We start from the raw sequence: 87,726 nt of genomic DNA on the forward strand, positions 1-87,726 counted from the left end.
GATTTAGACGAAGGAAAATGTAGCCTGAACTTTAGGTGTGATAAATCTTTGTTTTGAAGAAAAGCCGTCATCCGAACCAAACAGAAATAAGCCCTCATTCCAATTAAACAGAAAAAACGGGATTCCAAATCAGCAGAAAAAAACGTCATCCCAAAAGAGCCACAGCGATATTAGGGATCTCCAACCGAGTGCAGAGGAATCACATAATTCATTTACAATTAGCTCATAATAACCAGAACAAAAAAGCCCTTTCTGAAAGGGCTTTTTAGGGGGATGCTTTAACTCGTAATTGACACTAACGTAACAAATGTAAAAAGTGCAGATGTTTGTGGTACTGGTCAATAATGTTGTTGATTACTGCTGTTTTCGACCACCCCATGATGTCGTAGTCTTGGCCGCCTTCACCTAAATGAACTTCGGCGCGGTAATAACTTTGTTCGTCATCATCGGCTTCTGTCACAAAGTCGGGTTGTGAATATTTTCTAGCGAGCACTCGGTAGACAAACTCTTGTTCTTCACCATGGTCGACGATCAGGCTATAGCCGTCTTCTTTGGAAATAATTACCTTGATTTGATTTTTCTTTAGCTCACTGGCGACCGATTCAAATGCTGGGGCGACTACCTGGTTAATAAATTTATTAACGTTGGGTTTGTTGGGGAAGTCGACAATATTTTTGAGGCGCAGTTGCCAATTATCGCTACCTTCGTTATTTGACGGGGGAAGGGCGGCTATTAACTGACTATCTTGTTTAAACGCCTCGACTCGTAGGGCTTTAATTAACCCGACTATTGCAATTAGCAATACAATTGAAAACGGTAAAGCCGCGGCTATTGTCATGGTTTGCAAGGCATTTAGGCCACCTGCCAGCAATAATATTGCTGCAACTACGCCTATCCCAACCGCCCAATATATTCGCTGCCACAATGGTGTTTCATTGCTGCCGTGGGAACATAACATATCAACAACCATAGCGCCTGAGTCGCAGGATGTGACAAAAAATATGACTATCATTAGCACACTAAAAAATGACAATACGGCCGACATAGGGAAGTTTTCAAGGAACACAAATAAAGCTACGGAGGAGTCTTTATTTACCATTTCACCCAAGGTAGCAACGCCTTGGTTATGCACTAAATCGATGGCGCTATTACCAAATATGGTCATCCACAAAAGGGTAAACACTGTTGGAATTAACATGACCCCTAGAATAAATTCGCGAATACTTCGGCCACGGGAAATACGAGCGATAAACAAACCTACAAAAGGTGCCCAAGCTAACCACCAACCCCAATAAAATATAGTCCAGCCACCAATCCAGTTGGTCTTTTTATAGGCGAATAAGTTAAATGTATTGTGGATTATGTCTGATAGATAATCCCCAATGTTTTGTAGATAAGCTTTTAATAAGAAAACGGTTGGACCGAGCACAAAGATCAATACCAACAAACCAACCGCTAAAATCATGTTAGCTTCTGACAGTCGTCTAATTCCTTTGTCTAAACCCGCGGACACTGACAGTACAGCGAGCGCTGTAATACCGCACATTATGATGATTTGGTTAGTCGTAGATACATCAATACCAAACAGATAGTTAAACCCAGAATTAACTTGTGATGCGCCTAGCCCTAATGATGTTGCAACACCAAAAACGGTGCTGACAACCGCAAATACATCTACCAAATGACCTGGCCATTTATAGATACGCTCGCCAATTAACGGGTACAAAGCTGAGCGTAATGTTAAAGGCAAATTATGACGGTAACTAAAATAAGCTAAAACTAAAGCGACGATGGCATAGATTGCCCAGGCATGAAGTCCCCAATGGAAAAAAGTCATTTTCATCGCTTCACGTACTGCTTCAATCGTACCTGTTTCTGCAGTCGGAGGTGACAAATAATGCATTAATGGCTCAGCAACCCCAAAGAACATGAGTCCAATACCCATACCTGCAGCAAACAACATAGATAACCAAGTGACTAAAGAATAATCCGGCGTAGCATGATCCGGTCCGAGGCGGATGTCGCCGTATCGAGATAACCCGAGAAAGACCACGAAGAAAAAGATAAAGGCGACAGTGAGAACATAAAACCAGCTGCCATTATCGACAATACTCGATTGCATGACTGTAAATAGGTTCTGAGCCTGCTCTGGCAACAAAACAGTATAAAGTAAAAGCGCTATGATCATTGATGAAGCACTAATAAAAACCGTTCTATTTAGTTGGCTTTTTGCAGATATTGGCAAGTAAATCCCCTAATATGATTTGTATAGAAAATATAAATTCTTTAAGAATAAGCCGAAAGATAACTAATTTTTGACAAACTTACGATAAATAACAAGATAATGACGCAATTTTGTTATAAATGTCTATCATGGTTAAGTTGGATCTTAAAAAATATAGTTAGAGTTCTAATTATATGTATACAAAAATTAAAACGCCAAGGGATAAATACAATGAAACTTAATAAGCTGCATTGCGCAGTAATAACGGCAATAGCAACATCAGGCTCACTATATGCTGAAGAAGTTAAAAAGAAAGAAAACGCCCAAATAGAAGTCATTCAAGTTACAGCAACAAAGCGGGTTGAATCAATTCAAAAAGTCCCTGTTACCGTTACGGCCCTCACGGGAGATAGTCTAGAGAATTTAGGTGTCTCTAATTTTGATGAATATGTTGAATTTTTGCCAAATGTTGTATTCCAAGGCACAGGCCCTGGCCAAAACGAAATTTATATCCGTGGCGCGGCAACAACACAAACAAGTATAGCGGTTTCATCGGTACAGGCACTGCAGCCGTCTGTTGCTTTTTACTTAGATGAGCAACCGGTTTCAATGCAGGGACGTAATTTAGATATTTACGCTACAGACGTTGAACGTGTCGAAGTTTTACCAGGTCCACAGGGCACATTATTTGGTGCAAGTTCGCAGTCTGGTACGGTCCGTTTAATTACCAATAAACCAAGTCACGACGGATTTGCTGCGGGTTTTGATACCAGCACCAGTTCCACCAAAGGCGGCGATATGAGCAATTCTGTCGAAGCCTATTTTAATATGTCGCTAACCGACAAACTTGCTGTACGTGTCGCTACATACAACGACTTTCAAGGTGGCTGGATTGATAATGTACTGAATGATCCAAGCAACGGTGGTTATATTGGTAGTGCAGTTGTAATCAGCCGAGTTTCTGGCGGGGCATTAACAGACCCTGAAAACGTGCCGGTAACCGCACCAAAAAATGACACCTTAGTGCAGGACGACTTTAACACTGCAAATTATTCGGGTGCTCGATTTGGTTTATCTTACTTGTTTAGCGAAGACTGGGAATTACTAGTTCAACATACTCAGCAGTCACTCGATACTGAAGGGGTATTTGCCTACGATCCTAATCTTGATGGTGAATCATCGACAAATCGTTTTGTACCTGAAAACAACAACGATGATTTTGGTTTAACTACCTGGACTTTAGAAGGTCGCCTTGAACATCTAGACTTGGTTTATACCGGTGGTTATTTAGAGCGTGAAATCGATTCAACAATTGATTATACCGGTTATACCAATGGTGGTTCATTTGCTGCGTATTATGCATGTAACTATGCAGGCGCACCTGAAACACAAGTGTGTGTAGATCCAACTAAATTCTATAAAGAACAAACAGACACTAATCGTTTTACTCACGAATTCCGTGTTAATACCTCTACTGAAAATCGCTGGCGCGTAACAGCGGGTGTTTTCTATGATTCACAAGAACTGTCTACAGTGGGTCAGTTCCAACTAGGTAATACAGACCTGCCTTATTTTACCAATCTACAAAGAACTTTAGCGGGCACCGACGGCATCAACACCGATGGAGGACCGTTCTCGTCTGAAATCAGCTTTGTTAATGACATCACCCACACAATTGATCAAATTGCATTATTTGGGCAACTCGAATACGACCTTACTGATACGGTTACGGCGAGTTTTGGTGCACGTTGGTATGAAATTGAAGACTCATTTAAAGGGGCAACGTCGACGGTTGACGTAAGCGGCAGATTGCAAGCCTTTGGTGACGGTAGCGACGCTGCATTAACTGAGTTTTTTGGGGCCGGCGAAGCAGCAGCAATTCAAGCGGCAATTGCAAGCGGTCAGTTAGAGACAAGTTTAGTTGATAGCGATGGCACATTGACGGTCGACGATACGATTATTAAAGCATCGATAGATTGGCAAGTATCAAATGAAGTTATGGTCTTCGCATCTTATTCTGAAGGCTTTAGACCTCCAGTAACCAATCGTGTTGGCGGCGGTTTGGCGAAAAACCAAGAAGGGGCTTTTGACGGTTTCCGTATTCCGGTTTATTCAACCACAGATAGCTTGGATAATATTGAAGTCGGATTTAAGTCGACTTTGTTAAACCGTACATTACGTTTTAATGCAACTGCATATTACTCAAAAATATCTGATCTTCAAACCTCTCGATTTGACCCAACAAACATCAGTTTCTTAGTATTTACTGACAACGTTGGCGACGCTGAAATTAAAGGTGTTGACGGTGACTTCAGTTGGGTAGCCACTGACGATTTAGTTATTTCGGGGGCATTCAGTATGATTGACACTGAGTTAACGTCAATTAATAGTGAGCTCGAAGGTATAGCCCCGGCAAAAGGCAGTCGTTTACCATATTCAGCTGAGTTTTCTGGTAATTTGCAGGTCAAGTATTTCTACGAAATATCAAGTGTTCTTACAGGTTATGTAAACAGCTCAATAAGCTATACAGGTGAAAGACTTGCCAGTATGACGATGGACGCTTACGTACTTGAAGACGCGACTAATTTGGTCCACGGCACAGGTTCTGGCTTGAGTATTCAAAAAGAAGCGGACGTTTATTCTGGGGTAAATTACCAAGACAGCAATGGTCAAACATTTGCAGGGGGTCGTTACGTTCAAGACAGTTATGTGCTTGCAAACCTTAGCTTTGGTGTGACAAATGACGAATGGAAAGCCGAGTTTTTCATTGATAATTTAACCAATGAAAGTGCGATACTTTATGTGGATACTCAACAGTTTACGCCAAAAGTGGTTACCAATAGACCACGCAGCGTCGGCTTTAGATTTTCATATGACTTTTATTAAGGGCTAGTTAAGATTTACCGAGGTCGTTTGACCTTGATGGATCTTATGCACAATTAATAAACGTACAGTGTTAAAGTTAGCCGCTTGGTATTTGTACCAAGCGGCTTTTTATTGCTAAAGTACTGTCCAATAAAGCAAATGTTTTAATCTATGTATTAAATTTTGTAAAATTCTATGGAGCCAAGTCATTGGAAAAACCTTCTCTGCCCACTATTGACGATCAATTAAAAGCCATTCAACAGTTGATCCAAAAGGCAAAGTTCAGCGATGCGATGACGCAAGGGACCCAGCTTCAACAGCAATTAACCGAGCCTTCCCACCAAATAGAAATGTGGTATTTGATTGGTGTCGCACAACGTTACAATAAGGACTTTTCTGCAGCTTTAACAAGCATTAAGGCGTTGTTAGCACTAGAAAAAAAACACAGCCGAGCTAATCAAGAACTTGGCTATAATTACTTGGCGTTAAATGATGTAACAAAAGCAAAACACGCATTTGAAAATGCTGTAAAACTCAATCCATGTTTGGTGGCAAGCTGGCAGGAGTTGCTAGAAATTTATCGTAAGTGTCCACAGCTAAATAACATAGAACAACAAGATAAGATCCAACTTGCGGCTAATCAGTTAGCAAAACTCAAAAGTTTACCGCCGGCTTTACTTGCCGTGACTGAATTGATGCATGAAGGCAAGTTGTTAAAAGCGGAACAAATTTGTCGCCATTTTCTCCAGAACAACAAACGTCATGTTGATGGCATGTGTCTGCTTGCCGAAATTGGCATTGAACTTAAAATTTACGATGATGCTGAATTTTTGCTCGCAAGTGCTCTGGAGCTCGAACCACAGCATATCCAGGCTCGTTCCCATTACCTTAATCTGTTAATACGTTTAGGCAAATTCAAAGCCGCTGAGCAACAAGTGACAATATTACTTGAAGCACAGCCTGACAACCTCAGCTTTAATGTCGCAAAAGCTAACGTATTAACGGGATTAGGGCAAACAGACAAAGCTATCGCACTTTTTGAATTCGCAATAAAACAATCCGAAACTTTAATGAATGCAAACGCAGCGGAACGGATGCCTATAGAAAATAATCAGCAGCAAGTTGCTGGGTTTTATTTACAGCTAGGTCATGCCTTAAAAGCCAAAGGTGAGATTGACAACGCCGTTGCGGCCTATCAAAAGGCGTATCAATTGAATCCGAGTTTTGGTGATGCATTTTGGAGTTTGGCGAATACCAAAACCTACCGCTTCAATGATGACGAAATTAGTCAGATGCAGACCCAACAAACAAATAACGAATTGCCTTTAGTGGATAAAGTGCAATTGTATTTTGCGACGGGTAAAGCGTTCGAAGATAGGAAAAACTACGACCAAGCGTTTAAAGCGTACCAAGATGGTAATGCGTTGCAGCATGCACATAACGGGTTTGATATTGCTAAATTGGAACAGCAAGTAGAAGAGCAAATAAAATACTGCACCAAAGCGTTATTTGAAAACCGCGGTAATTTGGGACTAAACGCACCAGATCCGATATTTATTGTCGGTTTACCTAGGGCAGGTTCGACCTTGCTAGAGCAGATTCTAGCGTCGCACTCACAAGTGGACGGTACCATGGAATTACACAATATCCTTGGGCTCGCCGCTCGTTTACGTGGCCGAAACACCAATTCAGGTAATACAAGTCAGACAGCGGTTAGCCAATATCCTAAAAATTTAGCGGAAATAAACCCTGAATATTTTGCTCGATTTGGTCAGCAATTCATTGACGAAACACAAGTATATAGAGATCAAGCTCCTCGGTTTATCGACAAAATGCCAAATAATTTTCTGCACTTAGGTTTAATCAAACTCATTTTGCCAAATGCCAAAATTATCGATGCAAGACGTTCGCCTATGGCCTGTTGTTTCAGTGGTTTTAAACAGTTGTTTGCCGAGGGGCAGGAGTTTAGTTATAGCCTCGATGATATAGGACGTTATTACCAAGCCTATCTAAAATTAATGAAGCATTGGCAGGACGTTATGCCAGACTTTATTCTTACAGTTAAACATGAAGATGTTGTTGATGATTTAGAAACAGAAGTTCGGCGCATGTTGGATTTTTGCGGTTTGAAATTTGAACCTGCGTGTTTAGAGTTTCATAAAACCAAAAGAACCATCAAAACCCCAAGTTCAGAGCAAGTGCGTCAGCCAATTTACAAATCGGCAACTGAGCAATGGCGTCATTTTGAGCCACATTTGGGACCTCTTAAAGCAGCACTTAATTTAAACTAACTTATTTTGGTGATCTGAAAACAAAGACTCATTTATTCATCGAAATTAGTCTTTGTCTTAGTCTTTCCATTGCTCTTTGATTTTTATAATGTCGTCTATTTTTGAAATAAACAAGTCCACCAATTGAGGATCAAAGTGTTTGTATTTTTGAGATGTAATGAAATCTAACGCTTTTTCTATTGACCAGGCGTCTTTATATGGGCGAACACTCGTTAAGGCGTCAAAAACGTCCGCAAGGGCAACTATACGACCTTCTAGGGGAATTTCTTCACCCTTTAACTGGTTAGGATAACCGGTTCCATCCCATTTTTCGTGATGAGTCATAGACACTACTTTTGCCAATTCGATTAACTCTGAGTCTGAATCACCAAGTATTTCAGCACCGATTTCAGGGTGCTTTTTCATTTCTGCAAATTCTTCGTCTGTCAGTTTTCCTGGCTTAAGCATGATGGCGTCGGGGATCCCAATTTTGCCAATATCATGCATTGGCGCAGCATTAAATAAATTATCGGCTTGCTCTTCGGAATAGCCATAGGCTAGAGCGACAACTTTGGCGTAATGGCTCATTCGCATGACATGCATGCCTGTTTCATTGTCTTTATATTCAGATGCACGGCCTAAACGTTGAATAACTTGCAAACGAGTACGACGGAGCTCTTCCGCATCGACCAAAGATAAGTGAGTTTTAACGCGCGCTTTAACAACTGCGGGTGTAACCGGTTTAGATATATAATCCACCGCACCAATATTCAGTCCTTTGGCTTCATCAACTGCGTCGTTTAATGCAGTCACAAAAATCACCGGGATAGACTTATACAAAGAACTTTGTTTTAAGGTTTCGCAAACCTCATAGCCTGTCATTTCTGGCATCATGACATCTAACAAGATCAGATCAGGTTTATCTTTTTCTATTAAACGCAGTGCTTCTTGGCCACTTTTTGCAAATGTCAGTTTATACATATCTTTTAGGATATTATTTAACACTTTTAAGTTTGTTGGCTCATCGTCAACGACAAGGACATTTTGTTTAGTTGGGTGCATAAATTTTACTTTTTACCATATTTAGGTTTCAGGCTTTAGCAAGCTCACAAGGGCAACAATGCGGCTTAAAGCGAGTTCAAATTCAAAGTCATTGCAAGCTGCAACTATGTCATTTATCTTTTTAGAATGCACCGACTTAATCGATAGCAAAGAATCTAGTAATGGGTCATCAAACTCATTGTTTTTGACATGTTTTTCTAATTGCAGCAAGGTATTGTACAGTTCTTCATTAGCAACGGTATCATCTGCGTCACTGTTTGCTAAGTCCTGTGTTTCCTCTAGCTCTGTTGACGTTGCTCGCATTTTATTAGCACACATGCCTAATAAATCGATTTCAACTTCAATGTTGGTGACAACAGCTAGGCATTCTTTTTCCAAACGTTGACGGCTAACACGCTCTAATTCAGCAAACAATATCATTAATTTAATAAGTGCTAAATTTCCGGTTACCCCTTTATTTTTATGGGCCGTTTCTTCTACAGATAGCCAATCTTGCTGTTTCATCAGCACTTTTAGCGCTTCAATTTCGTCGTTTGATTGACCTAAAAATCGCGATATTTCACTAAATAGGACGGTTTTTGACCCCCATAACGCAATGCCTTTTTCGATATCAATTCGCAAGTCTTCAGCAGGCGCGATTTTAGTCTCTTCTGACGCAACACTCTGTAGACTTAATGCGTTGGCAATTTCTCCCATTAATTGATGCATATCAATTGGTTTGTTTGCAAATCCATCCATGCCAGCTTTTGAAGCAGACTGCTTATCCTGTGGTAAAACACTGGCCGTTAACGCAATTATAGGCAGTCGTGGTAGGTCATTTTGTTGTTCGAACTGACGTCGCTCACTCGCGGCGGTGAGGCCATCCATAATGGGCATTTGAATATCCATAAGAACAACGTCAAATTTATCACTTTGCATTTTGCTTAACGCTTCAACGCCATTTCGAGCCACTGTTATTTTATGGTTATTCCGTTTGAGAATAAGAGACAACAGATCTAGGTTTTGTTCGATGTCGTCAACAATCAGAATATTCAGTGGCGGCAATTCATTGAAGGAAACCGCCGTTGTCGCTTTTTGTATTGGCGCGATAGGAGTAAGAGGAATAGAAAATTCAAATTCAGAACCGGCATTTAGCTCACTCCGCGCGGTGATTTCTCCGCCCATTAACTCAACAAGTTGCTTACTAATGGTTGTACCTAAACCTGTACCACCGAAACGGCGGCTCATTGATTCGTCTGCTTGAGCAAACGCATCAAATATCGTTGCTAACTGTGTAGACGTCATGCCTATTCCAGAGTCTGAAATAATAAAAGTTACAATCCCTTCCGGTTTTTCGTTTATATCAATGGTGACATGCCCAGCTTCCGTAAACTTAATGGCATTGCCAATTATATTAGTGAGGACTTGTCTGATCCTATCGGGCACGCCGTTGTAACAACGTTGGGTGGCTTTGTCGATGTTGAGTTTAATGTCCAAGCCTTTGTTTTGGGCCTGTAACCAAAGAGTTGAGACAACGGTGTCGACTTCTTCAACAAGTGAAAAGTCTCGATATTCTAATTGAAATTTACCTTTCTCTAATTTCGCACTGTCGAGTACATCATTTAATATATGCAGCAGGGATTTGGCGGATTGGTTAATGGTATTTAATTGTTTTCTTTGATTATTACTCAGCTCTTCGTCCAATAGAATGTCACTAAACCCAATGATTGCATTCATCGGGGTTCGGATCTCATGGCTCATGTTGGCTAAAAATGCGGCCCTAGTCGCGGCGGCTTTTTCTGCATTTTCTTTCTCAGCAATGAGTTCTGATTCCATTTTTTTACGGTCGGTGATGTCCATGATAAAACCGTCAAGGTAATATTCATCAGACCCGTCAATTTTTATTGCCCGGCCATAACCTAACATCCACTTTGTATTATTTTCTCGGTCAATTAATCTAAATTCAAGTTTATAACCCTTGGGGCTTCGTAAGTCTGTAGCGGTAATATTGCCGATATCTTCTGGATGTACAAAGTCTCCTAAACTGCGTTTTGGGTTGGGTAACAAAAAATCTTTTGCTGGGTAACCAACAATATTTTCAATTTCATCATTAATAAAAACGTTTGGCCAACCAGGCAAGTCTAAACAACGATAGGCAATGCCAGGGATATTGGTCACCAACGATCGTAATTGGGATTCACTTTCCCGTAACTGGTTCTCCATTTTTTGACGTTCGCGTAAATCTGAAATAAACGCGACAAACATATTTTCGTCATTAAGTTCAACATGGCCAATTCCCAAACGCACTGGGATTTTTTCGCCATTTTTTGTTAATGCTTCAACTTCGCGACCTGAACCTATTATTTTCGCTTCCCGTGTCTTCAAATAATTTTCGATGTATTGGTCATGTTGAGCTTGATGAGGCGAAGGCACAAGCATCTTAACGTTTTGGCCAATAACCTCTTCTGGTTGCCAGCCCAATAGATGAGTTACTGCTGTATTGATACTGATAACAGTCCCAACTGAATCGATAGTAATAATACCATCTATCGCAGTGTTCATTGTCGCTATCAGTCGTCGTTCGTTGTTAATCGCTGCCTTTGACTTATCTTTATAGCGAAATATTAAATTGGCCCCGAGAACGAGAAAAATAATCGTTAAGGTAATTGTGGTAATTACCATCGCCAAGAATATCGATATGTCATTAGTTTGTTTCGACAGTTCTATTCCCGGCGGCATAGCGAAACGCGCAGCAGCCATACCTGTGTAATGCATTCCAGATATTGCGCCACCCATGACGACACTTGAAATGAGTATTTTTACATTGTTATTTATCCAAGCGACTTTTTGGGTTTTTAACCCAAAACTAATCCATAAAGACAAAATTGCTAAACTAACGGCAACTAATATAGAGACACCGAACATGACAAGGTTGTATCGTAACAACGGCGCCATTTCCATTGCGGCCATTCCAACATAATGCATGGTCCCAATCCCAGCGCCGACTAAAACCCCACCTAATATTAACTGGGTAAATTTAATTTGGTCACGAGTAATAATATTTAGCGCTATCCACGATGCAATGATGGAAGGTAAAACAGAAATTGCAGTAAGTTGTACGTTATATGTCACATTGGTACACAATTCTAGAGCCAACATACCAAGGAAGTGCATAGACCAAACGCCACCGCCTAACGCGATGCTGCCAACACAAAGGGAAATGTGTTTTCGAATCGGCGATTTATATGCCGCTTGTGATGCAACTTGAAATCCCATAAAAGAAGCAAAAATAGCAATAGCGACCGATAGAGTTACTAGCCACGGGTTATACAAAGAACTAACAAATAAATTGTAGCTGTCGTATTGGAAAAGCTCTGCGATTGTATTTTTCATTTTTAATACTGCTATTTAATGAGTTAGTTACTGATCGATATTTTTAAATATCTTTGAGACGCAAATTTAACATCTTAAAGGCGTATTTAAAATACACTGATATCTTACGATTTTTAGGAGCCGTTTTAATTTAATAGCGCCCCAATAGGTTTGTTATCAAACAATGTCAATTGAAGTAACTCAATATGAAACAAGGGCGTTTGAAAAGCACGTAAATAAAAATTAGAAATCCAAGCACACCATAACGAGTTTAATCTTCGTCCGCTGTGTTAACCAAATTAATATTGAATGCGAAGCGATATATAGCCTGTAGGCACCTTAGCTATGAAGTCATAGAAGTTAGAACGTTAGCGCGTTTAAATTAATGTCTAATGCCTGTGGCGGTGCCGGTGTCGTTAATAAGTTGTGGTTGTTTCTTGTCGCTGTGCCTACTCACTTTCCCATTATCCGCTCATGAGCAGCGACTCGAGGATGATGTGCCTGATCCGGCGTCTCTTTATTTCAAAATGTATCTGAGATCCTTGTAGAAGGATCTTTTTGTTCTAATAACAACACCGATAAAAGTATTGCAAATATAAACATCATATGTTTATATTAATCCCATAATGAATTAAGTATCTATTAGAACGATGATTGGAAGGCATTAGGTTGTCTTCCCGGTGCTTCAGAATATTGAAGTCAGTCTAGTGAGCAGGTTGAGTAATAATGAAAATAGAATGTATTAAAACCCACCACGTACGTTGCGAATTAAAGGAACCATTTGGTTTCTCTCAGTGGTTTTATAATCAACGTAATGTGTTGATTATTGAAGTTATTACCGACACTGGTATTTCAGGATGGGGTGAATGTTATGGACCTGCCGAAGTTATCCAAGGCGCTGTAGAAAAGTTTTATGCTCCACGAATACTAGGTTTTGACGCATTGTCGACGGACATGATTTGGCATTACATGTGGCGTTCATCACTCGATTTTGCCCGTGGCGGCGTTATGACAGCAGCCATGTCTGGTATCGATATGGCATTGTGGGATTTAAAAGGAAAGGCTCTTGGTCAAAGTGTTAGTCAACTGATGGGCGGCGCTCAACGAGATAAAGTGTCTTGTTATGCAACCGGTATGTATTTTCAAGATTTACCTGAATCAATGTTGTTACCTGTTTTGGTAGAAGAAGCGATTACCTACGCTGAGCAAGGATTTAAGGCGATGAAGATCAAGGTTGGAAAAAACCTAGATTTTGACAAAAAGCTTATCGTTGCCATGCGCGAAGCTTTGCCAAATACAATTTTAGCCGCGGATTCGAATCATGCTTATGATTTACCGGAAGCCATTAAAATAGCACGTTTGCTAGACGCCAATGACTATGTATGGTTTGAAGAACCATTGTCGCCAGAGCATCCAGAGTTATTTAAGAAGTTGCATGAAAAAGCCGATTTAGCCATTGCTACAGGTGAGTGTGAGCAGACTCGTTTTGGTTTCCAAAAGTTAATTCAGTCGGGCGGTGTTCAGTTAGTGCAAGCAGACTTAGCGTATTGTGGAGGTCCAAGTGAGGCTCTCAAAATTCGGGCTATTGCTTCAGCCAACGGACTTAATATGATCCCACATGTATGGGGAACTCAGTTAAACTTAGCTGCAGCAACACACTTTTTGGCAACAGCGTATCCAGAACCAGGACGTAAAGAAGAGCAGCAATTACTGCTAGAATACGACCGTACGGAAAACCCATTGCGTGACAATCTTTATAAAGTGGAAGTTCAGGTTATTGAGGGCGAAGCAATTGTACCAACAGGTCCAGGTTTAGGTGTTGAAATCGACACTAATGCATTAAAAGAATTTGATATTAAAGCGACGGAAACAAAATGAGCGAACAAGCATACAAAATGTTAATTAATGGCCAATTGGTTGAGTCTGACTCAACGTTTGATGTCATTAACCCTGCAACTGAAGAAGTTGTTGGCCGTGTACCTGACATCACATCGGCACAAATTGAAGATTGTTTAACAAGTGCCAAGCAAGGTTTAGATACGTGGTCGAAAACCTCATTAGCACAGCGTGCGAAGCTTATCCGTGCATATGCGGATTTGCTAGAGCAACATAAACAAGAAATCATCGCCATCTTGATTTCAGAAACTGGCAAACCAATGGACAATGCTGAATATGATTTCGGTATGTTGACGACCTGTTTGCGCTATTTTGTCGAAGAAGCACATCGCATTGACCAACCCGTTATTATTGACCCAGATGGACGTTTCCATCATTACATTCAGCGCCAGGCGTTAGGTGTTGTTGTTGGTTATCTTGCTTGGAATTTTCCATTGCTTAACTTTGGTTACAAACTCGGGCCATCATTGGCTGCTGGCTGTTCTGCAATAATTAAACCTTCTCAAGTAACACCATTAGCGACCTTAAAGTGCGCGGAGTTAGCTGCTCAAGTTGGCTTTCCAGCAGGTGTTATAAACGTTATCACTAGTAATAATTACGATATTACTAATCCGCTATTAACAAGCAATATAACGTCTTTATTTACCATGATTGGCTCGACCAATGCAGGAGTTAAGGCAATGCAAATGGCCTGTACCAGTGTTAAGCATTTCTCAGTTGAACTCGGTGGTAATGCGCCGGTAATTGTTTACGACGATGCAGAACTTGAAAAAGCAGTTAACAACATTGTTGATTTAAAATTTGGTAATAGCGGCCAAGTATGCGTTTCACCCAATCGCTGTTTTGTGCACGAATCGGTTTACCCTAAGTTCATTGAACTTGCTAAGGCGAGAGCTGAAAGTTTGACGTTAACCGCAGGCGACGGGGAAGGGCGTTTAATGGGACCGGTTATCAACAAGCGTGAGCAAGACCGTATTTTAGGTGTTATCAACGATGCGATTGCCTCAGGTGCCAAATTAGTGACCGGCGGCAAAGTACCCGCAGACAAACCGGTTGGCTATTACATCGAACCTACTATTTTAGCAGATGCAAATTTAGCGATGACAGCAACATCGTGCGAGATATTTGGTCCGGTTCTACCTGTTATTTCATTTAGTGATGCAGATGACGTAATTGCGCTAGCCAATGATTGTGAGTTTGGTTTGTCGGCCTATGTATTTACGACTAATTTGAAACGCGCGATGCAAGCAGCTGAACAGTTAGAGGCTGGGAGCGTTTGTATTAACGAAGCTCATTATTCTGTGCAATTACCCCATGGTGGCTTAAAGCAAAGTGGTGTAGGTAAAGACTGTTCGAAATATAGCTTGGAAGAATACTTGTCGAATAAACGAGTGTCGATATTAGTAAACGATTAGATCAGCTTTATTGTAATCGCTTTTATATTTGATTAATTAGAAGAATCCCTGTTGTTTTTGGGTTGGCGACACTTCGGTGTCCCGCCCAATTTTTTAGGGTAGAACTGACATAGGTAGGTTTTTATAATGAAAACGTTGATGTTCGTCATATTTTTAATGTCCTTGTCTGCAATGTCAGACGCGGCAGCTAACAAACCGGTTAACGGTAATAAGAAGCAACCTAACATCGTCGTCTTGTTTGCCGACGACGCCGGATACGGTGATTTTGGTTTTCATGGCAGTAAAGTCATGATCACGCCCAACTTAGATCAATTAGCAACACAAGGTGTACGTTTCGCCCAAGGTTATGTATCCGACCCAACTTGTGGTCCATCGCGTGCAGGCTTGATGACAGGTCGTTATCAACAACGTTTTGGATTTGAAGAAAACAATGTACCTGGTTACATGAGCCCAAATTCAGCTAATGACGGCCGTAATATGGGGGTTCCTGTTGATCAAAAAACCATTGGTAACTACTTAAAAGAACAAGGTTATGCGACAGCATATTATGGCAAATGGCACTTAGGTGGCGACGACAAATTCCATCCGCTAAATCGAGGATTTGACGAATTTTATGGTTTCCGAGGTGGAGCGCGTTCTTATTTCGCTTATTCAAAAGCGCCACCAAGTGAGTTAGACCTGATGGAACGTAACTTCGCTATTATGGGTGAACATGAAGGTTATTTAACAGATGTATTGGCAGCCGAAGCCATCGACTTTATGGAACGTAAAGTCAAAGAAGATAAACCATTTTTAGCTTTTGTTGCCTTTAACGCGGTTCATACGCCTATGGATGCAACACCTGAGGACTTAGCTAAATTTCCGCAGCTTGAAGGTAAACGTAAAACGGTAGCGGCGATGACGTTAGCACTTGATAGAGCTTCTGGACAGATCATGGACAAGCTCAAGTCGTTAGGAATTGACGACAATACAATTGTGGTATTTACCAATGACAATGGCGGGCCTACAGACCGCAATGCATCAGACAACTTCCCATTAAGTGGTACTAAATCTAACCATTTAGAAGGCGGGGTGCGAGTGCCATTTTTAATGAAGTGGCCTGGTAAAATAGAACCCGCTAGTGTGTATCCTTACCCGGTAAGTTTGCTTGACCTACTGCCAACATTTTACGCTGCTGCAGGCGGCAACGTTCAGCAAATTGAAAAAACTGATGGCGTTGACTTAGTCCCTTATTTAAATGGCAAAAATACAAATCGTCCTCATGAGGTTTTGTTTTGGAAAAAAGATGTTCGTGGCACAGTTAGAATTGGTGATTGGAAGTTGATGCGATTTCCTGACCGCCCGGCACAACTTTATAACATCGCAGAAGACGAGCAAGAATTGACAGATGTGGCTGCTAAATATCCTGATCTAGTAAAGGATATGTTCAAAACCCTTTTTGAATGGGAGTCAGGTTTGGAAAGACCGCGTTGGTTATTACAACGCAAATTTGAAAACTATGATATCGACCGAATGGACCAATATCATAATAAAGATACAAAGCTAAATAAAAACAACAACATAAAACTTCATTAATAACAACTCGTCAGGTTGGCGTTACGTTTTTACGTTTAAAATACTGGTCTGACCATATAATGAAGTCTTTAATAACATAAATAAATTTATTAGTGTTATGTAAGCAGTATCAACAGGCACTTAGAACTATAATAAAATAGTGGAGAACCACATGAAAACCAACTACAAGCTCAATTCGATATCTGCTGCTGTACTGGGAGTGCTGTTAAGCAATCCAGTCTATGCTGCTGAGCCTGAGGATAAAAACGCAGATGACGATATTGAAGTCATTGAAGTAAAAGGCTTTAGAGGCAGTTTACAAAAAGCCGTTAACGCGAAACGTTTTTCTGACAATGTTTCTGATTCAATTCATGCAGAAGATGTTGGTAAATCTACCGACCAAAACATCGCTGATGCACTTTCTCGAGTGACGGGGATCTCGGTTATAGAGGAAGACGGCGAAGGTACTCGAATTTCAATTCGAGGCACATCGCCTTCAATGAACCAAATTTCGATGAATGGGGTTGCCATTACCAGTGGTAACTCAGGTAACGAAGGTGAGATTGCTTCGCAATCTGTCGATTTAAGCTCATTTTCTTCTGACATTCTATCTTCAATCGATGTTGTTAAAACATCGTCTGCTGAGCAAGATGAAGGTTCTCTAGGTGCTAATGTTGTATTGCGCACAATTAAGCCACTGTCGTTAAATGAACCTCGCCGTATGGTAAACGTTGAAGGTCGTTATAATGAATTTTCTGGCAAATATGATGGCCGAGTGACTACCAGTTTTGCTGATAAATTTGCTGATGATACATTTGGTGTGATTTTCACAGTGTCTGCTGACCAACAACAAACTCGTAACGATAGTACGCGCACAAGTTGGGTTGAAGGCGGTGTAGGCATTTCTGATCTATATGCGAACTCAGGACGCATTGCCCGGGATACAAATGGCAAAGCAATTCGTGTACTTGGTTTTCAAACCGATTCAAGTGGTGCATATGTGCTTAACGAAGCCGGTGACCGTGTTCTTAATGATATATCGACGTTAGTCGATTACGATCCGGCAACTCAAACGGTAATTTCAGAGGGTGAATACAACGTCCTTGCTCGTAACAATACCGACATCTCTGTTGCTTCAAATATTCGTGAACGTATTTCAGCAACTGCGGGTTTTGAATGGGAACCTACGGATTCAACAAATATCCAATTGGACTTAACCAAAACCAAGCAAACGGTTGAAACGGATTACCACAACTTTAGAATGAATTTTGCTCCTCGTACTGGTATTTCAGGAAATGATCCCGTTTTAGATTGGAATACAGTTAATGTTGAAACACAAACGTTAGAACGCTCTTATAGTCGACTTTCAAGTGGTTTTTTTAACCGTTCTCAAGGCACGCGTGAACTTGAAACTGATGTTTTTTCATTTACAGTTGAACAAGATTTAACAGACAATTTGCGCATGCAATTTAATGTTGGTTTTTCTGAAACTGTTGAAGGAACAGATGACTTTATTAGTTTATCTACAGCAACCTGGGGCACACTAGGTAACAGTTCTGTTGATGAAATGCCAGCAGACATTATTGAGCCGATTGGTTACAACTGTTTAGCAGCTGAATGTGACTTTGACATTAGCTCTTCATTAGCGGTAATTGACCCATATGACGGCAGCCTGACTTCGGCTCCGAGTCGTTTTAGTTTATTAGATTTAAATGCCAACCATTTAGGTGGCCTAACGTTTAGAAACAATGAACAAACAGATACGAATAAATCGTTAAAACTCGATTTCCAATGGGAGCTCGATTTCGATTACGTCACTGGCGTCGAATTTGGTATCAAAGCTTCAAAACGTGTTAAAGACGTTTATACCCAAAACCAAACTATCAACACGGGAACGGCAGTTGTTGATAACTCAAATCCAAATGTGTCATACGCTACAACAGGCATGGGCTCAATTGGTGTTGTTGATATGTTATCTGGTGAAGCTTTCCCATATGACAACTTTGGTGAAGGATTGTTCAAAGATACCAGTGACTTTTATTTTGATGGCTGGCCAATGTTAGATGCGAAAAAAGCATTAGCAGAGTTTGCTGGTCGTGACCCAGATACCGTTGGTATCGCGGTTAACCCACAGGGCACACGCGAAATTTCAACGGAAACGCAATCGGCTTATGTAAAACTAAACTTTGAAGGTTTTGACGGTCGTTTAACCGGTAACATTGGTGTTCGTTTTGTTAAAGATTCTAATGAATCAAGTGGTTATGGTGGTATCAATTACCATCGTCCACCTCATTTGGTTGACCCTTATAACCTACTTATCGAACGTGGTTTAGGTGACATTGAAGGCTCTGAAGCTTGCCCAGACGCACAAATGAACTTTAGACGCGACGGTGATGACAACGTAATGGATGTTTACGACACACGTTGGGCGCCACAAAATGAATCTGAGTTGGCAGGTTGCTTTGCATGGCAGCTAACTCACGGTTATAACTTCGACAATGACGATACAATCCCTTATGTAGACGGTGCTTGGGTTTTACCCGGCGGTATGGATACAAACCGTTTAGTGTTTATTGATTACACAGGCGCTTCACCGGTGATCAATGACTTAGTTCCATTACCAAATACGGTAGTGGATATTAATGGTAATGAAGTTGATGCGCCTCGCTCTAAACACCGACATTTTGGTGCCGCAGGTGAAATTTGGCCATTCCTTGACCGTTCAACATCATTTGTCGGACCAAACGGTAACAAAGATAATTCTACTATCCGTTCAGCTGCAAATAGCGGTTCTGCAACACATACATTGTTATTGCCTAGCTTAAATCTTAACTATGCAATCAATGACGAAATGATCGTTCGTTTTGCGACATCAAAAACAATGACACGTCCAGAGTTTGATTTCTTAAATCCTCGTTTACAAATGAACGAAAATCCATGGGGACCAACGGCATTAGGATCAGCGGGTAACGCTAATCTTAAACCGTTAAAATCAACAAACGTAGATATTTCATTTGAGTGGTATTTCAACGAGTCTGGTTTAGTGTCCGCTGCGGTATTCCACAAAGATATTGTCGATATGGTCGAAAACGTAGTAACGCCATTCCATTATAAAGATGTCAGAACCGAATACGATTTACAAAGCGCAAACCTATTGTTGGATTATGACGAAACCCGTATGCCGGGTGAAGGTGAAATGCGCGGTGAACAAAATTGTATGCCACATCGTTATTATGCCGGATTCTCTGCGAGTGAATGGGAAATCGAATGTCATGTTGCCAATATCAACATCTACAAAAACGGTAATAGTACGGTTGTTTCTGGTCTTGAGCTAGGTTACACCCAAAACTACGACTTCCTTCCTGGGGCGCTTAGTGGATTAGGTTTAAGCATCAACTATACATATCAACATTCAGAAAAAGAAGCTGAAGAAATTGGGACATCAGGTGTATTCATGGATCCATTGCCAATGGATTACACACCAGAACACGCTTATAACGCCACTGTATTCTATGAGTTAGATGGGTTGTCGTTGCGTTGGGCACAGCGTTACACCGGAGTTCAATTATTGAATGATGGCTTAAATGGCGGTGCAGCTTGGCAAGACGAAACACATAGAAGTGACTTTAGCGCGAGTTATAACTTATCTAAAAACGTCAGCATGACGTTCAATATTACCAACGTACTAGAAGACACTCGACGTGAATTCTACACAAGTAATATGACGAGAACAGAAGATCAAGAAGTGTATATGAACGAAGGGAACGTCTTTGAAAATGACGTGACTGACGAACGTACACTCGCGATTAGCAATACTGGTCGCCAGTTCCGTTTAGGTATTCGTGCCAATTTCTAATCAGGCACAGATAAGTTAGTAACAAATTAAGTGTGTAGGTTGGGCGGAGCCTGACCTACCCAAAAAAGAGACTTTTGGAGTCGAAGAGATGAATAAATTATTTAAGCAAGCATTGCTTAGCGCAATGATTTCTACCGCAGTTGCAAGCTGTGGTGTTGATGAAGGTTTGGATTACAATTTTTCAAGTAGCAAGCCTGTTACATTTGACGAAGCACCATTTAGCAAATCTTATCCAGAGCTGTCTGGTGTCGTTGAAATAGATTTACTTGAAGGGGCCATGGTAGATGGGAAAGCATTGTCAGTAGATTCTTATCCATCACCAATTTTTATCCGTGAATTTCAATTTGCGGCTGTAAACACCGCCTTTAATACCCCTCAAGGTGAAGGTAATCAAGGGAACAATAACGTTTCGCCATTTACTATGTCTGAGGACGGCACTAAGTTGGTATTGGATACCGATGCCTTTGACCAAGCCCTTCGCATGTGTGATGAAACTGATGTCCGTGGTGGTACGAATGATGATGGAACACCTGCGCCTGATGGCCTACGAGATTTCCCAACCTCGATTACCTACAACATTTCTTATATTGTCGATGTTGGCCATGAACTTGCGCCAGGTGAAGAAGTTGATAGAAGAACTTTATCATTAACGGTAAATGCCATATCGGATCCAGTTACAAGCGTTCAAGCGTTTGACCTTTCTTTGGCGTCAGGTGCTGTAGAACCTATGTTATCTGCAACATCTCCAGCTTATGCCTGTAACTCGAATTTAACCTATTCAATCGCTGATACATCTGTTGCAACCGTCGATGCCGATGGCAACGTAACCGCTGCGAATCAGGGTGAAACGGTAATTACCGTAACCAGTGAAGAAGACTCGTCTCTATCCGCACAGGCAACCATTACGGTAACTCCTGGATTCAATCTTGAGATTGTGAACCAAGACTATAACGAACTAGGCGCTCCACTAGGAACAAAAACGGTTCCAACATGTACATCAATCGGTGCCGAAGTTAAACCAAGCATAGTCAATGACACGCTATCTGGTGTTTATAGTTATGACTGGAGTGCGTCCGACCTAACGACGGAATTTGCTATGTCTGAAAGTGACGGTGAATTTGGTGCAACTGGTCGTTATACCAATACACTGGCGGTTGGCGAAAGTTCAACATTAACGGTTGGCTTAGATTCAGGATATACCGGCGCAACAAGTGCAAATGATGTTGCAGAGCAAAACATCACGGTTACCGCTGAAAGTAATTTGGCCTGTGATCCAGGAGAACCTGTTGATTCTAACTGGATCATTGACTTTAAGTTAGACGGTAATGTTGGGCCTAATTGGTGGGGCGGTACAACCGTTTCAGCAGATGCGCTGTCTGGCAATGCCATCGAGATCAGTGGTGGTCAAAACATCGACCCAGCAAATGGCGCTGGTCGCCTTATCGTTCAGGGCGCTTGGAATAATGATAAAAACTGGTATACCCAACGATTTGGTCGTCCAGACACGTCGACAGGCAAAAAATACAAATTTACAGTATGGGCTAAGTTGAGTGATGTACCTGCAGATGATATTGAGTTGTCTCATGTATCGATAAACTGGAACTACCCAGCTGGTATCACTGGGCCTGGTTATGACCGTCGTTTGCCAAGCGCAGGTATTCAGTCAGCCGTGCTAAAAAGGACTACGGACTGGCAGTTAGTTGAGCTTATCGACAAGTTATCTGGTACACCGGTTTGGACAGTACCTGCGGAGTGGGATGCAAATGCCCCGGTATTCCCTGGCTTCAAAGTGACTGGTTTACCTGAAGGCCAAACATTGTTAATTGATGAACTATCGATAGTTGAAGTCAATTAGTCGAGTTTTAAAACATGAAAAGCCACCTGCTTAGGTGGCTTTTTTATAAGGGGCAATTCTATGAAAAACCGATTATTTTGTTATCTAATTATTACCGCCAATTTAATGGCGATGGCATCTTGTTCGACGGCAACAAAACAAACATTTGAACATGCGCAACCGCAGAATAAAGGGCAAACGACACCGTTACCGACGTTAAAAAACACAGATAACACAAAGTGGCAATATGTTGCTTCACTTTCGGACGAGTTCAACTCAACGAAAGTAGATGAAGGCAAGTGGACAAATAGCCCGGAAGGCTGGGGTCCTTGGTCTTGGACAAAAGACAATGTAACGGTCGAGGACGGCAATTTAAATATTGCACTTACTTATGAAAAACACCAGGCCGTGCGCCGCGCTTACAAAGATGGAGGCAGAAAAGTCACGACTGATCTGTTTTATAAATCAGGGATCATTCGCTCCCATGAATACCAAATCTATGGATATTATGAAGCGAGGATGAAAGGTATTCCGACATTTCCTGGTTCGAGTCCCGCGTTTTGGATCTACAGTTTAAATGACGAGATTTCAAAAATGGGATTAAAAGGAAAACATGAGGGCGAAGCTACCTATTCAGAGGTGGATATTGTTGAGTTACAACAGGCCGAATGGGACAAAAACGCGCCATTAGGCTATGACGGTGCCAACGTCATCGATATGAATTTACATACTCGAATTATTGAGAATGGCAAAGAAATATGGAAACGCCCAGGAAAATACCCAGAACTCACCCGGAATAAGATCCATGCAGACTTTGACGCAAGAGACGACTTCCACATTTACGGGGCTGAGGTGACGCCAGAGGTCATTCGCTGGTTTATTGACGGCGTACAGGTGGCAGAAAAACCAAATCTACACTGGCATTTACCGATGCACGTCACGTTATCTTTAGGTCTTAGGTATCCGCATGTTTCATACAATAATTGCCCAAATGGCTTTGTTCGATGCACTGTGCCTGAAAAAGCGACAGCAGAAGGTTACCCAAGTGCGATGCAAGTCGACTGGGTGCGCGTATACAAGAAAAAATAACTAACTAAGAATACTGGGTTCGGCAGTGGCACCTTGGTCTTTGCCGAACATCAGTCGCTCACAATTAATTAAACTTTGGTTAAGTTGAGGTGAATATGAATTTAATTAAAACAATCGCGACATTTATCTTAATGGTAAGCGCATTTTTATCGACGGCAAGTTGTGCACAGGACGATGAGATCGTCAACTTTGATTTAGACAACCTAATTATTGGCTTGGAAGAAAAGCCTGTTGTCAGAATTGAGTTATCACTGTCTAAGTTACGAGATTTATACGTTGCCGTACAAGAAGTTGAGAGCCGTAAAACAGTTAAGAGCACGATGAAACGGATTAAGAAGTCAGGAAACTATCATTTCTCTATTGATATCGATGATATTAAGCCGGGTAAATATCGTGTAAATGCTTATCTGGCACCAAAAGGCAAAAATTGGAATGACCGTCTTGGTGATACAAAGTTTAAAGTAATAACTGTAATTGACGCGCCTAAAGCACCAAAACCGTCGGTTTATTCGCAAAAAGATCTGATTAAAAAAGTAACTTGGCCAAAAACAATCATTGATGATTCTGAGGTGATATTAACCGCTAAATATGACATCACAGAAAATCGTGATCTGCACCTAAAGTTATTAGACAGCAGCAACTGGAAAGAACTCGGTGCATTAAAATATACCGTTAAAAAACCGGGAGAGATCTCAGTGCCGTTTAGTGATCTGGTGACTAATTTTCCAGCAGGGAAATACGTTTGGGTAGTCTATTTAACAGCTATTGATTCCGACGAAGCGCTAACTAAAAAGCAAGGCAAGCATTTTGTTATCGGCGCTAAATAGTGGCTTTTAACTAAGTTAAGTTCGAGAGCATTGGAAAATACGCATGTTTGATATCAATCGAAAACAACGCCAAGTGGCCCAAAACATTGGTCATGAACAAACCCCAATTTTTGTCGTTGATGACGTTTTGTTAGACCCGTCGGCAGCGATAGCCAATGGCGTTACTGCTGATTATGGTACTAGCATGGTACAGGGCACCTATTATCCAGGAGTGCGTGCCAACGTGGGGGCTGAATATGGTATGGCGATATTGCAATTTTCAGCTCACATTTTATATCGGCATTTTCAGGTTCCAAAAGAGTTAACACTTTACCCAAGGAATGGCTGTTTTTCTTTGCTCACACAACGACCTGCAGACTTAAACTTACTTAGCTGTATTCCCCATTTTGATAATAACGAAACGTTTAGCTTTGCCATTTTACATTATTTAAACCCTGGAGATTTTGGTGGCACGAGTTTTTATCGTCATAAACCAACAGGGTTTGAAAATGTTACACAGGCAAGGCGTAAACAATATTTACAGGCCGCACAACAACATATTAATCAACATGGAAACCCCAAACAGCAGTATGTTACAGGGACAGATCCGCATTTTGAGCTGATCCATACTGTTGATTACAAACCTAATAGGTTGGTTATTTATCCAGCGACCATTTTACATTCAGCTCATATTGAAAAACCAAACGTTGACGTTAACCCAGATCCTAAGTCAGGCAGGTTAACCGCCAATTTTTTTGTCGATTTTCAACCTTAATTCACAACAATTATAAGAATAAAAAAATGAACTTTAAAAACCTGGGTCAATTGATGGTTTCAACCCTCATATTGCTGCCACTTTACTTGTGTGCCGCTATTTATGATGGGCCCACTGATGACGCGACATTTACAGCGTTGTTAAAGCAAGTAAATGAAAAAAGTAGTGAACTTGATAAAAAAGTAGAAGAGGCTATCGCTGTCGGAGTTAATGTCGACTACGCCCAGGTGTCGCAAACAACGGTACGCTTGTTTAAAGACATATTTGCACCATGGGACAGAAATCACCCTGAAGTGGTTCAACAAATGTATGACGCCGTGTATTTTTCCCGTTTCGATCCTGTTGGCCCAACAGGTTTGCCATTTGATGAGCTACTCGATTGTATCGACGTTGTGGATTCGGCGATAGCGCAATTACAACAGCAGATCGATGGCAATATCACCCTCGCTACGCCGCCAGATTTCTCCACAAAAAAAATCAAGCTCCAGGGCACACATTACCAACTTGGTGATGACAAAGTATTTGCCAGTAAGTTTTTTTGGCAACCAAATACGGAAGACATAATGCAGGCGTTTGGTCGAAGTGGCGAAGGGTATTTGTCGGTGCAACATTTGGAAACTGAAAACAAGATTAAAAATTGGAGCAAGTCGAGTTTACGAAGCAGTATTGCCGAGCAAACCGCACAAAATCGAGCGCCTATTCAGTATTTTTTGGGCCATATAGTCCCGCAGTCATTTTGGCTGCGAGAAGATTACCCTCAGGCATTTGACGGCTCTCGGATATTTACCGATTACGACATAGACAACCCAAATACCAAAGCGTGGTTAAACGTTTTGTTTGAGGAGCAATTGAGTTCGGCGATTGAACCTTTAGGGGATAACGAGCGAGTTCATATGATTGCCAATGAGCCTATGTTTTCAATACGGGAAGGTGGAGTCGAGTCGGCCCGTGGCGTATCGGAATTTACCATGAATAAATACCAAGCGTGGCTAGAACATAAATACGATACGATAAGCCAGCTTAATGTCGTTTACCAAACAAGCTTTAATAATTTTTCTGAAGTTAAGAACACGTACATCCCGCCAATCTCCCTTAGTTTTCAAGGTGGACCTATTTGGTATGACTGGAATAAGTTTAATCTGGAACGTGGTAATCAATGGTTTCAATTTTTACACGACGGTGTTCATAACGTTGACCCACATGCTAAAACCCATGTCAAAGTGATGGGCGAACGTTCAGTCCATACGCCTTATCAGGACGAAGGTTTGGATTTTGAATTTATCACTAACTTGGTAGATATGCCGGGTTCGGATGCGCAAATGTCGTCATTTGCTGCTGAATGGGACCTACGTCATGAGCAAGATTGGCGTCAGCGGTACAGTCTTGAATGGCGTGCGCAAAGCATTATGCTCGATTTTATGAAATCCATAGCACCAGACAAACATATGTATGATTCAGAGTGGCATAATTTATCAGGGTCAAGATGGCGTGATTTCCATATGTCACCTGAATATGTTCGAGCGACATTTTATTTAGGGATCACGCACGGTTTAGGCTCGGTTACCACTTGGGTTTGGAACCGCAAAAGTGATGGAGCCATCGATACTCGCGCGGACTTCATCGGAACCAGTGTCACGCAGCCAATTCAACTCGACGCCTACGGCCGTGCTTGGAAAGAAATTAATGCACACGGTAATTTGGCACTGTCATTAACGCCAGTTGAGCGAGACTTTATGGTCTATTACAACAAGGATGCGGCAATTCAGGACCCCAAATATACCCTGTATATGTCAGAAATGTACGAGGCGCTTAAATTACAAAATGTGGCAGTAGGATTTGCAACCCCATCGACCCTTGATTCCTTAAACCCGAGTTCACAAACCTTGTTTTTGTCCGCCACTCGATTTATTTCGGACGAAGATTTGACTGGTCTTCAAGCCTTTGCACAACGCGGTGGCAATATAGTGCTAATGGATGATGACAATAATTTCACTAAAACTGAGTTGGGGCAAACAAGAACAAGTGGCCTTGATTTGGCTGTATATGCTCGCTTTCAACGAGATAACGTATTGGCCATGCTTGAAGAGTTACAGGTAAAGGTTTCGATGTTAGTTCCGCACAAGGACGTGGATATCGTGGTCAAAAATGCTGAACTTGAAGTTGTTCATGGCGTCCTGTTGAGTCAGGCATCTTTGACATCTGGCTCTGCAACTGCTGGTAACGAACAACGACGAGGAATTTCACTTATCAATACCAGTCAACAAACCGTCAACGTTAAGCTGTTGTCTAACATCGGCAAAGTATCCGGTATCGTCGATGTAATTACTGGCAATAACGTAGAAAATAACATCGAAATGCAACCGATGGACGTGCAATTACTGCAACTCGATTTACTCGAAGGTGTGAGTGATATAGAAGTGCATTCGATAGAAATACAATCGTCTGCTACTTCATTAACCGTTGGTGAAAAACTGACTTTGACCGTAGATATACTGCCTACAGACGCAACAGATAAAACCCTCCATTGGTCGTCTAGCAATTCAAATGTGGCAACGGTAGACAATAACGGGAACGTTACAGCAGTAGCGGCGGGTAACGTACAGATCACAGCGACATCACAACTGAGTTTAGTAGCGGACAACATAAGCTTAACGATTAATGAACAGGCCGTTGTAGACAAGCCTGAAAACCAAAATTCCAGTGGCGGGAGTCTGCCTTGGTTTTTTTTAGTCGCCCTCATTTGGGTTCGTACGCTCAGACAATCATCTTCCCCATTATTTTTAGGAGCTTCAAATGATTAATGGTCAAAAACGCTTATTTTCAAGAGTATCGCTATTATCGACCCTAGCTATTCTCATGGCGTGCCAAACAGCAAATGGCAATCCAAAACCACTTTCAAATGAGCGAATTGTTTTTCAACAACAGCACTCGGATTTTAAGCGTGAAAATAAAAATTTAAGACAATGGGATGCGCCAGTTGTTGCCGATTTAGATCAAGACGGTTATCCCGACTTATTATTGAATGATCATGGTTTTGCCATCCGTGTTATGTGGAATAACCAAGGAAAATATGCCAAACCATATGATTTGATCATGGGAGATGTACACGGGATTTCAGTCGCCGATTTTGATCAAGACGGCTTAAATGAAATTATTCTGGCCCGAGGCGGCGGCTCTGGCAGCAATGCCAGAAACTCAAAAGTGTTTCGCGTCGACAAAAATCGCCGTTTTAGTGAAGTTGCCGATTTTGATATTCCGCTTGAAAACATGCGGGGTCGTACGGTTAAGTTTGTTGATTTAAATAATAACGGCAAGCTCGATTTACTTAATTTTGCTTTTCCTGATCAAGCTAAAAAAGGCCAAAGCGAAAACTACATTTATAAAAACGACAATAATGGTCAGCTCCTGCTCATTAATCAATTACCCGCCATCAAGGTTGATGGGCAAAAGACACTTGTAACCGATTATAACAACGACGGCATAGCCGACATTCTTTTGTACGGGTTTGGTGCCGTAAAGCTGTATCAAGGGAAAGGGGATTTTAGTTATATCGACGTAACTAATAACGTTTTTGCCAAACCACTATTAAACGTAACATCGGTGGCCGAAATCGATTTTGATAATGATGGTGATTTTGATCTGTTTTTTACCCGAGGTAAAGAGTTTGACGGTGGCGATACCTTTTATGACGCGGCAAGCCAAGTATGGGGCTTTTTCGCAAAACGTGGTGAATTTCAATTTGAACATTTAGTGATGGGGGATATTTTTCAACTCGAAAACTTTCAATCACAATGGCCACATAAAAGCCTTTATATCGGCGAATCAGGTTATGAGTACGATTACTCGGGAGAAACCCATTCAGGTCGAGATGTCCGGTTAGTAAATAGTGACGCCCTTGGATTTCCTGATAAAAGAGATAAAAAAGGCGCTTATATTGGTTATGTCGGTAACCAGCAATGGCGAGTCGCCGCCAATATATTTTCGCCAATGACAGGCATTGTACGCGGCGTTAAATCTTATCCAGCACAAACGGTGAGCCCTGGCTTAAAAGACGTATTACTGCAAAATACCAATGGCGTATTTAAAGACGTCACAGCCGCCCAACAGATAATAGACGTTGAACATTCTATGGGCAGTGCCGTCGGGGACTTTAACAATGATGGTTACGCTGACATTCTTGTTGTACCAAGGGGCAATTTGGTCACGCCAATTAACTCAATTTTATTGATGAACCAAGGTAAAAAACGTGGATTTGTTAAAAGCGCTACGCACAATATTGTCACACCTGAATTAGGGGCAATCGGAATGAGCGCACAGGTAGTGGATTACAATTTAGATGGGCAACTCGATGTGGTTGTTGGCAATGACCGCGGAAAATGGCACTTGTTTAAAAATCAGGTCAAGGGGTCGGGAAATAACTTTGTAACGATAAATGTGGGCAAACATAACCAAGTTTCGCCATTAGGTGCGTTAGTGTCGATAAAAGCGTGTGGAGTTGAGCAAATACAAAAGGTCGGCGCAACAAGTGCAGCGTATTCACTCAGCTTTAATCCATTTGTACACTTTGGATTAGGAGCCTGTCAGGCAATCGAAGAAATTAAAGTCACGTGGAGTGACCAAACAGTGAAGTTGCAAGACGTTACAAACATTAAACTCAATTCAGTGATAAACGTTGGTAATTAACATGAAGACTATCTCAAAAGCGTGCCATAAAGTGGCTAGTTATTCCTTGGCAATCGTTCTTTCTGCTTATTTACTTAGTGGTTGCAGTTTGAATCCAATTGACGTAAATGACGACAAATCACCGGCTCAATTTGAGCCGATGAATCGCGATATTTTGCCAACCGGTGAGCGATACCGACGAAAATGGGACGGCCCTGTAGTCGTTGATTTAGACCAAGATGGTTTACAGGATCTAATCTTGACTGACCACGGTAACGAACTGAATGTTTATTGGAATTTAGGGGGACGATATTCTCAACCTACAACCTTGCTAACACGAGATATCCACGGGGTTGTTGCAGCTGATTATGACAAAGATGGCAAGATAGAAATTGTTATCGCACAAGGCGGCGGCGATGGCAAAAACCCTAAGTTTCCTTTGTTGTTTGAGGTAAATGAGGGACGAAAAATTCTGAAACAAAATGATATGAAACATTTTGAATTTACCCGCGGTCGCGCGATCAATTTTATCGATGCCGACAATGACGGTACTTTAGAATTGATAACGACTGGTTTTCCTCTTAAATCTCAGAAAGCGGGTGCCAACCATCTTTATAAACTCGATAACAATGAGCAGTACCAATTTGTTAAATTGCTGCCTCAAGCTAAATGGCTAGGCTATCGTTTACAAACGGTTGATTACAATAACGATGGTTTTAAGGATCTGCTTTTTTACGGTGGTGCTGACATTGTTGCGGTGACAAATAAAGGGAAACTGGATTTTGTCGATGATACTAAAGATGTATTAGGCGCGTTAAATCAAACAAATCATGTAAGTAGCATCAACGAAATAGACTTTGACAACGATGGGGACGACGATTTGTTCATAACTCGAGCGGAGCATCAATTTTCTCGTCAGCAATTTTATGATGCAAGCTCTAAACGTTTTGCTTTTTTTACTTTTAAGAAACAAAAGCAACAGTTTGATCTGTCGATTATAGGCAATTTTGAATTAAAAAACCTACAAATGGCCTATCCAGACTTTGATGTATTTGTCGGAAAAAGTATGCGTAAACTTGAGTTCGAAAGTGACCGACATAGCCATAAAGATGTCACACTTACTCAACAACAAGCAACTGGCTGGCCCTCTAAACCAACTAAGAAAGGCATATACATTGGTTATTTAGGTGACAATACATGGCGATTGCTGGTGGATACGCGGGCACGAAATGCTGGCGTTATACTAAACGTAGAGAACAATCTTGGCTCTACTACAATTGCACCATATCCGCCAAAACTGTTTGAAAATAAAGGCGGCAGGTTTGTTGATGCCAGCGACAAACTAGGTAACGCAATTAATGAACAAACCACAAGTTCAGCGGTTGCTGATTTCAATAATGACGGTTGGCCCGACATGGTTGTGATTAAATACGGCAATATGGCGACAAAAAATAAGCAATTTTTATTGTTTAATGACAAAGGCATTAAGTTCACAACCTCCGAAGTGCATAACATTGTTTCCGATGAAATCGGGGCGACAGGCAATGGTGCGAATGTACTCGACTATGATAAAGATGGTGACATTGATCTTCTTTACGCAAATGAACGCGGGTTATGGCATCTGTTTAGCAATAACTTAGTTCAGGGGCAATCGACTCATTTTATTGGGTTTGTTGTGGGCCAATCTCCCGCTAAAAAAATCGACCAACTGGATGCAAAAGTGACTATTTGGGCATGTAATCAAATGCAACAAACGACGATAAGTAATGGCGGAAATGCATTTTCTCAAAGCTTAAATAATCAGGTTCATTTTGGGTTAGGGGAATGCAAAAGTGTGCAAAAAGTACGAGTTAAATGGCGCAATGGCGAACAAACAGAGTTGCATAATTTAACGGTAAACCAATACCATTTGGTTAAATAATCGAGAGTTAACAAGTAAATAGAATGAAAGGCCACTTATACTCAACTAAAACATTGAGTTAATAAGTGGCCAATGGCTATTCCTGATTATATTTTTAAGCCTAGAACGTTGCTCGTTAGCAAGTTCTAGTCACTATTTAGTTTGCAAGATATTCATAACTGGCTTGCAATCCAAGAGGAATTCCCGCTCCCCAGTACAGCATTAAAAATAGTGTCCAAACAATTAAGAAGCAGATCGAAAACGGCAACATCATTGCTGTTAACGTCCCAATACCGGCACTGCTCACATACCTTTGACAAAATACCACCACGAGCGGGAAGTAAGGCATCAAAGGTGTGATGATATTGGTGCTAGAGTCACCGATACGATAGGCCGCCTGTGCTAGGTCTGGGGAAATACCTAATTGCATTAACATAGGGATAAAAATTGGTGCTAACAGTGCCCATTTTGCTGACGCAGAACCAACAAATAAATTAATAAAACCGGTCAAAAAGATGATCCCAGTAATCGTAATTCCTGATGGTAACGCCATTGATTTTAAAAATGCAGCACCTTTGACCGCTAACAATATGCCTAAATTTGACTGTCCAAAAGCGTAAATAAACTGAGCGATAAAAAACATGATCACAAGGTAATAGCCCATACCGGACATGGCTTTCGACATTCCTTCAATAAAATCTTTAGACGATTTAATTTTGCCAATGGCAACACCATAAACTAGGCCAGGAATGAGAAACAATAAGAAAATAAACGGTACGATTGATTTCATTAATGGTGCAGAGAACGCGGTAAGCGAGCCGTCAGCTGCACGCCAAGCTGAATCTTGTGGATAGGCAGAGGCAAACAAAATTATGGCACCTATGATGATAGAAAATAATGCCCAACGTAGTGCTTTTTGTTCATTTGATTCCAATGGTTCCATAGTTGGAAGATCGGATAAATCACCATCGAGTTTATTGTTTGCCAGTTTCGGTTCGACAATTTTATCCGTAATAAACCAACCCAATAGAGTGACTACAACAGAAGACGCTGTCGTAAAATAATAGTTATTAAGAGGGTTTAATACCACTGTTGGGTCTAGCAATTGAGCGCCCGCTTGGGAAATTCCCTGTAACATTGGATCAAGGGCAGATGGCACGAAGTTAGCTGAAAATCCGCCCGAAACCCCAGCAAATGCCGCTGCAATACCGGCTAATGGGTGTCTGCCTGCGGCATAAAATATGACGCCACCAAGTGGGATAACTAATACATAACCAGCATCAATAGCCGAATGACTGACGATACCAACAAGGATAACCATTGGGGTCAATAACCAGGTCGCTGTTTTAGCCATAATTGCTCGTAAACCCGCGTTGATAAAGCCACTATATTCAGCAACACCAATACCTAACATGGCGACGAGAACCACGCCAACGGGGTGAAAATGAGAAAAGTTATTTACCATTGACGAAAAAAATTGGGTGATGGCATCACCACTTAATTGATTATTAATTATCAATTCTTTACCTGAACGGGGATCAATGGCATTAAAATCTATACCTGATAACACCCAAGATAGTGCCCATACGATGAAAAGTAGGGCGATAAATAGCACAGCGGGGTCGGGGAGTTTATTACCTACAACCTCGACTTTATCTAAAAATCGCTGAACAGTAGAGGGTTTAGATTGGTTCATTTCGACATCCTTTTTATTGTTATTTTCTCTTTAACTAATCTTAGTCAATACTATCTTGGTTTTTTCTATTGTACAGCGTTGGGCGATTAAAATTCGCATACAGATTGTATGCCTGCCTTAAGCTCATATTGTCTGTGGCGCGTTACCATTCGTCAGCATAAACGGTAGCACATCTGAGATAATATCGGGCTAAGACGCGAAGTGATTTTGTGATCTTAACCCTTTGAATTTTAGATTGGTGAGTCGGCCGTCTTCAATTGCGATTTGAAGATTTTGATTAATTCAGACACATCCTGCATTTTGACAAAATTTGGTCTAACGATAAAAGCCAAACGACGATGAGGGCCAGGTTCGTTTAAGTGCAAAGCCCGTAACTCAGACTGCGGGGTGATTAACTGATCAAGCGCCATTTGTGGAACTAAGGTGGTGCCCAATTTTCCCGCGACCATTTGAATTAAAGTATGTAGGCTTGCCGATTGAAAGTCACTGCGCTGTTTTACCGACTGTAACTGGCAGGCTTCAAGTGCATGGTCTTTTAAGCAATGGCCATCTTTGAGTAACATCAACTTATCCAATTCCATTTGACTGCTGGTGATTTCGTCAAGTTGTGTTGGGCATTCATCTTTGTGACTCACCCAATAAAAATCTTCCTGCCAAAATTCTAAGGTTAGCAATCCCTCAGTAGGATAAGGCAAGGCCAATACGGCAACGTCTATTTCGCCTCTTCGCACCATATCAACTAAGACATGACTTTGGTCTTCAACTATTTGCAAACGAAAATCAGGGTAAAGCTCTCGAACTTTAGGCAGTACCTTAGGTAGCAAATACGGACCAATGGTCGGGATAACGCCCAATGACAATTCGGTGGATAATACAGACTTACTCAGTTGTGATAGTTGAACTAAGTCATCCATTTCACGTTTAATGTTCTGCGCTTTTTGTAAAAATAACTCGCCTTCTTTGGTCACAAGGACCTGTTTGTTATTGCGCTCGAATATTGCAACACCAAGTTGTTTTTCCAATTCACTTATTGCAGTACTTAATGCCGATTGTGAAACGCTGCACATTTCAGCTGCTTTTTTAAAATGCAGTGTTTGCCCTACAGCAAGCGCGTAGCGTATTTGTTTTAACGAAATCATCTTTTCTCTTTTGCACTTAATAAAATCTATGGTTCAATTTAATAGAACATAAACTTCAATTCAATCAAATTTTCTAATTTATATTCCTACCCTAATATTACCCCATCGAAAGCAAAGGTGCTTTCAACAAACCAAACTAGAAATGAAGGAAATTAACAATGGCTAAAATCGGTAAATCAATCCCAGACTTCTCAGCAACCGCTTTTCACAATGGCGATTTTGTACCAGTCACATCTGAAGACGTGAAAGGGAAGTGGGCAATCTTTTTATTCTACCCAGCGGACTTCACATTTGTATGTCCTACAGAGTTAGAAGACATGGCAAATCAATATGACGAATTACAAAAATTAGGCGTTGAGGTGTATTCAGTATCAACAGACACACACTTCTCACATAAAGCATGGCACGACTCTAGTGACGCGATTGGCAAAATTAAGTTTCCAATGCTAGGTGACCAAACTGGCCAAATTACTCGCGGCTTTGACGTCATGATTGAAGAAGATCACATGGCACACCGTGGCACATTCTTGGCTGACCCAGACGGCATCATTCAAGTTGCAGAAATTCACGCTGGTGGCATTGGCCGCTCGGCAAAAGACATGCTTCGCAAAGTGAAAGCCGCTCAGTATGTTCGTGAAAATGACGGTGAAGTATGCCCAGCAGCCTGGGAACAAGGTCAAGCAACATTAACGCCGAGTTTAGACCTAGTCGGTAAAATTTAAATTCCGACGCACTTAGAAACTCATATGAGTCAGGTGTAAACACCATATGAGTTTCTCAAACTAGTTATCTAATGGGCATTGCAACATTCAATGCCCGTTAGTCTACCGCCATCAATGAGGTGAATTATGTTAAGTAATGAAATTTTAAACGCAGTAAAAAGTTACGCAGAAATGTTAGATAAAAAGGTCACCTTGGTATTACAAACAGGGCAACACGACAGTCGTGCTGAATTGGTGGCATTTTTATCCGGGCTTTGTTCAGTTTCAGACAAGCTAGAATTTGTTGAACAAGACGCTGGATTACGCAGCCCAATTGCATTTGCGCTCCAAACCAACAATGAGTTTAACGGCGTCTATTTCTCGGGGATCCCAAGTGGCCACGAATTTAATTCGCTTATATTAGCTATTTTGCAATCGGCGGGCACAGCCATAAAGCTTGACGAAAGTTTAAAACAAATTATCGCTAATATTAATCAACCGCTGCATTTTGAAGTGTTTGTCTCTTTGAGCTGTCATAACTGTCCAGATGTTGTGCAGTCACTAAATCAATTTGCATTGCTAAATCCAAATATCAGCAGTGAAATGATCGATGGTGGTTTGTTCCAATCCCTTGTGGAGTCTCGCAATATTCAGGGTGTACCGAGCGTTTATTTAAACGGCGACTTATTTGCCAATGGCAAGGTCGATACCTCAGTGTTAGTCGACAAGTTATTGGAAAAGTACCCAGATGCCGCCAAACAAAACGATGCTCCGCAATTGCCAGAACAAGACGTCACCGTAATCGGCGGCGGCCCAGCAGGGATTGCAGCAGCCATATACAGTGCTCGTAAAGGGCTTAAAGTAACACTAATTGCCGACCGTATAGGCGGACAGGTTAAAGATACTGTTGGTATTGAAAACCTTATTTCAGTGCCTAAAACAACAGGGCCTGAACTGACTAATAATTTACAGGCCCATTTAAACGACTACGACGTTACGGTTAAACAGCATGTTAGAGTTGAAAATATAGAACGTGGCAAGGTGAAACTCGTGCAGTTGAGTTCCGGTGAACAAATATCAACAAAATCGATAATCATTGCCACTGGTGCCAAATGGCGTGAACTGGGGGTTCCCGGTGAAAAAGAAAATATCGGAAATGGTGTCGCCTATTGCCCACATTGTGATGGACCGTTTTTCAAAGGTAAGGATGTTGCCGTCGTCGGTGGTGGCAACTCTGGTATTGAAGCGGCACTAGATTTAGCCGGCATGGTGAAACATGTGACCGTGTTTGAGTTTATGTCTGAGCTAAAAGCTGACAAAGTTTTGATTGATAAAGCTGAAGCCAAAAGCAATATAACCATAATCAAAAGTGCCGCAACAAAAGAAGTGGTTTCTGACAATGGTAAAGTGGTTGGTTTAGCCTACACAGACCGAAATACGGATGAAGAAAAATTACAGTCACTTGACGGCATTTTTGTTCAAATAGGCTTAGTACCAAACAGTGGGTTTTTGGCCGATATTGTCGACAGAACCAAACATGGTGAAATTATCATAGATGAACGTTGCCAAACATCTGAGCCCGGGATATTTGCCTGCGGAGATGTAACAACCGTACCATATAAACAAATTGTTATTGCGATGGGAGAGGGAGCTAAAGCGTCATTATCTGCCTTTGATTACCTGATTAGAGAATCGTAATAGGCATAACAATAAAGTGATTAAAAAGGTCAGCAACCTCAATAGGGTTATCTGACCTTTTTGCTTATGGGCTATATTTACGCTTTTATGAGCTTAGTTTTGATAGCAATTTTCCGACTCAGTTTCTGGGTCTAAACGTTTTTTGGTGATTTCTATAGTTGAGTGGTGAATTCCGTAGCGCTCCACTAGAAACGCTTTGATCGGGCTTAAATCTTGTTGATCACCAGAGGTATCAAGTTCGACATAGGCTTCTAAAAATATATTGGTATCGTCGAGCTGCCATACATGGATATGCCAGATTTTAACAACGGAATCTATGCCTTCCAGCTCAAGACAAAGTGTATCCACATCGATATTGGCAGGTACGCCTTGCATAAGTATGACCATACTTTGTTTTGCAAGTTGGTAACCTTGATAAATGACATAAAGTGAAATACCAATTGTTGCAATTAAATCAACAATATACCACTGATACAAAATAATAAGTGTGCCCGCTACCATGACGACAATAGAGGCAAAGGCATCTGATAAATTGTGAATAAAAGTGGCTTTAAGGTTAAGGTTGTTTTTTACACCTGACTTATAGGTGAGCCAGGCAGTTGCAGCGTCAATTAAAAAAGCGACGGACGCGATCCCGACAATTATCCAGCCATCAATTGGCTGAGGATTAAAGTACTTACTAACGGCCTCAAAGATTAAATAGATCCCAACTAAAACAAGGGAAGTGCTATTGATCAAGGCCCCCAAGATTTCGGCTCTTCTAAAACCAAATGTCATCTTATTGCTCGCTGGCAATCTTGCAATTCGCCTTGCAAAAATGGCAATTAAAATTGCCCCGGCATCGCTTAAGTTGTGCAGGGCGTCGGCAATTAATGACAAGCTCCCCGATAAAACACCGCCTATAATTTGCACTATAGTGAGTAGAATATTGATAAAAACCGCTAAGCTTAATTTTCCGTCGTGATTATGGTGATGGTGGCCATGAGAATGACCATGCGAATGTAAATGACTGTGACTGTGATCATGGGGCATTAAACTGACCTTAAGTGAAAATGAAGTTTCGGCTGAATAAATCCAACCGTTGAATTATTTTAGTTTAGCCATTGTTTATCGCACCACGTAAATTAATGACAAATAAAAATTGAGTCAAATTAACGTCGACTTGTGTAGCTTCGGGCATAGTTAACTTTTGTTCGTTAAACAATTTTAACCAGCCTAATATCAAAGAACATGACTGCATTAGGTCCAATTTTGCTGCGATTACCTTTCTTGCCCCAAGCCAATTCAGGGGGGATAACAAACTCATATCGTGAACCAACCGACATTAACGGCAAACCAAGCTTTAGGCCTTTAATCGCTTCTTCTAAACTAAACTCATCGGCAAGTCCGGTCCGATAGGTATCGGCAATAACACTGCCATCCGCCAATAAAATACGTTGATTTACTCTTACCGAATCAAATAATGACGGTTTGTCGCCGTCACCTTGTTCTATGACTTTAAAATAAAACCCTTCTTCATGCCTAATAACATTTGCCTTATTCGCATATTTTTCGATGAAATTATCTGTCGCATTTCGGTTCGCTCCAGTAGAGCCTTTTGATTTTTTTGTATTTTTGTTTCTAGCCATTAATAAAGCCTTTTTACTGCTATCCCTTTGCCATCATATCTTACGGTCAATTCGATAATAAAGCTGATTTTTATTATTACGTTTTAATGTGATGTGGAATTAAATTTTTAAAACAAAAAATGTGCTACGGAAACACCATTAATCTAATTGATAATTATTCGCATTTGTATTGACATGTTGAAATCAATCAGTAAACTAATCGCAATTGAGAATGATTATCATTTAATGTTTGTGTGACGATTTATTTTTCGCGTTCAACAAAGATTAGAAGACAAAATGAACGAATAACATGTTGATAATAAAAAAGAACCTAGTCAAAAATCTAATTGTCATTAATACCAGCCTAAGTCTGATTTTGTCCCTAGGGGGATTAAGTGCTGCCGAACGTCCATCTGGTTCAGTTGGAATAAATACGGATGAAGCAGCAAATAACACTGCACTAGAAAATAAGAATGTGACAAGTGAGGACGATTTGCTAGCTGCTGTCAGCGTTGAAAATAACGCAACACCTTATGTTGAAACTCTGGTAGTTACCGGCACCAGAACCGCAAAGCTGTTAAGTGACTCGCCTGTCTCTGTTGATGTCATAGAACGAGATACTTTGAAGTTAGTGACACAGGGCACATTGGCTCAAGCGCTAGAGTTTATTCCATCTGTTGTTTTGGAACGCAGCGTAAAAGACGGTTATACGGTCAAAATGCGCGGGTATGGCAGTAAACATATTGCCGTTTTACTCAATGGCCAACCGTTAATTTCACCTGCTAACGGGGCGGTTGATTTAGATCAGATCAGCGCACACAACATTGAACGAATAGAAGTCATTAAAGGCGCCGCGTCGGTGCTTTATGGCAGCTCTGCCATGGGTGGGGTCATTAATATTATTACCACTGAGGATGCTGAGCCGGTAACTCAAATTCGAACAGAAATTGGCATATACGATGCCAATGATGAGGTTAGTGTTGATAACCTTTTACATACAACCACATTATCTAATATTGGCCGTATGGATGATTGGCAACACCAAATATCGCTACAACATGTCTCTGATCCTGGCTTTGATTTAACCCCAGCTGATGTACAACAAGATTCAGGTGAACTCACCAAAAACTTTGCTAAAGCTGCGATATCTAAATCTTTTTCAGTTGTTGATTTTAGTTTGTCTTATGACTTTCTAAACGAATCCAAAAACAAAATAACGGCTAAAGTTCCCGGCCAGTCGAATCTAATTTATTACGTTTCTGATGTTGAACAACATCAATTGGGGGCTGGGTTAAGTGCATTTGATAATCACTGGCATCTAAAATCTAGGTTTATAAGTCACGATGAAACGAGTGGCCGGTCGAACAGTATTCGAGACGCTCAAATTACCTTAGGTCAGCTTGAAGGATTGTACTCTCTGCAGCATGGGAAAGTACGACCTCAGTTTGACAGCGAATATGGCGGTGAAGTGGTATTTGGATTTGCCACAAATTTTGACAAACTTGATCAGGTTAAACCGGCTGATAACTCAATTGAAGTGGCAAATGAATCCAGAAGCAGTGTAGAGCTATATAGCCAATACAACTTCATCAAGTCGGATCATCAATATCTGTTGGGGATCAGGAGCCAATATGATTCTGATTTTGGTATGCATACCGCATTACGTTTGAGCGCGATGTTTGACGTAGAAGTTGCAGGACTGCCGTTAAAAGTAAGAGGCGGTTATGGGCAAGGTTATCGAGTCCCAGACTTAAAAGAACGTTACTACGTGTTTGACCACAGCAACTTAGGTTACAAGGTTCTCGGCAACGAAGATTTAAAGCCCGAGCAATCAGATTCTTACAATTTGAGCGTTGATTATACAGGCGCGGTATTTAATCGTTCCGCAGACTTACAGTTATCTTTTGATTTACATCATTCAGAAACAAAAGACCTGATAGCGACGCGAGAAGATGCACAAATGTCTCAAGCGCAAAATCTCAGTATTTCACAATACAAAAACATAGAGAAATCAACAATCGAAGGGTTTGATATTAGTGCAGAGCTGCGTTTTCTCAATTGGAATAGCCAACTAAATTACAGCTATGTAGATGCCGTTGACCAAAGTGGCAAACGTCTTGAAGCCCGTCCGCGTCACCAAGTTAAAGCTAATATCGGGTACGACTTGCACTCGCTCGATGTTCAAACGCTACTTTATGCCGTTTATCAAGCAGATGAAGTCACGCCAGACGATTACGTCGATGCAGCGGTTGATGGGTTTACCACTCTCAACTTCTCGCTCAATCACACCATAACTTCCAATCTTCAATGGCATCTTTCGTTGCTTAATTTAACCGATGAGCACCGAGATAACCAACTGATAGATCTTGGGTATTTTGACCCAAGGCCTGTATCGAGCCGAACGATTAAAGTTGGTGTTAATTATCAGTTTTAACGGCTAAACCACTTTAGATAACCCATTAAAAAATTATAAAAAACACATAAATTTGAACAACAATTTTGTATAGGAACAAGATAGATATGAAACACTCTAATTCAAATACCCCGGCGATAAATAACACAAATTTAAAAAAGATAGCTTCGCTTTCTCTAATAAGCATGGCGTTGTTAATGGCTGGGTGCAGTTCATCTGACGATGACGAACCAAACGTTGTAGAGGACGTTGTGGAAGATGAAGTTACGTCGACGCCATACGGCCCGTTTTCAACCGGGACAAGCAGCGCGCCTGTATTTGCTTACTTTGATTTAGATACTGGCACCGTATTAGAGCTTACGGAAGACCAAGCTAGCACAAATGAAGATTGGGATATTGCATTCAAGCGTACCAATATCTACCTAAATAACAATGGTACAACACCTGTTGGAATGTATTTTACTGGCAACAACAGTGAATATTACGACGCTGACGGTGCAGCAATTGTTGATACATTTGTTAATGCAAGTGCTGAAGCCGAACTGGCAGATTATGAAGCTGTATCGTTAGCTGATGTGCCAGCGGATGAAGAATTTGTAAGTGACGTAACCGAACGTATTTTGGATGGATTTTATAACTACGATACAACCACCCATGCAGTAACGGCTAAAGACGACAGTTTTTATATTGTCCAATCAGATGGCGTGTTTAGTAAGTTTAGAGTGACTAATTTGACGCAGTCTGGCTTTGGAATGTCCGACGTCACTCTAAGTTTTGGCGTACAGGCGTCTGGAGAAACTGAGTTTTCGACAGAACAAGATTTAACCTTAGATTTGGCTATGTTATGTGCGTCTGAATCGGCGGTATATATTAACTTTGCAACGGCAATGGAAGTAACATCAACGGAAGACTACGATATCTCTATTCCATGTGCTGATGGTATTGGCTCGTATCAACTTGATTTAGCGGAAACATCAACGGCAATTCAAGATTTTACAAATTCCTTTACGGGTGTCGCTGTTGAAGCGGCTAGTCATTATGGCTTCCAGCCAAATGAATACACAGTAAACGCATTTAAGACTAAAAACTGGTACGCCTATAACCTACAAGGTGGCCATCAATTATGGTCACAATATGGTGTTTATATCATCAAAACAGCAACTCAAAATTACAAAATGCAAATCACAAGTTATTACGATGCCGAAGGAAACTCTGGCAATTATAGCTTTGTCGCTGACCCACTTACAGAATAAGTAAGCTAGGTTACAACTGTCCTCCGGGACTAACTAAGTTGATTCAAACGGGACAAGTTAGGGCGTTATGTTATCTTCCGCGAGATAAAAAAACGCCTTGATTTGATGAATATAAACTTAGTTAGCCCCATCCTTTATTGCCCGTTTTACAGGTTACACATGAAATATTCACTTTCATTTTTAAAAAAAATTGCTCTATTTTGCTTGACGTTGTCGTCAGTACAATCGTTTGCTGAACCACAAAATCGAGTCCAGCAAAACAGCGAGTCTGAGTTGCAGCAGGCACCACAGAAAGCACCACAGAAAGCGTCTAGGTTATTGATTATAAGCTCTTCACACAGTAATCCAGCCAAAGTAAAATTGTTAAAAAAGCAGGCTACTTCCAATAATGCCATGATGCTGAATTGGCAAGTGAGCCAAAAATCGCTGCGTTCTATTAAGTCTCCTGTAGAGTTTTTGGCCCTAATTAATCAATATCACGTTGTCCTGTTAGACAGTGTTTCAGTGGCGGAAGCCAATAAAAGTTTTTCACCCTATCTTCCTTTAATTAATCAGTCCAAGGCCAGAGTGGTTGGTTTAAAATGGCATCAGACTTTCCAACATAAAATAGGTGTGTCTGAATTACAAAGGCAAACTCTCGACCAATATTGGGATAACGGTGGCAGTAAAAATCTTGGCAATATGTTGCGTTATTTGTCTGTTAACGTGCTCGAAGATCCCGCTACACAATCCTTATCGGTCGCATCACCGGTGATATTTCCCGATAAAGGCATTTACCATCCAAAGTTACCAAACCTTATTGTTAGCGACTTAAAACAATATTTTGATTGGCAAGCACCAAAATCGAACCAAGCTAAAATTGCGTTATTGATGAATCGATCAGCAATAGAAGTTGAACAAACTGAGTTAATAGACACAACGATTGCGCAATTAGAGCAACGTGGTGTGCACGTTGTGCCGTTTTTCTTTGCGTTAAGTCGTGGTGAAAAACACTACGATGAATTGTTATATATCGATGGCAATGCCGCCAATAAATTAACGGCAGATGTCGACCTAATTTTAAACTTTAGAAACATTCATTGGGCTAATCAACGTAAGGTTGAATTTGAACGTTTTGGCGTCCCTGTTATTCAGGCCATGACTTATTATGGCGGTGACCAAAAAGCCTGGGAACAAGACCCACAAGGTGTTGATGCCGGTATGATGGCATTTACTTTAGTTTTACCAGAAACCGCGGGGGTTACCGATCCTATGGTGGTGGCTGCAATGGACCGCCGCAGTGGCAATATTGACATTATTGATTATCAACTAGAGCATTTAGTAAATAAGGCCGTCAATTTAACTTCCTTAAAATACAAACCCGCACATGACAAAAAAATCACGGTTTTTGTTTGGGGCGACCAAGATGTCGGTGCGTCATTTTTAAATATTCCAACCAGTCTAAGTGAAATCACTAAAACACTAAATGCGCAGGGGTATGACATTCCCGCCACCGATGAGACATTTTTTACACAAAGAGTTAAAAAAATTCTAGACCCATTTTATCGGCCAGAGCAACTTCAAGGTAAACAGCTAAAAGCCTTTTTAGATGACGATCTTGCAGAGCTCATGCCGATAGAAAATTACTTAGCGTGGTTTAACAAATTGCCAACGGATCTTAAAAATAAAATTAATGACCATTGGGGTAAACCACAGGATAACTTTATGGCGATAAAACGCGATTCAGTTGACTATTTTATATTGCCTCGAATGCGTGTAGGTAACATGTTAGTGATGCGTCAACCGCCGCGTTCAGATAAAAAGAATGATGAAAGTGGTATTTTTCATCAGGGAATCGTACCTATCAATCACTTCTATTTGGCAGCCTACTTTTATGCCCGTGAGTTTTGGCAAGGCGACGCTATTGTTCATTTAGGCACACATGGTTCGCAGGAATATTTAGGTGGAAAAGAGCGTGGCTTATCGATTTATGATCAAGGCAATCTAGCGGTTTGGGATACGCCCGTGGTGTATCCATTTATTGTCGACGATGTAGGTGAGGCGATGCAAACAAAACGACGTGGTCGTGCAACGGTCGTTTCTCATATGACACCGCCATTTGCCGCAGCTGGCTTGCAAGGTGATATTGTGGTTTTACATGAATTGATGCACCAATACAGCCAGTTAGATAATGGCGGTGTCAAACAAAAGACGGCGAAGCAGGTGGTAGAACAGTGCTTTACTTTAAATATCTGTAAGGATATCGCCTGGGAACAAGCCGATATTGAGAAAGACTTTGATGGATTTTTTGACGATCTGCACAGCCATATGGAAGCCCTCGCAACCGCCAATCAACCACTGGGCTTACATACTTTTGGGCAGTTACCCGAGACTCGTTTGGTCGTTAGCACCTTAATCCAAATGTTGGGCAGTAAATTTACGGCCTTAGCACAGGAATATGAGCACGATGTCGTCGGATTACACGAGGGGCTGGGGCACAATTCCGATGCTGCCAAAACCGAGTCAAACGAGCATCTTATTGAAAACGTCGAAATTGAAAATCTACCTGGGTTTTACACTGTGTTAAACCACGTCGTGAACGGGGTAAGAGCAGTGGACGCTGCGAATGGCGTAAACGGTAAAACCAACAACAAAAGTCAGTTACCAGAGGAATTAATAGAACACGTTAAACGTGGACAAAGTCTTTACCAAGGATTAACACAGATAAGAGAACTGCAAAGTTTATCGGACTTTCTCAACGGACGATATATCCCAGTAAAAACCGGTGGCGACCCCATCCGTCACCCAGAGTCTCTGCCAACGGGTTTTAATCTGTACGGATTTGACCCAGCAAAAGTACCTACTAAAGCCGCATTTGAACAAGGTAAAGAACTGATCAATCAAATGATAAGTGACCACCAAGCCAAACATGGAAAATTTCCAGACAAGATGGCGTTTTCACTGTGGTCTATCGAAACCATGCGTCATTATGGGGTGTTAGAATCCCAAGCCTTATATGCTATGGGCGTTCGACCAATTTGGTCTGAAACCGGTCGCGTTCTTGGTTCTGAAGTGATCCCGTATTCAGAGCTTAAACGACCTCGTATTGATGTTGTTTTATCCGCCACGGGCTTATATCGAGATGCGTTCCCAAATGTTATGCAGCGCCTGGCGAAAGCAGTGCAGCAAGTGGCGGAACTTAAAGAAGATAACAACCCGATATGGCAAAACAGTCAACGTGTTAAAGCCGAATTATTAGCACAGGGCGTCGAACAAGAAGATGCTGAATATTTGTCGACGGTTCGCGTATTTTCAAACCAGTCAGGTGATTATGGTTCGGGTGTTGATGGTCTGGCCTGGGCAAGTGACAAGTGGGAAAATGACAGCGTCATTGCCGACAATTATATGAACAAAATGGGATTTTATTTTGGCGCAGACAAGTCACGTTGGGGCAAAAAAATAACGTCAAAAACCGGCGAGCCGATTAACCTATATGGCAAGCAGTTGTCAGGCACCGACATCGCCTTGTTCTCCCGTTCGTCAAATGTATTTGGCATGTTAAGTTCAGACGACCCATTTGAGTATTTTGGTGGCATAAGCTTAGCGGTTCGAAACCTAGACGGGGCAAGTCCCGACATGGTGGTATCGAATCTTCGTGATGCAAATAATGTGAAAGCAGAAGATGCCTCTCGCTTTTTAGCACGCGAGCTTAGAACGCGTATTTTCCATCCACGTTGGATTAAGGAAATGCAGAAAGAAGGTTACTCCGGTGCTGTGTCGTTAAGCAGTAGAATGGATAACTTTTTTGGTTGGCAAGTCGTTGACCCTAACTTGGTTAGAAGTGATCAGTGGGACGAATATCTAGACATCTATGTAGATGACAAACTCAATTTAGACTTAGATGAATGGTTTGAAAAAACCAATCCAGAAGCTCTCGCCCGTATGATGCAACGTATGTTAGAAGCGCAGCGTAAAGACTATTGGCAGGCAAATGACGAGCGCTTAGAAACGCTAGTCAAACGGTACAGTGAGTTTGTCGAAAAATATAATCTATTTGTCGATAATGAAAAGCTTAAACAACATGTCACCGAGTTAGCTGCTGGCTATGGGTTAGCCGCACCGCAGTTTTCTGCTGATGCATCGCAGGTAAAAACAGAACCAACTGATGTACAGCCACCAAAGGCAGCAGAAAGCAACACAAGTGAAGTTGAGCAGGTCACAGGCCAAAAGCTTGAACTGCAACCGCAAGCGACGGAATCTGAACCAGATTATTCATATCTATTCAGTATCTTAGGCGTTGTTCTTATTATTTTAGGTGGCATGTATTACGAAGTGATCAAGGGCAAGATGTTAATGGCCCGCAGGCCATAAAACGTCATTTTTAATTTAAAAATGGCAGCGCCACATTGGTTGTTTAGTTTAAAGTTAATTTTTAACGAACATAACCAATGTGGACCTGTTTTATTTTGCGCTTATGTTAGGTCTCAGTTTCCGATCCATTAACACCGGCATTAACGGGTTTGAGTTTTGAAGGTTAACTAGGTCATTTAACTTCGTTATTTCGATTAAAAGCCGTTTTACATTTTTCCGGTCTTTTAATACGACAATTAAGCCAATAAATAAAAATGTGTTAAATAAAAACTCGAACAATGCCGCATCCATACATAGTGATCCAAAAACCAATTTGAACCTGTAAGACTACCGATAATAAAGGACTACGTAAAGCAGCTGCTACTGAGCAATTAAACCTGGAATTAGCGGCTTTTGTTACGAATTGTAGACTCTCGTGTCACTAAACTCGGGAGATATTTAAGACCTTCGGGGGCTGAATATTGCTCAGGTGACTCCCTATATTCAAGTGCCAATAACGCCGCATTTGCAGCCATATCTTCAATTGGATAATTTAATGTGGTCAATTTAGGCCGCGAATATCGAGACAGTAAAACATCATCAAACCCGATCACTGAAATGTCCTGGGGAACACGAAAACCGTTATCTTCAAACGTAGAGATTGCGCCAATGGCCATGGCATCGTTGTAGACAAATAAAGCGGAAAACGGAATGTTTTGTGAGAGTAACTCTTGAGCGGCTATTTCACCACCTTGGAGGGTAGGCTCTTGTTTTGCGATTAATTTGTTTTCTAATGTAAAACCAGCATCTAGGATACCGTCTTTAAATCCTTGAAGGCGTAATAAAGGATCGTCAATTTCGTATTGGCTGGTAATACTGGCAAAAGAGTTATGCGCCATTGCTAATAAATGGCGTGCGGCAAGCTTTCCACCTTCCGCGTTATCAAGCCAGACACAACGGTGTTTAATCCGTTCGATAAATCGGTCAATGAGTATTAATCCCGGCACCCGTTTTGATAATTCAACAAGCTCGTCGTCACTTAATTTTTTGCTGTGAATGACCACAGCATCACAACGTCGTTCCAATAATAAGTTTATTGCCTGACGTTCAGAACTTTCACTTATCAATCCCGTACTTAACAGGACTTGCATGTTTTTTTCACGGGCAATTTTGTCTACACCGTGGGCGAGGGAAGCAAAAAATGGGTCAGTTAAATCAGGGATCACAACACCAATGGTGGTATTTTTTTGAGTCACTAAAGCACGGGCATTGGCATTAGGCATGTAGCCAATTTCCTGCATGATTTTTAATACCCGGTTTCTGGTTTTTTCTCCGACCTTAGGGCCCTTATTTACAACCCGAGAAACGGTGGCGATGGACACGCCTGCTATTCTTGCGACATCTTTTATTGTGGACATTGAAAACTGATTTAAATCCGCTGGTTAACCCGATGCCGGCCATCATACCTCTAAGCCTTTCGTTATTGCAAAAAGTTTGTCTTGCGACACCAACGGTCAGTTAATTGTTATTGGAGATTTAAAAATTATTTTCAAAAGTTAATTGACGTTAAAAATGTAAACGTTTACCCTAGTTCCATATTCATCGTTAATAAAACCAAAACGAGTGTTAAAAATGGCTAATGAATTTGATCCAACTGAACATCCACATCGTCGTTATAATCCATTAATTAATGAGTGGGTGCTGGTTTCTCCACACCGTGCGAAACGTCCTTGGCAAGGCCAAGTTGAAACGTTAGACGAAGACCAAAAGCCGTCTTATGACGAAAAGTGCTTTTTGTGTTCAGGTAATACTCGTATTAATGGTGAAGTGAATGACAAATATGAAAAAACGTTTGTTTTTCAAAATGATTTTGCAGCCTTAAAAACGGATACACCGCAGTTAGAAACAAACGACCCATTATTTAAAATGGCAACAGAGCAGGGCGAAAGCCGTGTTATTTGTTTCTCGCCAGATCACAGTAAAACATTGCCTCAATTGTCAGTTGCAGAAATCGCCGAAGTTGTGAAAACCTGGCAGGACCAATGTGAAGATTTAGGTAAAACCTATAACTGGGTACAAGTGTTTGAAAACAAAGGTTCAATGATGGGATGTTCTAATCCACACCCACATGGACAGATTTGGGCGCAACAACAATTACCGACATTAGTTGAGAAAAAACATAATGCACAAGCCGAGTACTTAAAAGCACATGGCCGTAATTTATTAGCTGATTATGCTCAACGTGAAGTAGACGCTGACGAACGTGTCGTTGTCATAAATGATGACTGGGTTGTGGTTGTTCCGTATTGGGCTGGTTGGCCATTTGAAACGTTATTATTACCTAGATTCCCAATTCAACGCATGACTGAACTAACGGCCGAGCAGCAAGTTACGCTGGCGGATATTATTCAACAGATCACGATTCGTTATGACAATCTATTTAATTCGTCTTTCCCATATTCAATGGGCTGGCATGGTGCACCATACGACGGTGAAGAACATGCTGAATGGACGTTACATGCAAGTTTCTTCCCACCACTTTTACGGTCAGCAACGGTTCGTAAGTTTATGGTTGGTTATGAAATGATGGCTGAGTCGCAACGTGATTTAACTGCTGAACAAGCCGCAACACGTCTAAAAGACGTTTCTTCTGTACATTATAAGGCGGGCGCATAATGTCTCAACAAACAAACTTAACTGAAATTTTTCAACAGCAATACGGATACCAACCGGCAGTCATTTGTCATGGTCCTGGACGAGTTAACTTAATCGGTGATCACACTGATTACAACGATGGCTTTGTATTGCCAGCGGCTATTAACTTCGGGACTAACATCGCAGCGTCAACTCGTGATGACCAAACAGTGCGTGTGTTAGCGGTAGATTGTGACGGCGAAAGCGCTGAATTTTCGTTAACAGACATCAAATTTGATGAAGACAAAATGTGGTTGAATTATGTTGGTGGTACTTTGTTAGCACTGCTTAAATCCAACCCAGAAATTAAAGGTGCTGACCTCGTTGTCACTGGTAACGTACCTCAAGGTGCTGGACTAAGTTCTTCAGCCAGTTTTGAAATTGCGATTTTAAAAACATTCAGCGAATTATATCAGCTAGGTCTAGACGGCGTGAAAGCGGCGCTAATGGGGCAGCAAGCAGAAAACGAATTTGTAGGTTGTAACTGCGGCATTATGGATCAACTTATTTCTGCGATGGGTAAAGAAAGCAATGCGATGTTATTGGATTGCCGAAGCTTAACGTTTAAACATGCACCAATTCCACAAAATATGGCATTGGTTATTATCAATTCTAATGTAAAACGTGGTCTTGTAGACAGTGAATACAACACGCGTAGAAAGCAGTGTGAAGCGGTAGCGGCGTATTTTAATAAGCCAGCGCTTCGTGATGTAAGCTTAGCAGAATTAGAAGCGGCGCAGTCAGATATTGAACCTGAATTATACCAACGTGCTAAACACGTGGTTACTGAGAACGACCGAACAGAAGCAGCGCTTGTTGCACTGCAAGCAAATGATATGGCGACAATGAGTGAATTAATGCGTAATTCACATTTATCGCTTAAAAACGATTTTGCGGTCACAACGCCAGAAATGGACTACTTAGTGGATATCGTTCATCAAGTTTTAGGCAACAAAGGTGGCGTTCGAATGACGGGCGGTGGTTTTGGTGGCTGTGTTGTCGCGCTTGCACCAAATGAGCTAGTTGACGATATTAAAGCAACGATTTCTGAATTGTATCAATCACAATCGGGATTAGTTGCAGACGTTTATGTGTGTGTTGCCAAGGATGGTGCCTTCCATTCCAAATAGAAATAAAAATAAAAGTAACGGGGACAGGTGATTTGGTAAATTACACTAGCCTGTAATATCGCTAAATTGTCCCTGTTGATGTTTTGTGTGTGTGAGTTCTGGAGTATTGTGTTTATTGTAAAGCGTAGATGGATCTGCGTTGTTACTTTATTTGCCGTGCGTTTCAATACTCCAGAATTTCACTTCAAAATCAACAAGGCCGGCTCTCGGCCTTTTTAATGTTAGATGAGTCCAACATGAAAATTCTAGTTACAGGTGGTGCCGGATATATCGGTTCACATACCGTTTTATCTCTTCTTAATAAAAATTTCGACGTCGTTGTCTATGACAATTTATGTAATTCAAGTGAAGAATCACTCACTCGTGTTAAACAGCTTACTGGCAAAACAGTCGAGTTTATTGAAGGTGATATTCGCGATAAAGAAAAATTAAGTTCGGTGTTTACTGCACACAAGATCACGTCAGTTATCCATTTTGCGGCGTTAAAAGCGGTTGGTGAATCATCTCAAATTCCACTGAGTTATTATCAAAACAATGTGCATGGTTCTATTTGTTTATTAGAAGTCATGGAAAAATTTGGGGTACAGGACTTTATTTTCAGCAGTTCAGCCACAGTATATGGAGAGCAAAACACAGCGCCATATGTTGAAACAATGACATTAGGCCGGCCTTCAAGTCCTTATGGCACGAGTAAAGTCATGGTTGAAAATGTAATGGCAGATTTTGCGTTAGCAAATAATAAATTTAGAGGGGTATCTCTAAGATACTTTAACCCAATTGGCGCCCATGAAAGTGGTCAAATTGGCGAAGATCCAAAAGGTATTCCAAATAATTTATTGCCGTTTGTTGCACAAGTTGCTGTTGGTAAAAGAGATAAGCTAAATATATTTGGCGACGATTACCCAACTAAAGATGGGAGCTGCGAACGCGATTATTTACATGTAATGGATTTAGCTGAAGGCCACGTTGCTGCATTAAATTGGTTACATAAACACGATACCTTTGCGGGTGTTGAGGCGTTTAATTTGGGGACTGGACAAGGTATATCCGTGTTCCAAATTGTTAACGCATTTGAACAGGCGACCGGACAAACGATACCGTTTGACGTTGCGCCACGTAGGGCAGGCGATTTAGCGGCTTTTTGGGCAAATGCCGAAAAAGCGAATACAGAATTAGACTGGCAGGCCAAACGTAATTTAGACGACATGATGGTAGATACGTGGCGTTGGCAGTCTGGGAATCCAAACGGGTACAGAAAAGATGACGGAATTAGTTAAAACAGTATTAAAAAATGACATCGGTATGGAAGTGACTTTAGTCAATTTTGGCGCGAGGATCACTTCGGTAAAATACCCTGTCATTGATAAGTTGCAGGAAATGCTGGTCCGTTACGACACAACCAAAGAGTTTGTATCGGACCCATTTTATCTTGGCGCGACGTGTGGCCGAGTGTGTAATCGAATTGAAAATGCTAAATTTGAAATTGATGGGCAACAATATACGTTACCTGCTAATGATGGAGATAACTGCTTACACGGCGGTGATGACAACATTTCGTTGCAATATTGGCAGCTAGAGCAAGACAGTTTGACCGCTCAGTATGCTAAATTCACTTTAGATGTCAGCGACGGCCACAATGGTTTTCCTGGCAATGTGCAACTGGCGGTGACCTATCAACTTTCTGAAAACGGCGCGTTGACCATTGATTATTGGGGGGTTACTGATAAGAAAACGCCACTTAATTTAACCAATCACGCTTACTTTAATTTAGGTGAAAAGAGCTGTTTTGATCTGCAACTCAAGTTATCAGCAGATGGCTTTTTAGAACGCAGTTCTGCGGGTATTCCAACGGGTGAATTACTTAATATTGACGATATGGGCGTGGACTTTGCCGCAGGCCGTTCAATTGCCGAACTAATCGATTTAAATAAATTTGCTCAAGTAAAAAATGAAGAGGGCTTCGATACTTGCTTTGTTTTAAAACCTGAAAGTGAAATTAAAGCCGAACTTCGTTCTGTTAAAAATCGAGTTAAAATGACAGTGATGACGGATCAGCCATCGATTCAGCTTTATACCGGTAAGTTTTTAGATGATCCATTCAGGCCTTATCAGGGGGTTTGCTTAGAATGCCAGGATTATGTTGATGCCACAAATCAACCGCATTTTCCTAGTATTTTATTGTCACCTGGTGAAGAGTATCAGCGTCAGATAGTTTATAAATTTAGCGCTTATTAACCGTCGTTGGAAACAATTGATTGGCAAAATGCAAACCAATATTGAACCGAAAAGTTTAAATATTAGTTTGGTTATTACTAAATTTACAGCAGTATGAAAAAACCAGTTGTTAGTTATAACTGTTGGAAATTGTTCATTTATAATTTATTAGTATATTCTTTTCAATATCTGAACCAAATTATGAAAGAGTGAGTGATGAGTCAATCACAACGTGATATTAAACTGAGATTTTTAGCTGAACCGCAAGATGTCAACTTTGGTGGCAAAGTGCATGGTGGTGCGGTAATGAAATGGATTGACCTTGCAGCTTATGCGTGTGCCGCTGGTTGGAGTGGTCGATACTGCGTTACCGCTTATGCTGGTGGCATTCGATTTGTGGCACCAATTCATGTGGGTTCATTAGTTGAAGTGGCGGCAAAAGTGGTATACACAGGTACTTCCTCAATGCATATTGCAATTGAAGTAAATGCCTGTGATCCAAAGTCACTTAATCGCAGAACAACTACAACCTGTATCGTTATTATGGTGGCTGTTGACCAAAATGGTCAGCCAGAAAAAGTTCCGCAGTGGGAACCGGTAGAAGAAGAAGACATTGTTCAACGTGAATCTGCTATTCGATTAATGGATATGCGTAAAGAAATTGGCGAAGAAATGCAGTGTTTTCATAACAAAATTAGCTAAAAATTCTTCTAAATTCAGTTTTAAAAATCAACAGGTAAGTCTATGCCGGATTTACCTTGTTGAGCTTAATGTTTTCACCATTAGCAAAGCAATATTTAGTAAGTTAATTTTACCTTAACAATATTGTTTAAATAATTGTGAATTCACGGATGAAAAATTATCAATCAGTGGTTGAGTCAATATTTGCTATCCGCTAGAATTTAAAGGTATGCAGCTTTAAATCGACGGTGGATTTAGTCCGGCGTTAGGAATGTATTTTGTACCATCTCCCTCGGTGGTTCCCTTGCCGGTGGCTCGCTCGGGAACTACCACTCAACTCCATTTCCAGAACTATTATCTTTGCGACTACTCTTAACTTTCATTTAAAACCACTTCAGTTAAAATAAAGTCATTCTATTTAGCGTTTATTCGTTAATTTTTAACCTGTTGTTAAGGATACAAAATGGCACCTGGCGTACTGATATGGGATCTACCAACACGATTATTCCACTGGCTATTAGTTTTGTCGTTTTCTGCGAGTTTTATTTTTGCAAAATTGGGTAGCGAGTTTATCGACTGGCATTTGCGAAGTGGATATGTCGTTTTGGCCCTTTTGACATTTCGCCTAATGTGGGGGATTGTTGGGACTCGCTATGCTTTATTTAAATCGCTAAATCTTAACCCTCAAGATATTTGGCGCTATGGGCGGTCTTTAGTTAACCCAAAAGTAAACGATAATTTGACTAAAACATACGCAGGCCATAACCCGCTTGGGAGTTTGATGGTGGTATTTTTGTTATCTGCAATCGCCATGCAAGCTGTTAGTGGCTTGTTTATGGATGATGAGATATTTACCACAGGACCTTATTCAGGGGCGTTAGGTGACTCGGTAGATGCCGTTATGTCGACTATTCACCATAATCTAATTAATGTCATTCTCGTGGCTATTGGGTTTCATGTATTTGCGGCGTTTTATTATTTATTCCGCAAAAAGCAAAATTTAATCAAAGCGATGTTTACTGGCCGTAAACTCGAAGAAGGCATTGTACAAGAACATCAAATTCAACACTCTAAGCTGATTATTGCGCTCGTCGTCGTAATCGTTGCTGTCTTGTTTGTTTATTGGCTCGTTGTATTAAACGCGCCTGTAATTGAAGAGTGGTATTAAATTTACCTAAGCAGACAAATGAAGTGTGGCAGGGCTCGGGAGAGGTGAAATAAGTGGTACAAGATATTCATGTACCACTTAGTTTCTATCGACGTTTATGTAAACGACTATTAATCTTGTTTGTAGACGTCGTGACAACCTTTACAGCTTTTTCCAATTCCACCGATTGCCGATTTAATGGCGCTTGTGTCGCCAGACTTAGCTTTTTCAGCAAGTGTGCTTGACGCATTAATTAGAGCTTGAATTTTTTTGTCAAAATCAGCTCTGTCTTCCCACACTTTACCTAAAGCTTCTGTTTTAACATCAAACTTTCGCGTATCAACCGAGGTATAGTCGTCGATCATATTAGCAAGTTGGTTAATACGAGTTGCATTTTTTTCGACAGTAGCAGCATCTACCGGGATCTTACCTTTGGCCATTGCACCTAATGAGCCCATATTACTCGCAATTAGCTGAAACATCGCTTGGCGCCATTCAACGGCTTTGTTTGCTTGTTTTTGAGAGCTTGCTGGCTCTGCTATAACACTTGCAGCTGACGCAGTTAATAAGGCGGTAATTACTAATTTTGATCCAAATTTCATCTGTTTATCCTATTTAGGTTTTAACAACGCTATTTATAACTAGACTTTATCTATTTGTAAATTCTACTAATACATTCAGGTTTTACCATAATAAATTGAACAATTGCACCACTTATTTTAGTAGCAACAATTCAGATGGTCCGTTGGCTTTTGCTACGGCGTATAGATAATTGTCGTCGATATCAGCGATGTCTTCATTAGGTTCAACGGGAGCGGGCCGTTTTTGACCGTCGATATATATCATATGCTCACCATTAGCCATTTTAAAATAGAGAATATTATCGTCTGCTAATAATTCAGTAACCCGAAAGTTTGTATTCAACAGCAAGGTTTGAAAGGGGCGTCTATGTTTCCAAATTCCTAACTTTGTCTGGTGTGAATAAATTAGGTTGTTATCGAACTGCGCAATATTCTTGGCGGTTGCAATATATTGTGGCGGCGCATCTAAGTCGAATGTATTTGCTTGCAGTACTTTATCAATGCCGTCGATCGTGGAATGTAAAAATAGTTTGTTTGAGATAAATCGAGGTTGATCGCCCTCTATGTATTGATAGTTATCGATATCCACCCGTTGTCCTATAATATTTGCTAAAACAATTTTGTGGTCTGACTCAATCGCCACTTGGTTACCAGTGGGATCTATTGACATATTTACTGCGGCAAATTGTTCGGGGATGTCTACGATTGGCTCGAACGACTTTTTATTGCTATTCCATGTCGATAACTGGGTAAACTCTGGGTTACGGGTGTCCTTAAACAATAAACCTAATTTTGGGTGTTTTTCTAAAAAGGTAATGTCAGAAGGCAGTTCAATTAATTTTTCACGAAAACGGCTATTCACCTCGATTTTAGACAAGGTACGAGTATTTTTGTTATCGCTGATCACCACAACGCCATTTTTTGTATGGATAGGTGAATGAAAGCCAGCGTATAAATTGTAATTTAGTTCGAGTTCTTGTTCGGCAACAAGTATGTCTTTCTCCCATGTAAATTTCATTAAGCTATTTTTAGTATGTTTGACGATGAGGTCCTTGCCATTCCAAGCAGCTGATTTGAGAAACTCAGTCGAGGTTATCTGCCAAGTTGTCTGCCAGTTACTTTCAATAGAGGTTTTAATTACATTTGTGGTTTGCCAATCGGAAGTGGCCAAAAGGAAAACTTCCGGCGAATTTTCATGGGTAATGATGTTGTAAATCGTTTGACCAGCTAGTTCTGGAAATTCGATGGCTTTACACGCTTGCCCAGTTAAATCAGCAAATGTGACCCGATTACCCGATGAACCTAGGCTGGCATTTGTTAGCAATAGTTTGTTTTGTTTATAGAGAGATAGGGAGTTGGCAATCGCTTTTTCATTGCATCGAAAAAGGTTAATCATACTTAATATTTCTAGCTCTGTTGACAACTCCACTTGTTTTACAAAGCAGTCATGCTGATTAACAGCCCGAAATAGGAGTTGATATTCAGATAACCAAACCGGCGAATATAATGAGCCATTATCCACCAACTTAATTTTTGTATCGTCGAGTCGATTTATTATTTTTAGCTCGGTAAATCCCCCACTTTTCTGGGGCGACGCATATGCGACGAGTTTTTGACTTGGACTAATCGCCACCTGCTGAATTAGCTTGGGTTCTGCTAACAATGTTTGTGAAGTTTTTAGTTGAGCAGGTAAGGTTAACTTTTGATTAAACCGGTCAGGCAAATAAACCGCTAACATAACAATCAGTGATGCGCCTATTATAAGGTTAGTAACTAAAGAGCGGGGTAGATGAAAATCAAGCTTTGGTTTGTTTGATGTTTTAGCAATAGGACCGGTCAGAATATAACCCCGTTTATGTTTGTTTAGTATTTTAATTTCTAAACAGCCAACCGTTCGTAACTTAGTACGTAAGTTAGAAATGACCCGCGTAATTACTCCTTCACCAAGGTATCGATTATTCCAAAATTGATGTAAATCTTCGTATGTGACCAGTTTATCTTTGTTTTTGATGAGATGAAGAAATACGAGGGACTCTAAATTATCTAAGTTACATTTTACTTTACCGTTAACAATTAAATCGGCAGTGTGTAGACAATAGATACAATGTTTCTCTAGCTGAAAAGACGCGTCTTCGTCAATTAACATACAATTATCTTCCATGATTTTGTTATTGTTTTTGAAAGCTAATTAAAACTTATAGTACAAAAAAACGTCAAGGTAAAAGGGATGGTTATAAGAATACGTTATGATAAATAGCATTTTTGCTTATACGGTTATCTAATTTAGATAACGGGATTGATATTAAAAGTGCTAAGGCGTTAGGGGTAAACTTACTCGGAATGGTGAGGTTAGTAGTGGCATAAAAAAGTCCCGTTGCAAAATACAACAGGACATTTTTAAGCGATTTATCGCGATTCAGTTACGATTTTGATTTAGGGTCCGGCGGTTGAATTGAAGAAATGAACTCTAAGTCGGTGTTTTCTGCTTCGACTTCTGGTTTTGCTGGGGCAACTGGTTTTGGTTGATCAGAATATCTAAACATTTCCGGTGTTGGGATCGACATCAATAATTCTTTAAATATCTCTTTTACCATCTTGGCAATAATTTCGTCGTCGAGCACAACGCCTTGGCTATTGATATGAGACACTTTGTTATGCAAGCCGTTGAGAGCTTGTTTGATACGCCAAATGGTTTTGTCACTTATCAGGCCAACTTTATACAAAATAACCGATGCTTCAATATGCTCTGAAATCGAGTTGAGGTAAGGAGATAAATATACCCAACCATCGTTTTTCACCAATGACTGGCATACATAAATTTCATTGTTGAGGCTTTGTAAGTATTTGTCGATGTGTTGCTTATCACGATCATTACGACACTTCATTTGCATTTTGTTGCCGCTTTCGATCTCTTTTCGCCAAATATCAAGAACATTGAAGAGCCTTATATCGTCAGGTAACTTATTATCAAAATTGATGATATCGATATAAAGGTTAACTTTTGTATTTAAAAAGTCATCTGACTGCGCAACTAAATTAACAAGCCCTTTGGCGTTAGAATCTAGTTCGAAGCTGCGTTTGGAATATTTCAACATCGCAGTATGGGCCTGCGCCGCTTTCTTTTGAGCTTCAGCCGAGGCTTTTAATTCATCTCGTGTGACTTTGAGTTGATGGATTTGAAAACGAATAGTAAAGATAAGTAACAATAACGTAAATGCTAAGATAACCGGCGTTAACCAGCCGCCAAAAAAGTCGCCGACTTGTCCAATTTGGCCCGCAGAAAGTTGTCCATACTCAAAAAATACGAACACGATAAGGCCTATCGATAGCGGCAGTAATATCCCTATATAGACTAAAAGCTTTCCAAATACTTTTTCATCTAACGTTCGTTGGTCTTGTTTTCCATTCATATTTTGCATACCTAATTATTAGTACTCATACTGTATTAACAACAAATTTGTATTTATTTTCGATAACCAAACGATAAGCTTATCTAATATGGGCTAATGGTCAATTAAAATAAACAAAATGATAGCAGTTAATATTAATCGGCGGAGTTTTTTACCGAGTAAAAAACACTCTATTTTGTAAGAGCGAGCAAATGAGCAATTTATTATCTAATAATTGGCAAGATATCTTAAAGCTGTCGGACCAACTTGGTGAAGATGAGCGGATCATTCAATCTATGGCGAACGATTTTTGTCAAAAAGAATTAATGCCCACTATTATTCAAGCCAATAGAGAAGGTTATTTTGATCCGACTATAATGCGGAAATTTGGAGAAGCTGGTTTATTAGGGGCTACGATAAAAGGGTACGGCTGTTCAGGCATTAGTTATGTAAGTTATGGTTTAGTCGCCCGTGAAGTCGAGCGTGTGGACAGCGGCTATCGCAGTGCAATGAGCGTGCAGTCTTCTCTTGTAATGTACCCAATTGCCGAATTTGGCAGTGAAGCGCAAAAGCAAAAGTATTTGCCTAAACTGGCAACAGGGGAGTGGATTGGGTGTTTTGGCTTGACTGAGCCGAACTCAGGTTCTGATCCGGCATCGATGACCACTACCGCTAAAAAGGTTGCGGGAGGGTATGAACTTACTGGCGCAAAAATGTGGATCACTAATTCGCCAATCGCTGACGTATTTATTGTGTGGGCTAAAAACCAAGCTTGTGATAATAAAATTACTGGGTTTATTTTGGATAGAGGACTAAAGGGGCTATCTACGCCAAAGATTGAAGGTAAGTTGTCATTACGGGCATCCATTACTGGAGAGATCGTAATGGATAACGTTTTTGTACCAGACTCCGCGTTATTAGGGGATGTAACAGGTCTTAAAGGGCCCTTTAGTTGTTTAAATATGGCACGATACGGAATTGCCTGGGGGGCAATGGGTGCAGCGGAATTTTGTTGGCATGCGGCTCGGCAATATGGCTTACAACGCAAGCAGTTTAATCGACCACTGGCGCAAACCCAATTGTTTCAAACTAAACTGGCCGATATGCAAACCGATATTACATTGGGGCTTCAGGGCGCGTTAAGAGTAGGGGAGTTGTTGGATAATGGACAGGTAGAACCAAATGCTATTTCTTTGATCAAACGTAATAACTGCAGTAAAGCATTAGACATCGCACGTAAGTCGAGAGATATGCACGGTGGCAACGGGATTTCCGATGAATACCATATTATGCGCCATATGATAAATTTAGAGACTGTGAATACTTACGAAGGCACGTACGATGTGCATGGGCTTATCTTAGGGCGCTCGCAAACGGGGTTGCAAGCATTTACGTAGACGCTATGTTTGTGTAGATGCTGCGGCACTAGGTGTTTAAACGCATTGTTTAAAATGAAATTCGACGTTAGTTAAACTAAAGCCGGATTAATTCACTAGGTTTGGCTTTTAAGTTCTTCCACCCACATTGCCGTAGCGCCGCAAATAGCAACGGGCATCACAATTAAATTTAATATTGGCACCATAGTAAAAATCGACACCGCCGCACCAAAACCAAAACAGGCACTTTTGTTTTGTCTCAATACATAGCGCATATGGTCAAATTCAACTTTATTATTATCAAAGGCATAGTCACAATACTGAATAGCTAACGTCCAGGCGATAAACAAGAACCAGGCTATTTGCCCGATAATTGGAAAAAACCAACCGATTAGTAGAAACCCTATTAAACGCGGGATAAAGTAGGCAAGCTTTTGCCATTCCCGTAATAATGTATGGGGAATGGCTTTAATAACGGCCATTACAGAATCTTGCTGAGGGGTTACGCCAGTCAGTTTTTGCTCCACTCGTTCGGCTAAAACGCCGTTAAAAGGTGCGGCGAGCCAGTTTGCCACGGAACTAAAAACAAGACTAAAGACTAATAAAATCACAAATAGGGCGATAGGGAAAAGTAAAAATTCAATCCAACTTAACCAAGAAGGAATTTGTTCTCTTATCCATTGAATTTGTATCCCGATTTCGTCGAGTAGGTAAACCAAAGCAGTCGTAAATAAAACAAAATTAACCACTAAAGGGATAATTACAAAACGCTTAATGCCTTTTTGATTAAGAAGTGAAAAGCCTTTAAAAAAGAATCTGATACCGTCTGATGCTGTCATTTGAAACGCAAAACCGAAAATAAACTAAAGTAGCTAAAACAATATAAAAGTTACTGAGTAACCGCAAGGATTGAAATGTTACAAAATTCAATATTATCTGATAAAGTGCTTGGTTAATATTATCCGTTGGTATAAACGCCCGCGGTCGTGTTTGAATTGTTTAAGAACAACAATAATTATTTCAACGATAACGACAAAAATTACAAAACCCCCATATGCGCTTAAAACATATTAAACTTGCAGGTTTTAAATCATTTGTAGACGCCACGACGGTGCCGTTTCCAGATCAAATGACCGCTATTGTGGGGCCAAATGGCTGTGGTAAATCTAATATCATTGACGCCGTGCGTTGGGTATTAGGCGAGTCTTCTGCTAAAAACCTTCGTGGTGATGCCATGATCGATGTCATCTTTAATGGTTCTACTAAGCGTAAACCTGTTTCCCAAGCCAGTGTTGAATTAGTCTTTGACAATACTGAGGGGCGAATTGAAGGCAATTTGGCTGACCGCGTTGAAATTTCCGTAAAACGCCAAGTTAATAAAGACGCTCAGTCCACCTATTTTTTGAATGGTACTAAATGTCGCCGCCGAGATATTACCGATATTTTCTTAGGAACAGGTTTAGGTCCTCGTTCTTACGCAATTATCGAGCAGGGCATGATCTCACGACTCATCGAATCTAAGCCTCAGGAGCTTCGAGTATTTATCGAAGAAGCGGCAGGTATTTCAAAATACAAAGAACGCCGCCGAGAAACTGAAAACAGAATAAAACACACTCGCGAAAACTTACTCAGACTCGAAGATGTGCGGGAAGAGTTAGGCACCCAACTTGAAAAACTCAAGCGTCAGGCGGCGACCGCCAAACGATATAAAGAATTAAAAGCGCACGAACGTAAATTAAAGGCCGAGTTGTACGCGCTAAAGTGGCACAAATACAATGAACAACTTAATGTTTATGAAAAAGACCGACTAGAAAAAGAAGCACAGCTAGAAGCTTTTATCGCTGAGCAACGGGGCGGTGAACTGGGGATGCTGCAATACAAACAGCAACACCAAACATTGGCCGACAATATTCAAGCCGCGCAGCAACAGGATTTTCAATTAAGCAATCAAATCACTCGTGTCGAACAGCAAAAAGTATTTGCGACAGAAAACAGACAAAAACAAACCGAAGACTTTGCTCAGCTGAAGCAGGCTCTAGAAGATGCAGAACAACATATTGAAGTCGAACAGGAAAGCTTGTACACGCTCGAAGAGTCTTTGGCCTTTATAGAGCCTGAGCAAGCTATTGTCGATGAACAATTAGAAGAAGGTTTGGAAACTCTTGCAAATGCGGAGCACAAATTTGACAGCAGACAAACTGCATGGGAAAAGTTGCAAAAGTTAGCAGCCAATGTCGTACAAAACAGTCAGGTTGTTAAGACTAAAATTCAAGGCCATCAACTGCAAACTGCTCGATTGACCCAACGTCAAGCTGAAGTAACTAAAGAAATTCAAGATTTTGATCTTAAATCAATAGAACAAGAATTATCGCTGTGCAACGACGAATTAGCACTGTTAATCGAAAGTCTTGTGGAGTCCGCATCTGCCATTGACGAGCAACAAACGACCCTCAATAGCGCAGCGCAAAATAAAACAGAAACTGAGCAACAATATTTAGCCACCAATAATCAGTTGGTATCATTGCAAGCCAAGCTCGATGGCTTAAAGCAGTGGCAGATTGAGCATGAGTCACAATCCACTGGAAAAATAGCTGAGCTTTTGGCAGACAGCAATGTGGTCAATTCAGGTTCACTTTTAACGCAGCTAGAAGTTGGATCTAATTGGGCTTACGCTATTGAAAATTTGGTCAGTTATATGGGCTCGCCTATTTTAGTCGACCGCCTTCCTGAATCTCAAATAAATGGTCAGTTTGTTATTAATGACGTTCTCACTTCGGTACCTAATTCAATTGCGACTAAAGTGAAAGCCGGCAGTTTCCCGTCATGGTTTAATTCAATTGGTGTTGCTGAAACCACAGAGCAAGCGCTGGAGCTTGTTAAGAGTAACGAGTTTGAAAGTGCCGTTACAATACATGGGCAGTGGGTAGGCAAAAATTGGAGTTGTACAGGACCGAGTCAATCAACTAGCAATGACGGTTCTAGCGTTGAGAGTGGAGTTTTAAAAAGACTACAGCAGATCTCTGAGCTTACAATTGAAGTTGAATTACAAGAGCATGTTTTAGAGGACGTTAACCAAACGTTAATCGCAGCGCGCGAAATGCATAGGTCACAGGAAAATAATCTCCATGACTTACAAAAACAACGTCAATTGTTGGAACAAAAAAGTGCCGAGTCGCAAATGCAAGTTAAGTTGCTTGAACAGCAGCTTTCACAACATAAATTGTTGATTGCCAAATTACACAAAGAAGCTGAAACCATCGTTCTCCAGCTAGAAGAAGAACAAACTCAGATCTGGGGTTTAGAACAAGAACTTGAATTAGTTGAAACGCAACACCTTGAACATGAAAGTCAGTTACTTGAACTTGAGAACGACAAACAAAGTCTGTCGGAACAAGTCAAACAGGCCAAGCATCAAGTGGATTTAGCGAAAACCCAAAAACATCAGCTTGAATTGAAATGTCAAAATATTCAATCTCAACTCGACGTTTCACGCACCAACATTCAGCGTGCTCATCAGCATCAGTCGCAATTGAAAGCTCGTTTTGTCGAACTTCAAACAAGCTTAACTAAAAGTGATGACCCAACCGCTGAATTGCAGATACAGTTAGAAGCGTTGCTCGAACAAAAAATCCTGCAGGAAGAACAATTACATATACTGCAAGCTGAACTAGCTGAGGTTGCGCAGAGTATTGCCGAATTAGAAAAGGGCCAGTCTGGCGTAATGGCTAAACTGGATAAAATGCGCAGTGAAATTGAATCGATAAAACTCGATAGTGAAGGCGCTCGGGTTAGAGCTCAAAACATGTTAGAAACGCTCAGTGACATGGATCAACCGCTGAAGCCTATTTTAGATGGGATGCCAGCCGAAGCCGAAGAGCAAAAATGGACTATTGAGTTAGAAAAAACCACTAATTCTATTTCTCGTTTGGGGGCTATAAATTTAGCCGCGATTGAAGAATATGACATACAAGCAGAACGAAAAGGCTACTTAGATGATCAGTTTAATGATTTGACCGGCGCGTTGGATACATTAGAGTCTGCAATTAAAAAGATTGATCGCGAATCCAGATCTAAGTTTAAGCAAACCTTTGAACAAATAAACACGGATCTACAAATTTTATTTCCTAAGGTGTTTGGCGGTGGTACGGCTTATTTAGAACTAACCGCAGATGACATGTTAGATACAGGTGTTACCATAATGGCGCGACCACCTGGAAAGAAAAACTCGACAATTCACCTTCTTAGTGGTGGCGAAAAAGCGTTGACCGCATTATCATTGGTGTTTTCTATTTTCCGACTGAATCCGGCACCATTTTGTATGCTCGATGAAGTTGATGCGCCACTTGACGACGCGAACGTTAGTCGATTTTGTAAGTTGGTTAAAGAAATGTCAGAAACAGTACAATTTATTTTCATTAGTCATAATAAAGTTGCAATGGAAATGGCTACCCATCTAACCGGGGTCACTATGCAGGAGCCCGGTGTATCAAGACTTGTCGCGGTAGACATTCAGGAAGCAGTAAAAATGGCGGAAGCCTCATAAGGGTATTTTTATCACATGGCAGAAGAACTAAGATTAGCATTCATTCTTTTGGGATCGTTAGCCATCGGCGCGGTAATACTGCACGGTGTTTGGACGGTACGTAAAGCAGTTGGTGAAGAGCGGAAACGTAAATATGTTGACGACGTAGAGCCGCAAATTGAAGAAAACGAATTAAGCGAAGAAAACCAAGCGTTAAAGTTACAGCAAATGGAAATGGACTTTAATGAGTTGCAAGCTAAGAGTGGTAACAAAGGCTTGCCTGTTATGAATGTTGATGTGGATTCGATTTACCACAAAGCGCAAGAAAACCCTCCTGAAGAAAAAGCTGAGGATGTAGCCGTAAGCACCGAAACACTTACGTTTGAACCGCAAAATGAGCTGTTTCAAAATGTTGGTGATAAAACTGAGCAACCTACAGAGTTTACCACTAATTATGATGATTCTGATGATATCGTCCGTGCCGACCTGCGTCATGGTGAAGTAGACCCTGATGACCTAGAACCAAAGCTTGGTAATTGGTCAGACGTTACAGATGAACCTGCGCCAGCAAAACCTGTTTTCAAAGACATTTCTAAAATGGATGTCGACGAATCTGTGTCGTTTAACCAAACCCGACACGCTGATGGTGGGTCTATGCAATCTGGCACACCAACTCAGTCTGAGCCAAAATTCAAAACAGAGCCTTCATTCCAAGCGACTGACGCCCCTAAAACCGAGCCTGAACCGCCACAAGAAGTGCTGATGCTGTTTGTCGATAAGTCAGAAGGTGCTGTTATTGAAGGTGCGAGACTGTTGCCTCTACTTCTTACACTTGGCTTCAAATTTGGTGAAATGGAATTTTTCCACCGCCATGAACTAAATTCAGGGCAGGGCGAAATTTTGTTTAGTCTTGCTAACATGTTTAATCCAGGTACTTTTGATCCGGACAATATGGAGCAGTTCTCAACCCGTGGTTTAACTATTTTTATGACATTACCAAATGCCTTAGAACCACTACAAACGTTTAATATGATGCACAATGCAGCAAAGAAAATTGCCGAAGAATTTGGCGCTAAAGTGTTAGACGAACAACGCCGACCGCTTGATGTATCAATAGTTCGTGGATATGTAGAACGTATTAGGAAGTTTAAAGGTAAGTCTTAGGATAATTTGCCTTGCAGGCTGCTTTTTGCCTAAAGGCGAGTCACTTTTCTCAACAGCCGCTCTTGTTTCTAAGATCATGTAACCAAAAAGGCGGCTTTGTGGTAAATCCCTAATCCTTATTTAAGATTTATATTATCGTCGAAGACGGAATGTACGTACATCCCTAGTTCGTCTGACGTACATCCATGTACTGACGAATTCCCTTCGTCCTTTAAGTGAACACATTCCTTGCAACGGCGTCCCTGCCGTTCACTTCGAGATATAAATCTCAACTAAGGGGGATTTATACGAAGTAATATACGGCCTGAACTTTAGGTGTGATAACTAGTTATTGAGAAAACCGTCATCTGAACTAAACAGAAAAACCGTCATCCGAACCAAACCGAAAAACGTCATCCTAAAAGAGCCTAAGCGATATTGGGGAGCTCCAACCGAGTACAGAGGAAATTTTAAATATCAGTGACTCTGACCCCACTGGTCCTTAAATTAGCTCATAAGTTCAGCACAAAAAGCGTCATTCCAAAACAGGTACCGTAAAGGCGCGTGCGTTTTGGTTAACAGAATAAAGGGATATGAAACTGATGGTATTGAATTTGGCCTTATTACTGGCCGAGGATATAGCAGCTGAAAGGCTTAGGCTTTGATTCCTTTACCTAAACTGCCGCCAGTCTTTTTCTGCCCATACGAGTCGTATGTTGAGTTACGGCTTCCGCCTATTAATAGGCGTTTGACTTCGTCGATGGCGACTTGAGTTTGTGTTGCAGTTAAATACACAACTTCATTTTTTTGTTGGCAAACTTCAAATGCTTCTACAATTTCATCTCTTAATGCAGACAATTCGTCGTTACCAGTAATATATGGCTTAAATTGCTCTGTGTTGCATTGATTGTCAATTTCAGAAATAGCATTCAGCAGCTTTTCTTTTTCTGTAACTACGCGCGACAATTGGTCACCGTCGCGTTTTTTCACAGCTTCTAATTCAGATGCCAATATCTCCATCATCGACTGAAGATTTAGTCGTTGTTGCAGTAAAACATTTTTCAAATGAGTAATTATTTCTGGTTGTTCTGCCATAGTTATAAATCAAATTCGAAAGCGGCCAATTTCGACGCTAAGCGTTCGTAATTGATACTATATGCACCTTCGGTAATTGCCTTTTTAATTTCTTCAACTTTTTTCCGGTCGAAACCATCGCCGTCCGAAATCTTTTTTTGTAATTCTTTCAATTGTTTTGCCTGCGGCGTAAGCGCGACAGAGTCCTTCTCAGCACCTCGCGACGTAGTCGTGTGCTTTACGGAATCGTGTTTAACTTCTTCTAAGTGTTGTTTTTTTGCGTGGTACAAAGTGTTGTTACCTTGTAATCCACTATTTTTCACATCGTTTACCATGACTATACCCACCAAAAATATTTACTCATCATTGCTATCGGCTGCCAATAGGTAAACTTTAACACTATTTTATAAATTTACGTACACTTGTCTTAATTCTCCAACCGTGCCTTTAACAATACGGTCTGAAGAATTGTTTTTAACCTTAATTGACTCACCAAATGAACCACTCTCAATGGCGGTACCATTCGTTTTAATCATCATGTTAGATGACTGTGCCACAATCGATATGCTATCACCTTTACAAACCAGACAAACATCATTAGCACCGATTTGAAAGCCTCGATGTAAGTTACGGATCGCTCGGCCACCGATTAGTGCTTCGGTCGAAATCGCATTGCCGGTATCAACATTTCTTTTTTCTATAAGGCTAAGGGTAATATGGTCTTCGGTTATGAGTTCGCCTTTACCAACACTTTTTGTTGTTACTAGCGCTTCAATATATTCTGTCACGCGGACCTGGACAAACATTTTCCAATACGCACCTGTTGCGTTGCAGCTGACCTTAACTGGAAATTGTCTGGTGAACTTACGACGATTCATCATTTCATACTCAAGTGGAACTTGGCATTGATTAACCCTAATTCGATTGTCCAATGGTATCGTTTTAACCTTAATATGTTCACTGTCGTCTGGGTTAACCGTTTGATTTACATAACGAGTTACACCGTCAATAAGTTGTTTTTGAATTAAAGAATTTGACGTGGACGCCGATACACCCAATGTGGTGAATAAAAAGATTATGGTTAATACGTAAACTTTTGGGAAATTTTTCAACATATTCATCGCCTTTTTACTATGCTTTATCATATAGTTAACGAGCCAGTTTGATTTCATTCGACAAACCGTCAAATTGCTGGCGTTTTTTCATTTGTTTTGATGTTGGTATTAAGCTAAAACAAGACTAAAGTTATATTTAAAGGCTTAAAAACATCTATTTATCATTGTTTATTACGTTGTTCATTACAGAGTAAGCAATTTTCGTTCCTAGTTTATTGGAGAAGTTATATGGCGGGTATTCTTGACTCGGTTAATCAGAGAACCCAATTAGTTGGTCAAAACCGGCTGGAACTTTTACTTTTCAAGTTAAATGGTCGTCAACGTTATGGCATTAATGTTTTTAAAGTGCGTGAAGTTCTGCAATGCCCACCATTAACAGTGATGCCAAGATTAAATAGCTACGTGAAAGGAATTGCTCATATTCGGGGGCAGACCATCTCTGTTATTGATATGAGTTTAGCAACAGGTGGGCGTCCAATTAAAAAATTGGAAGACTGCTTTATTATTATCACTGAATACAATCGGACCATTCAGGGATTTTTGGTGGATTCTGTTGAACGAATTGTAAACTTAAACTGGGGTTCTGTTATGCCCCCACCAAAAGGGTCGGGTCGCTTTAACTATTTAACGGCCGTGACTGAAATCGACAATGAATTGATCGAAATTTTGGATGTGGAAAAAATATTAGAGGAAATAGCGCCTTCAAGCACAATCGTTTCAGACGGTATTGTCACCGACACTGAGATGCAAAGTGATTTGGGAGACCGTATTATCCTAATTACTGATGACTCGTCTGTTGCGAGAAATCAGGTAAAACGGGCTTTAGAGGGATTAGGGTTACCCATTGAAGCGAAGAAAAACGGTAAAGAAGCCCTCGATTATTTGGTTGAAGTCGCCGCGAGCTGTGAACATTCTGTCACTGAAAAAATTGGCCTACTGATCTCTGACGTAGAAATGCCAGAAATGGATGGTTATACCTTAACAGCCGAAGTTAAATCTCGGCCTAAGCTTGCCGATTTGCATGTTATACTTCATACCTCATTGAGCGGTGTTTTTAACCATGCAATGGTTGAAAAAGTCGGGGCTGATGATTTTATTGCGAAATTTAACCCTGATGAACTCGCTGGAGCGGTTCAAAAATGGCTACATACAGACTAACAATGGCATTTGAATGAGAAATCAGTTTTGAATAGTAATACTCTAGGTGATTCAGACTACCGCGTATTTTGTCAGTTTCTAGAGCAACAATGTGGCATTGTACTAGGCGATAGCAAATTGTATTTGGTGAAGAGTCGCCTTTCGCCCCTCATGACAAGGTTCCAAATTGGCACCTTGGCGGAGCTTGTCAGCAAAACGCTAAAACCGACAGAACGTCAATTACGAGCTGCGGTTGTTGATGCGATGACAACAAACGAAACCTTATGGTTTCGTGATACCTATCCTTATGAACTGTTAAAAAATAATTTATTGCCAGAGCTTGATAAAGGGCGTCCGATCAAAATTTGGTCTGCGGCCAGTTCGTCAGGTCAAGAACCATATTCCATTGGTATGACTATTGATGAATATCGTACATCGCCGTCGGTTTCCAGCAAAAGTATGTTTTCGGTTCTCGGAACGGATATTTCTAATACGATGTTAGATATCTGTAAAAATGCGGAATATGACAACTTGGCGCTGTCTCGTGGTTTGTCTCAAGAACGCCGCAGTAAATATTTTGCAGACAGCGGCAATGGCATGATGCAGGTCAGGGCTGATATTCGCCGCCTCGTTAATTTTAGACATTTAAATTTACTCGACAGTTACCAGTTGTTAGGTAAGTTTGATGTCATCTTTTGCCGCAATGTGCTTATTTATTTTTCCCCAGAGATTAAGTCTCAAATTATCAATAAGTTTGCAGCGCAATTGAATCCTAACGGTTATTTGGTTCTTGGCGCTTCTGAATCCATGTCCGGATTAAGCGACAAATTTGAAATGGTTCGTTGTAACCCAGGTATCGTTTACCGCAAAAAAAGCTAGCCTTTTATAAGGCTAGTCTTCATTTACTTTTAATTAATCTTTAATTTTCAACGTTTTAATTGTTTTTCCCTCCCTAATTATTAAGTGTCATTTTTTCTTGGCCTTTATTTTGCATTTCTTTTCAACACAGATTTAAGAATACAAAGTGACGATTGGGAGCGAGTATGGCTATTAGTTTAGATAAAGCATTTGGTATACATCAATATGCTTTGTTAGCGAGGTCAGAGCGTGCAGAGATATTGTCTAGCAATATCGCTAACGCCGATACGCCAGGCTATAAAGCAAAAGATGTTGATTTTGCGGATGCATTGCAAAATGCACAAAAGAAGCAAAGTCATACTATGTCGAAAACACATGACAAACATTTTGACTTGTCTATCAACGCTAATTCGCATGAAAAATTCCGCATCCCAAACCAACCTGATACCGGCGACGGTAATAGTGTCGACGTTCAGGTTGAACGTAATTTGTTTATGCAAAATTCCATCGAGTACCAAGCAAGTTTGCAATTCTTAAATGGCAAAATTAAAGGGTTGAAGTCAGCCCTTAGTGGAGGGCAATAACAATGAGTTTATATAATGTATTTGGTGTCTCAGGCACTGGTATGAGCGCTCAATCAGTACGATTGAACACAACAGCAAGTAATATTGCTAACGCCAATACGGTGTCGAGTAGTGTCGGTGAAACTTACCGCGCAAGGCATCCAGTTTTTGCCGCAGAAATGGATAAAGCACTTGGTGCTCAAACACAGTCTCCAGGCGTTAATGTGCTCGGCATTGTTGAAAGTGACGCTCCGCTAAACATTGAACATAACCCAAGTCATCCAATGGCAGATAGCGATGGTTATATTTACAAACCTAATGTCAACGTTGTTGAAGAAATGGCAAACATGATCTCAGCATCACGCTCTTATGAGACAAATGTGCAAGTTGCTGATGCAGCAAAGCAAATGTTGAGTAAAACATTACAAATGGGTCAACGTTAAGGTAATACACCATGATAGATAACACTATATCAAATTCGTTAACAGAAGATTTACGTTGGCAGGAAGAAAGCATTGTAACTAACGAAGTGAATGGCCAGATGGGTCAAGAAGACTTCTATACCTTGCTTACCACACAGCTATCGATGCAGGACCCGCTAAATCCAACATCTAATGAAGACATGATTTCTCAGATGACGCAATTCACAATGGCTGATGGGATCACAGGTCTAGGTGACAAAATGGATTCTTTGACAGCATCGATGACATCGAACCAAGCACTAGAAGCGTCTTCTTTAGTTGGACGAAACGTGTTGTTGAATAGTCCGATGGCCTATTCAGATGGCACAGGCTTTAAAGGGCAAGTGCCTTTAGGCAGTTCAACTCAGAACGTATTGGTAGAAATTACTAGCTCTACGGGTGGTTCCGTTATCATTCCTTATGGTAGTCAACAATCTGGTTTAATGGACTTTGAATGGGATGGTAAAGATCTGGACGGCAATCCATGGCCTCCTGGACCATACGAAGTCAAAGTTACAGGTTTGCCAAATGGGGCGACTGAATCAGAAAGCTTCTCTGTTTTAAGCTATGGCAACGTAAGTTCGGTCACTTTAGGACAAAATGGCACGGGACTTGAATTGAATATACAAGGATTAGGCGCAATCAGATTGTCAGACATTTTGGCAGTAGGCGACTAGTTAACTAATTTAAACGATACATTTTCTTTTAAGAGCTGCATATCGCAGTTCAGAAAGTAACAATAGGAGAATCCTATGTCTTTTAATATTGCATTGAGTGGCTTAAAAGCAGCTCAAAAAGACCTAGATGTAACCGCGAACAACATTGCGAACGTAAACACTTATGGATTTAAAGAGTCTCGAGCAGAATTTGCCGACGTCTTTTCTTCCTCCATCTTCTCAAACTCGCGAACTGCAAACGGCGAAGGTGTGTTAATCAATGACGTAGCACAACAGTTTACTCAAGGTAGCCTATTGTTTACTTCAAACTCCCTAGATATGGCTGTATCGGGTGGTGGTTTTTTTGCATTAACCAATGACTTATTGAGTCGTGACATAACGTATTCGCGTTCTGGAGCGTTCAAACTCGATGCAGATAATTACATTGTTAACTCAAACGGCAATTATTTGCAGGGCTTCCCTGTCAATGACGACGGTTCTGTTAAATCGGTTAGTTTGAGTACAACACGACCTGTACAAATTCCTGATACAGCAGGAGCGCCTCAGCAAACCTCTGCTATCGATATGACATTTAACTTAGACAGCAACGAAACTGCACTTGACCCAACAGCGTTTGACGCATCAGACACTTCTAGTTATACATCATCAACGTCTACGGTTATTTATGATTCACTTGGTAACAGCCGTATAGCGTCTGTTTATTATGTTAAGGCAAATACCCCAGCTATTTTAGACGCGAACGCGACACTAGATGCGACCTCTGCATCTGACGGTTTTGTTGGTGGATTAGCGGCTGTACCTGCAGCACAACAAAACAATTCTAATACTTGGATTATGTATGCCACAGTGACAGATGAAGACGGCAATACGTTACCTGTTGATCTTGAGCAAGATACCGCACTTGGTGTAACCGGTGTTGGTTTTGAATCGCGTTCAGGTCAACGAGGCATGTTATTGCAGTTTGACAGTGCTGGTGCTGCGGTTGAAGAAACGTTTCCAAACCCTAAATCTGAACGTTTAGGTTTAACGACAAGTGCTACGGCAATTGTTCCAGCGCCAGTCGCACCATTTGATGGGGCGAATGCAATTACCAATGGTGCCGATGCCGACCAAACGTTTAATATTAATATGTCTGGTTTATCCCAGTTCTCATCGCCATTTGAAGTGTCTGGTTTAAGCCAAGACGGTAAGACTGTTGGTCGATTAACCGGCGTAACTATTGGTACAGACGGCCTTATTGAATCTAAATATTCAAATGGTGATTCAGTTCCAGTAACAAAAATAATGTTAGCGAGATTTGCCAACGAACAGGGGTTGACTCAAATAGGTAATACGTCGTGGACGGAAAGCCAAACCTCTGGCCAACCGCTTGCAGGTGAAGCCGACTCTGGGACATTCGGGCAAATTCGTTCAGGTACATTGGAGCAATCCAATACCAACCTAACTACTGAATTGGTTGACCTAATTACCGCACAGCGGAATTATCAAGCAAACTCACGTGCACTGGAAGTTAACTCAACAATCACTCAGGCTATCCTGCAATTGCGTTAATTTTAGTCATCAGTGTTATTTAAAAGCCAATCTTAGATTGGCTTTTTTTGTGCCTAAAATAAAAATTATAAGTCCAAAAGTTACATTGTTAATGAAGCATTTATGCAGTTCTGGTAGACTACCGCGCTTTCAATATTAGGGTAATTTCCTGCCCAAAATGTGCAATTTGGAGTTGTCATGTTTAATCTGATCACAAAAAGTGATTCTAATGTAAAAAATGATGTCCTGTCGGGGATCACCGTTGCGTTAGCGCTCGTGCCAGAAGCCGTGGCGTTTGCGTTTGTAGCAGGTGTGGATCCTATGGTCGGTTTATATGCCGCATTTATGATGGGCTTAATTACATCGGCAATCGGTGGCCGCCCAGGCATGATTTCTGGTGCAACCGGTGCGATGGCTGTTGTTATGGTTGCGTTAGTTGCGCAATACGGCGTTCAATATCTGTTTGCCGCGGTTATTCTAGCGGGGATATTACAGATATTGGCTGGGGTATTTAGGTTAGGGAAGTTTATTCGACTTGTGCCTTATCCTGTTATGTTGGGTTTTGTAAATGGCCTTGCGATTGTTATATTCCTAGCGCAGATGGGGCAGTTCAAAATTGTTGATGCCGCAGGTATTCAACAATGGATGCAAGGTAATCAAATGTACATCATGTTAGGCCTTGTTGCCCTAACGATGGGGATTATTCATTTTTTACCTAAGCTAACTACCGCTATTCCGGCTTCATTAGTCGCTATCTTAACGGTTACTGGCATTGTCCATGGCTTAGATGTTGACGCACGAACGGTTATCGATTTTGTTCGTGATATGGTGCCTGAAGCTGAAAAAGCCACCGTTACACTGGCTGGTGAACTTCCTAGTTTTGCCATCCCAATGGTGCCGTTTACACTTGAAACTCTATATATCGTGCTACCTACTGCAATTATTCTGTCACTTGTTGGTCTAATCGAGTCGTTATTAACACTGACACTTATCGATGAATTAACGGATACACGTGGTCGTGGCAATAAAGAATGTATCGGTCAAGGCGTTGCAAATTCGGTAAACGGATTTTTCGGCGGCATGGGTGGTTGTGCGATGATTGGTCAATCAATGATCAATATTAACTCTGGTGGTCGTGGTCGTTTATCTGGGATCACAGCGGCACTGGTTTTGTTAGCGTTTATCTTGTTCTTAGCGCCTTGGATTGAATTGATCCCACTTGCTGCATTAGTTGGCGTGATGTTCATGGTGGTCTTAGGAACCTTTGAATGGGCATCATTCAAAATTCTACGTGGCGCAAATAAAGAAGACGCGTTTGTGTTATTGCTCGTGACTGGCGTTACGGTAATTGCCGACCTTGCCATTGCGGTTGTTGTTGGTGTTATTGTTTCTGCGTTAGTTTTTGCCTGGAAACATGCAACTCATTTATTTGTCAGAACCTCTGTGGATAGCGAAGGTTGGAAAGTCTATGACTTAGAAGGACCATTGTTTTTTGGTTCGGTGGGCCATTTCCGCGAGTTGTTTGATGTTGAAAACGATCCGAACGACGTGGTAATCGAATTCAAAAATTCTCGTATTTGGGACAGTTCTGGTTTAGATGCAATTGATGGTTTAGCTGATAAATACGTTGCCGCTGGCAAAAAATTGCATATTCGTCATATCAGTCCTGAATGTCGTGATTTACTTGAAAAAGCGCAGAAGTTTGTTGAAATGAATATCAATGAAGATCCTCGTTATCATGTAGCGTCTGATAAATTAGGCTAAATTCATTTATTCAATTGATGAAATAACAAGATTAAAAAAGGTGGCCTAGACCACCTTTTTTGTTTCTTACGTTTTGTTTCTTACGTTTTGTTATCTAGCTTGGTTAAGTCGTTTAGTAAGTTGTTTTAAGTATGCCGCGCTAAACCAACGCGGCATTATCAAACGTGCTTATATCAAACAAGGCTATTTAAGCTTTAGATTTAACCCACTGGTTAACTAGGTCTTCTAGAACATTTAATGGTACCGCACCATTTTTAAGGACAACGTCGTGGAACTCAGGAAGGCTAAACTTGCTCCCTAGTTTTGACTTCGCCGCTTCACGTAATTCAACAATTTTTAACATACCAATTTTGTATGCCGTTGCCTGAGATGCCATAACAATATGACGTTCAACCATTTTAACTGCATCTGGTTTAGGATTTGGCGTGTTGTTTACGTAATACGCAATACCTTCTTCACGGGTCCATTTTTTAGCATGGATGCCTGTATCGACGACTAAACGACAAGCACGCCATAATTCCATAGCAAGACGACCAAAATCAGAATACGGATCTTCGTAAAGGCCAATCTCTTTAGGGATCATTTCAGAGTATAAACCCCAACCTTCAACATACGCTGTGTATCCACCAAATTTACGGAATTTAGGAATTCCTTCTAATTCTTGAGCAATGGCAATTTGCATATGGTGGCCGGGAATACCTTCATGGTAAGCCAATGCTTCCATTTGATAAGTTGGCATGTCACTCATACGGTACAAGTTCGCGTAATAGGTGCCAGGACGTGAGCCATCTGGAGCCGGTTGTTGGTAAAAAGCTTTACCTGCTGATTTTTCACGGAAAGACTCAACTGCTTTTACAATCATGTCTGCTTTTGGTTTAACGATAAACAACTCGTCTAAACGTGACTTCATGTTGTCGATTAAAGCAACCGCTTCATCTAAGTAACGCTTTTTACCTGCTTCGGTTTCAGGGTAATAAAACTGTTTGTCGGTACGCATAAATTCGAAAAATGCCTGCAAGTCACCTTTGAAGTTTACTTGCTTCATGATGCCGCGCATTTCGTTATGAATTCTCTCTACTTCACTTAAACCAATGTTGTGGATCTCATTTGCAGTTTTAGTGGTCGTTGTCGTATTTTTAAGGGCATTGTTATAAAACTTTTTGCCGTTTGGAAATTTCCAAACACCGTCAATATTGTCAGCTCGGGCTTCCAGTTTTTCAAGATTAACGATTAAGCTTTCGTATGCTGGCTTAAATGAGTTAGTTAATGCAAATTTAGCGTCAGCAAGAAGTTTGTCTTTTTCTGTTTGCTCAATTTCAAGTGCAGCTACTTTGCGGCTGAAGTCAGCTAATACTGTGCTGTCTTCGCCATTATCAAAAGGTGCGCCTTTCAATAGGTTTTTACTGTCAGAAATGACATAAGGGTAAACAAATTTAGGTGCGATAATACCTAAGTCAGCTCGTTTGTTTAGGCCTTTCTCCAATTCAGAGAACAATGTCTTCACACCGTGAATACGGCTTATATAAGCCTCTGCATCTGATACAGATGAAATTTGGTGTTGGTTGATTAACAACGAAGGAACCATAGAGTGCAAACCAAACATTTGATTAACTGGGTAGTTATGGTTACGCCATTTGAAATCGGCAATTTGGTCTTTTAGTTGCTGAACAATCAGTTTATAGCTAAGTGCAGTTTGAGCATCAAGCTTTTTAACGTCAATGGTTCTAACTTTTTTCAAATCTTGTTTAGTGAACTCTAGTTCTTTTAACTCGTTAGCTTCAGAGATGTCATCCCATTTACCGTAATCTTTTTTAATGGCCATATAAGTTTGATAAATAGGAGAGCGCATTACGCCTTCAGTAAATATATCTTCAAATATTTTGTTGGCTTTCTCAGATTCAGCTTGTGTGCTAACTTCAACAGCCGTTTTTTGATCTAATGAAAGATTTGGCATCATTTCGCAGGCTGTCAGGCCAAGCGTCAATGTAACCGCTAGTGCAGTGTATTTTAATTTCATCAATGTTCCCTTTTTTATTATAAGTATAGGGTGATAGGGCACCCGAATTTATTAGTTATTTATTCCGGTGGCGTTACGTCTGTTTAAACCCAAATCGCTGCCAAAATAATGTATCGGATAAAGTACGTTATGAGTGTAACAAAAAGTTGGTAAATGGCGAGTTACTAAGCGTAAGTCAAAAGAAATATACGGTGAATAGCATAAAACCAAAGGTAGATAGGGGGAGGGCGCATAAAGTCAAAGTTAGATTAGGCTAAAAATAGATCTAAAAGGTCATTGTAAAATAAATGACCATGAGGCGTTATGCTAAAAATATTGGGACGATTAGCGCTAATCAACCCTTTGGCAATGGCTTGTTGGAGAGGTACATCGATACTGCTGGCGTCAAGACCGGTAAACTGGCTGAAGTCGGCTAAATCAAATGGTTCAAACAATCTGAGCTTGTTCATAAAGTACTCAAATGGCAAGTCGTCTTCTGGCACCGTCCATTGTTTTTTCAAATAGGGCTGAGTTAAATCCATATATCCTTTTGGGTGCTTCACTTTCTCAGTGCGGACGATGTTGCCATTTGGCAGGTTGGTTATTTTACCATGTGCTCCGCAACCAATCCCAAGATAGTCACCAAATCGCCAGTAATTTAAGTTGTGTTTGCACTCAAACCCGGGCTTGGCGTAGGCCGAGATTTCATATTGACGATAACCGGCATCGGCGATAAGTTTCTGACCTTCTTCTTGTATCGTCCATAGAATGTCGTCTTCAGGTAAAGTTGGCGGCCTAAAATAAAATAACGTATTTGGTTCAATCGTTAATTGATACCAAGATAAATGTGTAGGCGAAAGGTCAATTGCGTTTGCTAGATCACCAAGGGCGTCATCTAACGTTTGGTCTGGCAACCCATGCATTAAATCGAGATTAAATGTTGGTACAGTCGACGTTGCAAAACGGGCTGCTTTTTCCGCTTCATCAGGGGAGTGTATTCGCCCTAATGCTTCTAGTTTGTCGGCCTGAAAACTTTGCACGCCGATGGAGATACGATTCACACCGGCATCAGAAAAACCGCTAAATTTATTGTATTCCAGCGTCCCTGGGTTTGCTTCGAGTGTTATCTCAATATCTGGTGCAAATTCAATGCGGTTTTGAACTTCAGCTAATAACCGAGCAATGGCGGTTTCAGATAACAAACTCGGGGTTCCACCACCAATAAATATAGAATGGAGTTGCCGACCTTGTACCCACTTTAAGTCAACCGTGAGATCGTCAATCAAATGCGATACATATTCCTGCTCAGGGATCCCATATTTAAGCGCATGGGAATTAAAATCACAATAAGGACACTTTTGCACACACCATGGAATGTGGATATATAAACTCAACGGCGGTAATTGCAAGGTATTCAAATTGACGACTCTTTATTTGTTTTTTGTGAGCTTAGACGCATTTAATGATGCTTTCGCATTAGTTATATACCACTTTTGCGTTGTTGCTCTAGTTGTGCCACTAATTGACGCAGTGCCTGGCCGCGATGGCTTAGACCATGCTTCTCGTCTGGAGTTAATTGCGCAGCTGTCTTATCTAAATGTGGTTGATAAAAAACAGGATCGTAACCAAATCCATTGTCACCGCTGCGTTGCGTCTGGATAACACCGTCCCAATGACCCTGACAAATAATTGGGGTTGGGTCGTCAGCATGACGCATATAAACTAAAACACAAACAAATCGAGCCTGGCGCTGAGAAGTGTCAACGTCGCTCAACATGCCGAGTAATTTATCTATATTGGTGCCATCTGTTGCATTGTCACCGGCAAAGCGCGCTGAATAAATACCCGGAGCACCGTTTAAAGCAGCGACTTCTAAACCTGAGTCATCTGCAATACAGGGTAAACCGGTTACCTGTGCTGCATGACGGGCTTTGATAATTGCGTTTTCAACAAACGTGGTACCAGTTTCTGGCACTTCTTCAACGTTAAATTGGCTTTGTGGAACTACGTTAAGGCCAAACGGCGCTAACATTTCTTTTAATTCGTTAACTTTGCCTTTGTTACCTGAGGCGAGAAGAATATCTTTCATTAAATTTTTAAATCTTATTGGATTTGGAGTGAATGATAAGGGGAAAGCGCCAATGAATAAATAGAAGACCCAAAAAAACCGCGATTATTTCTAATCACGGCTTAATCAATTTTAGCTTAATTGAAATTATGCAAAGTTTTGGTTTGCAAATTCCCAGTTAACTAATGCCCAGAAACCTTTTAGGTAATCTGGACGAACATTGCGGTAATCAATGTAATAAGCGTGTTCCCAAAGGTCCACTGTAAGAATTGGTGTAACACCTTCTTCAGTGATTGGTGTACCCGCGTTTGATGTATTTACGATGTCTAGTGAACCGTCAGCTAATTTAACTAACCAAGTCCAGCTAGAACCGAAGTTGTTAACTGCTTTGTCGTTAAGCGCTGCTTGGAATGCCTCAAAAGAACCCCATTTTGCGTTGATCGCGTCTGCAACTGCACCTGTTGCAACACCACCACCATTCGGGCTTAATGAATTCCAATAAAACGTGTGGTTCCAGATCTGAGCTGCATTGTTGAATACGCCACCGTCAGAACTCTTTACGATTTCTTCTAATGATTTACCTTCAAATTCAGTTCCGCCGATAAGACCGTTTAATTTAACAACATAAGTGTTGTGGTGTTTACCGTGGTGAAAGTCTAATGTCTCAGCTGAGATGTGTGGTTCTAATGCATCTTTTGCATAAGGTAGAGCTGGTAATTCGAACGCCATGTTGGTCTCTCCGTTGGCTTTGTTTATGTTTGCTGTTAAGATTATAAAACTTGACTAATTTACTCAAGTATAAGTTTTATAACCTTATGTTAATTTTTATATAACAGTTAAATAAGGGTTGAATATTGAGATTCAAGCATCCATTTTAAACTATGTTATCGCTTTTTCATTAATTTTTATAAAACAACCAGATTATAAAACGACTGAATTTTACTTGAATGCCTACATTGGCACATGACACCAGAGGTTAACAATGGAAACCATTGATAAAATCAAACAACAAATCGCCGAAAATCCAATTTTAATCTACATGAAGGGTAGTCCAAAATTACCATCATGTGGTTTTTCTTCGCAAGCAACACAAGCGTTAATGCAATGTGGCGAACCGTTTGCTTACGTAGATATTTTACAAAACCCAGATATTCGCTCTGAACTACCTGCCTATGCTGAATGGCCAACGTTCCCACAATTATGGGTCGACGGTGAATTAGTTGGTGGCTGCGATATTATTATGGAAATGTTTCAAAAAGGTGAACTTCAACCATTGGTTGCTGAAACCGCTGCAAAATATAAAGACGATTCTGAAGCCGCGGCTGAATAATTCGTTTTATCATTGCTTAAATGCCAAGTTGAATTACTGACATTGGTGTGAAAAAAAACCGAAAACGTGCAGGCGATTTCGGTTTTTTTGTGCTTGCAATAGCAACATAACTTAGCTGGCACTAACTTTGCTTTCTTTAGTGTAAATATAATGACAGTTGTTAAAGCACTGTGGTATTCAATAATTGACGAACACAACTGTGCGTTGTCATTAGAATGGCAATTTGAATATTGAATACTATGTCTGTGGTTAATATAAATGCACTACGAGGCTAGGGCGATTAAACTCTATTTATGAATTGGTTAAGACTGATATTAAATCTGACACTATTATTGTTGTTTGCCGCTTGTAGCGACCAGCAAAAAAATGGCGTGTCTCCGGCAACTATTGCCAGCGTAAATGCTGGGCAAGATATTACCGTGATTGAAGGTGTGGCATTCACATTAAATGCTGAAGTATATCCCGCCGGCGGCGTTATTAGTTGGGTTCAAACCCAAGGCCCAGCTATTGAAGAATTCCCAGAAGAACCCGCCGCGACGATGGAGCTTATTACACCAACCGTTAATGTCGACTCTACATTAACCTTTGAGATCACCTATACATCAATTGATGGCCAGCAAGTTAAAGACTCAGTTAATGTTTTTGTCACCAATAAAAACAGTGCACCTGTTGCGATTATAAAAGCCAGTAATACCGAACTTCCGCCATATAATACTTATGATATCGTCACATTAACCGGCGAAGACAGTTATGATATAGACGGTGAAATTAGGGAATATCAATGGCGACAAGTCGACAGTAACGCGCCTTTAAGTTTTACCACTGAAAAAAATGATGTTGCCGTTTCTTTCGAAGCCCCATTGGTAGCAACACTCACAAACTACAAGCTTCAGCTTACAGTAATTGATAATTTTGAAGCCGCTCAAAGTAATATTTACGACGTACAAATATCTGCCGCTGGCGTTTCTATCGCAGCTAATGCTGGGGATGACCGAGAAGTAGATGAATTTACGTTAGTCCTGCTTGACGGCACCAATAGTGTCGCGACAAACTCCGACTATAGTTGTCTTTGGACACAAACAAGTGGTACGGATGTCACGATTAATGACTCGGCTACCTGTAATGCCAACTTTATCGCGCCAGATGTCGATTCAGAAGAGGTGCTTATATTTAAACTCACCGTCACTGATACATTAAACAACAACGGCAGTGATTCTGTTTCAATTACGGTTGGCCCACTTAATTTAGGATTATTGCACGACACGGGTGTAACAGAGTGTTATGACAATACCGGCCAGATTGATTGTGGGGCTGATGAGTTTCCTTCTCAGGATGCCGAACATGGCCGAGACTCGGTCTATCAAGTTCTAGACAAAAGTGGCACCGGTTCACAGTCATTCGACTTTACTAAGTTTGATGTGAATGGCGATGAGATAGAAAACGACAATGAAGTGTTTAGCTGCGTTCGAGACAATTTCACTGGCCTAATATGGGAGGTGAAAGCTCAGATTGCTGTACCGCAGTTCTCTACCTTAAGAGGCGCAGAGAATTACTATTCTTATGATGACACCGCCGTTGGTTCGTCTTCTTGTTCAAGTAGCGTTTCATGTGGCGTCGATACCTATGTGAATAGCGTAAATACGGCCACATTTTGTGGTGGGGCAAACTGGCGAGTGCCTACTTATATGGAATTGTTGTCGATCATCAATTACAACGACACCGATCAAGACTTTCTGCTCGACTCAGAGTTATTCCGATATCACCCAAATCGCACAACCTTGGGTCATAAGTTTTACTGGACATCTGATGAAGGGGCCGAAGGTGGTGGCGGGTTCCAGTGGGTTTTGGATCTGTCGACGGGCGATGACTCTGTTATCCTGCCGTCAAAGTCTGCGTATATTATGTTAGTGAGAACACCATAATGAAAAGCATTAAAATTACCCGTTTAGTTACGTTTGCTTTGGCTAATTTAGCTTTGCTATCAAATAGCGTTTACGCCGAACAAAGCTGTGATGGCGAAACTGAAACAACGCCGTCTGATAGATTTGACATAGGTACAACGGATACTTATTTGAACGATTCTCTTACGGGCTTGATATGGGCAAAGTGTGTTGTTGGGCAAACATGGAATACCACTTCGCAAACATGTGTTGGCGAGCCGTTACGTCTGACCTGGCAACAAGCATTACAACAAGCAGCGACCTTTAGAGTAAATAACAATACAGATTGGCGTTTACCCAATCTCAAAGAGTTAGCGTCGATTGTTGAACATAAATGTGTATCGCCGTCGATTAATATATCTATGTTCCCAGCGTCGCCGGTTGGCGGATTTTGGACGTCAACCCCTAATACATCTGCCGACTTGTCAATGGAGGCGTGGTCAATCGCTTTTGATAACGGCCGCATCGACAGCTCCGACAAATTTTCTGATTTCTATGTACGAATGGTACGATACGCTGAATAACATGGAAACTTGTTCATAGTCGCGCCAGACTATAATATGACGACAAATTTTTAGTTAGGCGTATCCGTTGACATATTTACGACCATTTTGGGTTATCTTTACTGCAGTTTTTTTACTCGTTGGCAACGCAAAAGCAGCCCATGCTGGCGGGTGCCCAATTCAACTAAAAATGGGATTACTCATTTCTCCTGATCACATACGTGTTATGCAACGTGGTCGTACTTTTGTACAAATTAACAACGATTCACAGCTGTTTATCAACGGCGATCTTATTGTTTTAACCGACCAAGAAAAATACATGGTTCGAGAATTTAGCTTAGGGTTAAGAAAAGAGCTTCCTGAAATAGTTATGATCGCGATGGAAAGTATGGAGCTTGGCTTCGACGCGTTCGATAAAGTTGTTAAAAGCTTAGCTGGCAGCGACTCAGCAAGAGGTATTGAAGAACACTTTAGTAAACTGAAAAACGGCATATTAGAAAAGTTTGCCCGCAGCGGTGACAACTTTTATATCGCGCCTCAGGCCCTTAATAAGTTAGACGATTTTTTCGAAGATGAATTGGGAAACCAAGTAAATCAAATTGTTACTGACTCACTGCAAATTATGTTAGGTGCAATGGGAGAGGCTTTGCGAGAAAACGACGATGGAATAGAAGGCACCAATATTGATATTGGAGAGCGGGTTAAAATGTTAAGTGAAGACGTTGATAAATCGCTTAAAATTAATGCTGATCGGATTGCCGTAAAAGCAAACGCCTTTTGTCAGCGCTTTGAATCGTTAGATAAAACCGAAACACGACTGCAAAGTCATATCCCCGGCTTGTTAAAATATGATATTTTAAGCAACCAGTTGACCGGCCACGATTGAACCATTTCAATTACAGTAGAAAAAATTTACAATGCGGGATGCCGATATAAGTGGTCAACTTAGTCACCAAAATTAAAATAATAATAACTTAAAGTTAGGTAAAACATGTCGCAAGATAATGCCGGTTCGTCACCGGAAGAAAATAATGGTTCAGCAGATAAAATCCCAAATAAACCAAATGGCTCAGGCTTATCTCGTATTTTAAAAGCGACTCATTGCTCAATCTTGGGCTTTAAAGCAGCCTTTAAACATGAAGCTGCGTTCCGCCAAGAACTGATCCTTGTTTTATTCTTAACACCTGTCGCTTTTTTCATTTCAGACACCTTGTTTGGTTTTGCGATGTTGCTCATCGCGATGTTATTTGTGCTTATCGTTGAGTTATTAAATTCAGCTATAGAAGCAACTGTTGACCGTATTGGTTTTGAACGGCACGAATTGTCGGGCAGAGCAAAAGACTTAGGGAGTGCTGCAGTTACACTAGCACTCACCATTGCAAGTCTAGTTTGGCTTGTACATATTATTGATTTTATTAATCGATAGTCATTAGATAACACCACCTTTTTATTATTGGAGCTTTTCTCATATGCGAGCGTATTTTAGTGCCTGTTTATTTTTATTATGTTTAACAGGTCAGGCTCAGGCCAAGGACTTTAAATTTACACCCGACGCCGCGTGGCAAACGATAAAATCAGACTATCAGTCGTTTTATACCTCAGAGCGCCTATGGCGAGCGGCTAAGTTTTACGGTGTTGGTGCTGTTATTGCGCATACAAATATTGATACGGAATTTCAACAGTGGCATCGCGATAATGTGGTATCTGGCACATCAAAAGATGTTGCCAAAGTGGCAAAATTATTTGGCGAAAAAAACATCTTGGTTCCGCTTACCCTTGTCGCCGCATCGATGCAGATCGCAGATGCGTCAAGTAAAACCGGAGCGTGGGGTGAACGCACAATGCGAGCCTATTTAGTCGGTGGTCCAGCAATGTATGCGGTGCAAATATTAACAGGGGGCTCAAGACCGTCTGACGAATACCAAGATGCTAAATGGCGACCGTTTAACGACAGTAATGGGGTCAGTGGTCATTCATTTGTGGGCGCAGTGCCATTTATCACTTTAGCGCAAACCGAGGGATTAGCGCCGTGGCAAAGAAATGTTGCTTATTTTGCATCAACCTTGTCAGGCTGGTCTCGAATACATGATGACGCCCACTATTTATCTCAAGTGCTACTCGGTTGGTATATGGCATGGGAGTCGGTCAATAGTGTAAATAAAAATGATATTGGGAGCTGGTATCAATTTCATCCTTATGCATTTTATGACGGCTTAGGCATGGGCGTTACCATTAGTTGGTAAAACGTTAGTCGGAAATGTATATGATACAAATCCATGGCGTTTCCAGTAATTGATAAAAGTGCAAAAGGCTCCTATTGAGTTTGGGCTTAATTTATCGCATTTACCATCAAGTTAAATGGTCCTTTTAAGTGTTCCAAAGGTATTAGTAATGAATATGACGTATCTCACAACGTTAAAAAATGCATTTTCAGTAAAACAAAATTCAGAACAAATGTTTCGTTTTCTGGCGTACAGCTTTTTGTTTTCGTGGTTACTGTTATTAACATTTTTAATCAATGTAAATGGCGAGCAAAGTATATTGGGTACTGCGTATTCACTGATTATTCCGCTTTATTACTATCTATTATTTTTAGTGGTCACATCGTTAATACTGCCGCTGTTTTGGATCAAACGACTGGCCGTATGTATCCTAATCCCCAAGATCCTGTTTGATATTGTATTGATTGGAGATTTCTTTCTATTTGGGGTTTACCGCTTTCACGTAGACATGATGTTCATCAATATGTTGCTTCACGATTTTAAAGGCATAGGGATATCCTTTGGCTTAGTGCTGTTGGCTCTTTTTGTCGCGTCATTAGTGGCATTAGTAAATATTGTCATTTACCGTAAATGCCATAAGTTTCCAGCCTTAAAGCTTTATCGAATTAACTTTGCCGTCTTTGTCGTGTTTCTTCTTGGGCAAGTGGTTCATGTTGTCGGCTATGAGTACCGACAGGTTAATATTACAAAGTACACACCGTATTTTCCGTATTACGCGCCTCTGACGTCCAATAGTTTAATGACTAAGCTGAAAAAAAACTTCCCGGACACCTTTCCGGAAGTAGCTGAAACGGGAACGGGTCAAGTTGGCAATATTCTGACAAGTGGTGGTAAAGCAAATGGAAATGATAGTTTGCTAAATTACCCTTTGCAGGCATTAGAGTGTAAACCAAATGCAGAACAATCGCTGCCCAACATATTATTGTTTGTTGCAGAAAGTTGGCGACAGGATGTTATGAATATGGATGTCACGCCGAATATTGCTAAGTTTGGTGAGTCTGCTATTGAATACACCAACCACTTTAGTGGTGGCAATGTTACGGTAAATGGTCTGTTTTCTATGATGTATGGATTGCATCCAACCTATCGTGATTTTATGACAGCGGAACCATTTAAACACCAAACATTATTAACCAAAACCCTCGAGAGTTTAGGTTATGATATCGGCGTTTATACCTCGTCAAATTTGGATCGTTTCTCCCTTAAGCCAATGTTTTTTGGTGATATTGAAAATAAAAATTACGTTAATCCGCTGGATGGTAATTTATTGCAAAATGACCAAGGAGCCGTGACTAAGTTGTTGAGGGATTTACGCTCAGGGGCAAATGAAAGCAAAAAGCCGTGGTTTAAATTTGTGTTCCTAAGTTCATCTCACCATAACTACCAATATCCGAAAGAGCTTGAAAAATTTGTTCCGATTGAGAAAAACCCGGAGAAATTTTTATTCAATAAGGATATGGACCCAGTCCCATTGTTTAATCGATATAAAAACTCGGTGCATTTTATCGACTCAATGTTCGGCGACATTTGGCAAGCGGTTGAAGAAACTGGGCAAGCGGATGATACATTTACCATAGTAACGTCTGATCACGGCGAGGAGTTTAACGACAATAAGCTCGGATACTGGGGGCATGGCAACAACTTTACAAAAGTGCAATTAGCCGTGCCTATGTTAGTGAAACCAACTAAGTCAAACGCTAAAGACAAGCCCAAAAAAGTCACGAGTTTAACGGGCCATATTGACGTGGTCCCGACCATTTTACAAAATATAGCAAACTGCCAAAATCCAACAACAGATTACAGCAATGGCTTCAACCTATTTCAATTACCAGACCACCGTGACGGTATTATCGCCGCGAGTTACAAAGACAAAGCCTATTTAATCAATGGCAATGTTTACGCCACCGGCCTTTCTGTTGAAAGCTACAAAGTAGAAGATTTAAATAATAAAAATGAAGACTTTGACTATTCAGGCCTAAACAAGTTAAAGCAGCAAGAATCCCACTTACTGCAACACTAAACAACGAAAGCACCTGGTTCAGGAACGAATGGGTGACCCCGCAGGTTTTGGGATGACGTTTTATTAGAAAGGATCGTCATTCCAATATCGCCGTGGCTCGACTAATTTTACAAGCTAGGGATGACGTTTTCTGTTTTGTTCTGAAGGTGGTTTCTCTTTAAAACAAGGTGTTGTTACACCTAAATATCAGGTGACTTTTTCCTTCGTCTAAATCCCCCTTAGTTGAGATTTATATCTCGAAGTGAACGGCAGGGACGCCGTTGCAAGGGATGGTTGTATATGGACGTACTTTCATCCCGTCTTCGACGATAATATAAATATCAAATAAGGATTAGGGATTTGGCCGAAAGCAGTCTTTTTGCCTACTTTTCTAGCTGTTGAGAAAAGTAACTCGCCTATAGGCGAAAGCCGCCTGCAAGGCAAAAGCCCCGCGCCAGTATGGTCGACGCAGTCGAAATAGCTGCCTGCAAGGCAAACTATGACATTCCTCTGCACTCGGTTGGAGATCCTGAATATCGCCGTGGCTCGACTCATGTTACAAGCTAGGGATGACGTTTCTGTTTTGTTCTGCAGGTGGTTTCTCTTTAAAACAAGGTGTTGTTACACCTAAAGTTCAGGCGACTTTTTCCTTCGTATAAATCTTAAATAAGGATTAGGGATTTAGCCGAAAGCGGTCTTTTGGTTACTTTTCTAGCTGTTGAGAAAAGTAACTCGCCTTTAGGCGAAAAGTCGCCTGCAAGGCACAAGCCCCACGCCAGTATGGTCGACGCAGTCGAAATAGCTGCCTGCAAGGCAAACTATGACATTCCTCTGCACTCGGTTGGAGATCCTGAATATCGCTTAGGCTCTTTTAGGATGACGGTCTTTTCTGTTTGGTTCGGATGATGGCTTGTTCTGTTTAATTGTCGCTTAATAAAGACGTTTTTCTGGGTATTTGGAATGGTGACTTTTCTCAAAAACAACAAGTTATCACACCAAAAGTTCAGGATACATATAACTTCGTCTAAATCCCCCTTAGTTGAGATTTATATCTCGAAGTGAACGGCAGGGACGCCGTTGCAAGGAATGTTTTCACTTCAAGGAAGAAGGGAATTCGTCAGTACATGGATGTACGTCAGACGAACCATGGACGAAAT

General features: G+C 40.9%; 60 protein-coding genes. 41 read left to right on the plus strand and 19 right to left on the minus strand.

Annotation, left to right across the window (positions count from 1 at the left end; all coding sequences use genetic code 11):
- Positions 1-295: 295 nt before the first annotated feature.
- Positions 296-2,245, minus strand: coding sequence for a choline BCCT transporter BetT (locus tag KO525_RS12175; protein ID WP_256448319.1), 1,950 nt, complete (start codon positions 2,243-2,245; stop codon positions 296-298).
- Positions 2,246-2,455: 210 nt separating this feature from the next.
- Between KO525_RS12175 and KO525_RS12180 the strand changes: the two genes are divergently transcribed.
- Together KO525_RS12180 and KO525_RS12185 are read left to right on the plus strand one after the other, a co-directional pair.
- Positions 2,456-5,110 carry a TonB-dependent receptor gene (locus KO525_RS12180; protein ID WP_215964092.1) on the plus strand — a complete coding sequence of 885 codons (2,655 nt, stop codon included), beginning with the start codon at positions 2,456-2,458 and terminating at the stop codon, positions 5,108-5,110.
- 188 nt (positions 5,111-5,298) lie between these two features.
- A complete protein-coding gene (locus KO525_RS12185; RefSeq protein ID WP_368668250.1) occupies positions 5,299-7,380 on the plus strand; it encodes a sulfotransferase in 2,082 nt (693 codons plus the stop codon).
- 57 nt (positions 7,381-7,437) lie between these two features.
- Here the strand turns inward: KO525_RS12185 and KO525_RS12190 are convergent, their stop codons facing one another.
- Positions 7,438-8,421 (minus strand): two-component system response regulator, encoded by a 984-nt coding sequence (locus KO525_RS12190; RefSeq protein WP_215964093.1) that lies wholly within the window; start codon positions 8,419-8,421, stop codon positions 7,438-7,440.
- A 21-nt stretch (positions 8,422-8,442) separates the two neighbouring features.
- Entirely contained in the window at positions 8,443-11,793 is a 3,351-nt protein-coding gene (locus tag KO525_RS12195) for an MHYT domain-containing protein (RefSeq protein WP_215964094.1), read from the minus strand.
- A 705-nt stretch (positions 11,794-12,498) separates the two neighbouring features.
- Here KO525_RS12195 and KO525_RS12200 point away from each other — a divergent pair.
- From KO525_RS12200 to KO525_RS12250, 11 genes are all read left to right on the plus strand, one after another.
- Positions 12,499-13,650: a mandelate racemase/muconate lactonizing enzyme family protein gene (locus KO525_RS12200; protein WP_215964095.1), complete on the plus strand. Its 1,152-nt coding sequence runs from the start codon at positions 12,499-12,501 to the stop codon at positions 13,648-13,650.
- Entirely contained in the window at positions 13,647-15,083 is a 1,437-nt protein-coding gene (locus KO525_RS12205) for an aldehyde dehydrogenase family protein (protein WP_215964096.1), read from the plus strand. The genes KO525_RS12200 and KO525_RS12205 overlap by 4 nt, the downstream gene beginning before the upstream one ends.
- 126 nt (positions 15,084-15,209) lie before the next feature.
- Positions 15,210-16,658: a sulfatase-like hydrolase/transferase gene (locus KO525_RS12210; protein ID WP_252736658.1), complete on the plus strand. Its 1,449-nt coding sequence runs from the start codon at positions 15,210-15,212 to the stop codon at positions 16,656-16,658.
- A 151-nt stretch (positions 16,659-16,809) separates the two neighbouring features.
- Entirely contained in the window at positions 16,810-20,493 is a 3,684-nt protein-coding gene (locus tag KO525_RS12215) for a TonB-dependent receptor (protein ID WP_215964097.1), read from the plus strand.
- A gap of 88 nt (positions 20,494-20,581) precedes the next feature.
- Entirely contained in the window at positions 20,582-22,348 is a 1,767-nt protein-coding gene (locus KO525_RS12220; RefSeq protein WP_215964098.1) for an Ig-like domain-containing protein, read from the plus strand.
- Positions 22,349-22,408: 60 nt separating this feature from the next.
- Positions 22,409-23,416: a family 16 glycosylhydrolase gene (locus KO525_RS12225; protein ID WP_215964099.1), complete on the plus strand. Its 1,008-nt coding sequence runs from the start codon at positions 22,409-22,411 to the stop codon at positions 23,414-23,416.
- Between the two features lie 95 nt (positions 23,417-23,511).
- Positions 23,512-24,243 (plus strand): hypothetical protein, encoded by a 732-nt coding sequence (locus tag KO525_RS12230; protein WP_215964100.1) that lies wholly within the window; start codon positions 23,512-23,514, stop codon positions 24,241-24,243.
- Positions 24,244-24,286: 43 nt separating this feature from the next.
- The gene (locus tag KO525_RS12235; RefSeq protein WP_215964101.1) at positions 24,287-24,997 is read left to right on the plus strand and encodes a DUF6445 family protein; all 711 of its coding nucleotides are present in this window, start codon (positions 24,287-24,289) and stop codon (positions 24,995-24,997) included.
- Positions 24,998-25,023: 26 nt separating this feature from the next.
- Entirely contained in the window at positions 25,024-27,798 is a 2,775-nt protein-coding gene (locus KO525_RS12240; RefSeq protein WP_215964102.1) for an Ig domain-containing protein, read from the plus strand.
- A complete protein-coding gene (locus tag KO525_RS12245; RefSeq protein WP_215964103.1) occupies positions 27,791-29,680 on the plus strand; it encodes a CRTAC1 family protein in 1,890 nt (629 codons plus the stop codon). The genes KO525_RS12240 and KO525_RS12245 overlap by 8 nt, the downstream gene beginning before the upstream one ends.
- A 1-nt stretch (position 29,681) precedes the next feature.
- Positions 29,682-31,580 (plus strand): CRTAC1 family protein, encoded by a 1,899-nt coding sequence (locus KO525_RS12250; protein ID WP_215964104.1) that lies wholly within the window; start codon positions 29,682-29,684, stop codon positions 31,578-31,580.
- Positions 31,581-31,716: 136 nt separating this feature from the next.
- Here the strand turns inward: KO525_RS12250 and KO525_RS12255 are convergent, their stop codons facing one another.
- Both KO525_RS12255 and KO525_RS12260 read right to left on the minus strand, forming a co-directional pair.
- Positions 31,717-33,255, minus strand: coding sequence for an AbgT family transporter (locus KO525_RS12255; protein ID WP_215964105.1), 1,539 nt, complete (start codon positions 33,253-33,255; stop codon positions 31,717-31,719).
- A gap of 230 nt (positions 33,256-33,485) precedes the next feature.
- Positions 33,486-34,394 carry a hydrogen peroxide-inducible genes activator gene (locus tag KO525_RS12260; RefSeq protein WP_215964106.1) on the minus strand — a complete coding sequence of 303 codons (909 nt, stop codon included), beginning with the start codon at positions 34,392-34,394 and terminating at the stop codon, positions 33,486-33,488.
- Between the two features lie 158 nt (positions 34,395-34,552).
- On the opposite strand from KO525_RS12260, the gene ahpC reads away from it, so the two are divergent.
- Together ahpC and ahpF are read left to right on the plus strand one after the other, a co-directional pair.
- On the plus strand, positions 34,553-35,116 hold the full coding sequence (ahpC, locus tag KO525_RS12265) for an alkyl hydroperoxide reductase subunit C (RefSeq protein ID WP_215964107.1): 564 nt from the start codon (positions 34,553-34,555) through the stop codon (positions 35,114-35,116).
- 126 nt (positions 35,117-35,242) lie between these two features.
- A complete protein-coding gene (gene ahpF / locus KO525_RS12270; protein WP_215964108.1) occupies positions 35,243-36,793 on the plus strand; it encodes an alkyl hydroperoxide reductase subunit F in 1,551 nt (516 codons plus the stop codon).
- 93 nt (positions 36,794-36,886) lie between these two features.
- On the opposite strand, the gene KO525_RS12275 is transcribed toward ahpF, so the two are convergent.
- A complete protein-coding gene (locus tag KO525_RS12275; RefSeq protein ID WP_215964109.1) occupies positions 36,887-37,825 on the minus strand; it encodes a cation diffusion facilitator family transporter in 939 nt (312 codons plus the stop codon).
- A 164-nt stretch (positions 37,826-37,989) separates the two neighbouring features.
- The gene (locus KO525_RS12280; protein WP_215964110.1) at positions 37,990-38,421 is read right to left on the minus strand and encodes an FKBP-type peptidyl-prolyl cis-trans isomerase; all 432 of its coding nucleotides are present in this window, start codon (positions 38,419-38,421) and stop codon (positions 37,990-37,992) included.
- Between the two features lie 289 nt (positions 38,422-38,710).
- Here KO525_RS12280 and KO525_RS12285 point away from each other — a divergent pair, with 289 nt between their 5' ends.
- The 3 genes from KO525_RS12285 to KO525_RS12295 all read left to right on the plus strand — a co-directional run bounded on the left by KO525_RS12285 (position 38,711) and on the right by KO525_RS12295 (position 46,416).
- Positions 38,711-40,834, plus strand: a complete 2,124-nt coding sequence (locus KO525_RS12285) for a TonB-dependent siderophore receptor (RefSeq protein ID WP_215964111.1) — start codon at positions 38,711-38,713, stop codon at positions 40,832-40,834.
- Between the two features lie 86 nt (positions 40,835-40,920).
- Positions 40,921-42,066 (plus strand): HmuY family protein, encoded by a 1,146-nt coding sequence (locus KO525_RS12290; RefSeq protein WP_215964112.1) that lies wholly within the window; start codon positions 40,921-40,923, stop codon positions 42,064-42,066.
- A gap of 159 nt (positions 42,067-42,225) precedes the next feature.
- Positions 42,226-46,416, plus strand: coding sequence for a cobaltochelatase subunit CobN (locus KO525_RS12295; RefSeq protein ID WP_215964113.1), 4,191 nt, complete (start codon positions 42,226-42,228; stop codon positions 46,414-46,416).
- A gap of 383 nt (positions 46,417-46,799) precedes the next feature.
- On the opposite strand, the gene KO525_RS12300 is transcribed toward KO525_RS12295, so the two are convergent.
- On the minus strand, positions 46,800-47,813 hold the full coding sequence (locus KO525_RS12300) for a LacI family DNA-binding transcriptional regulator (protein ID WP_215964114.1): 1,014 nt from the start codon (positions 47,811-47,813) through the stop codon (positions 46,800-46,802).
- A gap of 214 nt (positions 47,814-48,027) precedes the next feature.
- Here KO525_RS12300 and KO525_RS12305 point away from each other — a divergent pair, with 214 nt between their 5' ends.
- The 6 genes from KO525_RS12305 (at position 48,028) to KO525_RS12330 (ending at position 54,282) form a co-directional block, all read left to right on the plus strand.
- Positions 48,028-49,071, plus strand: coding sequence for a UDP-glucose--hexose-1-phosphate uridylyltransferase (locus tag KO525_RS12305; RefSeq protein ID WP_215964115.1), 1,044 nt, complete (start codon positions 48,028-48,030; stop codon positions 49,069-49,071).
- Positions 49,071-50,219 (plus strand): galactokinase, encoded by a 1,149-nt coding sequence (galK, locus tag KO525_RS12310; protein WP_215964116.1) that lies wholly within the window; start codon positions 49,071-49,073, stop codon positions 50,217-50,219. The genes KO525_RS12305 and galK overlap by 1 nt, the downstream gene beginning before the upstream one ends.
- 236 nt (positions 50,220-50,455) lie before the next feature.
- On the plus strand, positions 50,456-51,496 hold the full coding sequence (galE, locus tag KO525_RS12315) for a UDP-glucose 4-epimerase GalE (RefSeq protein ID WP_215964117.1): 1,041 nt from the start codon (positions 50,456-50,458) through the stop codon (positions 51,494-51,496).
- Complete coding sequence (locus KO525_RS12320) at positions 51,480-52,454, plus strand: aldose epimerase family protein (protein WP_215964118.1); 975 nt, start codon at positions 51,480-51,482, stop codon at positions 52,452-52,454. The genes galE and KO525_RS12320 overlap by 17 nt, the downstream gene beginning before the upstream one ends.
- A 195-nt stretch (positions 52,455-52,649) precedes the next feature.
- The gene (locus KO525_RS12325) at positions 52,650-53,135 is read left to right on the plus strand and encodes an acyl-CoA thioesterase (protein ID WP_215964119.1); all 486 of its coding nucleotides are present in this window, start codon (positions 52,650-52,652) and stop codon (positions 53,133-53,135) included.
- Between the two features lie 442 nt (positions 53,136-53,577).
- Positions 53,578-54,282, plus strand: coding sequence for a cytochrome b/b6 domain-containing protein (locus KO525_RS12330; RefSeq protein WP_215964120.1), 705 nt, complete (start codon positions 53,578-53,580; stop codon positions 54,280-54,282).
- A gap of 110 nt (positions 54,283-54,392) precedes the next feature.
- Here the strand turns inward: KO525_RS12330 and KO525_RS12335 are convergent, their stop codons facing one another.
- The 3 genes from KO525_RS12335 to KO525_RS12345 form a co-directional block, all read right to left on the minus strand.
- On the minus strand, positions 54,393-54,863 hold the full coding sequence (locus KO525_RS12335; protein WP_215964121.1) for a cytochrome c: 471 nt from the start codon (positions 54,861-54,863) through the stop codon (positions 54,393-54,395).
- A 112-nt stretch (positions 54,864-54,975) separates the two neighbouring features.
- Entirely contained in the window at positions 54,976-56,988 is a 2,013-nt protein-coding gene (locus KO525_RS12340; protein ID WP_215964122.1) for a hypothetical protein, read from the minus strand.
- A gap of 274 nt (positions 56,989-57,262) precedes the next feature.
- Positions 57,263-58,252, minus strand: coding sequence for a hypothetical protein (locus KO525_RS12345; RefSeq protein ID WP_215964123.1), 990 nt, complete (start codon positions 58,250-58,252; stop codon positions 57,263-57,265).
- A 191-nt stretch (positions 58,253-58,443) separates the two neighbouring features.
- On the opposite strand from KO525_RS12345, the gene KO525_RS12350 reads away from it, so the two are divergent.
- On the plus strand, positions 58,444-59,628 hold the full coding sequence (locus KO525_RS12350) for an acyl-CoA dehydrogenase (protein ID WP_215964124.1): 1,185 nt from the start codon (positions 58,444-58,446) through the stop codon (positions 59,626-59,628).
- Between the two features lie 95 nt (positions 59,629-59,723).
- Here the strand turns inward: KO525_RS12350 and cysZ are convergent, their stop codons facing one another.
- Positions 59,724-60,446 carry a sulfate transporter CysZ gene (gene cysZ / locus KO525_RS12355; protein ID WP_215964125.1) on the minus strand — a complete coding sequence of 241 codons (723 nt, stop codon included), beginning with the start codon at positions 60,444-60,446 and terminating at the stop codon, positions 59,724-59,726.
- A gap of 215 nt (positions 60,447-60,661) precedes the next feature.
- Here cysZ and KO525_RS12360 point away from each other — a divergent pair, with 215 nt between their 5' ends.
- Positions 60,662-64,150: a chromosome segregation protein SMC gene (locus KO525_RS12360; protein WP_215964126.1), complete on the plus strand. Its 3,489-nt coding sequence runs from the start codon at positions 60,662-60,664 to the stop codon at positions 64,148-64,150.
- Between the two features lie 15 nt (positions 64,151-64,165).
- Entirely contained in the window at positions 64,166-65,293 is a 1,128-nt protein-coding gene (zipA, locus tag KO525_RS12365) for a cell division protein ZipA (protein ID WP_215964127.1), read from the plus strand.
- A gap of 633 nt (positions 65,294-65,926) precedes the next feature.
- On the opposite strand, the gene flgN is transcribed toward zipA, so the two are convergent.
- The 3 genes from flgN to flgA all read right to left on the minus strand — a co-directional run bounded on the left by flgN (position 65,927) and on the right by flgA (position 67,461).
- Positions 65,927-66,367 (minus strand): flagellar export chaperone FlgN, encoded by a 441-nt coding sequence (gene flgN / locus KO525_RS12370; protein WP_215964128.1) that lies wholly within the window; start codon positions 66,365-66,367, stop codon positions 65,927-65,929.
- Between the two features lie 2 nt (positions 66,368-66,369).
- Complete coding sequence (gene flgM / locus KO525_RS12375; RefSeq protein ID WP_303523006.1) at positions 66,370-66,669, minus strand: flagellar biosynthesis anti-sigma factor FlgM; 300 nt, start codon at positions 66,667-66,669, stop codon at positions 66,370-66,372.
- A gap of 81 nt (positions 66,670-66,750) precedes the next feature.
- Positions 66,751-67,461 (minus strand): flagellar basal body P-ring formation chaperone FlgA, encoded by a 711-nt coding sequence (gene flgA / locus KO525_RS12380; protein ID WP_215964130.1) that lies wholly within the window; start codon positions 67,459-67,461, stop codon positions 66,751-66,753.
- A gap of 228 nt (positions 67,462-67,689) precedes the next feature.
- Here flgA and KO525_RS12385 point away from each other — a divergent pair, with 228 nt between their 5' ends.
- The 7 genes from KO525_RS12385 to KO525_RS12415 all read left to right on the plus strand — a co-directional run bounded on the left by KO525_RS12385 (position 67,690) and on the right by KO525_RS12415 (position 74,451).
- Positions 67,690-68,619, plus strand: a complete 930-nt coding sequence (locus KO525_RS12385) for a chemotaxis protein CheV (protein ID WP_215964131.1) — start codon at positions 67,690-67,692, stop codon at positions 68,617-68,619.
- Between the two features lie 27 nt (positions 68,620-68,646).
- Entirely contained in the window at positions 68,647-69,477 is an 831-nt protein-coding gene (locus KO525_RS12390) for a protein-glutamate O-methyltransferase CheR (RefSeq protein ID WP_215964132.1), read from the plus strand.
- Between the two features lie 164 nt (positions 69,478-69,641).
- Complete coding sequence (gene flgB / locus KO525_RS12395) at positions 69,642-70,040, plus strand: flagellar basal body rod protein FlgB (RefSeq protein ID WP_215964133.1); 399 nt, start codon at positions 69,642-69,644, stop codon at positions 70,038-70,040.
- A 2-nt stretch (positions 70,041-70,042) separates the two neighbouring features.
- A complete protein-coding gene (flgC, locus tag KO525_RS12400) occupies positions 70,043-70,462 on the plus strand; it encodes a flagellar basal body rod protein FlgC (RefSeq protein ID WP_215964134.1) in 420 nt (139 codons plus the stop codon).
- An 11-nt stretch (positions 70,463-70,473) separates the two neighbouring features.
- Positions 70,474-71,157 carry a flagellar hook assembly protein FlgD gene (locus KO525_RS12405; RefSeq protein ID WP_215964135.1) on the plus strand — a complete coding sequence of 228 codons (684 nt, stop codon included), beginning with the start codon at positions 70,474-70,476 and terminating at the stop codon, positions 71,155-71,157.
- Between the two features lie 75 nt (positions 71,158-71,232).
- Positions 71,233-72,708: a flagellar hook protein FlgE gene (gene flgE / locus KO525_RS12410; protein WP_215964136.1), complete on the plus strand. Its 1,476-nt coding sequence runs from the start codon at positions 71,233-71,235 to the stop codon at positions 72,706-72,708.
- Positions 72,709-72,885: 177 nt separating this feature from the next.
- The gene (locus tag KO525_RS12415; RefSeq protein ID WP_215964137.1) at positions 72,886-74,451 is read left to right on the plus strand and encodes a SulP family inorganic anion transporter; all 1,566 of its coding nucleotides are present in this window, start codon (positions 72,886-72,888) and stop codon (positions 74,449-74,451) included.
- Positions 74,452-74,638: 187 nt separating this feature from the next.
- Here the strand turns inward: KO525_RS12415 and KO525_RS12420 are convergent, their stop codons facing one another.
- From KO525_RS12420 to KO525_RS12435, 4 genes are all read right to left on the minus strand, one after another.
- Entirely contained in the window at positions 74,639-76,471 is a 1,833-nt protein-coding gene (locus KO525_RS12420) for a DUF885 family protein (protein WP_252736693.1), read from the minus strand.
- A gap of 245 nt (positions 76,472-76,716) precedes the next feature.
- Entirely contained in the window at positions 76,717-77,856 is a 1,140-nt protein-coding gene (gene hemW, locus KO525_RS12425; RefSeq protein WP_215964155.1) for a radical SAM family heme chaperone HemW, read from the minus strand.
- Between the two features lie 71 nt (positions 77,857-77,927).
- Entirely contained in the window at positions 77,928-78,536 is a 609-nt protein-coding gene (locus KO525_RS12430; protein WP_215964139.1) for an XTP/dITP diphosphatase, read from the minus strand.
- Between the two features lie 126 nt (positions 78,537-78,662).
- Positions 78,663-79,244, minus strand: coding sequence for a Fe-Mn family superoxide dismutase (locus KO525_RS12435; RefSeq protein WP_215964140.1), 582 nt, complete (start codon positions 79,242-79,244; stop codon positions 78,663-78,665).
- 253 nt (positions 79,245-79,497) lie between these two features.
- Here KO525_RS12435 and KO525_RS12440 point away from each other — a divergent pair, with 253 nt between their 5' ends.
- The 7 genes from KO525_RS12440 (at position 79,498) to KO525_RS12470 (ending at position 86,590) form a co-directional block, all read left to right on the plus strand.
- Positions 79,498-79,845 carry a Grx4 family monothiol glutaredoxin gene (locus KO525_RS12440; protein ID WP_215964141.1) on the plus strand — a complete coding sequence of 116 codons (348 nt, stop codon included), beginning with the start codon at positions 79,498-79,500 and terminating at the stop codon, positions 79,843-79,845.
- Positions 79,846-80,138: 293 nt separating this feature from the next.
- Positions 80,139-81,767: a DUF1566 domain-containing protein gene (locus KO525_RS12445; protein WP_215964142.1), complete on the plus strand. Its 1,629-nt coding sequence runs from the start codon at positions 80,139-80,141 to the stop codon at positions 81,765-81,767.
- A complete protein-coding gene (locus KO525_RS12450; RefSeq protein ID WP_215964143.1) occupies positions 81,767-82,309 on the plus strand; it encodes a DUF1566 domain-containing protein in 543 nt (180 codons plus the stop codon). The genes KO525_RS12445 and KO525_RS12450 overlap by 1 nt, the downstream gene beginning before the upstream one ends.
- Before the next feature lie 67 nt (positions 82,310-82,376).
- Positions 82,377-83,174, plus strand: a complete 798-nt coding sequence (locus tag KO525_RS12455) for a DUF2884 family protein (RefSeq protein WP_215964144.1) — start codon at positions 82,377-82,379, stop codon at positions 83,172-83,174.
- 105 nt (positions 83,175-83,279) lie between these two features.
- Complete coding sequence (locus tag KO525_RS12460; protein ID WP_215964145.1) at positions 83,280-83,714, plus strand: diacylglycerol kinase; 435 nt, start codon at positions 83,280-83,282, stop codon at positions 83,712-83,714.
- Between the two features lie 43 nt (positions 83,715-83,757).
- Entirely contained in the window at positions 83,758-84,531 is a 774-nt protein-coding gene (locus KO525_RS12465; protein WP_215964146.1) for a phosphatase PAP2 family protein, read from the plus strand.
- A gap of 148 nt (positions 84,532-84,679) precedes the next feature.
- Entirely contained in the window at positions 84,680-86,590 is a 1,911-nt protein-coding gene (locus KO525_RS12470) for a sulfatase-like hydrolase/transferase (protein WP_215964147.1), read from the plus strand.
- The last annotated feature ends 1,136 nt before the right edge of the window (positions 86,591-87,726 follow it).

Origin of the sequence: Psychrosphaera sp. B3R10 (assembly GCF_018861025.1) — a bacterium.
Taxonomy (GTDB): domain Bacteria; phylum Pseudomonadota; class Gammaproteobacteria; order Enterobacterales; family Alteromonadaceae; genus Psychrosphaera; species Psychrosphaera algicola.

What these genes read in the sequence shown, in the direction of transcription:
- zipA (WP_215964127.1), top strand. Translation starts at nt 64,166, where the DNA reads ATGGCAGAAGAACTAAGATTAGCATTCATTCTTTTGGGATCGTTAGCC.
- cysZ (WP_215964125.1), bottom strand. Translation starts at nt 60,446, where the DNA reads ATGACAGCATCAGACGGTATCAGATTCTTTTTTAAAGGCTTTTCACTT.
- KO525_RS12330 (WP_215964120.1), top strand. Translation starts at nt 53,578, where the DNA reads ATGGCACCTGGCGTACTGATATGGGATCTACCAACACGATTATTCCAC.
- KO525_RS12320 (WP_215964118.1), top strand. Translation starts at nt 51,480, where the DNA reads ATGACGGAATTAGTTAAAACAGTATTAAAAAATGACATCGGTATGGAA.
- flgE (WP_215964136.1), top strand. Translation starts at nt 71,233, where the DNA reads ATGTCTTTTAATATTGCATTGAGTGGCTTAAAAGCAGCTCAAAAAGAC.
- KO525_RS12335 (WP_215964121.1), bottom strand. Translation starts at nt 54,863, where the DNA reads ATGAAATTTGGATCAAAATTAGTAATTACCGCCTTATTAACTGCGTCA.
- KO525_RS12305 (WP_215964115.1), top strand. Translation starts at nt 48,028, where the DNA reads ATGGCTAATGAATTTGATCCAACTGAACATCCACATCGTCGTTATAAT.
- KO525_RS12275 (WP_215964109.1), bottom strand. Translation starts at nt 37,825, where the DNA reads ATGCCCCATGATCACAGTCACAGTCATTTACATTCGCATGGTCATTCT.
- ahpC (WP_215964107.1), top strand. Translation starts at nt 34,553, where the DNA reads ATGGCTAAAATCGGTAAATCAATCCCAGACTTCTCAGCAACCGCTTTT.
- ahpF (WP_215964108.1), top strand. Translation starts at nt 35,243, where the DNA reads ATGTTAAGTAATGAAATTTTAAACGCAGTAAAAAGTTACGCAGAAATG.
- KO525_RS12470 (WP_215964147.1), top strand. Translation starts at nt 84,680, where the DNA reads ATGAATATGACGTATCTCACAACGTTAAAAAATGCATTTTCAGTAAAA.
- KO525_RS12345 (WP_215964123.1), bottom strand. Translation starts at nt 58,252, where the DNA reads ATGAATGGAAAACAAGACCAACGAACGTTAGATGAAAAAGTATTTGGA.
- KO525_RS12240 (WP_215964102.1), top strand. Translation starts at nt 25,024, where the DNA reads ATGAACTTTAAAAACCTGGGTCAATTGATGGTTTCAACCCTCATATTG.
- KO525_RS12405 (WP_215964135.1), top strand. Translation starts at nt 70,474, where the DNA reads ATGATAGATAACACTATATCAAATTCGTTAACAGAAGATTTACGTTGG.
- KO525_RS12450 (WP_215964143.1), top strand. Translation starts at nt 81,767, where the DNA reads ATGAAAAGCATTAAAATTACCCGTTTAGTTACGTTTGCTTTGGCTAAT.
- KO525_RS12255 (WP_215964105.1), bottom strand. Translation starts at nt 33,255, where the DNA reads ATGAACCAATCTAAACCCTCTACTGTTCAGCGATTTTTAGATAAAGTC.
- KO525_RS12285 (WP_215964111.1), top strand. Translation starts at nt 38,711, where the DNA reads ATGTTGATAATAAAAAAGAACCTAGTCAAAAATCTAATTGTCATTAAT.
- KO525_RS12465 (WP_215964146.1), top strand. Translation starts at nt 83,758, where the DNA reads ATGCGAGCGTATTTTAGTGCCTGTTTATTTTTATTATGTTTAACAGGT.
- KO525_RS12290 (WP_215964112.1), top strand. Translation starts at nt 40,921, where the DNA reads ATGAAACACTCTAATTCAAATACCCCGGCGATAAATAACACAAATTTA.
- KO525_RS12445 (WP_215964142.1), top strand. Translation starts at nt 80,139, where the DNA reads ATGAATTGGTTAAGACTGATATTAAATCTGACACTATTATTGTTGTTT.
- KO525_RS12440 (WP_215964141.1), top strand. Translation starts at nt 79,498, where the DNA reads ATGGAAACCATTGATAAAATCAAACAACAAATCGCCGAAAATCCAATT.
- KO525_RS12200 (WP_215964095.1), top strand. Translation starts at nt 12,499, where the DNA reads ATGAAAATAGAATGTATTAAAACCCACCACGTACGTTGCGAATTAAAG.
- KO525_RS12300 (WP_215964114.1), bottom strand. Translation starts at nt 47,813, where the DNA reads ATGTCCACAATAAAAGATGTCGCAAGAATAGCAGGCGTGTCCATCGCC.
- KO525_RS12340 (WP_215964122.1), bottom strand. Translation starts at nt 56,988, where the DNA reads ATGTTAATTGACGAAGACGCGTCTTTTCAGCTAGAGAAACATTGTATC.
- galK (WP_215964116.1), top strand. Translation starts at nt 49,071, where the DNA reads ATGTCTCAACAAACAAACTTAACTGAAATTTTTCAACAGCAATACGGA.
- KO525_RS12360 (WP_215964126.1), top strand. Translation starts at nt 60,662, where the DNA reads ATGCGCTTAAAACATATTAAACTTGCAGGTTTTAAATCATTTGTAGAC.
- flgA (WP_215964130.1), bottom strand. Translation starts at nt 67,461, where the DNA reads ATGTTGAAAAATTTCCCAAAAGTTTACGTATTAACCATAATCTTTTTA.
- KO525_RS12210 (WP_252736658.1), top strand. Translation starts at nt 15,210, where the DNA reads ATGAAAACGTTGATGTTCGTCATATTTTTAATGTCCTTGTCTGCAATG.
- KO525_RS12385 (WP_215964131.1), top strand. Translation starts at nt 67,690, where the DNA reads ATGGCGGGTATTCTTGACTCGGTTAATCAGAGAACCCAATTAGTTGGT.
- KO525_RS12235 (WP_215964101.1), top strand. Translation starts at nt 24,287, where the DNA reads ATGTTTGATATCAATCGAAAACAACGCCAAGTGGCCCAAAACATTGGT.
- KO525_RS12205 (WP_215964096.1), top strand. Translation starts at nt 13,647, where the DNA reads ATGAGCGAACAAGCATACAAAATGTTAATTAATGGCCAATTGGTTGAG.
- KO525_RS12250 (WP_215964104.1), top strand. Translation starts at nt 29,682, where the DNA reads ATGAAGACTATCTCAAAAGCGTGCCATAAAGTGGCTAGTTATTCCTTG.
- KO525_RS12215 (WP_215964097.1), top strand. Translation starts at nt 16,810, where the DNA reads ATGAAAACCAACTACAAGCTCAATTCGATATCTGCTGCTGTACTGGGA.
- KO525_RS12435 (WP_215964140.1), bottom strand. Translation starts at nt 79,244, where the DNA reads ATGGCGTTCGAATTACCAGCTCTACCTTATGCAAAAGATGCATTAGAA.
- KO525_RS12325 (WP_215964119.1), top strand. Translation starts at nt 52,650, where the DNA reads ATGAGTCAATCACAACGTGATATTAAACTGAGATTTTTAGCTGAACCG.
- KO525_RS12180 (WP_215964092.1), top strand. Translation starts at nt 2,456, where the DNA reads ATGAAACTTAATAAGCTGCATTGCGCAGTAATAACGGCAATAGCAACA.
- flgN (WP_215964128.1), bottom strand. Translation starts at nt 66,367, where the DNA reads ATGGCAGAACAACCAGAAATAATTACTCATTTGAAAAATGTTTTACTG.
- KO525_RS12220 (WP_215964098.1), top strand. Translation starts at nt 20,582, where the DNA reads ATGAATAAATTATTTAAGCAAGCATTGCTTAGCGCAATGATTTCTACC.
- KO525_RS12260 (WP_215964106.1), bottom strand. Translation starts at nt 34,394, where the DNA reads ATGATTTCGTTAAAACAAATACGCTACGCGCTTGCTGTAGGGCAAACA.
- KO525_RS12225 (WP_215964099.1), top strand. Translation starts at nt 22,409, where the DNA reads ATGAAAAACCGATTATTTTGTTATCTAATTATTACCGCCAATTTAATG.
- flgC (WP_215964134.1), top strand. Translation starts at nt 70,043, where the DNA reads ATGAGTTTATATAATGTATTTGGTGTCTCAGGCACTGGTATGAGCGCT.
- KO525_RS12245 (WP_215964103.1), top strand. Translation starts at nt 27,791, where the DNA reads ATGATTAATGGTCAAAAACGCTTATTTTCAAGAGTATCGCTATTATCG.
- KO525_RS12415 (WP_215964137.1), top strand. Translation starts at nt 72,886, where the DNA reads ATGTTTAATCTGATCACAAAAAGTGATTCTAATGTAAAAAATGATGTC.
- flgB (WP_215964133.1), top strand. Translation starts at nt 69,642, where the DNA reads ATGGCTATTAGTTTAGATAAAGCATTTGGTATACATCAATATGCTTTG.
- KO525_RS12430 (WP_215964139.1), bottom strand. Translation starts at nt 78,536, where the DNA reads ATGAAAGATATTCTTCTCGCCTCAGGTAACAAAGGCAAAGTTAACGAA.
- galE (WP_215964117.1), top strand. Translation starts at nt 50,456, where the DNA reads ATGAAAATTCTAGTTACAGGTGGTGCCGGATATATCGGTTCACATACC.
- KO525_RS12460 (WP_215964145.1), top strand. Translation starts at nt 83,280, where the DNA reads ATGTCGCAAGATAATGCCGGTTCGTCACCGGAAGAAAATAATGGTTCA.
- KO525_RS12295 (WP_215964113.1), top strand. Translation starts at nt 42,226, where the DNA reads ATGAAATATTCACTTTCATTTTTAAAAAAAATTGCTCTATTTTGCTTG.
- KO525_RS12280 (WP_215964110.1), bottom strand. Translation starts at nt 38,421, where the DNA reads ATGGCTAGAAACAAAAATACAAAAAAATCAAAAGGCTCTACTGGAGCG.
- KO525_RS12350 (WP_215964124.1), top strand. Translation starts at nt 58,444, where the DNA reads ATGAGCAATTTATTATCTAATAATTGGCAAGATATCTTAAAGCTGTCG.
- KO525_RS12230 (WP_215964100.1), top strand. Translation starts at nt 23,512, where the DNA reads ATGAATTTAATTAAAACAATCGCGACATTTATCTTAATGGTAAGCGCA.
- KO525_RS12190 (WP_215964093.1), bottom strand. Translation starts at nt 8,421, where the DNA reads ATGCACCCAACTAAACAAAATGTCCTTGTCGTTGACGATGAGCCAACA.
- KO525_RS12195 (WP_215964094.1), bottom strand. Translation starts at nt 11,793, where the DNA reads ATGAAAAATACAATCGCAGAGCTTTTCCAATACGACAGCTACAATTTA.